General features: G+C 53.4%; 77 protein-coding genes, 2 tRNA genes and 1 pseudogene. 48 read left to right on the top strand and 32 right to left on the bottom strand.

The genetic code is table 11. From position 1 onward, the window contains the following. Positions 1-47: 47 nt before the first annotated feature. Complete coding sequence (locus PGR91_RS10650; RefSeq protein ID WP_270399342.1) at positions 48-365, bottom strand: hypothetical protein; 318 nt, start codon at positions 363-365, stop codon at positions 48-50. Between the two features lie 12 nt (positions 366-377). Then, positions 378-1598 carry a site-specific integrase gene (locus PGR91_RS10645; RefSeq protein ID WP_007855984.1) on the bottom strand — a complete coding sequence of 407 codons (1221 nt, stop codon included), beginning with the start codon at positions 1596-1598 and terminating at the stop codon, positions 378-380. Between the two features lie 296 nt (positions 1599-1894). Here PGR91_RS10645 and PGR91_RS10640 point away from each other — a divergent pair, with 296 nt between their 5' ends. Together PGR91_RS10640 and PGR91_RS10635 are read left to right on the top strand one after the other, a co-directional pair. Beyond that, a complete protein-coding gene (locus PGR91_RS10640; protein WP_118656755.1) occupies positions 1895-2929 on the top strand; it encodes a PDDEXK nuclease domain-containing protein in 1035 nt (344 codons plus the stop codon). A gap of 33 nt (positions 2930-2962) precedes the next feature. Then, a complete protein-coding gene (locus tag PGR91_RS10635; RefSeq protein ID WP_147386937.1) occupies positions 2963-4045 on the top strand; it encodes a DUF6236 family protein in 1083 nt (360 codons plus the stop codon). Between the two features lie 41 nt (positions 4046-4086). Here the strand turns inward: PGR91_RS10635 and PGR91_RS10630 are convergent. From PGR91_RS10630 to bioA, 7 genes and pseudogenes are all read right to left on the bottom strand, one after another. Further along, a pseudogene (locus PGR91_RS10630) lies at positions 4087-4320 on the bottom strand (conjugal transfer protein TraG); the annotation flags it as partial. Between the two features lie 644 nt (positions 4321-4964). After that, a complete protein-coding gene (locus PGR91_RS10625; RefSeq protein ID WP_147387402.1) occupies positions 4965-5744 on the bottom strand; it encodes a hypothetical protein in 780 nt (259 codons plus the stop codon). A gap of 307 nt (positions 5745-6051) precedes the next feature. After that, positions 6052-7866: a CotH kinase family protein gene (locus PGR91_RS10620; protein WP_118456887.1), complete on the bottom strand. Its 1815-nt coding sequence runs from the start codon at positions 7864-7866 to the stop codon at positions 6052-6054. 262 nt (positions 7867-8128) lie between these two features. Then, positions 8129-9218, bottom strand: a protein-coding gene (gene prfB / locus PGR91_RS10615; RefSeq protein WP_373419256.1) for a peptide chain release factor 2 whose coding sequence is annotated in 2 segments (ribosomal slippage) — positions 8129-9163 and positions 9165-9218 — 1089 coding nt in all. Because the reading frame shifts where the segments join, the coding sequence is not laid out codon by codon here. Between the two features lie 33 nt (positions 9219-9251). Continuing rightward, positions 9252-10409 (bottom strand): glycosyltransferase family 87 protein, encoded by a 1158-nt coding sequence (locus tag PGR91_RS10610; protein WP_118656761.1) that lies wholly within the window; start codon positions 10407-10409, stop codon positions 9252-9254. Positions 10410-10436: 27 nt separating this feature from the next. Next, entirely contained in the window at positions 10437-11210 is a 774-nt protein-coding gene (locus PGR91_RS10605) for a radical SAM protein (RefSeq protein ID WP_101572254.1), read from the bottom strand. A 57-nt stretch (positions 11211-11267) separates the two neighbouring features. Further along, entirely contained in the window at positions 11268-12560 is a 1293-nt protein-coding gene (gene bioA, locus PGR91_RS10600; RefSeq protein WP_118656838.1) for an adenosylmethionine--8-amino-7-oxononanoate transaminase, read from the bottom strand. 311 nt (positions 12561-12871) lie between these two features. Here bioA and PGR91_RS10595 point away from each other — a divergent pair, with 311 nt between their 5' ends. Further along, positions 12872-13801 (top strand): helix-turn-helix transcriptional regulator, encoded by a 930-nt coding sequence (locus PGR91_RS10595; RefSeq protein WP_228385810.1) that lies wholly within the window; start codon positions 12872-12874, stop codon positions 13799-13801. Between the two features lie 545 nt (positions 13802-14346). On the opposite strand, the gene PGR91_RS10590 is transcribed toward PGR91_RS10595, so the two are convergent. Then, a complete protein-coding gene (locus PGR91_RS10590) occupies positions 14347-15420 on the bottom strand; it encodes a substrate-binding domain-containing protein (protein WP_147387403.1) in 1074 nt (357 codons plus the stop codon). Between the two features lie 211 nt (positions 15421-15631). On the opposite strand from PGR91_RS10590, the gene uxaC reads away from it, so the two are divergent. From uxaC to PGR91_RS13605, 6 genes are all read left to right on the top strand, one after another. Further along, positions 15632-17059 (top strand): glucuronate isomerase, encoded by a 1428-nt coding sequence (uxaC, locus tag PGR91_RS10585; RefSeq protein ID WP_118656767.1) that lies wholly within the window; start codon positions 15632-15634, stop codon positions 17057-17059. A gap of 85 nt (positions 17060-17144) precedes the next feature. Next, complete coding sequence (locus PGR91_RS10580; protein ID WP_118656769.1) at positions 17145-18182, top strand: sugar kinase; 1038 nt, start codon at positions 17145-17147, stop codon at positions 18180-18182. A gap of 34 nt (positions 18183-18216) precedes the next feature. After that, the gene (locus tag PGR91_RS10575) at positions 18217-18888 is read left to right on the top strand and encodes a bifunctional 4-hydroxy-2-oxoglutarate aldolase/2-dehydro-3-deoxy-phosphogluconate aldolase (protein WP_101572264.1); all 672 of its coding nucleotides are present in this window, start codon (positions 18217-18219) and stop codon (positions 18886-18888) included. Positions 18889-18919: 31 nt separating this feature from the next. Further along, positions 18920-20353, top strand: a complete 1434-nt coding sequence (locus tag PGR91_RS10570) for an MFS transporter (RefSeq protein ID WP_220452162.1) — start codon at positions 18920-18922, stop codon at positions 20351-20353. 861 nt (positions 20354-21214) lie between these two features. After that, positions 21215-22000 carry a MarR family transcriptional regulator gene (locus PGR91_RS10565; RefSeq protein ID WP_118656771.1) on the top strand — a complete coding sequence of 262 codons (786 nt, stop codon included), beginning with the start codon at positions 21215-21217 and terminating at the stop codon, positions 21998-22000. Continuing rightward, positions 21997-22257 carry a DUF362 domain-containing protein gene (locus PGR91_RS13605; protein ID WP_101572270.1) on the top strand — a complete coding sequence of 87 codons (261 nt, stop codon included), beginning with the start codon at positions 21997-21999 and terminating at the stop codon, positions 22255-22257. The genes PGR91_RS10565 and PGR91_RS13605 overlap by 4 nt, the downstream gene beginning before the upstream one ends. Positions 22258-22423: 166 nt before the next feature. On the opposite strand, the gene PGR91_RS10560 is transcribed toward PGR91_RS13605, so the two are convergent. From PGR91_RS10560 to PGR91_RS10550, 3 genes are all read right to left on the bottom strand, one after another. Beyond that, complete coding sequence (locus PGR91_RS10560) at positions 22424-23239, bottom strand: class I SAM-dependent methyltransferase (RefSeq protein WP_118656773.1); 816 nt, start codon at positions 23237-23239, stop codon at positions 22424-22426. Further along, the gene (locus PGR91_RS10555; protein WP_101572275.1) at positions 23236-23661 is read right to left on the bottom strand and encodes a hypothetical protein; all 426 of its coding nucleotides are present in this window, start codon (positions 23659-23661) and stop codon (positions 23236-23238) included. Before PGR91_RS10555 ends, PGR91_RS10560 begins: the two co-directional genes overlap by 4 nt. Before the next feature lie 276 nt (positions 23662-23937). Next, on the bottom strand, positions 23938-24237 hold the full coding sequence (locus PGR91_RS10550; protein WP_101572277.1) for a hypothetical protein: 300 nt from the start codon (positions 24235-24237) through the stop codon (positions 23938-23940). A gap of 678 nt (positions 24238-24915) precedes the next feature. Here PGR91_RS10550 and PGR91_RS10545 point away from each other — a divergent pair. From PGR91_RS10545 to PGR91_RS10530, 4 genes are all read left to right on the top strand, one after another. Further along, a complete protein-coding gene (locus PGR91_RS10545) occupies positions 24916-25194 on the top strand; it encodes a hypothetical protein (RefSeq protein WP_118656775.1) in 279 nt (92 codons plus the stop codon). 55 nt (positions 25195-25249) lie between these two features. After that, the gene (gene pssA / locus PGR91_RS10540; RefSeq protein ID WP_055205252.1) at positions 25250-25939 is read left to right on the top strand and encodes a CDP-diacylglycerol--serine O-phosphatidyltransferase; all 690 of its coding nucleotides are present in this window, start codon (positions 25250-25252) and stop codon (positions 25937-25939) included. An 87-nt stretch (positions 25940-26026) separates the two neighbouring features. Then, the gene (locus PGR91_RS10535) at positions 26027-28132 is read left to right on the top strand and encodes a putative porin (protein ID WP_081032624.1); all 2106 of its coding nucleotides are present in this window, start codon (positions 26027-26029) and stop codon (positions 28130-28132) included. Between the two features lie 31 nt (positions 28133-28163). Continuing rightward, the gene (locus tag PGR91_RS10530; RefSeq protein ID WP_182424248.1) at positions 28164-29537 is read left to right on the top strand and encodes a transglycosylase SLT domain-containing protein; all 1374 of its coding nucleotides are present in this window, start codon (positions 28164-28166) and stop codon (positions 29535-29537) included. A 283-nt stretch (positions 29538-29820) separates the two neighbouring features. Here PGR91_RS10530 and PGR91_RS10525 read toward each other — a convergent pair whose 3' ends face one another. After that, positions 29821-30954, bottom strand: coding sequence for a glycosyltransferase family 4 protein (locus PGR91_RS10525; protein WP_101572283.1), 1134 nt, complete (start codon positions 30952-30954; stop codon positions 29821-29823). Between the two features lie 145 nt (positions 30955-31099). Continuing rightward, positions 31100-31318 (bottom strand): hypothetical protein, encoded by a 219-nt coding sequence (locus tag PGR91_RS10520; RefSeq protein ID WP_055205255.1) that lies wholly within the window; start codon positions 31316-31318, stop codon positions 31100-31102. A gap of 199 nt (positions 31319-31517) precedes the next feature. On the opposite strand from PGR91_RS10520, the gene PGR91_RS10515 reads away from it, so the two are divergent. The 3 genes from PGR91_RS10515 (at position 31518) to rimM (ending at position 32947) form a co-directional block, all read left to right on the top strand. Next, complete coding sequence (locus PGR91_RS10515) at positions 31518-31796, top strand: hypothetical protein (RefSeq protein ID WP_125147209.1); 279 nt, start codon at positions 31518-31520, stop codon at positions 31794-31796. 64 nt (positions 31797-31860) lie between these two features. Continuing rightward, positions 31861-32400 carry a 30S ribosomal protein S16 gene (locus PGR91_RS10510; RefSeq protein WP_118656777.1) on the top strand — a complete coding sequence of 180 codons (540 nt, stop codon included), beginning with the start codon at positions 31861-31863 and terminating at the stop codon, positions 32398-32400. Between the two features lie 10 nt (positions 32401-32410). Next, positions 32411-32947, top strand: a complete 537-nt coding sequence (rimM, locus tag PGR91_RS10505) for a ribosome maturation factor RimM (RefSeq protein WP_055205258.1) — start codon at positions 32411-32413, stop codon at positions 32945-32947. Between the two features lie 43 nt (positions 32948-32990). Here the strand turns inward: rimM and PGR91_RS10500 are convergent, their stop codons facing one another. The 3 genes from PGR91_RS10500 to PGR91_RS10490 are packed head-to-tail and all read right to left on the bottom strand — an operon-like array spanning position 32991 to position 36114. After that, a complete protein-coding gene (locus PGR91_RS10500; protein WP_055205421.1) occupies positions 32991-33611 on the bottom strand; it encodes a 3'-5' exonuclease in 621 nt (206 codons plus the stop codon). A gap of 11 nt (positions 33612-33622) precedes the next feature. Next, the gene (locus PGR91_RS10495; RefSeq protein ID WP_118656779.1) at positions 33623-35530 is read right to left on the bottom strand and encodes a RecQ family ATP-dependent DNA helicase; all 1908 of its coding nucleotides are present in this window, start codon (positions 35528-35530) and stop codon (positions 33623-33625) included. Further along, positions 35527-36114 carry a SagB/ThcOx family dehydrogenase gene (locus PGR91_RS10490; protein WP_228385809.1) on the bottom strand — a complete coding sequence of 196 codons (588 nt, stop codon included), beginning with the start codon at positions 36112-36114 and terminating at the stop codon, positions 35527-35529. The genes PGR91_RS10495 and PGR91_RS10490 overlap by 4 nt, the downstream gene beginning before the upstream one ends. Positions 36115-36284: 170 nt before the next feature. Here PGR91_RS10490 and PGR91_RS10485 point away from each other — a divergent pair, with 170 nt between their 5' ends. From PGR91_RS10485 to greA, 3 genes are all read left to right on the top strand, one after another. Continuing rightward, on the top strand, positions 36285-37205 hold the full coding sequence (locus PGR91_RS10485; protein WP_118656781.1) for an alpha/beta hydrolase: 921 nt from the start codon (positions 36285-36287) through the stop codon (positions 37203-37205). A 266-nt stretch (positions 37206-37471) separates the two neighbouring features. Next, entirely contained in the window at positions 37472-37666 is a 195-nt protein-coding gene (locus PGR91_RS10480; protein WP_055205262.1) for a hypothetical protein, read from the top strand. A gap of 50 nt (positions 37667-37716) precedes the next feature. After that, positions 37717-38193 (top strand): transcription elongation factor GreA, encoded by a 477-nt coding sequence (gene greA, locus PGR91_RS10475; protein WP_055205263.1) that lies wholly within the window; start codon positions 37717-37719, stop codon positions 38191-38193. A 131-nt stretch (positions 38194-38324) separates the two neighbouring features. Here the strand turns inward: greA and PGR91_RS10470 are convergent, their stop codons facing one another. The 5 genes from PGR91_RS10470 to rpmI all read right to left on the bottom strand — a co-directional run bounded on the left by PGR91_RS10470 (position 38325) and on the right by rpmI (position 41274). Continuing rightward, on the bottom strand, positions 38325-38855 hold the full coding sequence (locus tag PGR91_RS10470) for a hypothetical protein (protein WP_101572295.1): 531 nt from the start codon (positions 38853-38855) through the stop codon (positions 38325-38327). Then, positions 38852-39976: a 6-bladed beta-propeller gene (locus PGR91_RS10465; protein ID WP_101572297.1), complete on the bottom strand. Its 1125-nt coding sequence runs from the start codon at positions 39974-39976 to the stop codon at positions 38852-38854. The genes PGR91_RS10470 and PGR91_RS10465 overlap by 4 nt, the downstream gene beginning before the upstream one ends. A gap of 69 nt (positions 39977-40045) precedes the next feature. Then, on the bottom strand, positions 40046-40330 hold the full coding sequence (locus PGR91_RS10460) for a hypothetical protein (protein ID WP_145996532.1): 285 nt from the start codon (positions 40328-40330) through the stop codon (positions 40046-40048). A 306-nt stretch (positions 40331-40636) separates the two neighbouring features. Further along, positions 40637-40981, bottom strand: coding sequence for a 50S ribosomal protein L20 (gene rplT, locus PGR91_RS10455; RefSeq protein ID WP_055205264.1), 345 nt, complete (start codon positions 40979-40981; stop codon positions 40637-40639). A gap of 98 nt (positions 40982-41079) precedes the next feature. Further along, complete coding sequence (gene rpmI / locus PGR91_RS10450; RefSeq protein WP_055205265.1) at positions 41080-41274, bottom strand: 50S ribosomal protein L35; 195 nt, start codon at positions 41272-41274, stop codon at positions 41080-41082. Positions 41275-41527: 253 nt separating this feature from the next. Here rpmI and PGR91_RS10445 point away from each other — a divergent pair, with 253 nt between their 5' ends. From PGR91_RS10445 to topA, 12 genes are all read left to right on the top strand, one after another. Then, complete coding sequence (locus PGR91_RS10445; RefSeq protein WP_055205266.1) at positions 41528-41698, top strand: MarR family transcriptional regulator; 171 nt, start codon at positions 41528-41530, stop codon at positions 41696-41698. 4 nt (positions 41699-41702) lie between these two features. After that, the gene (locus PGR91_RS10440; protein ID WP_055205267.1) at positions 41703-42557 is read left to right on the top strand and encodes an endonuclease/exonuclease/phosphatase family protein; all 855 of its coding nucleotides are present in this window, start codon (positions 41703-41705) and stop codon (positions 42555-42557) included. Between the two features lie 28 nt (positions 42558-42585). Continuing rightward, complete coding sequence (locus PGR91_RS10435; protein WP_055205268.1) at positions 42586-43437, top strand: metallophosphoesterase; 852 nt, start codon at positions 42586-42588, stop codon at positions 43435-43437. Between the two features lie 67 nt (positions 43438-43504). Further along, positions 43505-45916 (top strand): YfhO family protein, encoded by a 2412-nt coding sequence (locus PGR91_RS10430; protein ID WP_118656783.1) that lies wholly within the window; start codon positions 43505-43507, stop codon positions 45914-45916. Positions 45917-45923: 7 nt separating this feature from the next. Continuing rightward, positions 45924-46805 carry a cell division protein FtsX gene (locus PGR91_RS10425; RefSeq protein ID WP_055205270.1) on the top strand — a complete coding sequence of 294 codons (882 nt, stop codon included), beginning with the start codon at positions 45924-45926 and terminating at the stop codon, positions 46803-46805. A 103-nt stretch (positions 46806-46908) separates the two neighbouring features. After that, the gene (locus tag PGR91_RS10420) at positions 46909-47175 is read left to right on the top strand and encodes a DUF3098 domain-containing protein (protein ID WP_055205271.1); all 267 of its coding nucleotides are present in this window, start codon (positions 46909-46911) and stop codon (positions 47173-47175) included. Positions 47176-47178: 3 nt separating this feature from the next. Next, positions 47179-47976 (top strand): undecaprenyl-diphosphate phosphatase, encoded by a 798-nt coding sequence (locus tag PGR91_RS10415; RefSeq protein ID WP_101572301.1) that lies wholly within the window; start codon positions 47179-47181, stop codon positions 47974-47976. Positions 47977-48009: 33 nt separating this feature from the next. Next, complete coding sequence (gene truB / locus PGR91_RS10410; RefSeq protein ID WP_228385808.1) at positions 48010-48741, top strand: tRNA pseudouridine(55) synthase TruB; 732 nt, start codon at positions 48010-48012, stop codon at positions 48739-48741. Between the two features lie 118 nt (positions 48742-48859). Continuing rightward, positions 48860-49909, top strand: coding sequence for a tRNA preQ1(34) S-adenosylmethionine ribosyltransferase-isomerase QueA (queA, locus tag PGR91_RS10405; RefSeq protein ID WP_101572303.1), 1050 nt, complete (start codon positions 48860-48862; stop codon positions 49907-49909). 94 nt (positions 49910-50003) lie between these two features. Further along, positions 50004-50822, top strand: a complete 819-nt coding sequence (locus tag PGR91_RS10400; protein ID WP_101572305.1) for a glycogen/starch synthase — start codon at positions 50004-50006, stop codon at positions 50820-50822. Further along, a complete protein-coding gene (locus PGR91_RS10395; RefSeq protein ID WP_172970806.1) occupies positions 50815-52182 on the top strand; it encodes a DUF4270 family protein in 1368 nt (455 codons plus the stop codon). Before PGR91_RS10400 ends, PGR91_RS10395 begins: the two co-directional genes overlap by 8 nt. Positions 52183-52296: 114 nt before the next feature. Next, positions 52297-54600: a type I DNA topoisomerase gene (topA, locus tag PGR91_RS10390; RefSeq protein WP_101572309.1), complete on the top strand. Its 2304-nt coding sequence runs from the start codon at positions 52297-52299 to the stop codon at positions 54598-54600. Between the two features lie 72 nt (positions 54601-54672). Here the strand turns inward: topA and ispF are convergent, their stop codons facing one another. Beyond that, a complete protein-coding gene (gene ispF / locus PGR91_RS10385) occupies positions 54673-55155 on the bottom strand; it encodes a 2-C-methyl-D-erythritol 2,4-cyclodiphosphate synthase (protein WP_101572311.1) in 483 nt (160 codons plus the stop codon). Positions 55156-55224: 69 nt separating this feature from the next. Between ispF and PGR91_RS10380 the strand changes: the two genes are divergently transcribed. Continuing rightward, positions 55225-56697: an aminoacyl-histidine dipeptidase gene (locus PGR91_RS10380; protein ID WP_118656785.1), complete on the top strand. Its 1473-nt coding sequence runs from the start codon at positions 55225-55227 to the stop codon at positions 56695-56697. A 36-nt stretch (positions 56698-56733) separates the two neighbouring features. On the opposite strand, the gene PGR91_RS10375 is transcribed toward PGR91_RS10380, so the two are convergent. Next, entirely contained in the window at positions 56734-57939 is a 1206-nt protein-coding gene (locus PGR91_RS10375; protein WP_055205280.1) for a pyridoxal phosphate-dependent aminotransferase, read from the bottom strand. 61 nt (positions 57940-58000) lie between these two features. On the opposite strand from PGR91_RS10375, the gene PGR91_RS10370 reads away from it, so the two are divergent. The 3 genes from PGR91_RS10370 (at position 58001) to rpsT (ending at position 58885) form a co-directional block, all read left to right on the top strand. Beyond that, positions 58001-58369 carry a hypothetical protein gene (locus PGR91_RS10370; protein WP_147387404.1) on the top strand — a complete coding sequence of 123 codons (369 nt, stop codon included), beginning with the start codon at positions 58001-58003 and terminating at the stop codon, positions 58367-58369. Between the two features lie 159 nt (positions 58370-58528). Next, positions 58529-58600, top strand: a tRNA-Glu gene (locus tag PGR91_RS10365). Positions 58601-58633: 33 nt separating this feature from the next. Then, entirely contained in the window at positions 58634-58885 is a 252-nt protein-coding gene (rpsT, locus tag PGR91_RS10360) for a 30S ribosomal protein S20 (RefSeq protein ID WP_055205282.1), read from the top strand. A 144-nt stretch (positions 58886-59029) separates the two neighbouring features. Here the strand turns inward: rpsT and PGR91_RS10355 are convergent, their stop codons facing one another. From PGR91_RS10355 to dusB, 3 genes are all read right to left on the bottom strand, one after another. Next, positions 59030-59890 carry a sigma-70 family RNA polymerase sigma factor gene (locus PGR91_RS10355; protein WP_055205283.1) on the bottom strand — a complete coding sequence of 287 codons (861 nt, stop codon included), beginning with the start codon at positions 59888-59890 and terminating at the stop codon, positions 59030-59032. A gap of 107 nt (positions 59891-59997) precedes the next feature. Beyond that, on the bottom strand, positions 59998-61509 hold the full coding sequence (locus PGR91_RS10350; RefSeq protein ID WP_118656787.1) for a Do family serine endopeptidase: 1512 nt from the start codon (positions 61507-61509) through the stop codon (positions 59998-60000). Between the two features lie 396 nt (positions 61510-61905). Next, complete coding sequence (gene dusB, locus PGR91_RS10345) at positions 61906-62928, bottom strand: tRNA dihydrouridine synthase DusB (protein ID WP_101572318.1); 1023 nt, start codon at positions 62926-62928, stop codon at positions 61906-61908. A gap of 66 nt (positions 62929-62994) precedes the next feature. Between dusB and argS the strand changes: the two genes are divergently transcribed. Then, positions 62995-64776 (top strand): arginine--tRNA ligase, encoded by a 1782-nt coding sequence (gene argS / locus PGR91_RS10340; RefSeq protein WP_101572320.1) that lies wholly within the window; start codon positions 62995-62997, stop codon positions 64774-64776. A 33-nt stretch (positions 64777-64809) separates the two neighbouring features. Next, positions 64810-66300, top strand: a complete 1491-nt coding sequence (locus PGR91_RS10335; RefSeq protein ID WP_101572322.1) for a lipopolysaccharide biosynthesis protein — start codon at positions 64810-64812, stop codon at positions 66298-66300. Positions 66301-66303: 3 nt separating this feature from the next. Here the strand turns inward: PGR91_RS10335 and PGR91_RS10330 are convergent, their stop codons facing one another. Continuing rightward, a complete protein-coding gene (locus tag PGR91_RS10330) occupies positions 66304-66786 on the bottom strand; it encodes a hypothetical protein (RefSeq protein WP_055205287.1) in 483 nt (160 codons plus the stop codon). A gap of 537 nt (positions 66787-67323) precedes the next feature. Between PGR91_RS10330 and cls the strand changes: the two genes are divergently transcribed. From cls to tatC, 10 genes are all read left to right on the top strand, one after another. After that, complete coding sequence (gene cls / locus PGR91_RS10325) at positions 67324-68793, top strand: cardiolipin synthase (RefSeq protein WP_055205289.1); 1470 nt, start codon at positions 67324-67326, stop codon at positions 68791-68793. 63 nt (positions 68794-68856) lie between these two features. Beyond that, positions 68857-69660, top strand: a complete 804-nt coding sequence (locus tag PGR91_RS10320; protein ID WP_101572326.1) for a transglutaminase domain-containing protein — start codon at positions 68857-68859, stop codon at positions 69658-69660. Positions 69661-69800: 140 nt separating this feature from the next. Then, positions 69801-70418 (top strand): porin family protein, encoded by a 618-nt coding sequence (locus PGR91_RS10315; RefSeq protein WP_055205294.1) that lies wholly within the window; start codon positions 69801-69803, stop codon positions 70416-70418. 13 nt (positions 70419-70431) lie between these two features. Then, positions 70432-71391, top strand: a complete 960-nt coding sequence (locus tag PGR91_RS10310; RefSeq protein ID WP_055205295.1) for a PhoH family protein — start codon at positions 70432-70434, stop codon at positions 71389-71391. Between the two features lie 26 nt (positions 71392-71417). Next, positions 71418-72371 carry a phosphoribosylaminoimidazolesuccinocarboxamide synthase gene (locus PGR91_RS10305; protein WP_118656789.1) on the top strand — a complete coding sequence of 318 codons (954 nt, stop codon included), beginning with the start codon at positions 71418-71420 and terminating at the stop codon, positions 72369-72371. A gap of 35 nt (positions 72372-72406) precedes the next feature. Beyond that, positions 72407-73870, top strand: a complete 1464-nt coding sequence (locus PGR91_RS10300) for an aminoacyl-histidine dipeptidase (RefSeq protein WP_118656791.1) — start codon at positions 72407-72409, stop codon at positions 73868-73870. A 5-nt stretch (positions 73871-73875) separates the two neighbouring features. Next, positions 73876-74874: a diacylglycerol/lipid kinase family protein gene (locus PGR91_RS10295; RefSeq protein WP_118656793.1), complete on the top strand. Its 999-nt coding sequence runs from the start codon at positions 73876-73878 to the stop codon at positions 74872-74874. Positions 74875-74912: 38 nt separating this feature from the next. After that, entirely contained in the window at positions 74913-77687 is a 2775-nt protein-coding gene (locus PGR91_RS10290) for a glycoside hydrolase family 78 protein (protein WP_118656795.1), read from the top strand. 252 nt (positions 77688-77939) lie between these two features. Then, on the top strand, positions 77940-78185 hold the full coding sequence (locus PGR91_RS10285; protein WP_101572337.1) for a Sec-independent protein translocase subunit TatA/TatB: 246 nt from the start codon (positions 77940-77942) through the stop codon (positions 78183-78185). Between the two features lie 87 nt (positions 78186-78272). Then, positions 78273-79145, top strand: coding sequence for a twin-arginine translocase subunit TatC (tatC, locus tag PGR91_RS10280; RefSeq protein WP_172970805.1), 873 nt, complete (start codon positions 78273-78275; stop codon positions 79143-79145). Positions 79146-79216: 71 nt separating this feature from the next. Here the strand turns inward: tatC and PGR91_RS10275 are convergent, their stop codons facing one another. The 3 genes from PGR91_RS10275 to PGR91_RS10265 form a co-directional block, all read right to left on the bottom strand. Further along, entirely contained in the window at positions 79217-79642 is a 426-nt protein-coding gene (locus PGR91_RS10275) for an RNA-binding S4 domain-containing protein (protein ID WP_055205301.1), read from the bottom strand. A gap of 9 nt (positions 79643-79651) precedes the next feature. Next, a complete protein-coding gene (gene pth / locus PGR91_RS10270) occupies positions 79652-80215 on the bottom strand; it encodes an aminoacyl-tRNA hydrolase (protein WP_055205302.1) in 564 nt (187 codons plus the stop codon). A 101-nt stretch (positions 80216-80316) separates the two neighbouring features. Further along, the gene (locus PGR91_RS10265) at positions 80317-80901 is read right to left on the bottom strand and encodes a 50S ribosomal protein L25/general stress protein Ctc (RefSeq protein ID WP_055205303.1); all 585 of its coding nucleotides are present in this window, start codon (positions 80899-80901) and stop codon (positions 80317-80319) included. A gap of 410 nt (positions 80902-81311) precedes the next feature. On the opposite strand from PGR91_RS10265, the gene PGR91_RS10260 reads away from it, so the two are divergent. Then, a tRNA-Leu gene (locus PGR91_RS10260) sits at positions 81312-81396 on the top strand. Positions 81397-81401 lie beyond the last annotated feature (5 nt).

The raw sequence follows: 81401 nt of genomic DNA, 5'->3' as shown, positions 1-81401 counted from the left end.
AACGTTCTGTGTTCCACTCTGATTTCAATCAAGACAAAGGCTTGGCTTTACTCTTTTCGCAGGTACAGTATTTCAAGAACGGCATTGCGTACCCGTTCCGCTCCGAATGTGCCGATATGGAAAGCGAGGGTAACTATCGCTTCAAGGTTGTAAACCTCCATACAGCAATTATCGGATACCCGTATGCTTCGCCTTATCCCGTATTCCCTTAAAACTCCGCTCTTGCAAAGAGCCTTCAGCCCTGCACGGAATGTCGGGGCGGTTACTCCGAACAGGTCGCAAAGTTCCCATTCGCTCATGGCGGTTGCGCTAATGTCGGTCGGCATGATGATGTTACCGTCTGTTGTTATGATGCTTCGTTTCATGGCTATGCTTGGTTATGGGGTTACACTTCCGAACGATGCGTTCAGCTTGTTGCCGAACATCGTCAGGTCATTGTCAAGTTTCTGCGTGGTTATCTTCGCATAGATTTGAGTCGTGACAATGTTCGTGTGTCCCAGAACACGGCTCACGCTTTCAATGGGCATCCCCTTGCTAAGAGCCAGTGTTCCAAACGTATGACGAGCGCAATGGTAGGAGATTTGCTTCTCTATTCCGCATTCCGCCATTACCTTTTTCAGCTGTTTGCACATCGTCCAATAGTTGATTTTCCCGAAAACCAGCTTGTCTTCCGACAGATACTTGTACCGTTCGATTATCTGCAAGGGAATATCCAGCAGCTTCACTTGGAACGGGACATTTGTCTTGTGCCGTTTCGACAATATCCATTTCTCACCATTCACCTCCACTATTTCATCCGTTGTGAGTTCTTTCATATCCACGAAAGACAAGGCGGTGAAACAGGCGAAAATAAACAGATCCCGCACCAATGCGAGGGTGGGGTTGTCAAACTCGTGCGCCATGATTCTTTTGATTTCGTCCTCTGTCAGATACTCCCGTTCCTTAACATTCGGGCTGATATGGAACTGCGCAAACGGATTTCTCGGTATCAGTCCGTTATAGTGCGCACGCATGACCACCCCTTTCAGCCACATGCAGTTCAGCCAGATGGTGGCGTTTTTCAGTCCCCGTTCAGCCGTAAGATAAGCCGCAAACTCCTTGATGAAGTCGGGTGTAAGTTCCAGCATGGACATGTCCGTCCGTCTGTAGAATGACTTGATAAAGGCTGCGACATAGTTCCTTGCCCTTACCATGACCTTGTACGTGCCGATGCTGCGGTCTTTACCGACACGTTTCAGGAAGTTGGCGCAATCCTTGTCAAAAGCCTTTATCAGTGTCTCATACTCGCTTCCTACCCCTTGGTAGGCATTGCGCACCATTTCAGCCGTTACGTATGCCTCTCGGTCGGATATGCGCTGATAGTGCTTGATGATTTGCGCCTTGATGTTGTCCAATGCCAGATTGACGTTCCGTGCTTCGGCACTCTTGCCTTTGGCTCGGTTGCCTTTCGCATCCCAAAGGGTTTTCGGGATGGTCTGCTTGCAGCTGAACTGCGCCACAGTACCGTTGATTGTCACTCGTCCCATGATGGGGACAATACCGTCTTTCTCCTTGCTGCCGTTCACGTAGAACAGCACTTTGAATGTACTTCTTGCCATACTCGTTTTTTTTGTTTGCAAAGTTAAATATCAACGAGTTAGACCTTGATATGCAAATCGGTGACAAACGGTGCAATAGCATCTCCCATATGTTAAATCTTACTCTTTCACGGGTAATGATTTGCAAACCATTCTTCTTCTTAAATCCGCTTTTCTTTGCGTTTTCCGCTTTTTCGGCTTGTCATCATTTGACACCGTAACAACTCTGATATTAAGTCGTTTAGCGTCATTTCACCCGTTTTTCGAGGTTATTCCAGAGATTTTATGTATTTTTGTCGTAAAATCATTCGGCAACAATGAAAAAAGACGATATTACCGCTTTATATACCCCTGATTTCATACAAGAGATCAAGCGGATCGTAACCAATGCCCGCCAAAAGGCATACGCCGCGATCAACTCGGCGATGGTCGAGGCTTATTGGCAGATGGGCAAGCGGATCGTGGAGCAGGAACAGCAGGGAAAAGACCGCGCGGATTACGGCTCGCAGTTGTTAAAATCCCTGTCGAAAGAGCTTACGGCAGAGTTCGGCAAGGGGTTTTCCGTCAACTCGTTGTACTATTTCCGTCAGTTCTATCTTGCCTTTCCCGAAAAACTCCCCACAGCGTGGGGAATTTTGACGTGGTCACATTACAAGCGTCTGTTGAGCGTTTCCAATGCCGATGCCCGCGCATGGTATCTGAAAGAGGCCGCCGAACAGATGTGGAGCTACCGCACGCTCGACCGCAATATAGGGTCGCAGTATTACGAGCGGTTGCTGCTCTCGCAGCATAAGGAAAACGTAACAGCCGAAATGCGGACGCTGACAAAACCGTTCGAGCATGACCGGATGGAGTTCATCAAGAACCCGACCGTCGCGGAGTTCATAGGCCTTACGCCCAACAGCGACTTTTCGGAAACGGAGCTGGAGGGAGCCATCATCGGCAATCTGCAAAAATTCCTGCTCGAATTGGGTAAGGGCTTCTCGTTCGTCGCACGGCAGAAATTAGTCCGCACCGAAAAGAAAGACTACTTCATCGACCTCGTTTTCTACAACTACATACTCAAATCGTTCGTACTGATCGACCTCAAGACGACGACCATCACGCACCAAGACGTAGGACAGATGGATATGTATGTGCGGATGTACGACGAACGGGTGCGCGGCGAGGGCGACAACCCGACCATCGGCATCGTTCTCTGCTCGGAAACGGATGAGGACATCGCACGCTATTCCGTGTTGCACGACAACGACCGGCTGTTCGCCTCGAAATACATGCTCTATATGCCGACCGAAGAGGAGCTACGCGAGGAGATCGAACGGCAAAAGGAGTTCTATCGGTTACAACACTAAAATCGGATTATAACATATTAAATAATATTTATCATGGCATTTACTCGTGCACTTTATTATCCTACAATTGATATTTCTAATGAGGCATGGCTTAAAACAGCTATCTTGTATTGGGATGAAATTAATACTATTGTACCATCATCAATAGACCATCCATATAAACAATGTACCACCCAATTTTTAGCAGATGAAGGGGTGATAAAACCTCTTTTCGTTAATTCCGACATGGATTTAATAGAGGGATTAACGAATGATGTATTAAATTACTTAAATAGTAATGAGGGATACCAAGTTTTGACTCATCCCGAAAATGGAATTGCAATGCATCTCCAAAAATTGCCGAGAGAAATTCGAGAAATTCACCGAATTCATCCGGAGAAAATGGCTCATGAAATATGGTATCAACTACGAGAGTATATGGATAAAGATGGTTGGCTTCATGTAAGTGGAGGTTTTGCCAATTTTTATATGACATTACTCACAAATCGACTATGCGAGCAGCATAGCATTGCACCTCTAACAGACAATACTCACACCTCTAATTTTAGTAATTTAGCAAGGCTTGATAACCAAGTAGCAATATACAATCATTGGGATTATCAGTGGAGAGATCGTCATATTCGTAATAGAGGGCATCAATTAGCTCAAGGTATTCTTATGGATTTATCCTTTAATGGAATAACTATATCGGATGAGGTTTCGATTGATGATATTCTTAAATTTAAAAGACAACATCAAGATGAATTAGGATTGTTTAGAATGAATATCGAAAGTCTTACCAGAAATATTCCAGTCGATGCAACAATAGAACAGATACGGCAACAAGTCAGTGATATATATGTAAATCAATTTTTGCCGGGATATAATAATCTAAAAAAGTCTCTGAATGGAGCAGGTATAAAAACGTTTGTCAATAATCTTATGAAAATATCGTTTTTCTCAACAGGTGCAACTACTATACCTGCAGCTTTGTTGGGAATATCTATCCCCTCTGCATTATTAGCAGGTGCAGGCATTTCTGTCATATCTACATTAATTTCCTATAATATAGATAAACAAGACGTTTTGAGAAATAGTCCATATTCGTATTTACTATCAATGAATAACGGAATATAAAAGAATCCTCGCTGAGTTAGCAGCGAGGATTCTTTTATAAATTACGTCTGTTGTAACAGGTGCGCCAGCGCCGGATCGCTCTTGATGCGTTCCAGTTCGTCGGCGACGATTTGCCGCACGTCGGCTTTGATGCGATTGTAGTTTTCCTGTATCATCTCTTTCATGCGGTCGTTGCCCTCCTCGTCCGTAAAATCGGTAATGATGGGAATCTTCTTGTAGGCTTTCTCCTCCTGCTTCACCTTTTCGGCATCCTCGACGATTTCGCAATGAAAAACGCATCTATATACTTTAATGTACCAATCAAAACACATTTATCATTATTAGCTTTAGGTTTAAGTCGTAATACAGTAATAACCCTATCTGAGAAATATATTACGAATACGCATATGTCTCAAAGTGAAAGCTTGACATGGCTTAGACAGTTAGACTTGGAAGCATTGGATATATCCCCCATAATGAGAGAAGATATTCATAGAATACTATAAAAAATCTTTTTTGAATGAGAAGAATATGTGTCAATCAAATATTTTTGTTATCTTTGTAACGTGATGAAAAAACGGGCAGACAAGAAGAAGCCATTAGGCGACTATGACAGACAAGATACCGTTACTAATTCGTTACAAACGTACTTTTTGAAATAATTATCACCTTGATAATAAGGGATCTGGGGGTGTTGGTTCATAACCCTATCTCTCCGCAGTATGATTTATCGATAAACAGAGACTCCGCATGATCCGGTCGATCGTGCGGATGTTTTTTATGATTCCGTTCAGGAATTTTCCCGCTTTTTGCGTTGTAAATCGTAACAGTCGTAGACGGAAGCGCTTATATGCCGACATGTAAGCGCTTCCGTCTATGTTGAAATCGGCCGGGGGAGGCAGACCTGCCGCCGTTTTATTCCTTAAGGCGGATAGGTCGTCTATTTTCGGTCTCCTTCGCGGTTCCTGACTGCACGTTCGAATACTTCCCGGTCGTATTTCCAGTCGTCGTTGCGGTACCGTATCTTCCTGCGGAGCGAACGGAGATATTGTTGCTCTTTTTTCTTTCCTGCGTTGGTGAACCAGAGCTTCAGTCCTATGCTGGCCCTGCCTTTTTTAGAGACGATCATACCCGTGCAATGCGTGTAGCCCTTTTTGAACGGATCGTCCACCGGCAGGGTGTACAGGAACACCGAGTCGGCATTGAACCACCTCCGGGCTTTGCCGCCCGAAACGATCGTTACGTAGGTTTTGAAATCTTCCCGGGTGAACACTTTCCCTTCCACCGGGTTGAAAAAGCCTTCCGTATAGCCGTAGGCCGCTTTCGATTCGCCGGTTATCAAGAGGCGGGGATAGTTGTCGTTCGTGAGCAGCTCGTTCGTTGGCGGCGACTTTTCTAACTTTCTCATGGTTTGGTCCATCTCGATCTCGCCCTCGGTTCTGTAAATTAAAAAGCTCATGTACATCAAAATGAACTCCCCGTTCTCGGATTCGAGTACGGGAGCATATGCAGTTCCCGAGCGGTGTCCTCTTCGGATCCACTGTCCCGCCAGCGTATCCAAATCGATCATATGCCTGGGCCGGGCCCAGACGATATCGAATGCAGCGGCACTGAATTCGGCTCTTTTCTCAAAAGATTCCGGGGATATCGCTGCCGTTCGCTGCTGTGCACAAACTACCGACGGGAACAGAAATAGGGCGAGTATCGTTAGGCGTTTCATAAAAGCAGTGTTTTAATTTCGACTTTCGGATCGTACCCTACCGTACGCTCGTACGCTGTTGGCTTCGAAAACGTCGGTGACCTCTTTTCTGTGAACCATGATAGGAGTTCCGTCGTTTGTATTTTGGGTATCTTTTATGTAAACCCAATTAATGTCGGCTTTGACCGCCGGGGCTGCATGTCCTCCCGAATTCGCCATCTTGGTTGCCACGAGATAGACGTTTCCCGAACCTTGCGAATATTGGTAAGAATGCGAAATGTCGCTTACGGACACTCTGGTGCCTTTTGCGTAATTGGCCGGAAAATACTTACCAGATCGGAATCGCCGAGTCCAGCCACTGCACGCGTCGGGTTAGGAAGTCCTTGGCGTACTGCACTTCGTTTTCCCAGGTTCCCAGCGTGATGACTTCGACGCTGACCGGCGTGTTGAGGATGTTCCACTTCGTGAAGTTGGCCCGCTGCGATACGGAGATCTTCTGAGCCGTCTCGTTGATGTAGGCGTAGAGCTGCGGCAGGTATTCGCTTTTAAGCGTTTTCCAGCGCTCTTTGACCAGTCCTGCGAAGTAGGGATCCTGCATCAGCCGGTCGAAATAGAGCGAACGTTGTACCAGGACGTCGTGGCGGGCCGGTTCGGTGTAGTTCCAGCCGATGCCGAGCGACCACTCGAAGTCCCAGACCGGCGACATGCCGAGTTTGGTGTCCGGCTGCGCGTTCTTTTTGAAGAAGTAGTAGTTCGTATCTTTGTTGCACAGGGTTTCCTGTACCAAGTACCAGTTCACCCAACTGTCTACGTCGATGTATTTGCGGTATCCCTCTTCCGGGTCCATGAAATTCTGCGAATAGAGCACATATTCGAATTTATTGACGTAATCTTTGATGTAGGCGACCTGTTGCTGCGTGATGTCGTCCGTATCGGGATGCTTGAACGTGAACGGGTTGCCGCGGTCGGTCATAAAGTACAACGGTTCCTGCTGGTAATAGCCGTCCCGTTCGATCAGGTAGCCGTCGTCATCGGCGTTCAGCCGGTTTTTGGAAACTTTCACGTGTTCGCCGAGCAGGTAGTTGCCCTCGTAACGCCCGTTCAGGAACAGTTCCACGAATTCGGTGCGGGGCGTCCACGGCATCGACATCAGCTCGCTCAATTTGAATGCGATGCTGGTGCGCAGCAGCGATTTGTCGCAGTAGTTGGCCAGCAATACCCACTCTTTGTCGGACGGCATACCCAGAATCTCGGATTTTTCGTCCAGCTTGATCTTGTACGGCTTTTTCGGATACCCGAACGTGGCGTTGCCCCGGCCCCGGATACGCATGGCGCCTTCGTATCCGGCTTTGAAATCGGCGGTTTTGCTAATCGTCAGCGTTCCGTTGACGTAGTTCTCTTTCGACGTGATTGCCGCACGCTGGTCGGTTTCGACCGTAACGACCGGCAGACCGGTGAAATTGAACAGGTTGACTTTGTATTCGGCGGACGTTCCCTTGCTGTCCGTAACCGTATAGACGACCTCTTTCGTGAAGTCGTTCGCCGTGACGCCCGACTGCTGCGAAACCTTGCCGACGGAGATCCGGTCGAAACGGCCCAAGAAGGTCGGAACGAGTTTGTCGATGTCCGTCACGTAGGGTATCAGGCCCGAAATCGATGTTCCGTCGATCGTGCATTCGACATCCGACAGTAGGTACAGCGGGTTTTTGGCCGCTTCGAAAACGAACGACGTGATCGCCGGGCCGGACTCCGCCCCTTCGAAACAGGATATGTTGACTTTATAGTCGACCGTTTGTCCGATGCTGTCCATGACCGTATAGACGACCTCTTTCGTGAAATCGTTTTCCGAAACGCCCGATTGCTGAACCGTATGGTTTACCGAGATCTGAGCGAACCGGCCTTTGAAGGACGGAACGAGCTTGTCGAGGTCGGTCGCGTAGGGGATCAGCCCCGAAATTTCGTTCCCGTCGATCGCGCATTTGATGTCCATGATCAGCGTTTGCGGATTCCGGGCGGCTTCGAATACGAAGGCGGTAATCGCCGGTTGGGTGGCCGGCGAGTCGGGCCGGCCGTTTTCGTCGTTGTCTTTGCAGCCTGACAGCAGCGCGACGCATGTGGCGAAAAGGAGTAGCTGTTTTTTCATAAACGGTAAAGTTTTAGGTGGATTCGGATGTCCGGGTGTCGCCGGACGGTAAGTGGCGTTTTTATAGAACGCCGTTCGCTAATTTAACGATAAAATTCGAAAATGCAATCGGTTGCCGGATAAATACGCAATGTGCGGCCGGCTCGGTTCGCAGAGGCGTGCCGGGAAGATACGAAAAACCGTGTCGTGAAAAAACTTTCCGGAATTTCCCCGTACGGGGAAATTCCGGAAAGTTCGTCGGTTGCGTTCGTACGCGTATCGGTCAGGAAACTCCGTTGCTCATCAGGAACGCTTTGATAAACTCGTTCAGGTCGCCGTCCAGCACGGCTTGCGTGTCGGAGGTTTCCTGTCCGGTGCGGTGGTCTTTTACCAGCTTGTAGGGATGGAGCGTATAGCTGCGGATCTGCGAACCCCATTCGATCTTTTTCTTCTGTCCTTCCAGTTCGTTCTGCAATTCCATCCGTTTTTCCAGCTCGCGCTGGTAGAGTTTGGACTTCAGGATGCGCAGCGCGTTCTCTTTGTTCATGATCTGCGAGCGGGTTTCGGTGTTCTCGACCACGATGCCCGACGGCAGGTGACGCAGGCGTACGCCCGTTTCGACCTTGTTGACGTTCTGGCCGCCCTTGCCGCCGCTGCGGTAGGTGTCCCATTCGATGTCGGCCGGGTTGACGACGATTTCGATCGTGTCGTCTACCGCCGGCGAAACGAACACCGACGCGAAAGTCGTCTGCCGCTTGTTGTTGGCGTTGAACGGCGACAGGCGTACCAGCCGGTGGACTCCGTTTTCGCTTTTTAGGTAGCCGTAGGCGAACTCGCCGACAAATTCCAGCGTCGCCGATTTGACGCCCACTTCATCGCCTTCCTGCAGGTCGACGATTTTTACCTGGTATCCGTTCGCTTCGCCCCAGCGGGTGTACATGCGCAGCAGCATGGCCGCCCAATCGAGGCTCTCGGTGCCTCCGGCCCCGGAGTTGATTTCCATGATCGCGCCCAGGTGATCCTCCTCGCCGCCGAGCATGTTGCGCATTTCGAGCGCTTCGATCTTTTCGAGCGTCGCCCGGTAATGGGCGTCCAGCTCTTCGGCGGATGTAAGCCCTTCCCGGACGAAATCGGGCATCAGCGACAGATCGTCCGCGGCCGACGCGATTTCGTCGTAGGCCGTGATCCAGTATTTGATCCCGGCGACCTTTTTCAGTTGTTTCTCGGCTTTTTCGGGATCGTCCCAGAAATCGGGAGCCTGCGTGCGGCTCTCCTCTTCTTCTAATTCGATGCGTCGGTTATCGACGTCAAAGATGCCTCCTCAACGAATCCTGTCGTCTTATAAGCTCTTTAATTTGTTCCGCGGTTATCATACTATAATATTTAAGGTGTAAATTCGAAAAGAGTTAAACTTCCGCCTCGATCGTTTTCGGACAGGCCATCGGTTTCAGGAACGTCAGGTAGATCATCCGCAGCCAGGTGAACGTGAAGCAGTAGATGTTCAGTTGCAGCGTGTCGCACAGGAACCGCATGACCGGCGTCGGGCAGACCAGATCGACCGGTACGGCGACCAACAGGACGAAGTTCGCCCAGAAGAGCGTCCTGTCGAGCCGGGTTTTGCGGGCCTGTACCCAATACCAGAGCAGATAGCCTGCCAAGGCGATGACATAAGTGTGTTTTTCGGTCGAGAGGCTGAACAGGATCACCCAGCCCATCAGGATGCCGAGCGAGCCGGCCCGGAAGTCGAACCGGTCGAACTGTTTGCGATTCACTACGAACAGGACGGCCAGCAGGGCGATCGATCCCATCTGTACGTAGGTCATGACCGGTGTCAGCAGGTCGTGGATCGGGTAGAGGTTGAACAGCGCGTAAAACTGGAACTGATCGACATGCAGCGACAGCACCTCGGCCCAGCGGGCGTAGAACGGCATCAGGCCCGACGGCTCGATGCTGACCAACGGCAGGAAGACGAAAACCGCCGCCAGCGCGACCGTGAACAGGATGTTACGCCAGAACTTCGGGTAGCACAGCAACAGCGCCAGTTCGAAAATGCCGTATATCTTGCAGAACCCGGAGATCAGGATCAGCGTGATCGCCCAGAAAGGTTTCCCGCGCTCCAGCAGCGTGAAGGCGAACAGGAACAGGTAGGCTACTACCGGGTTGAACTGCATCGACATCTGCGTCGTCGCGAGGATCATCGCCGTGTAGAGGTAAGTCTGGCATTTCTGGTTCTCCGTAAGTCGGGGCAGCGTGAAAATGGCGCAGAAGAACATCGAGAAGTTGAACAGGTTCCATACGAACGGGCCGACCGTCATGCCGAGGTAGGCGAACGGCGCGAACAGGATTGCGAACAGCGGGCCGTACAGGAAGTCGTACTTTTCGACGCCGTAGGGGTCTTCCCCTTTCCAGAAATCGAACGTGCCGTTCTGGAACGTAAAAAAGTTGTATTGTTTGCCGTGCGACACTTCCAGCAGCGTCAGTACGAAAGTCAGTACAAAGCCGAGGATGAAGATATTGCGGCGGTTCAGAAAAAAACGACTGATGTTTTCGGTAAATCGGGACATGGCGTTGGTTTGGGTTTCGTGGGAAAATCAGCCGGCGACCGAGCATGGGATACCGAGCGCTTCGACGCGCGCGGCGATCGCCCGGAGTTCGGGAACGGATACTTTGCGAAGGTTCTCGGCCGGGGTATCCCGGTCGATCGTGTAGACCATTACCTGACGCGGAGCGATTTCGGCGATTCGTGCCAGCCAGGCCGATACTTCTTCTTCGGTGGTGTTGTCCACCGTCCGCCCGCCGTACTCGCCGCGCAGGAACATCGTCTGGATAATCAGCCGTCCGTCGAAGCGTTTCATGTTCTCGACCGTGCGGGCTACCGAATAGTCCCCGCGCGGAAGATCGATCTGCCGCACCGTGGCGTCGAATGCCGAATCGAGTTTCAGGATGTTGTTGTCCACCTTCAGCAGGGCTTCGCGCACCTCTTCCCGCCCGATCATCGTAGCGTTGCTGAGCACCGATATTTTGGCTTTCGGGCAGAGTTCGTCGCGCGCGGCGATCGTATCGTCGATGATGGCGCCGAACTCGGGATGCATCGTGGGTTCGCCGTTGCCTGCGAAGGTGATGACGTCGGGCGGAGTTCCCGCTCCGGTCATTTCGAGCAGTTTGGCCCGCAGTAGTTCGCGTACGGTCGCCCGGTCGTTGAAACGAGGTTTCGCACCGCGGCCGGCCCATCCGCATTCGCAGTAAATGCAGTCGAAACTGCACAGTTTGTTGTCGAGCGGCAACAGGTTGACCCCCAGCGACAAGCCGAGCCTGCGACTGTGTACAGGGCCGAAAATCACTTGATCGTACAGCGAAGTGCTCATGGCGTCTGGTCTTTTATCCGGCCAAAGATACGAAATGAATCCGGATCGTGCAATCGGCTAATCGGTTTCGCCGACCACTTCGATCAGCGCGCGGGTCAGTTTCTCCAGATCGTGGTCCTTTATTATATATGGCGGCATGACGTATGCCAACCTGCCGAACGGCCGGATCCAGACGCCCTCTTCGACGAACCGGCGCTGCATCGTCGCCATATCGACCGGTTTGCGGAGTTCGAGCACTCCGATCGCGCCGAGGACGCGCACGTCGGTCACCTGTTTCATGCCGGCAGCCGGGGCCAGTTGCGCGCGGAGCAGATTTTCGATTTCGGCGATCCGTTGCAACGGGGAGTTGTTTATCAGGATGTCCAGCGATGCGTTCGCTACGGCGCAGGCGAGCGGATTGCCCATAAACGTCGGCCCGTGCATGAATTCCGGCGGATTGCCCGAAGAGATGACGTCGGCGACCCGTTCGGTCGTCAGCACGGCGGCAAAACTCATGTAACCTCCGGTCAGCGCTTTGCCCACGCACAGGATGTCGGGCGCGATACCGGCCCATTCCGATGCGAACATCCGTCCGGTGCGGCCGAAGCCGGTGGCGATCTCGTCGGCGATCAGCAGGATGTCGTACCGCGTGCACATTTCCCGCAACCGGCGCAGGTATTCGGGGTGGTAGAACCACATGCCGCCGGCTCCCTGCACGATCGGTTCGACGATCACGGCGGCCAACTCTTCGTGATGCTGTTCGATGATTTCGGCCATCGGCGCGAAATCGCGGTCGTCCCACTCCTCTCCGAACCGGACAGCCGGTTGCGGCGCGAAAAATTGTACCGGCAGCCGTCCGGTAAAGACCGAATGCATTCCGGTGACCGGATCGCATACCGACATGGCGTGCCACGTGTCGCCGTGATAGCCGCTGCGGATCGTCGCCAGCGTATTTTTGCGCGGCGTGCCCTGCGCATACATGTACTGCATCGCCATTTTCACGGCGACCTCGACGGCCACCGACCCGCTGTCGCAGTAGAAAATTTTCTCCAGCCCGTCGGGGGTCAGGCTTACCAGCTTGCGGGCCAGTTCGACGGCGGGAGTGTGCGTCAGTCCGCCGAACATGACGTGAGCCATGTGCTGAAGCTGCGCCTCGACGGCTTCGTTCAGTTTCGGATTATTGTATCCGTGGATCACCGACCACCAGGACGACATGCCGTCCACGATCCGCTGTCCGTCCGAAAGTTCGATGTGCACCCCGTCGGCCCGGACGGCGTGGAAAACGCTCAACGGCTGTTTCATCGACGTGTACGGATGCCACAGGTGCGTTCTGTCGTAGTCGAGTATCTCTTTTGTCTCTCTGTCTTTCATCTTAAAGCCCATCTTTGTTGTAAAAATAGTAAATTTAACAGACTTTTTGCGGAAGAGTTTGTGGCAGCGCCGGACATTTGAAGGAAAGATTGTATCGAATGCGGCCGGAGCCGTTATGTATGATACGCTTCAAAGGGGTTTGTACATAGGGCCATGAGAAAAAATATGAAAAAATATTGGAAAAATTAGAATAATCCATTGCATTTTAAATTTTATCTTGTATATTTGCAATGTGAAATAGATGTAGTGCTGATTATATATAGGCAAATCAAAATATTTATCGAATCGTTAACTTTTAAAATTATTGAATTATGGCACGTTTATCTTCTCCGATTCCGGCACAGCAGCCTATGATTGTAAGGTATGTGCAACCCAACCGCAGTGGAATTCAGGCAAACAATTATGCCCGTCACAGCATCGGTTACGTAGTGCGCGGGAAGAAATGCATTTACTACGGCGATTTGTGCCACGAAATACCTCAGGGAACATTATTCTATATGGGAACCGGCAGTCATTACACGGAAGACATTCCGGAGGCCGGTAAGAATTTCGAGCAGATCGTGTTTTATTATACTTCCGCTCAACTTTCCAAAGTGTTGAATAACCTGAGCGTGGTTTATCAACTGCACATAACCAACGATCACAGCTGTCCCGATTGCGAGCAACAGACGCATGTAAGCTACCCTGCGACGAGCGCCATCAAGAATTTCTTCGGAACGGTCAGCCAGTACCTTAAGGACGACTTGTTCAGTCAGGATACGACGGCGGAAATGATCAAAATCACCGAACTGGTCTATCTGATCCTCACGCAAAAGGAATGTTGCCTGAAGAGCAAGATCCTGAGCAATATGGACCTGATGAAAGAGAGTTTCGAGCAGACGATCCAGGATTATATCTTCTCCGATATTTCAGTCGAAGAGCTGGCCGAAAAGTGCAACCGCAGCCTCACTTCGTTCAAGAAAGAGTTCCGGAAGCATTTTTACGAACCGCCTCACAAATGGTTCATCCGCCAGCGCCTGATGCATTCGCGGCTGCTGCTGATATCGACCAACAAGTCGATCTCCGAAATAGGAAACGAATGTAACTTTCCGAATACGTCCCACTTTATCAAACTATTCAAAAAAGAATACGGTTTCACGCCTGCGAACTACCGCCATCGCCATGCACAGAGCGATTCCGGGGTCGCGTCGGAAACCAAAGGTTTCGTTCCACACGGCACTCCGGCTGTTCCTCAGCTTTGATCTGAATATCGTATGGACACCGGGCGAACGGAGCGTATGAATGGTTGTGAAGATTTATAAGTCGTATTGAATGGCAGGTATTTATATATTGATTCAAGAATCTATTTTTAGTAAGAAGTTATAAAAGAAATTATAAAAAAAAGCGAAGTTTTGGAATAGAGTACCTCCTTCGTTCGGTTTTTTATCGGGTATGCGGCGACCGGGTTTTCCGGTTTTGCCGCATACTTTATTTCTGTTGGCGACGAAAAAGTATATTAAAAATTTGGGGAATTGAAAAATAGTTCTTACATTTACACTACCTAATTGATCAAAGCTAACTAACCTTTTATGAATACCGGCAGCTTCCGAATGAAGTTGCCGGTATTTTTTACCCCGGCGGAGACGATTTTTTCATTTGCGGCAGAGGCGAAAAGTATATGGCAAAGAGACGCTTACCGAACGGGTGTTCCGGAGCGGATCGTTGGTCGGGAAGCCGTTCTTGCTGCCAACGGCCGTCGCGGAATCGGCCCGCTCCTGCGGATAGAAGCGGAGCCGGATGCCGTGCGTTATTCGTTGGGCAGGTCGATGTAGTAGTTCACGTTTTCGGCGGTCAGGATGTCCATCGACATGTAGTTGTCGGCACTGGCCGGCGTGGTTTTGAAAACGAACAGGTTGCACAGCGCTCTGACGCCCCGGTAGGCCTGGGTTTCGCATTTTTGAGCGATGATATAGTCGAGGTAGCCCGATTTCATGCACTTCACATTCCGCTCCAGCGGGTCGAAACCGAGCAGGATGCGATAGCCCATGCCGTGCGCCTGCAGGTATTCGGCTACGATGTAGGCGCGCGAGTTGAAGATGATGATGTGCCGGATGTCGGGATGCGCTTCGAAAAAACGGTCGAGGATTTCGGTATTTTGCGCACAGTCGGACGGATACAAGTAGTCGACCCATAGCCGGCATGCCCGCTTTTCCTGTTTTATGAAATGCAGGAAACCGTCCTGGCGGATCGATGCCGTGTTGCTGAGCGCGTCTCCGCTGCGGTGGAACCGGAAACAGGCGACCTCCGCCGGGGCCGAATTCCGCAACAGCAAGCTCGCTCCCAGGTAGCCGCTTTCGAAGACCGGCATCCCGTAATAGGCCAGATAGGGCGTGCCGGGCAGTTTCGATTCGATGAAAACGAACGGCACTTTTTTCCCGGCCAACTCCGTAACGAACTCCGTCGCGGCTTCGCGGAACATCGGGACGATCAGCACGGCGTCCGGCAGGTCGGCCAGCGTGTCGCTGCAAGCCTGCCGGAACGATTCGACTCGAAACTGGTCGTAACGTACTACCTGCACTCCGATATTGAAATCGCGGCACTCTTCATAAGCTCGCAGGACGCCCCGGTGCGCGATCTCCCAGAAGTCTCCTCCTTCGAAGTCGGGCATCAGGCAGGTGATCCGGTAATGACGCCGGGAGGCGAGCAGCGAGGCGTACGCGTTCGGTTTGTAGTCGATTTTCCGCACCACTTCCTGTACTTTCCGGAAACTTTCGGCCGACACTTCGCCGCGGTTGTGGATCACCCGGTCTACGGTGCCTTTCGAAACTCCCGCGAGCTGGGCGACGTCTTTTATCGTAACTTTTTTATCCGGTTTGCTCATGCCTTGTCGTGTTTTGTCTGTTTGCCGTGGTTTGCGGCCGGTCGTCGGATGTCCGTACCGGTAGCAAAACTCCCGGTAAAAATAGCGAATATTTTCCAGAGTGCTGAATTTTATTTCGTGCACGTGCACGAAACTCCGGAAAATTGATTACTTTTGGCTTTGGTATATCGGAAGGTTCCCTGGGGAACGACCGGTAAAATCTGAAAATCACATGGGCCCGTTCATAGGAGAAAATTTCATGCTGACGACCGATGCGGCCGTCGAACTCTATCACAGGCATGCTGCGAAGATGCCGATCATCGACTATCACTGTCATCTCGATCCGAAAATGATCGCCCGCAACCACCGTTTCAGCGGTATTACCGAGGCATGGCTCGGCGGCGACCATTATAAATGGCGCGCGATGCGGGCCAACGGCGTTTCGGAAGAGTATATAACCGGCTCCCGAAGCGATTACGAGAAGTTCGGGAAGTGGGCCGAAACGGTTCCGTATACGATGCGGAATCCGTTGTACCACTGGACGCACCTCGAACTGGCCCGGCTGTTCGGGATCGACCGGGTGCTGTCGCCTGCTACGGCGCGTGAAATTTACGACGCCTGCAACGCCGCGCTGGCGACCGACGCGTTTACGGCGCAGGCGTTGATGCGGCGGTGCAACGTTCGGGCGGTCTGTACGACCGACGATCCGGTCGATTCGCTGGAATACCACCGCGAGTTGGCTGCCGGCGATTTTGCCGTCCGGGTGTTGCCTACGTGGCGTCCCGACCGGGCGTTGGCCGTAGCCGATGCGGCGGACTACAACGGATACCTCGCACGGCTCGAAGAGGCGTCGGACGTTTCGATCGGCTCGTATGCTCAGTTGTTGGACGCGTTGCGTAGGCGGCACGACTGCTTCGCAGCGGCGGGATGCCGCCTTTCCGATCACGGGATGGATACCTTCCCGACGGACGATTATACCGAAAACGACTTGCGTCGCATTTTCGATAAAGTGCGCGGCGGCAGCACGCTCCATCCGCAAGAAGTCGCGCAGTTGCAGGGCGGTCTGTTGTTCGAACTGGCCGTGATGGACAGCGAAAAGGGGTGGACGCAGCAGTTCCACATCGGGCCGATCCGCAATCCGAACACCCGGATGTTCCGCAGGCTCGGCCCCGATACCGGCTACGACGCCATCGGCGATAAGCCCTGCGCCGAAGCGGGACACCGTTTCTTCGACCGGCTCGAGTCGCGCGGCGCGCTGGCCAAAACCATTCTGTATAACCTGAATCCGAAAGATTTCGAAGTGCTGGCCGCGATGGCCTATTCGTTCAACGACGGATCGGTGCCGGGTAAGATGCAGTTGGGTTCGGCGTGGTGGTTCCTCGACCAGGAGCGGGGTATGCGCCACCAGATCGATACGCTGTCGGCCTTCGGGTTGCTGGGGCGTTTCGTCGGGATGCTGACCGATTCGCGCAGTTTTCTGTCGTACCCGCGTCACGAATATTTCCGCCGTATCCTGTGCGACGTGATCGGCGCCGACATCGAGAGCGGGCGATTGCCGCGCAGCGAGACGGCGTTTATCGGGCAGTTGGTCGAGGATATCTGCTACGGCAACGCCGAGCGTTATTTCGGTTTTTTCGAAAACGATGATAAGCGACAATAGGAAAACGTTTTACGGGCGGGCTACCTCGAAACCGATGCCCGCGATGCGACTCTCATAATTCGGAATTGTTAAAAACGCTAAAAATATGTCAAAAGTTGTAACTTTCGGGGAGGTGATGCTGCGTCTGGCGACTCCGGATCGCCTGCGCTTCGGACAGGCCGGTTCGTTCACCGCCACGTTCGGCGGCGGCGAGGCGAACGTAGCCGTTTCGCTGGCCAATTACGGCCTGCCGGTCGAATTCGTAACGCGCGTGCCGAAAAACGATATTGCGGATAGCTGCCTGCGCGAGTTGCGCAAATACGGCGTAGGCACGTCGCATGTCGTGTACGGCGGCGAACGGCTGGGGATTTATTTCCTCGAGACCGGGGCCGTAGCGCGGCCGAGCAAAGTGGTTTACGACCGCGCGCATTCGTCCGTTTCGGAGATCGCTCCGGGCATGGTCGATTGGGAAAAAGCGTTGCAGGACGCATCGTGGTTCCATTGGACGGGCATTACGCCGGCAATTAGCCAGGGGGCTGCCGACGCCTGCCTCGAAGCGATCCGCACAGCCAACCGGCTCGGCATTCCGGTGTCGACTGACCTGAACTACCGCAAAAACCTGTGGAAATACGGCAAGACGGCGGCCGAAGTGATGCCGGCGCTGGTCGAAGGGTGCGACCTGATTCTCGGCAACGAGGAAGATGCCGAAAAAGTGTTCGGCATCAAACCTGAAGGCTTCGATGCCGCATCGACCGGCGGGCGCGTCGACGGCGCGCGTTTCGAATCGGTCTGCCGCCAGCTCACGGCGCGTTTTCCGCGGGCCAAACGCGTGGTCATTACGTTGCGCGGCGCGGTGAACGCCGATCATAACACCTGGAGCGGCGTATTATGGAACGGCCGGGAACTGTTGCAGGCTCCGACCTACGATATCACCGACATCGTCGACCGGGTCGGCGGAGGCGATTCGTTCATGGGCGGCCTGATCTACGGGCTGCTGGCCTACGGCGACGACCGCCGCGCGCTGAACTTCGCGGTGGCGGCTTCGGCGCTGAAACATACGATTTACGGAGATTTCAACCTGGTAACGGTTGCGGAAGTGGAAAACCTGATGAAAGGAGACGGATCGGGCCGCGTCGTCCGCTGACTCGCGCATCGTTCAACCTTAAAAACACGGAAAAATGGCAAGATTTTCAAAAATAGAGACATTGTCGGCGATCGTTTCGACCGGCATCGTCCCGGTATTTTACCACCAATGTCCGCAAACGGCCAAAGACGTGCTGAAAGCGTGCTACGACGGCGGGATCCGCGCGTTCGAATTTACGAACCGCGGCGAATTCGCCCACGAGGTGTTCGCCGAACTGTCGAAATTCGCAGCCGCCGAATGTTCCGGCATGGTGCTGGGCGCGGGTTCGGTTGTCGACGGCCCGACGGCGGTGCTGTACATCCAGCTCGGCGCGAATTTCATCGTTGGCCCGATGTACAACCCGGACGTCGCGAAGGTCTGCAACCGGCGGCTCGTTCCCTACACGCCGGGTTGCGGTTCGGTCACCGAGATCAGCGCGGCGCAGGAGGCCGGCTGCGACCTGTGTAAAATTTTCCCGGCGGGGTGCGTCGGCGGTCCGTCGTTCGTCAAAAACATCAAGGCCCCGATGCCGTGGAGCATGTTGATGGCTACCGGCGCAGTCGAGCCGACCGAAGAAAATCTGTCCGGTTGGTTCCGTGCGGGGATCACTTGCGTCGGCATGGGCTCGAAACTATTCCCAGCCGAGGCGATCGCCGCCGGGGATTGGGATTCGATCGCCGGCAAATGCCGCGAGGCGCTGTCGATCGTCGCCAAATACCGGAAATAACCGAAACTAACTAACCAAACTTCAACCTACGATGAGCAAACTGAACGAAAAAATGACCAATTACCGGTGGGTGATCTGCTTGATGCTGTTTTTTGCGACGACGGTCAACTACCTCGACCGCCAGGTGCTGTCGTTGCTGCAGCCGATCCTTGAGGAGGAGTTTCACTGGACGGATAACGACTACGGTTCCATAACGGCTGTGTTTTCGTTATTCTACGCCGTATCGATGCTGTTCGCCGGCCGTTTCGTAGACCGGGTAGGAACGAAAAAAGGGTATGCGTGGTCGATTGCCGTTTGGTCGCTGGGCGCGGCGCTGCACGCCGTGTGCGGCGTCGTGACCGAGCGGTGGGTAGGTCTCGAAAACGCCGAGGCGTTGCGCCTGGCGCAGGGGGCCGATCTCGTCGCGCAGATCTCGATGGTCAGCGTGACGGCCTTCGTCGTCTGCCGCTGCGTACTGGCGCTCGGCGAAGCGGGCAACTTCCCGGCGGCGATCAAGGCGACGGCCGAATATTTCCCGAAAAAGGACCGGGCTTTCGCGACCGGGATCTTTAATTCCGGGGCGAACGTCGGAGCCATCGTGGCCCCGCTGACCGTGCCGGTAATGGCCGAACTGTGGGGGTGGGAGACGGCGTTCATCGTCGTCGGCCTGGTCGGGTTCGTCTGGCTCGGGATCTGGCAGTTCGTTTACAAGAGGCCGGAAGAAAATACGAAAATGAACGCCGCCGAGCGCGCCTATATCAATCAGGATATCGAGGCGGACGCCGCCGCCGGTCTGGTCGCGGCCGAAGCTCCGGCGCGCAAAATGTCGTTCGTCGAATGCATGAAATACCGTCAGACCTGGGCGTTCGCGTTCGGCAAGTTCATGACCGACGGCGTGTGGTGGTTCTTTCTGTTCTGGACGCCCGCCTACCTGAAGGCGCAGTACGGCATGGTCGGCACGCAGATCGCATGGCCGATCGCGGTGCTCTACACGATCACGGTGTTCGGTTCGGTGTTCGGCGGAAAATTTCCGACCTATTTCATCAACCGGGGTATGAACCCTTATGCCGGACGTATGCGGGCGATGCTGATTATCGCGTTTTTTCCGCTCGTGGTACTGTTGGCGCAGCCGCTGGGATACCTTAGCTATTGGGTGCCGATCCTGCTGATTTCGGTCGGGGCCTCGGCGCACCAGGCTTGGTCGGCAAACATTTTTTCGACGGTCGGCGATATGTTTCCGCGTAGCGCGATCGCCACGATTACCGGTATCGGCGGTATGGCGGGCGGCCTCGGCTCGGTATTTATTCAGAAAGGAGCCGGGATGCTGTTCACTTACAGCGGCGATGCGAACCTCGCGTTCATGGGATTCGAGGGCAAACCGGCCGGATATGCGATCGCATTTATCTTTTGCGCCGTAGCCTATGTCGTGGCGTGGTGCGTGATGAAGGCGTTGGTTCCGAAATACAAACCGATCGCCGACCGGTAATTACGCCGGCGGATCGGTTGCTGCATGTCGGCGCACGGCAAACGGGCAACGACGCCTTTGCCGTGCTTGCGCTGGCAGCCGAGGGCGATCTATATACGGTTGGCAAGCTGCTCGGACATTCCGATATTCATTCAACACAGGTGTATGCGGATGTGGTAATGGGAACCAAGATAGAGGCAGTAAGCCGGGTTTCGGAATTGCCTGGCATTTTTATTAGAACAGAAACGCGGATTATCTAAATGCATTATTTTGTGCTATGAATAACGGGATTAATAACTGTGATAAGATTGACTTAGGTTTTGTTCACAAAAGAAATGATAGCCCTCTGCGGACTGGATTGCAGTGTCTGTATCGCCCGACTGGGGAAAAATCCGCCTTATCCGGGTTGTTGGAGCGATGGAGAAGGCAAACCCGAACATTGCGCCCGGTTATGCAAAATTGCGTTCTATGAACATCGCCGGAACTTGGATGACGGCTATTGCGACAAATGTCGGCATTATCCATGCGGACATATCCTCGGAATGGAAGAAAAATATCAGCATGAGTATCCGATGAAGGAATCACTTATGAACAACTTTTCCGAAATGCGCCGATTGGGGATGGATGTGTTTTTGCGAAACGAAAACGCGAAATGACGTTGCTCACATTGCGGCGGCGTCCTTTGCGTCCATACTGGAAAATGCATTGATTGCGGTAACGTGAACTGTTGAGTAAAAGCGTTGCACCGTAGAACCGCGACGCTTTACAGCACAAAAGAGTGTGAGGGGGAACTGTTAAGATTGGCTAAATCGCCAATCTATCTATTAGTTGATAATATCAACTAATATTGCTGCTTTTGTGCCCATAAAAAGAGAGTGAAGCATGAATGACATTCTATTCTTTGTACTGGTCGCCAAAGAATTACAGTTCACGTTTAAGAAACGGATATCCGGGAAGCTGGAGATTCCGGTCGAGTCTTTAGGTGTCCTTATGGCTATACGGCATAAAGCAAGCATGATTCAACAGGAAATCGCAGACACATTAAAAAAGGACAAGTCCGCAATTTTACGCCATATCAATCTGTTTGAAAGTCAGGGATTGATAACCCGTTCAAATACGGCGAATGACAAGCGTATGAATGTCATACAGATAACGGAAAGGGGAAGGCAGCTATTGGTGTCGGCAGATGCCGAATTGGACAGCCTGTCGAACTTTTTGTTTGACGGAGTGAGCAAATCCGACCTGGATATATACGGCAAGGTGCTGACACATCTGAAAAACAAAATCGAGGCCATCAGTCAAAAAAATAACAAAATGACCGCGCGTCCATTCGTATCCCTTGCGACTTTCGCCACTTTTCTTTGTCTGGCGGTTTCCGGTGTAGCCTTGCAGATGACGAACCACCAGCCGTACACTCCTGCAAAAGTGTTCTTTACAGTCTTGCACAATGTCTCGGCAATCTTCTTTCTGGTATTCTCGATACTCCACATCCTGAAAAATTGGAGAGCCATTAGAGCATATATAAAAGGTAAAGCCGCAGGGAAGATAAGCCGTGAATTTATCGTCTGCTGTATTCTCCTGCTTGTTCTCCTGATTGTCTGCTGGCTGAAAACGGCATACGATACGCGTTACACATATATAACTACCAATAACCAAAATACGCCATGAGTAAGATGAATAAGCTACAACGTATCCATACTCCATACATATGGGTGAACCCCAGAGCGTGTGCTGCCTGCTGGAAATGTATCGACAACTGCCCGCGCGATGTTATTGGCAAAGTCGGTTTCTTGTGGCACAAACACATTGTCATCCGAAATGCCGATAATTGCATCGGCTGTAAAAAGTGTATGAAAAGCTGCCCTTCGGGTGTTTTCAGCGAAAGCATGTCGAATGTCGTGATGAAACTGCTTAAACGTATTTGACAAGAATTATTACCTAATCCGGGGAATCTGCACCATGTCCCATAGCGTTCGTGCCACGGCCATGCTTCGGGCAACTGAAAGTTGATTGATGTTGTCTTCATAATGGAACGGGCTTTATCGTGCTGCGAAAGTACGGTAAAGCCCAGTATGACGAAAAAACAGGGTTTTAAGATAATCTGTACCCGACTATGGAACAGAACCGGAACATCAATCTGTGGGAAATTGTCATAACCCGCATAAAGAAAGGATAGCGGTTTCTGAAAAACAGCCCCTGAGAAGATTGGCGTATCAGTTGAATACGGCTATCCCATTTCTCGATGTCGCGGCCATTGTCAAGCCCCCAGTTGAAACGTGCCGAAACTTTTTTGACGGTATCATGCTTGTTCTGATTCTTAACCGATAATGTCCCGCACAGGTCAAACCATATCTCGCAGCCGGGAAAGTGTTTCAGCAGTTTTTGAAACAGGGATTTGATTTCGTCCTCCCGGAAATACATTACCACACCCTCGGCAATAAAAAGAAATTCAGCCTCCGGATTCGCGGATTTCAGTTCCGCCATCCACTTTTCGTCAAACATTGAACCGGGGACATACGTTTCATTCTCTGCCGGAGGCAAAAGTCTGTCACGGGCAGCGATTACTTCGGGAAGGTCAATACTGTAATACCTTGCAGAAGATTCTATTGTTGTACGTTGTGTACGGGCATCAAATCCACACCCAAGATTGACAATGATCGGATTGACGTGTGATTTCACATAATCGCGAACCACATTGTCGAGATACCAGGCACGGACATTGCACCCTACTTCGCTGAGGACTGCACCGTCGAACTTTGAATAGTCGTATGGTATCTGCTCAACCAGTCTTTCAGCGACAGGGTCGCGGATGATAGCCTTTTCTCCGCGACGGCTTTCTTTGGCCCGCATATATAGCGGAATAAGGAGCGTTTCAGAAACGGTGTCTGCGAAAAATGTGCTGTTCATTCTTTTTGTCCTTGTTTTGTCAGTTTCCAAGACATTACACAGAGAATGGCGCTGACGATTAGAATAACCGGCAGCAAGGGAAGCTGTACGATGGAAAAATCCGTGAACAGTTCACAGGTGTGGAACAGGTTGAACAACAGAATGAAGGTGGCGAGCAAGCCGTTCAGAATGTTCCATGAGCGGGTTTTCCCATATAGGGATAACAGAATACCGCATACAGGGACAAGATAGCTTATCGACATCATGAATGTAAGCAGTCCTTCGGGAGCATGCCCCGTTTCGCTTATGGCAATGGCCTCATTCCAGAAAAGCGGCATGAGATCGGCAAGCGAATGTAGAGTCAGGCCACACATGACGGCCACCCACAGGATAGCGATTTTGGTATGGCGGCCTGTCCGATTGATGATGTTTTTATCTTCCATTGTAATGATTTGTTAATAAATTCAAAGTTATACAGGGAAAACAAGGAATGAAATACCCAAAAGTGATGAAATTTAAGCGGCAGAGTAAAAAAACCACCGAAAGCACGGTGAGGTTAGCGAAGTAGTTCTGTTCGGGACGTGTGTCCGATGTGATATGGAATCGTCTTTTCATCCCGTCGCCTACTTAGTCTTATCTGCCAGTCGTAGCGACCTTCAGCCACATCGCCAATTTTCTTATAGGCGCGGTCTGTCTGTAATTCGGTCTGCTTTCCCTTGTCACGGGCAAAGTTCACAAGCCAGTTTCCTTATTTCAGCTTCCGCCTGTTTGGTAAACGGATTCTGCAGCCGTTCTTTCTCCTTTGGCAAGGATGCTTCCAATTTCCGATTCCGGTTCTTGATTTCTGCATATCTGCCGCGCCCTGCGATGTTGGCAAGTCCCGACAGTATGGTGTTGCCGCTTTCCCTGTCAGCCCAGCTGCCCTTCCCGGCAATCTCCTCGTCAAGTTTCGCGCGAGTGCGCTCTTGGGCGCGGTTCTCGATGTCGAGCCATTCAGTCTCAGTCCTCGCCTTCTCCATTTCTGCGACGGCTGTTTCCCGTCCCGCCTCCGCCTGTAACCTACACTACCTAATCTCCGTTAGAAATAGAGTTTTACCCCCATTCCCGGAACAAATGCAAATTTCTCCAGATCGGAACTGATTGTGTAAATGCCCGTGGGCTTTACGTATAGGTTGAACATCTCTGTGATGATGAACTCCACCTGGTACCGATAAATAAAATTAAAGGAAGAGGCTAAACAGTAAAAAAATTCTCTGAAAATTGAAAATCCAAAAGAAATCTCCATGAAGAGTACAAACAAAAAGAGGGCGACTAAAATTTTTTGGTCGCCATCTTTAACAGCTCATACAATATCTGCCGAATGGATCGTTTCGATCCTCGTTAGGAGATCGGATTATTCGAAGGATTCTCGTATAGGGACGAAATAAAATCCTTCAAGAGTATACCTTATGAAAGAATTAATTAACGTCGGATCAGTTGTTTGACATTGAAAGCCGACGTAAGAAACAGAAAACAGAACCGTTGCCTTTTCGTTACATCGACCTAATTATAAGAAGGTAACAGTCCGATTTTACAGACTGTTACATTGATTTAAAGACGTTCTATTTCGTGGGTTTTCGCTTTGCGGGGCAGCGGTTTGTTTTTACAAAATAATCGCTACCTTCGCACAGTGGTCGAATCTGAAGGACATTGCGGTTATGAGCGGAAAACATACGAAGATCGTTTGGATGGTCTGTCTGGTCGTACTGCTGTTTGCCGGTATGCGGGCTTCTTCGCGGCCCCGGCCGGGAAAAGGGTTTCGGCTGTGTATGCAATCTTATACTTTTCAACGTTTTACGCTCGAACAAGCCATGGACAAAACCTGTGAATTGGGAATAAAGTATCTGGAAATTTTTCCGGGTCAGCGTTTCGGCGGTTACCAGTCCGTCGAGTATGAATGCAATTGGGAAGATTCGGTTCCCGATATCCGGGAATGAATCGTCCGTTTTCGCCGTATTTGCGATAGACTTTAACCGATTTTAAGTGGAAAAGATGAAAATAAAACTGTTTACGATACCCAATATCCTGACGCTTTGTAATTTGCTGTCGGGATGTGCCGCGGCGGTTTTCGCGCTGTGCGTGAACGACCTGCAGTGGGCTTTCTGGTGCGTGGTTGTCGCGGCCGTGTTCGATTTTCTGGACGGTTTCGTGGCGCGTCTTTTGAAATCCCATTCGGCGATCGGCAAGGAACTCGATTCGCTGGCCGATATGGTGAGTTTCGGGTTCGCTCCCGCTGCCGTATTGTATACGATGTATGCGATGACCGGCGGCAGCGACGTCTGGGGTTTCGCCGTGTTCGTCGTGGCGGCCTTTTCGGCCCTGCGTCTGGCGAAGTTCAACCTGGACGAGAATCAGACCACCCAGTTCATCGGCCTGCCGACGCCCGCCTGCGCCTTGTTTTTCGTGTCGGCCGGCTATCTGATGCAGGCGGGGGCTTTTACGGCTCCGGCCTGGGTGATGATCGCCGCCGCAGTCGTTTTTGCGGGTCTGCTGGTATGCAACGTGCCGATGTTCGCCCTTAAATTCACCCATTACCGTTTCGCCGGCAACCGGGTGCGCTACGTATTCGCACTGTGTTCGTTGGCGGCTCTGTGCGCAGCGGGGATTGCGGCGATTCCGTTTATCATTCTGGCTTATATCGTCGTTTCCGTATCGGTGTATGCGTTCCGGACGCAGCGGTAAGCGACCGTCTTCGGACTGCATGAAATTTGCATGTGTAATATTTTTGCTACCTTTGCCGTTATTTCGGGAGGTAATTGCCTGCGACTGATGTTTGGAATATCAAAAGGGTATGCGTTAAAAGTGTTATTCGGGACGGTTTTTGTTCTGAACATTTGTGTCGCATCGGCGCAACGGCCGATTACTTCGAACCAGAACCGCAATCAGTACGGGACTCTTCCCGGACTTAATAACCAAAATCAGAACCAGATGCAGTACGGCAGCATCGGCGGGGTACAGGACAACGACGCCCCCGAAGAGGAGGCCGATACCACCAAAAAACCACCCAAGATCCGCAAGCCGCTGGAATCCTATTTTTTCAACGATTCGATCCGCGCCCGGCAGAGTTTCGCGTGGAACGTGAACCTCGAGCGAAACGATATCGATATCATCGATGTGGACACTGCGCTGGTCGGTTTCCAGAACGAGTATCCTTACCTCCAGAACAACGTGGGCTCGGCCTACCTGGGTAACTTGGGCGCCGCCTCCGTGCCGCTCGACTATTTCCTTCGTCCGCAGTACCGCAACTTCAGTTTCGCCCAATCCTTTGATGCCTACCTGTTCACTCCGCAACGGGTGCGTTATTTCAATGTCAAGAAGCCGTTTACGCATTTGTCCTATTTTATGTCCGGGCAGACCCGCCGTCTCGAAGAGAGTTTTTGGGGGGCCCATGCGCAGAACGTTTCGCCTTCGACGGGGTTCAACGTCGATTACCGCAGCCGCGGTACGCGCGGGATCTATACGTGGCAGGGTACGCGCGAGCGCAATCTGTCGCTCGCCTTTTCGCATACCGGCAAAAAGTACAGCGTTCATGCGGGCTATATTTACAACATGCAGAACGTTAAAGAGAATGGCGGTATCATGCGCGACGAGGACATTACCGATACGGTCTTCGAAATGCCCGAGTTGATTGAAGTGCGTTTGCAGGATGCCCGCAATCAGCTTAAAAACAATACTTTTTATATCGTTCAGTCTTACGGGGTGCCGTTGCGGAAACTGACCGACGAGGATTTTTCGATCGCTCAGAATTCTTCGTTTTTTATCGGCCATTCGCTGGAACTGAGCAAATTCTATAAGAAGTACACCGATACGAAGGCGAAAAGCGGCGATTTCTACGAGAACTGGTATATCAGTCCCACTCAGAGCGTCGACTCGATGTACGAGCGCGTGCTGTCGAACCGGATTTTCGTTCAGATCCAGCCGTGGGATCGGGACGGCCCCGTCGGGGTGATCAACGCCGGGATCGGCAACGACGCCCACCATTATTACCAGTTCAGCATGGAGGACTACCTGACCAACAGGAATAAGGGGGTCAACAAGAACGGGACTTTCGTATACGGTTCCGTCGAAGGAAAATTCAGGAAATATTTCAGTTGGGACGCCAATATCAAGTACCACCTGTTCGGATACCGCAGCCAGGATCTCGAGCTGGGCGGCGACGTGGCGTTCTCGGTTTACATAGCAGGCAAGCCAATCACTCTGAAAGGCAGCATCGGGCATACGATCAGTACGCCCGACTACTGGACGGAGAACTATTTCTCTAACCACTATGCGTGGAACAACTCTTTTGCGAAAGAGTCTGAAACCCGAATCTCTGCGACCCTGAGCGTCCCGTCCGTAGGACTCGAACTGGGCGCTTATCAGAGCCTTTTGAAAGACAGGATCTATTACGACGCTCAGGCGCTCCCTGCCCAGCACGGGGGCAACGTCAGCGTTTCGGGTTTGTATGCCAGAAAGGATTTCCGCATCGGCGGACTCCATTTGAACCACAGGGTATTGCTTCAGTTTAGTACAGTTCAGGAAGTTGTCCCGGTGCCTCTGGCCAGTGCTTATCTCAGTTATTTTTACGAATTCAACGTGGTGAAAAACGTGCTGCGGCTGCAGATCGGTTTGGACGGACGTTACAATACGGAGTATTATGCGTTCGGTTACAATCCTGCGACGGCGCAGTTTTACAACCAGCGTGAAAAGAAACTGGGAAATTATCCGATGATTGATGTGTTTGTCGCTGCCAAGTGGAAACGCATGCGGATTTTGGCCAAGATGCAGCATCTGAACGACAATTTGTTCGGAGACCGTAACTATTTTACGGTGCTCCATTATCCGCAGAACAAACGGGTCTTCAAAATGGGATTTTCCTGGAGCTTCTACGACTGATGCGTAAGAGCTGCCCCCGAAAACAGTTTTTATGATTTACAAATCGATTGTATCGTGTAAGTTATTTTTGTTCTTCAGTTTATTGATCCTTACCGCCTGCGGCGAACAGCGGCAGGCCGAACTCCCCGAACGGGTACGGCTGACGGTCGCTATGGACGACGACATGCCCGGCTACTTCGTGTTCGGCGGGGAAAATTACGGTTACCAGTACGATCTGTTCAAGGCTTATGCCGATTACCGGGGGCTTGAATTGCAGGTTGTGCAAGGTCTTTCCGCATCCGAGCGTTCGGAAAAGCTGGCGCTCGGCGAGTTGGATTTCGTGACCGCGCTTACGGCTCGGATCGCTGCGGCGGAAGTCCCCGCCTCGGTTCCTATTTACAACACATCCTATGTTTTGCTGGCCGATAAGTCCCGCGCTGCCGCGGCGCGCAAGGCGAAACATTTCAACCTCTCGTCTTTCGTCGGCGACGGACGGGTGCTGATCTCCTCGGGTTTTAAAAAATCGAAAACGTACGGCATGTTGCTCGATTCCCTTTCGTCGGCTGCGATTTACGTATCGTCCCGCAACAGTTTCGAAATGCTCGAGGCGCTCGGCGACGGACAGTACGACTACCTGATCTGCGAAATGAGCGAAGCCCAGCTCGGATGCGCGCTGTCCAAAAACGTTGAGCAGGTCTATACTTTCGCCGAGCCGGTTTCGCTGAGCGCGGTCGTTTCGCCGCGGGATGAAGGGTTGCGGCAGGATTTCGAAGCGTGGCTGAACCGTTTCCGCAACAGCGAGGAGTACGCCATGCTGAACTACCTCTATTTCGAAAAAGGGATCGTCCGTCAGGTGGTGGGCCGCGGGCTGGCTTCGTCCCGCGCCGGCGGAATTTCGGCCTTCGACAAACTTTTCAAGGAGATTTGCGAGAAAGAGGGCTACGACTGGCGTTTCGTCGCGGCGATCGCTTACAACGAATCCCGTTTCAATCCGTTCCTGGTGTCGAGCCGCGGCGCGCAGGGCCTGATGCAGATCATGCCGCGGGTGGCCAGGCAGTTCGACGTGCAGGGCAATGTGATGGATCCGGAAAACAATGTGCTGCTGGCGGTGAAGATATTGGGAAAGATCGAGAAGTCGCTGCGTTTCGCTCCCGGAACATCCGAAATGGATCGGATGAAAATCGTTCTGGCGTGTTACAACGGCGGGATCGGCCATGTGACCGATGCGCGGAATCTGGCCCGGAAATACGGCGCGAATCCCGATTCGTGGAACGATGTTTCGGAGTACCTGACCTTGAAGTCCGATCCGCAGTATGCCCGCGACGAAGTGGTGCGCAACGGTCGTTTCGTCGGCCGGCAGACGCTCGCATTCGTCCGCGACGTGATCAGCCGTTATTCGGTCTATTGCCGGAACGTCTCGCGGTAGCGTCCCGTACTGCCGGGTTATGGCTTGTTTAAATTCGGCCGGCGCTGTTTCTTGCGTCGGCCGAATCGGTTTTATACGGCGGATCGGTTCATGCCGTATTTGAAAGAGACCGGGCCGGTTTGCGGGAATCCCGTACTCCCGTCGCCGCATTGCTTCCCCGCCGTTTTTCGGGCCGTAATCCGCCGATTTGTAGAATGTCGATAGCTGTTAATGCATTGAATTAAAGCGTTCTGTATTCGATAAAATGGCGGATGCGCTTGTCCGGATTCAGCTTGGTCCGATTTTATCTGACTGTTTTGGTTACTTTCTTTCTTTCCGCGAAACGCTGCGACTTTTCCCTGCTTTTTTTGCTGTCCAGAAAGAAGATCAGCGCGAGGGCCGACAGGATATCGACGAACAATAACACATTGATGTTGACAATCGGGGCCAGCAGAAAATTGGCGATGATATAGACGATCTGGATGCACAGGATGAGCCAGAAACTTTGCCGCTGGGAACATCCGATTTGCAGGAATTTATGATGAATGTGATTTTTGTCGGGACAGAACGGGGAGTGCCCGAGACAGATTCGTTGGATGAACAGCCGGGTCGTGTCGAACAGCGGGATGAAGATAATGCTCATCAGCGTTACCAGGGTCAGCTGCGAATTTCCCGTGCCGTTGTTCGCGGAAGCCAGTTGCAACAGCAGGAATGCCGTGATGTAGCCGAGCGTCAGCGACCCGCAGTCGCCCATGAACACTTTCAGCCTTTTGCCGAAGTAGTTGTACCGGAAAAACGCGGCGACCACTCCGACGGTGGACGCGGACAGCAGCGCCAGCATCGGGTTGCCGCTGTGCACCAGCAGTACGGTCAGCGTCAGTAGGGTTACGATGCTCAGCCCCGAGCAAAGCCCGTCCATCCCGTCGATCAGGTTGAAGGCGTTGATAACGACCATGACGATGAGTACGGTCAGCGGCGTCGACATCCAGTCCGGTATGGCGTATATTCCGAAAATTCCTTCCAGGTTGACGATGCGTCCCGCCGGCAATACCAATAGCAGTGCGACGAACAGTTGTACGAGCAGTTTGTATTTGTAAGTCAGGCCGATGATGTCGTCCCAGAGTCCTACGGCGGCGATTGTGATCAGTCCCGTGAAGAAATAGAAAATGGTTTCCTGGTAAATGGTTTCGACGTCCGGCATTCCGTTTCCGCCTATGGTGCATTGTATGCCCCGGATCAGAAAGTAGGCGATCAGCATACCCGGCAGGAACGACACGCCCCCGAGCCGCGGAATCTGCTGCGTATGGATCTTACGCGGATTCGGCGTATCGAAGATGCGCTTTCTTTTGGCGATTAGTATGATGCGGGGGATAGCGACCCGCCCGATCATAAAACTAATGCATGCGCCGGCGATTAAATAAAACAAAGTCGGATTCATAAAGTTGTTTGGTTGTGATAAAGGTAGGCATTTCTCTGTTCGGAACAAAATTATCCGAGCAGGTTGTCTTGATGTTTTCTTTCCCGGAAAAGCGACCGATTATCTTAATCGGTTAGGAAGTTATGAATTATAATCGAGCGTCGGTTTACGATGTTTGTTTCGTATTCGGAATATTCAGGCGAAGTTTTTTTTCAAGGGCGAAGAGTACGTTCTCGCTGCTGTTGCGTCCCGCCATGACGCTGCATACGTAATCTCTTCCCCAACCGTTTTCGCGTGCGACTTCGGCATAGACTCCCCGATGGCGTGCGGCTTCCGAACGAATAGCCGCAATACGCTCCTCTTTTCGTTCAATTCTTTTTTTCATAATCGGCAATATTTGATACCTTTGTTGTAGTAATACGCAAAAATACCCAATTTTTTTGACATAAAAAACAATATTGTCAATTATTTGTGTCACCACGATGGATTTAAAAGGGCGGATTAAAATACTGAGTGTGCATTTGGGACTATCCATCCGGGAATTTGAACGCGAGTGCGGATTGAAACGGGGGAATATTTCCAACATGACAGGCGCTCTGGGGTCGGACAAGTTGTCGAAGATTATCCAGCGTTTCCCGAGCATCGACCTGTACTGGCTGTTGACCGGGCGGGGGAATATTTTCCGGGACGCTTCCGACGCCGGCGGCAAAACGAACTGCGAGGACGAAGACTTGCCGCTGGTGATCGACAGCATGGTGTCCAACCTGACCAATTATACGGAATTGCAGTTGCGCCAGTTGAAATTGCTGCAAAAACTGATCGATCAGAATAAAAAAGAGCGCGATCCTTTGCAGAATCGATAAAAAACGGTACTTTTGCACCCTACTTACTTCAGTAGGTTGTGTAAAACCAATTAAAAATTACAAAATGCCTGTAAAAATCAGATTAGCACGCCGCGGTAAAAAGGGTTATCCTTTCTACCACATTGTCGTTGCCGACAGCAGGGCGCCACGTGATGGTAAATTCATTGAGAATATTGGGTCGTATAATCCCAATACCAATCCTGCCACAATCACACTCAACTTTGACCAAGCATTGGCATGGTTGCAGAAGGGCGCTCAACCTACCGACACCTGTAGGGCGATTCTTTCTTACAAAGGGGTCATGTACAAGAAACATTTGCTGGGAGGCGTCAGCAAAGGTGCGTTCAGCGCCGAAGTGGCCGATGCCCGTTTTGCCCAGTGGATGGAACAGAAAGCCGAAAAGATCGCAGCTAAGGAGTCCAAACTCAGCGGAGACAAAGTAGCCGATAAGAAAGCCCGGTTAGAAGCGGAAAAGAAAGTGAAGGAAGCCCGTGCCGAAGCCGTTGCCGCCAAGAAAGCGGAAATCGCCGCTGCCGCTGCTGCCGCCGAGTCGACTGAGGCCGAGACCGAAGCGTCTGCCGAAGAACCGGCTGCCGAAGCCTGATTTTTGCCTGATGCAGGAGCGACGTAAAACGGCGGTCGGCCGTATCGCCAAGTCTTTCGGACTTTCGGGCGAGTTGATGGTCAGTCTGTTCGATACGTTTCCTGCCGATTTTGATACGAAGGAACCGCTTTTTGTCGTGATCGACAAACTGGCGGTTCCTCTTTTTTGCGACCGTTTCGAGCGCCGCGGAAGGCGTAGCGCGCTGGTCGTATTTTCCGATTTCTATTCCGAAAAACGCACGGACGAGTTGATCGGCTGCGAACTTTTCCTGGAGGGGGAGGAGGATGTGCCGGATGGAGAACCGCTGGATCCGGATGCCGATGAATTTTATCCGGAAGACCTGGTCGGATTCGGCGTAATGGTCGATGAGGCCGGGGAGGGGATCGTGACCGGATTTATTGACGGGGAGAATCCGCTGTTCCTGCTGTCGCTGGACGGAAAGTCCGTTTACGTTCCCGTCGCCGACGAGTTTATTACCGAGATCGACGTTGCCGGGCGGAAAATCCGGATGCAACTGCCCGAAGGACTGATCGATCTGAACGATTGATATGCGAAGCGCGCCTGCCGCGCCGTCGAAACGAGTCGGGCGGTCAGCCCTTCTCCGAAACTGGTTCCTCCGGTTTTTCGGGTTCGCTCTGCGAAAGTTTTTTGAAAATCTCGCGTCCGACCCATGCGTCGGTCGCCGCGTAAAGTTGCTGTGCGGGCGTCAGTTGCTGTGCTTCCCAGTTGCTGAGACGCTGGGCTTTCGAGATGCGGATGTTCAGCGTGATGGCGGCCAGTTTGCGTAGACTTTTGTCGGTAATCCCGTACCGCGGGGCTATGTTCTGCAATTCCACGAATTTTTTTGGAGGAAACCGGTGCCACGAACGCAGCATCCGGACGTCTTCGTATACGGCGACGCCGACTTTGGCGATCCGGTCGGAAGAGAGTACGCGCTGTACGGATTCGGGCAGCCCGATCAGGTTCAGCCGGAACAAGAAGGCTTTGTCGTCGGCCGAGAGTTGTAGCAGCGCCACCTTGTTGAAATGTCCTTTCGTGAACGACGGCCGGGTCTCCGTATCGAATCCGATCAACGGGAAGCGGCTCAGGTATTCGCAGGCAGCCTCCGCCGCTTCCGGAGTATCGACGACGACGATTTCCCCGGGGAATGCCCCTATCGACAGTTGGTTGATCGCTTCGTTGGTTATGCTTTCCGCGTAAATTTTTCCCATCGGCCGCAAATTTACGGATTTATCCGAAGTTTCCCGTCACTTTCTTCGATTATTTTCTTTTCCCGGAGCAGGACGGTCACGCACTCCAGGATATGACGGATGTCGCGGCGTATCTGCGCTGCGAGCGACCGCACGTCGGCCGGCCCGCCGGACAGCCGGGAGAGGATTTCCCGTTGCAGGGCCTGTTGTCCGGGTGTATCCGTCCCCCTTTTTTTCTGTTCCAGGCAACGGTCGCACGCGCCGCACGGGACTGCATCCGTTTCTCCGAAATAACGCTGTATCAATACGCTGCGGCACTCCGCCGGCTCGGTGGCGTAACGGAACATGCTGTCGAGCCGTTTTTCGGCCACGGCTTTGCGCCGGGCGTAGCTTTCCGGCGAGATCCGGACGTTGGCCACCGGCAAACGCTCTTCGGAAAGGATCAGCATCGGACTTCTTCCGCCCGGAATGTAGCGGATGATGTGCAACTGCCACAATTTCTTAAAAAGTTCGTGCAGACGGGCCACGGTGTATCCCGACAGATGCGCCAGTTCGTCCTCGTCGATCGCGGCGAAGTCGCTGAAAAGTCCCGTGTAACGGCGCAGCAGCACGGTGATCAGGTGGTCGAGTTCCTTGCGGTCGACGCGGATCCGGTAGAGTTCGTCGCGCGGCACGACGAACCGGATCCGCGGCGGGTTATCCGACTCGTCGGTCAGGATCAGGTAGCCGTTCGTCTGTAGGATTTTGATGGCGTTGAGCGCTGTCGGGACGAAAAAGCGGAATCGCGCGGCGAATTCGTAGACGTTGAACGGGTGGACGGTTCCCTTGCCGTCCCCTACGGCGACGGAGAGGTAGTTGAACAGCGCTTCGTATACGTTCAGGATCGTTTTTACGGGCGGAAAGTCGAGTTGCATCCGGCGCGTCGCCAGCGGGGTATCTCCCTCGGACAGCAACAGCACCGCATAAGCCTTTTTACCGTCCCGTCCGGCCCGTCCGGCTTCCTGATAATAGGCTTCCAACGAATCGCACGGGTCGTAGTGCACGACGATCCGGACGTCCGCCTTGTCGATGCCCATACCGAATGCATTGGTAGCGACCATGACCCGCAGCCGTCCCCGTATCCAGTCGTCCTGCCGCGCTGCCCGCATCAGGTATCCCATGCCGCCGTGGTAGAATCCGGCCGTTATGCCGTTTTCGTTCAGGAATCCGGCGATGGTTTCCGTCTTTTCGCGGGTGCGTACGTAGACGATGCCCGTTCCCGGAACGTTGTTCAGGATGCGCAGCAGGTGCTCGTGTTTGTCTTCTGTGTTGCGCACTACGTAACACAGGTTGCTGCGCGCGAAACTCGTCCGCAGGACGTGCGGTTCGCTGAATTTCAGTTGTTGCATGATGTCTTCGGCCACTTCCGGCGTTGCCGACGCGGTCAGCGCCAGCACCGGTATTTCGGGCTGCAACTCCCTCAGCCGGGCGATCCGCAGGTAAGACGGGCGGAAGTCGTATCCCCACTGCGAGATGCAGTGGGCTTCGTCGACGGCCAGCAGCGATACCCGCATTTTGGCGAAACGCGTCCGGAACAATTCGCTGTCGATGCGTTCCGGCGCAATGTACAGGAATTTCACGTCGCCGTAGACGCAGTTGTCGAGAATCCGGTCGATGTCGCGCGGCTGCATACCCGAATGAATCGACTCGGCGAGGATGCGCCGGCGGCGCAGTTGGTCGATCTGATCTTTCATCAGCGCGATCAGCGGCGTCACGACGATGCACACCCCGTCCAAAGCAAGGCCCGGTACCTGGTAGATGACCGATTTCCCGCCTCCGGTAGGCATCAGCACCAACGTATCCCGACCTGCGCAGACCGATTCGATCGTTTCGAGCTGTAACGGACGGAAATCGTCGTACCCCCAGTATCGTTTCAGTATTTGGCGCAGCCGTTCGGTCATCGGCGGGCCGGGATTCCTACGGTCTGCCCCAGTGCGATATGCTGCGACGATTTCAATCCGAGCGTTTTGGCGACCTCTTCGCGGTTGACCGTCGAGTGAACCACCACGGCCAGCCCTTCGGAAGCCCCGTACAGGTAGACGTTTTGCGCGATCAGTCCGGCGTCGATACCGGCGGTGACGGCGTTGCCCTGCATGTCGCCCTGCGTCATCCGCATGTAGTCGGCCACGAAGATCAGGATCCAGTCCCCGGTGCGGGTGTACTCCTGGCTGTTGACCTTGCCGCGCAGATCGCCTTCGGCGACCGGAACCAACGCGTGCGCTTCGGCGTCGTAGCGGTAAGCCCCTTTACGACCGATCAGGTAGAGGTCGATCTCCTGGCGGTTCAGCGCCGACGGCGCCGTGCGGCGGCCGTCTTCGCGGTTGATTCCCCAAGCTGCCCACAGCAGGTCGGAGAGTTGTTGCTGCGACAGCGATTTTTCGCCGTCCATCGTGCGGTTCGTCGCACGTTTCGACAACGCCTCCATCAAAGGCATTCCTCCGGTTTTGGACGGAGCCGGAAGTTTGATGATATTGTTCTGTGCCATAGCCCATGAAGTTAATAACAGTGTCGTAAGTGTCAAAATTGCTTTTCTCATCGGATTCGGACGTTTTGTTCCTACAAATTTAATTTATTTTTTTTACCTTTACTAATGCTAAAACGAACGGACGGCGTCGGACGCGTTCGTCTTCCGTAAATTTTATAAATTGTTTTTCCATGAAAAGAATACTTGCTTTTTTGTCGCTGGTCGTTTTGTGCTGCGCCGAAGCATCCGCTCAGACGCCGCAGCCGTTGTATCCGGACGGGAAGTTCGACGGCGACAACGGACTCGACTCTTCGGTCACGGCCGATCGCGACGGCGTCCGTTTCGGCGTTGCCGTCCCGGATTATTTCCTGTTCCGTCCTGCGCCGGACAAGGCGAACGGACAGTGCGTCGTCGTCCTGCCCGGGGGCGGTTACGGTTGTGTTTGCTACCAGCGCGAGGGGATCGACGTAGCCCGCTGGCTGAACGAAAACGGAGTTACGGCCGTCGTCCTGCGCTACCGGATGCCGAACGGACACAGCGAAATACCGCTGACCGATGTGCGCCGAATGTTTCGCACCGTGCGCGAAAATGCCGCCGAATGGGGAATCGACCCGTGCCAGGTCGGCGTCATGGGCTTTTCGGCGGGGGGGCATCTGGCGGCCTCGGCTCTGACGCTGTTCGAATTCAGTTACGCGCGTCCCGATTTCGGGATACTGATCTATCCGGTGATTACGATGCAGGACGGATTCTCTCACGGGGGAAGCCGCGATAACCTGATGGGCAAAGATCCGTCCGAAGATCTGATCCGGAGATTTTCGACCGAGCGGCACATCGTTGCCGCCACGGAACATACTCCCGCCACTTCTCCGTGTTTCATCGCGCTGAGCAGCGACGACGAAGTGGTTCCGACGCGCAACAGTACGATGTTCTACGATTCGCTGTGCTCGAAAGGCGTTCCCGCCGAACTGCACGTTTATCCCACCGGTCGTCACGGTTGGATCGGCGACTTCGTCTATTGGGACGAGTACCATGCGTCGCTGTCCCGCTGGCTAAAGCAATTGCGAAAGAAAGCCGCGGCGGCCGATACCGCCTGTCCGAAACTTTCTCGGTAGCGGAGAACGGCCGTTTTGCGGATTGTAATGCCGACCGGTATGGTTCTTAGACCGGCGATTTCGATTACGTCTGCCGTTTCAGCGGGTAATGCCGGAGGCGTCCGCGCCGGACAGCGGCCGAACGGAATCGGGATTTTCCGAGTTTTCGCAAAAAATGCGGTAAACTTGGAAAATCGAAAATCTTTGTTTACATTTGTCTTATCGAAAAGGTTCTGACCCCCCGACAGGGGTCGGGATTTTTTCTTTTTGTTAACGCAAACGAATCGATGAAACCGAAGACACGATTTTATGTTTATGTGGCGTTCCTGCTGCTCTCGGTGTTTTGCCTCGGGGGAAGCGTGGTGTTGTGTCTGTTCGACGGGGAGATGCGCAATTACCTGACCGTGCTGATCCTGTCGTGTTGTGCGGTAACTTTTCTTTACCTGCTGCGGCAGATGCTCAATCTGAACGATAAAGGTTGAAAAGCCGCGGCGTGAATTCCTGAAAACATTTAAACTCAATCATTATTATTATGGCATCAAACGTTGTTTATTTAACCGAAGCGGGTTTACAAAAGCTGAAAGACGAACTGGATCACCTCCGTTCGGTCGAGCGTCCTGCTATTTCCGCCGCGATCGCAGAAGCCCGCGACAAAGGCGATCTGTCGGAGAATGCAGAGTATGATGCGGCCAAAGAGGCTCAGGGCATGCTTGAGATGCGTATTGCCAAGTTGGAGGATACCGTTGCCAATGCAAGGGTGCTCGACGAATCGCGTATTGACACCAGTACCGTTCAGATTCTGAACCGCGTAACTCTTAAAAATATAACCACCGGGAAGGTCGTGGAGTACACCCTGGTTTCCGAAAACGAGGCCAACCTGAAAGAGGGCAAGTTGTCGATCGGTACCCCGATCGCACAGGCGCTGCTCGGACACAAAAAGGGCGAAGAGGTCGACGTTACCGTTCCGTCGGGCGTGCTGCGTTTCGAGATACTGAATATTTCGATCTGACCGGTTGGGTTTCCTGAATATATTTACGGATCCGGTCGATTTCGACCGGATCCGTTTTTAATTAATTTATAATCTGTCTTTTAGGGATGGCCCGTTGTCCGAGATAACCGTCCTGTTTGTTGCCTGTTAAATTAATTGTCGATTTCTTTTTTGTATAACTCCCACAATTTGTCGTTGTTGATGGGCGATCCGATTAGACGTACACGATTGTTTTTATCTAAAAGTAACGTATGATAAGCGGATTCTTGAGGTAATCCGTTTGCTGAAATAAAATTAGAGGTTGAATCGTAAATTACAGGAATATCCGGCAAAGCTTCACGGATGTAATGTTCAGTTAAATTTCTGTTTTTGCTCTGTACGATAAATATAAAAGACGGATTTTTATCGAGTAGTGACAATTCTTTCTTTTTCAGGAACCATTCTTCCAGCCTCCAGGAACAGCGCTCACAATCTGATGATTCGGCGAATATTACGATTTTAAAATGGGATGTATCCATCATGTCGGAGATTAGCGTATCTTTCCCATTGATGCAATAGGAATGGTTTTTAATTAAAATTTGCTTGTCGAGAATCTTGTCGAGTAATTCAGGCGCATCTGTGCGATTATTATTTACGCAGGCAAAAAGAAGTATGTTGGTTAATACGACAAAAATTATTTTCATTTCAAATGATAGGTTATCAGGACTCCGTCGCCTTTGTCCATATGTTTTTTTACTGAATCCGGTAATGTACATAATCCGTTTTTCATCTGAAAAATATAAGTCGAATAATCATAAAGTGAAAAAATCTGATTGTCGAAATAAGCCAGTGGTTTTTGCAAAAAGCGGGATGTATCTTTGATTATGTTCGTGCCCACCACCGTTTGGCGATTCAGATCGTATATGAAAGGCTGTCCTCCGTATTTATCTTCATTGAATTGTCCGATCATATATTTGGGTGTCATGATCGGTGTTTCGCTCAGATAATGAAATCCGGATAGTCTTTCCGGGTCGTTTTTTGCCTCTAGTGGGGCTTTTCTGTTTTTGAAATCGATGTGATAAACTTTCACTGAATCCGGCGCTTTTCTGTCGAAAACGGCTATGGAATCTGAAACCAGCGTATTAAAGACGAAATATCCCTTGGAATGAGTTAAATACGAGAATCGGGATAAGACGCTACAGTCGTTTTCATTTGTCGGGAAAATGCTGTTTTTGATATTCATATCCGAATCGGTAATATATATGCGGTAAGGTTGTTGGCCGGGAGAAAGGATGGCGCCGTCGACTACAGCCCATGAAAAAATGTAATTTCCGTTATCGAAAACAGCCATATCATAAACAACAAACGGTAGAGTTTTCTTTGTGATGAAGTTCCCGTTTTGGATGTCATGTAGCAACAATTCGTGTTTAATATTGTCGATCAGGTAAATAAATTTGTCGTCTACGGTAAAATTGCGAAGTTGGATATACTCTTTCGGCCCGCGCCCCCTGTTCCCTGTTTTGTATAGAAATTTCCCGTTTCTGTCAAAAACCAGTACTTGGTTTCGGCCTATAAAATCAAAAATAAAGATTTTATCGTTTTTTACGATTAATTTATCGATTTCTCTAAAAAGACCGTCCGGATGGGCTTCCAATAAAATATATTCTACGGTGTCGATATAGTTCGCTGCGGTACTATCCTCTTGTTCGATCCAGGAAAGATTTTTTTGATCGTTTTGCGATATCGTATTTGGTTGTTGAGTACAGGCAGAGATGCTGGATAAAATTATGCAGGGTAAAATTGTCTTTATAAAATAGTTCATCATGAGATAATATTATTTATGCTTTAACAACAGAGACAGATTTTTATATCTGTCTCTGTTGTTTATATTCGATTAACCGTGTAAATTGCATGGACGGCGTTCGCAATGTGTACCCGTTCCTTGACAGGTTACAACCGTTGTCTGGCAATAGATTGGTTTCCCTTTTTTGTCATAGCCGATAAGAGCGCCGCAAGTAAAACTCATAGGAGCTCCTTTGTCTGAAGATGATTCATCTTGACTTAGAGCCTCTATATCTCCCACCAGTAGATCATATTTAGTATTTGCCGGTGTGGAAACGTTGTAAAAAGTTACTGCCGCAACACTAAATGCGACTGCTAAAAATAAATTTCGTTTCATTTAATAGTTTTTTTAATTAATATGAATTAAATTTTGTTTGAAATAAAATCGAGAAATACGTAATTTCTCCGTCTGACTGTTTGTTTTGCTATACACATCCTTTTTGTTAATTTATAGAATGTGATTTTGATTTGCTAAATTATAATTTTTTTTGTAATTATTATTGTTTGAATTGTTTTGTGCTGTAAATTAGACTAAAATTAGCATAATGGCTGAATGTAGTAAGTAGTAACCAACAAAAAAGTGCCGAAATTGTTTCCGACACTTTTTCTTTAGCTGGTTTGTCCGGGAGGCCCGGAGAAAGCGCTATTTCACTGTTTTAACGATTTTTTCGAATGCTGCGGCGTTGTTCATAGCCAGATCGGCCAGGACTTTCCGGTTGAGCCGGATTCCTTTGGCGTTCATCTTACCCATGAATTCCGAGTAGGTCATTCCCTGACCGCGGACAGCGGCGTTGATACGCTGAATCCACAGGCTGCGGAACTGACGTTTTTTGTTCTTGCGGTCTCTGTACGCATAGGTGAGACCTTTTTCTACGGTGTTTTTGGCGACCGTCCATACATTTCCCCTTGAACCAAAGTTACCTTTGGCAAGTTTCAAAACTTTTTTTCTTCGGGCTCTGGATGCAACTGCATTTACTGACCTTGGCATAATTGTAAAGTTTTACGAGCGGTTAGCGGCATGGTTCTCCCACACTCTTCGGGGCTAAGTCACTCTTTGTTTGACATTGATGTAAAACGCGCGGCGGTTTATTTAACCAGCAGCAGTTTTACGTTGGCTTCATCGACCTTCGAGATCAGTCCCGAGTAGGTGAGATTCCGTTTTTGTTTTTTCGTTTTCTTCGTCAGGATGTGACTTTTGAAAGCATGCTTTCTTTTGATCTTTCCTGATCCGGTGAAGTCGAAACGCTTCTTGGCACCGGAATTGGTTTTCATTTTCGGCATTCTACTAAAAATTTTAATGTTAAACAGCCTTCAAAGGTAGGAATTAATCCCGGAATAAAAAAATCCCGTTTTTACGAAATATTTTTCGACTTGAGTGATTTTTAATTAAAGTTATTTTAATCAGATGTTTATGAGGGATGGCTCCGTCGTTGTTCCGGTATCGTATTTTCCGATCGCCCGATAAAAATTTCCGATTTGCAAGAACCGGGCGAAATGCTTATTTTTACGTCACCAACCAAATCGGAATCGAGTCATGGAAGAAAAAATTCTCAAAGCCCTTCAGGAAAAGGGTGCGATGCGTCCCGGCGACATCGCGGCTGCTGCCGGCGTCGAAAAAGCCGAAGCCGACAAAGCGATCAAAAAACTGGTCAAAGAGGGCAAGGTCTACTCTCCGAAACGCTGCTTTTACGACATTCAGAAGTAGCGGCATGAACAGATTGATCTTGTATCTGTCGGCGCTGATCCTGTTGTTCGGCGCCGATAGTCTCGTTGCCCGCAACCGTCCGCTGAACATAGGTTCCTACAACATCCGTTGCAACAACCCCGGCGACGGCGAAAATGCGTGGCCGAACCGTAAGGAACGGGTTAAAGCGCTGATTTTATTTCATGAGTACGATGTCGTCGGCGTGCAGGAGGCCCGTCCCGAGCAGATGGAAGACCTGCAACAAATGCCCGGTTTCGCGTCGGTCGGCGTCGGCCGCGACGGGGAGGCGGGAGGCGAGTTCTCAGCGATTTTCTACCGCGTCGACCGGATTCAGGTACTCGACAGCGGAACATTCTGGCTCTCCGAAACGCCCGAAAAGGTGTCGAAAGGCTGGGACGCCGCTTTGAACCGGATCTGTACGTGGGCCAAGATGAAGGACCGCGCCACGCGTCGGGTGTTTTACTTTTTCAATACGCATTTCGACCATATCGGTCCCGTGGCGCGGCATAAGTCGGCCGAACTGCTGGTCGCCCGGATCCGCGAGACGGTCGGGGAGAAGTATCCGGTCTTTTGTTCCGGCGATTTCAACTCGGGGGCCGGGAGCGATCCGGTCGAGGTGATGCTGAGCGCTTTTTCCGATGCGGAAGCCGTGTCGCAGACGCCGCCCTATACGCCGGGTTGGAGTTACACCGATTTCGGGGTGAAGGTTCCGGAGCGGTTGATGAAAAAAGGCAAGATCGACTTCCTGTTCGTCAACGACCGCGTGACGGTGCTGAAATTCGGCATCCTGACCGATTCGGACGGGCGCAATCATCCGTCCGACCACTTTCCCGTCTTTGTCGAAGCGTTGTTGAAATAATCACGGCGGCGAACGGGGAACTGTAAAAATGGGAAAACTGCTGGTTTGGATTATGATTTTGGGAAGCGTCGCCTCCTCCGTCGCCGCGCAAAAGCGCAGCGATCCGTTCTTTTTTATCCAACTGAGCGATCCGCAGTTGGGATTTATCGACGACAACCGCTCCTACGCCCGCGAGACGGAGTTGATGGAGCTTTTTACCGATGCGATCAACCGGCTGCGGCCCGCGTTCGTGGTCGTGACGGGCGATATGGTGCACGACCTGAACGACGCCGGACAAGTGGCCGAATTCGACCGGTTGATCGCCCGGATCGATCCGGCGATCCCGGTCTATTTTACGCCGGGCAACCACGACGTGGGCAACGAGGCAAGAGACCGGCTGGTCGAGGCTTATATTAAAAAGTACGGTTACGACCGTTTCGCATTCGCACACCGCGGCGCTTACCTGATCGGGTTGAATACGCCGGTCGTCTGGGCCGATTGTCCCGACCGCGAGCGGAAGCAGTGGAGATGGCTCGCGGCGAAACTGAAACGCTCCCGGAGATATGGCCGTACGATCGTGCTGGGACATCATCCGTTTTTTCTCGAATCGGCCGATGAGAAGGACCGTTACGAAAATATCCCGTCCGTTCGCCGCGGAAAGTACCTCGACCTGTTCGCGCGGTACGGCGTGGACTGTTACCTGTCCGGGCACCTGCATTTCTGCGCTTCGGGTTCGTTTGGGGGCGTGCGATTCCATACCGCCGGGGCCGCCGGTCGGCCGCTGGGCAACGACCGTTCCGGATTCCGGGTCGTAAAAGTTTTCCCGGAGAAGATCGAAACCGTCTATTACGGTTTCGACCGGCTGCCGGAGCGGATCGACGGATTCCCGGCCGGGAATTAGAGCGCGGGTGGGGAATTCTCAACATTTTTTCGTTACTTTGCAGACTGACATTTATTAGCTTATCCGCATGGAGTCTAAACAAGCCCTCAAACGATGGATGCCGATATTGGTGGCGCTGGTCGTTTTCGTCGTGATCAACCTGTTCTATTTCGCCCCGCAGTTCGACGGGAAAGTGCTGGCTCAGCACGATATTCTGCAATATAAGGGCAGTGTCGAAGACATTATGCAGCACCGTGCGAAGTATGGCGAAGATCCGCAATGGGAAGGCAATATGTTCAGCGGGATGCCGGCCTACCTGATCAACGTACAGTACGAAGGCACGATCATCAAGACGCTGGCCCGCGTATTTTATTTCCTCGGACAGCCCGCTTCGCTGATTTTCATTGCGATGGCGATGTTTTTCTTCATGCTGTTGTGTATGCGGTTCAATCCGTGGATCGGAATCGTTCCGGCTCTCGCTTACGGTTTTTCGACCTATTTCTTCATCATTATAGGGGCCGGACACATTACAAAGATGCTCGCGCTGGCCTTCGCTCCGATGCTGTTCGGCGGCGTGTATTACGCGTTCCGGCGGAATATGTGGATTGGCGCCGCGCTGACCGGTGTTTTCGCCACGATCGAGATCGGGGTCAATCACCCGCAGATTACCTATTATTTCTTATTTATTTTGATTGCTTTCTGGGTCAACGAGTTGGTGCTTTCGATCCGGAAAAGGATATTGCCGCATTTTGCCAAAGCGACCGGACTGCTGGCGCTGGCGGCCGTGCTGGCCGTAGGGAGTAATGCGGGAATGCTTTATTATATCGACAGCCATTCGTCCGAGACGATGCGCGGCGGTAGCGAACTGACTTCCGCTGACGGGAAGAAGCAGGACGGACTCGGCCTGCAGTACGCTACGGCGTGGAGTTACGGTAAGGCGGAGACTTTCAACATGCTGATTCCGAACCTGTACGGGGGAACTTCGCAAGGCGGGTTTTCGCAGGACGGGGAGGTCGCCGGGGTGCTGAGGAATTACCGCGCCGACGTTTCGCAGGTTCCCGCGTACTGGGGGCCCCAGCCGATGACCAGCGGCCCCGTTTACCTGGGGGCCGTGGCGTTGTTGCTGGCCGTGCTCGGCATGTTCGTGCTGCGCGGGCGTTCGAAATGGTGGGTGTTCGTCGTGACTCTGCTCGCGGTGCTGTTGTCCTGGGGAAGTAATTTTATGGGATTCACCGAGTTGTTTTTCAACCATTTCCCGATGTACAATAAGTTCCGCACCGTGTCGATGATCTTGGTGATCGCCGAATGGAGCGTGCCGTTTCTGATGGCCGTCGTGTTGCAGCGGCTCTGGTGCGGCGAACTCGACCGGCAGCGGTTGATGAAAGGACTTCGATCGGCGGTGCTGACGGTCGGAGGAATCGCGTTGCTGTTCCTCGTGTTCGGCGGCGCGCTGATGTCGTTTTCCGGTCAGGGCGAAGATCAGCTTCCGCAGGAGGTGGCTTCGGCGATGCGTTCCGAGCGCGCCTCGATGATGCGGGCCGATGCGTTCCGTTCGTTGCTGTTCGTGCTGTTGGCGGCCGGCGTAGTCTGGGCGTTCGCGGCGGAAAAGATCAAGAAGACGGCTTTCGTGCTGCTGCTCGGCGTGTTGGTGACGGCCGATATGGTGCCCGTCAACCTGCGCTATCTGAACGGCGACACATTCGTTTTGCCGAACCGGGCCGAAATCCGTCCGACGGAGGCCGACCGGCAGATCCTGGCCGACTCGACCGGCGAGCCCGGATACCGGGTGCTGAATCTTTCGGTCAGCACGTTCAACGACGCTTCGACTTCCTATTTCCACCGTTCGGTCGGCGGCTACCACGGAGCCAAGCTGCACCGCTACCAGGATCTGATCGACCGCCATCTGTCGAAGATGAATATGAACGTGTACAATATGCTCAATACGCGCTACGTCATCGTGCCGGATCAACAGACGGGCCGGTTATCCGTGCAGCATAATCCGGAAGCCAACGGCGCCGCCTGGTTCGTCGATTCGGTAGCTTTCGTCGAAACCCCCGATCTGGAGATCGATGCGCTGACGACGACCGATACCAAACGGGTGGCCGTAGTCGACGAGCGCTTCGCCGATGCGTTGCAGGGAGTCGTGCCGGCGGCCGACTCGACTGCGTCGATCCGGATGACCGAATACAGGGTCAATCTGCAACGTTACGAATATACGGCCCCGGCGGAAGGGGTCGCCGTATTCTCCGAAATTTATTATCCGCACGGATGGACGGCCTATGTCGACGGCGAAGAGGCGCCCTATTTTCGTGCCGATTACGTGCTGCGGGCGATGGCGTTGCCGGCGGGAAACCATACGGTCGAGTTCCGTTTCCGCGCTCCGCACTATGCGGCGCTGACGGCCGTTACGCGCGCCTGTTCGCTGTTGCTTTTGGCCGGGCTGGTCGCAGCCGTCTCCGTCGCGGCGGTACGCAAACGCAAACAAACGGAAAATAGCTGATTAGGTTATGGCTGTAAACAATAACAGGAAAATCAAACGCAAGGTTCGGAATGCCTACATTATTTCGACGGTCAGCATCGCGCTGGTGCTCTTTCTGCTCGGCGCGGTGGGATACCTGATCCTCGGCGCGCTGAACGCTTCGAACCGGCTGAAAGAGAACGTGTCGGTGTTCGTGATGCTGAAAGACGGCATTCCGGAGGAGACTTCCGCTGCGGTAAAGCGGCAGTTGGAGACGAACCCCGCGATCCGGGAAGTGAAATTCATTCCGAAAGACCAGGCGGCGGCCGATTTCCAGGCCTATCTGGGAAGCGATTTCGTCGAATTTCTGCAGACGAATCCGCTGCCGGATTCCTACGAGGTGAAACTGGACGGACGTTCGGCCGAAACAGGGGCGCTGTCGGCCCTCGAGAAGCAGGTCATGTCGTGGGACGGGGTCGACGAGGTGGTCTACCAGCGGAACGTGATCGAGCAGGTTACGTCCAACATCAATAAATTCAACCTGGTGCTGTTGCTGTTCGGCGGCGCGCTGCTGATTATTTCGCTGATCCTGCTGAACAATACGATCCGCGTTACGATTTTCTCGAAACGTTACCTGATCCATACGATGAAGCTGGTCGGGGCCACGCGCTGGTTTATTACGAAGCCGTTCCTGGGCGGCAGTATCTTGCAGGGAATCTATGCCGGGCTGATCTCGTGGGCGATGCTGGCCGTGATGATCGCCGGGCTGCACGAAGGGCTGCCGGAGGTGAAGTTCGTTTCGGATCAGTTGCAACTGCTGTTCATTTTCGGGGCGATGATGGTGGGGGGTATCCTCATTTCGCTGGTGTTCACCGCTTTCGCCGTTCGTAAATTCCTGCGGATGCGGACCGATAAGTTGTATTTGTATTGATTTTTTCGGAATCCGGCCCGGTTTTACAATGATTGCCGGCCGGTTGCGTTATATTTTAGAGCATAACAGGCGGCGGGCCTGCCGTCATAAACACGGAGAACGGATGAAAAAAAATGAGAAAAACACGACGGACGCCGGAAAATCGAACCGGATGCCGTTGACTTTTACCAATTATAAGTTGATGCTGATCGGCTTTGCCGTGATCGTCCTCGGATTTATCCTGATGAGCGGCGGCGGCAGCGACGATCCGAACGTGTTCAACGAGGATATGTTCAGTTTCCGGCGCATTACGCTCGCTCCGCTGTTGGTGCTGGGCGGTTTCGCCTTCGAGATTTACGCTATTATGAAGAAACCGAAAAAGGAGGAGTAACCGATGGAGGTGTGGGAAGCGGTCGTCTTGGGGCTGGTACAGGGACTTACGGAGTTTTTGCCGGTGAGCAGTTCCGGCCATTTACAGATTTTCAATACGTTGTTCGGTCTTCAGGGCGAAGAGAACCTGACTTTCGCCGTCGCGGTGCACGCCGCTACGGTATGCAGCACGATTGTGGTTTTCCGCAACGAACTGGCCCGGTTGATCGCCGGATTTTTTCGTTTCCAGTGGAACGACGAAACGATCTATATTTGCAAAATAATGCTTTCGATGGTACCGGTGGCGATCGTCGGATTTTTCTTTAAGGATTATGTGGAGGAACTTTTCGCATCCGGATTGTTGGTCGTGGGGATTTCGTTGCTGATTACGGCTGCGCTGTTGTCTTTCGCCTATTACGCCCGTCCCCGGCAGAAAGCGGAAATTTCGTTCAAGGATGCTTTCGTAATCGGGCTCGCGCAGGCTTTCGCGGCGATCCTGCCCGGTCTTTCGCGTTCCGGATCGACTATTTCGACCGGACTGATGCTCGGCGACCGCAAGGAAGAAGTAGCCCGGTTTTCGTTCCTGATGGTGCTGATCCCGATTCTCGGCGAGGCATTCCTCGATGCGATGAAGGGCGGGTTCCACCCTTCCGAGAGCGGAATCTCGGCCGTTGCGCTGCTGGCCGGTTTCGTTACGGCCTTCGTGTCGGGATTCATTGCCTGCCGCTGGATGATCGGGATCGTGAAGCGGGGCAAGCTGATCTATTTTGCCGTGTACTGCCTGTTGGTCGGCGCGGCGTCCATCGTCTATTCGCTGGTCTGAATCCGAATTGAACAGTCTTAAAAAAATTTCGTTTTGAAACAACCGCTTTCTGCCGATCTGCCCTTTGCCGAAGGGTATGTGCTTCCTATCGACAAACCCCTTGGGTGGACCTCTTCGGACGTCGTCCGAAAAATCAAGGTAATGATGCGCCGGCTGGGACATCGCAAGATCAAGGTCGGACATGCCGGCACGCTCGATCCGCTGGCCACCGGCATCCTGATCGTGTGTCTGGGACGCGCGACCAAACAGGCCGAAGCGTTGCAGGCGCAGCCGAAAGAGTACCTGACGACGCTGGCGTTGGGGGCGACTACGCCCAGTTTCGATATGGAACACCCGGTCGACCGGACTTTCCCCTACGAACATATTACGCGGCAGATGCTCGAAGAAGCCCTGCGCACGATGGAGGGCGAACAGATGCAGTTGCCTCCGGTCTATTCGGCCAAGTCGATCGATGGCAAACGGGCCTACGAATACGCCCGGCAGGGGACGGAAGTGGAGATGCGCCGCGCGCCGGTTACTGTGTACGGGATGCGGCTCGAGTCTTTCGAACCGCCCCGGGCGACGCTCCGGATCCGGTGCAGCAAGGGAACTTATATTCGTTCGATCGCCCGCGATCTCGGTGAAAAGCTGGGCAGCGGGGCCTACCTGACGGCGCTTTGCCGTACCCGTAGCGGCGATTTCACGCTGGAAGACGCCTATACGCTTCCGCAGGTGCAGGGGCTGCTGTTTCCCGATCCGGATGGAACGGAGGACGTGCGCCGGTAGGCCGGAGGCTCCGTTCGTGCGAAAAAGATCGGCGCAGTGAAACAAAAGCCAAAATTTTGCGTATAAATAGTATTGTCCCGTTTGAATTTGCAGATTCCAAAGTTCATTTCAATAAATAATGAAATTATCTCAGTATAATTACAATTTCACGGCCGATATGTTGGCCAAATATCCGGCCGAGTGCCGGGACGAATCCCGGCTGATGGTGCTGAACCGCAAAACTGGAAAAATCGAGCATCGGGTTTTCAAAGACGTAGTCGATTATTTCAAGCCGGGGGATATTTTCACTTTCAACGATACCAAGGTGTTTCCGGCCCGCCTGTACGGCAACAAAGAGAAAACGGGCGCCGAGATCGAGATCTTCCTGTTGCGCGAGCTGAACCGGGAACTCCGGTTGTGGGATGTTCTGGTGGATCCGGCCCGCAAGATCAGGATCGGAAACAAACTCTATTTCGGTGACGACGACCTGCTGGTGGCCGAGGTGATCGACAATACGACTTCCCGTGGACGGACGTTGCGTTTCCTGTTCGACGGCGATTACGACGAATTCAAGGCCGCCCTGTTCAAACTGGGCGAGACGCCGCTGCCCAAGTGGATCCGTACGAAGGTTGAGCCGATCGACGACGAGCGTTACCAGACCATATTCGCCAAAAACGAAGGAGCCGTAGCTGCGCCGACAGCCGGCTTGCACTTCAGTAAGCACCTGCTCAAGCGAATGGAAATCAAAGGAATCCATATGGCTTTCCTGACATTGCACGTCGGCCTCGGAAATTTCCGGACGGTGGACGTAGAGGATTTGACCAAGCACAAAATGGATTCGGAACAGGTGATTATTCCGCAGCAGACTGCCGAACGGGTGAACGAAGTCAAGGATGCGGGCGGCAAGGTTTGCGCGGTCGGTACGACGGTGATGCGTTCGATCGAGAGTTCCGTGTCTACCGACGGCCGGCTGAAGCCGTTCGAAGGCTGGACCAACAAGTTTATATTCGAACCGTACGAATTCAGCGTGGCCAACTGCATGATCACCAATTTCCACCTGCCCTATTCGACGCAGTTGATGATGGTGGCGGCTTTTGCCGGTTACGACCTGTTGATGGACGCTTACGAAGTGGCCCGTACGGAGGAATACCGTTTCGGGACCTACGGCGATGCCATGCTGATCCTGTAAACGGGCAAAAAAGCCGTTGCGCAGCACGGTAATCGTAAAAAAAATAGTATCTTTGTATCAGGTCTCAAATCCTATTGATGAAAAATTCGTACCAATGAGTAACTGCAAAATTCTTTATGTCTGTCAGGAAATAACTCCGTATCTCCCTGAAAGCGATATGTCCGTTTTATGCAGAACGCTCTCCCAAAATATGCAGGAACGAGGAAATGAGATTCGAACCTTCATGCCGCGTTACGGTTTGATCAACGAACGGCGCAACCAGTTGCACGAGGTGATCCGCCTGTCGGGAATGAACCTGATCATCGATAACAACGACCATCAGCTGATCATTAAGGTCGCTTCGATTCCTGCGGCGAGGGTGCAGATCTATTTTATCGACAACGAAGATTATTTTCACCGCAAGGCGATCGTCCGCGACGAGAACGGCGTTTTGTTCCCGGACAACGACGAGCGGGCCATCTTTTTTGCCAGGGGGGTGCTGGAGACGGTCAAAAAACTGCGCTGGACGCCGGACGTGGTGCACTGCCACGGATGGTTCTCTTCGATCGTGCCGGTTTACCTGCGCAATCTGTTCGCAGACGATCCGATATTCAAAAAAGTGAAGATCGTCGTTTCGCTTTACGACGATGCGTTCGAAGGAGAGCTGGACAAAAAGTTCAAAGCCAAGATACAGGGCGAGGGCGTGCCTAAAAAATATCTCGATTATCTGGACGATCCCACATACGAAAACCTGATGAAGTTCGTTATCAACTATGCGGACGGCGTAATTTTCGAGACGCCGGAGCCTGCTGCGCCGATCGTGGATTTCCTGCATGAAAAGAAAAAGCCTTTTCTGGAGTTCCAGGATAAAACGACGGCAGAATATCTGGATCATTATCAGGCGTTTTACAACAAAATACTCGCAAATGAATAGGCCGAATCGAAGAGGGATCGCAGCGACACTGTTGCTCACGGCAGCCATCTTGTTTTCTTGTACGAAAGTGGATAATCAGTTCGGGGACGATTTCATTCCCGACGACGAGCAGATGAAGGTCTGTCTGGACACTTTGCGCGGTATCGACACTTACCTGACCGAGTCGGATTCGTTCCCGACGAGCGGAATGGTCTACGGTTATATGGGATCGGGTTGGGATCCGGTTTTCGGCCGGACGAAAGCCTCTTTTTGCGCCCAGTACAACATGAATTATTTTACGACGGGCAGCGAAATGTTCGGTATCGCGCCGGTGTTCGACTCGTTGATGTTGTGGCTGACGTTCAACGGTTCGTTTTACGGCGACTCGAGCAAAACCCAGAAATTCAATATCTACGAACTGACCGGGTACTTGGACAGCGATACGACTTATTATGCCGATTTCGACCCGTCTTCCATCGTGAGCGACAAGGTGCTGTTCAGTTTCGAGATAACCGGCGTCCCGTCCGAAGAAGTGATGCTGAAGCTGGACAGCGAAGCCGCTATCGAGTTCGCCCACCGGCTGATGGATACCACGGGGGGGACTTATACCAGCGATTCCCTGTTCCACGATGCGTATAAGGGATTCTGTTTTGCTCCGGATCCTTCGTCCGACCCCGATGCGTGCGTTTACCGGCTCGCCCTGGCGTCGATGGAGATGGGGCTCTATACTCGCAACTTTACCGATGCGACGGCGACGACTCCCAAAGATACGGTCATTACTTATTATTCGTTCGACAATACGCTGTTCAATCAGGCCCATGTCAGCATGATCAGTCATGATTACACGGGAACTCCGATTCAGGGGATCAACGATACGCTGACGACTTCGACGCCGCTGCCGTACGGTTATGTGCAGACGCTGGGCGGGGTGGCTACGTTCGTGCGGTTTACCGACGATTTCGTCGATCAGTTGCTCGGGAAGGTCGTCGCTCCGTACAATTCGATGGTTATCAACAAAGCGTCGCTGGTCTGGTCGCTGGCCGATCCTACCGCAGAGAATTTCAATCAGGCGCCTTCGCGGATCGGTTCCTATTCGGATTATAGGAAGTTTACCGGGATTCCGGACTACGACTATACTTACGAAACGAGTTCCGGCACGAGCCTGATATACGGAGGTTATCTGGATCGGACGAACGGCAATTACGCTACCGACATCACGATCTTTCTGCAAAAACTGATCGCCAAGCCCGACAGCGCTCCTCGGACGATGACGCTGGGCCCCGGCGGAGACCTACTCGCCGAATTCAAACAGGTGAAGCTGAAGACCGGGGCGAGCGATCCGCCGTTGCGGGTGATCGTCGCTTATACGTTGGTAAAATGATTCGGAAACAAATCAACGAAACCTAAAGGAGTAGAACTTTAGGTTTTCTCTTTATAATACAATAATGAAAGTCGCGGTATCGGGCAACCGGACCGCCGAAAAACGAAAATATTTATGCAGGAAAATCTGGTGATCGTGGAGTCTCCGGCCAAAGCAAAGACTATCGAAAAATTTTTGGGTAAGGGCTATGTGGTAAAATCCAGTTTCGGGCATATCCGGGACCTATCGAAGAAAGAGTTGGGAATCGACATCCAAAATGATTTTACACCGCATTACGAAATATCTCCCGATAAGAAGAAGACGGTAGCGGAGTTGGAAAAACTCGCCAAGGAGGCCGGCACGGTTTGGCTGGCGTCCGATGAAGACCGCGAGGGGGAGGCCATCGCGTGGCACCTGTCCCAGGTGCTCGGGCTGAAAGACGACAAGACCAAGAGGATCGTTTTCCATGAGATCACGAAAAATGCCATTTTACATGCCATCGAAAATCCGCGCACGATCGACCTGAATCTGGTCAATGCCCAGCAGGCGCGCCGGATTCTGGATCGTCTGGTGGGATTCGAACTGTCGCCGGTTCTGTGGAAAAAGATCAAGCCGTCGTTGTCGGCCGGACGCGTTCAGAGCGTGGCCGTACGGCTGATCGTCGAGCGCGAGCGCGAGATCATGGATTTCAAGGCCGCGGCCTATTACCGGGTGCTGGCCGATTTTACGGTTACCGATGCGGACGGGAAGAAATCCGCGTTCCGGGCCGAACTCAGTAAACGCTATGCGACCGAACAGGAGGCGCTCGCGCTGCTCGAAAAGTGCAAGACCGCCGTCTTTACCGTACGGAACGTCGAGCGCAAGCCGTCGAAAAAATCTCCGGCCGCGCCGTTCACCACGTCCACGTTGCAGCAGGAAGCCGGGCGCAAACTCGGTATGTCGGTGAGCCAGACGATGTCGGTGGCGCAGCGGTTGTACGAGGCGGGGTATATCACTTATATGCGTACCGATTCGGTGAACTTGTCCGGACAGGCGATCGCTGCGGCGAAAGCGGAGATCGTCAAGCTTTTCGGTGAAAAATATTCGGAAGTCCGCAACTATAAAACCAAAACGAAAGGAGCACAGGAAGCGCACGAAGCGATCCGCCCGTCTTACATGGATAAGACCGTGATCGACGCCGCTCCGGCCGAAAAAAGGCTGTACGATTTGATCTGGAAACGGACGATCGCCTCGCAGATGGCGGCGGCCCAGACCGAACGGACGGTGGTCGATATCGAGATCAGCAATGCGGAGGAGCGTTTCGTCGCTACGGGCGAGACCGTGCTGTTCGACGGTTTCCTGAAATTGTATTCCGAATCGACCGAAGACGAGGCGCAGGAGGGCGAAGAGGCGCTGCTGCCCCCGTTGAAACAGGGGGATCGGCCGGAGGCGAAAAGCGTTACGGCGTTGCAGCGTTTCACGCAGAGTCCGCCGCGTTACAGCGAGGCGTCGCTGGTCAAAAGGCTTGAAGAGCTGGGGATCGGCCGCCCGTCCACCTATGCGCCGACGATTTCGACGATCATCACGCGCGGCTATGTGGTTAAAGAGAACCGCGAGGGCGGCAAACGGGGGTATGTCCAGTTGAAACTCGAAAAAGGGGAGATTGTCCGCAAAGAGCTCAGCGAGCATGTAGGGAAAGAGAAAAACAAGCTTTCTCCGACCGATATCGGCATGTTGGTGACCGATTATCTCGACCAGCAGTTTACCGATGTGATGGACTATAATTTTACGGCGATGGTCGAAAAGGAGTTCGACGAAATTGCCGAAGGGGATAAAAGTTGGGTCGATATGATCCGTAAGTTCTACGAAAAGTTCCATTCGACGGTGGATCGGGCGCTCGAAAGCCAACCGGTCAGAAGCAGTCAGCCCCATCTGCTCGGAACCGATCCGAAGAGCGGCAAGCCGGTTTACGTCAAAATCGGACGTTTCGGCCCGGTCGCCCAGATCGGCGATGCCGACGATGCGGAGAAACCGCGTTTCGCGAGCCTGAGAAAAGGGCAGTTGATCGCTTCGATCACGCTCGAAGAGGCGCTCGACCTGTTTACGCTGCCGCGTACCGTCGGCGAGTTCGAGGAGAAAGAGGTGGTGATCGGCATCGGCCGGTTCGGGCCTTATGTGCGGCACGACGGCAAGTTCGTCTCGTTGGGCAAGACAGACGATCCTTATACGATCGAATTGGATCGTGCCGTATCGCTGATCCGGGACAAGCGCGAGAAGGACGCCAAGGCGAAGGAGCCGATCCGCACTTATCCCGAGGACGACGGATTGCAGGTACTGAACGGCCGTTATGGCCCTTATATCGCTTGGCAGGGGAAAAATTACCGCATCCCGAAAGGGTACGTGCCTGCCGAACTGACGCTCGAACAGTGCCGCGAGATCATCGCAAAATCAAAAAAATAACGGATTGCTTCCGACGAAAAGCCCCGCATCGAACCGATGCGGGGCTTTTCGTCTTTTCGGCGCGAGCGGAGGCTATGGTTTGAAGATCAGCGCTACCGCGTGAGCTTCGATCCCCTCTTCGCGTCCGACGAAACCGAGGCGTTCGGTGGTGGTCGCCTTGACCGATACGGCTTCCGGAGCGATTCCCATCGCGGAGGCCAGCGTTTCGCGCATGGCTGGAATGTGCGGTTTGATTTTGGGACGTTGCAGACAGAGCGTGCAGTCGACATTCCCGATTGCGTAGCCCTGCCGTCCGATCAGTTCCACGGTACGGCGCAGCAGGATCTTGCTGTCGATGCCTTTGTACGCTTCGGAAGTATCCGGAAAATGCAATCCGATGTCGCCGATCGCGGCGGCTCCGAGCAACGCGTCGCACAGCGCATGGATCAGTACGTCTCCGTCCGAGTGGGCGACGCAGCCGAGGGCGTGTTCGATACGTATGCCTCCCAGCCACAACGGGAGCCCCTGCGCTAATGCGTGCACGTCGTATCCGTGCCCGATTCTGAAATTCATCATTGGCCGAAGTTTTGTACAAACTAACGAAATTATGATTACATTTACAAGGAAGATTAAATTTTTAAGGAAATGTCAGAAATTGCACAATTGACCCCTCGGATCGTGTGGGACTATTTCGATCAGATAACCCGGATTCCCCGTCCGTCCAAGAAAGAGGAGAAGATCATGGCTTACCTGGTCGATTTCGCCAAAAGTCACGGGTTGGAGTACCGGCGCGACGGCGTGGGCAACCTCGTGATCCGCAAACCGGCGACCGAAGGGATGGAAGACCGTTCGACCGTCGTCTTGCAGAGCCACGTGGATATGGTGTGCGAGAAAAACAGTAGCGTGAATTTCGATTTCGAGAAAGATCCGATCCAGACGCGCATCGCGGACGGTTGGGTTACGGCGACCGGCACGACGCTCGGCGCCGACTGCGGCATCGGCATGGCGGCCGAGCTGGCGGTGCTGGCTTCGGCGGACGTTCCGCACGGACCGCTGGAATGCCTGTTCACGGTAGACGAGGAGACCGGACTGACCGGGGCCTTCGGGCTGGGCGAGGATATGCTTTCCGGCAAGTATCTGATCAACCTCGATTCGGAGGATGAAGGGCAGATTTTTATCGGCTGCGCCGGCGGGATCGATACGGTGGCTACGCTGAATTACCGGCAGGAAGAACCGGTCAAGAATTACGAATTTTTCCGGATCGACGTTTCCGGTCTGCTCGGCGGTCATTCCGGCGACGATATCGAAAAGGGCAGGGCCAATTCGAACAAAGTGTTGAACCGTTTTTTGTGGAGGATCGACGCGAGCGATATCGACCTGCGGCTCGCCTATTTCGACGGCGGGAACCTGCGTAATGCGATCCCGCGCGAGGCGTTTGCCGTTTTCGGCGTTCCGTCCCGCGAGGTGAAACGGGTCAGGCGTTTTTTTGAGGAGTTTCGGGACGACCTGAAACGCGAATACGGGACGATCGAAACCGGAATGGATCTGGCGCTGACCGATATGCCCGCGCCGGATACGGTAATGGATGTCGAAGCGCAGCGCAGTCTGCTGGACGCCGTGTGCGGCGTGCCGAACGGCGTGCTGGCGATGAGTCCGGTGATGCCGGGCATGGTCGAAACGTCGACGAACCTGGCTTCCGTCAAATTCGTCGGCGAACTGTTGGTCGAAATCACGACTTCGCAGCGTTCTGCGATACAGAGCGCGCGGGATGCCGCGTCGGCATCGGTCGAATCGGTGCTGCGGCTGGCCGGCGCCGACGTAAGTCGTTCGGACGGCTATCCGGGCTGGAATCCCGATCCGGATTCCAGGCTGCTGGAGGTGGCCCGCAGTGTTTACGACAAGCTGTTCGGCGCGCAACCGCAGGTGCGGTCGATCCATGCCGGATTGGAGTGCGGTCTGTTCTTGCAAAAATATCCCGATCTGGAGATGATATCCATCGGTCCGACCCTTCGCGGCGTACATTCGCCGGACGAGAAGCTGGAGATCGCTTCCGTCGGACGGTTCTGGCAGTTTCTGACCGGAATACTCGGCGCGTTGAAAAACGCCGGCGATCGGTGACCGCAGGCGTTTTCCGCAGATTTTCCGATAACCGGGTTAGCGGGTCGTTTTGCGGCCCGGATATACTTTTAGCGCTTCGCGCAGGCATTCGGCGGCGGCCAGCAGGTCTTCGCGCTTGATGACGTAGGCGATGCGCACCTCGTCGTGTCCGAGGTAACACGAGGCGTAGAATCCGGTCGCCGGGGCCAGCATGACGGTTTGTCCTTTGTATTCGAACTCTTCGAGTAGCCATTGGGCGAAACGCTCGCTGCTGTCGATCGGAAGCTTCACGATCGAGTAGAACGATCCTTTCGGCATCGGGCAGTAGACCCCTTCGATTTTGTTCAGCGCCTCGACGATGCAGTTGCGGCGCGCGGCGTATTCGTCGTGCACTTCCCGGAAATAACTCGCCGGAGTGTCCAGCGCCGCTTCGGCCGCCACCTGGGCCAGATAGGGCGGGCACAGCCGCGCTTGTCCCATCCGCAGCGCGGCGGCGATGATCGCCTTGTTGCGCGATACGAGCGTTCCGAGCCGTACGCCGCACATGCTGTAACGTTTCGACACCGAGTCGATCATTACCACGTTCTGTTCGATTCCCTTGAGGTTCATTACCGAGATGCATTGCGTCCCGTCGTAGCAGAATTCGCGGTATACTTCGTCCGCCATCAGGTACAGGTCGTGCCTCAGCACGATATCGCGCAGTTGCGCGTACTCCTCTTCGGAATAGACGTATCCGGTCGGGTTGTTCGGGTTGCAGATCAGAATCGCTTTGGTGCGCGGCGTAATCAGCCGTTCGAAATCCTCCATCGGAGGCAGTGCGAAGTCGTTGGCGATGGTCGACGAGATCGGCTTGATATTCACGCCCGCTTCCATCGCGAAGCCGTTGTAATTGGCGTAGAACGGTTCGGGTACCAGTACCTCGTCGCCCGGGTTCAGGCAGATGGTCATGGCCATGAAAATCGCTTCCGACCCCCCGACGGTGATCATCAGGTCGTCGGCCGTCACGTCGATGCCGACGCTTTCGTAGTATTTGACCAGTTTGCGGCGGTAACTTTCGTTACCCGCCGAATGGCCGTATTCGAAGACGTGATCGGAAATATTCTTGACGGCGTCCACGGCGACCTGCGGCGTGCAGATGTCGGGCTGCCCGATGTTCAGGTGGTAGACTTTGATTCCGCGGCTTTTTGCTTTTTCGGCATACGGTACCAATTTACGGATCGGCGAGGGGGGCAGGTATACCCCCTTATCGGATAAGTTAGGCATGAAAAAATATTTTAAAACACCGCAAAGCTATAAATATATTTTTATAGTACCTTTGCCGTCGATGAAAATAATGAAGATTTCTCCGAAAACAGCGATTCAGGCGGTCGTTTCTGGCGTCGTAATCGGGGCGTTGCTCAGCCGCGATTATCCGAAGGCGGGACTCGTCGTGTCGGCGTGTTTCATCGCATTTTACCTCGGGCTGACTTTCCGTCGCAGAATGTGCTATCTGCTGCATTTCGTGTCGGGCGGGATCGAGAAACGGTTTCTGGCCGTTTCGTGGCTCTGTACGCTCTATCTGCTGATCGCTGCGTTGGTCGCCGGCACGGTCTATAACTTTTTCCTGCTGCTGGCTCTGGGGCTCGATTATTTTTTGTACGACAAGCGCCAGCGGGCGTCGGCCGGAAAAGAGAAAGGGGCCGGGGAGTTGTAGCCTGCTCCGGCGGAGGTTCGGGGCCGGTTTTTCGGGCCGGCGGTTTCGCCGGAATCCAAAGAATCGGAAATAAAAGATGAAATTTTCGTCGAAAAATTTGCAAATATTCAGTTTTTGGCTACCTTTGCACCGCTGAATCAGTCAATCTGGTTGCGCGATGGCCCATTCGTCTATCGGTTAGGACGCAAGATTTTCATTCTTGAAAGAGGAGTTCGATTCTCCTATGGGCTACGAAATAAAGATGAAATAAATAAATTTACGAAAATGGCAAATCACAAGTCATCGAAGAAAAGAATACGCCAGACCGAGGTGAAAAACGCCCGGAATAAATATTATCACAAAACGGCCCGTAATGCCGTAAAGGCGTTGCGCAATACGACTGAGAAGGATGCCGCCGTAGCGTTACTTCCGAAGGTGACCGCCATGCTGGACAAACTCGCCAAAACGAATGTGATCCACAAGAATAAAGCCGCCAACCTGAAAAGCAGCGTTCAGCTTCACGTCAACGCGTTGTAGTCTGCCGTTTTCGGCGTCGAATATATAAAAGCCATCTTTTTTCGGGATGGCTTTTTTACGTGTCCGATGCGAGATACCAGAGGAAATCAAAAAACGCCGGCTATTTTTAGCCGGCGTTTTTTGATTGCGGTAGATTGCGTCGAATTATCCGAGATAGGATTTCAGCAATTTGCTCCGGGTGCTGTGGCGCAGTCGGCGGATTGCTTTTTCTTTGATCTGACGGACGCGTTCGCGGGTCAGTCCGAATTTCTCGCCGATCTCTTCGAGCGTCATTTCCGAGCAGCCGATCCCGAAGAAATATTTGATGATGTCGCGTTCGCGGTCGGTCAGCGTCGACAGGGCGCGTTCGACTTCCGTGCCGAGCGATTCGTTGATCAGGCCGCGGTCGGCGATCGGCGAATCGTTGTTGACCAGCACGTCGAGCAGGCTGTTGTCCTCGCCGTCCGAGAACGGAGCGTCCACCGATACGTGGCGTCCCGAAACCCTGAGTGTGTCGGTCACCTTTTCTTTAGGCAAGTCCAGCTCGTTGGCCAGCTCTTCGGGCGACGGAGTCCGTTCGTGCTCTTGCTCGAACCGGGCGAACGCCTTGTTGATCTTATTGAGCGATCCCACCTGGTTCAGCGGCAGGCGGACGATGCGGCTCTGTTCGGCCAGCGCCTGCAGGATCGACTGGCGGATCCACCATACGGCATAAGAAATAAATTTGAAGCCGCGCGTTTCGTCGAACTTCTCGGCGGCCTTGATCAGTCCCAAATTCCCCTCGTTGATCAGGTCAGGCAGCGACAGGCCCTGGTTCTGGTACTGTTTCGCAACGGAAACCACGAACCGAAGGTTGGCGCGAGTCAGTTTTTCGAGGGCTTCCTTGTCGCCCTTTTTAATCCGCTGCGCCAGATCTACCTCTTCCTCTACGGTAATCAAATCCTCTTTGCCAATCTCCTGCAGGTATTTATCCAGCGATGCGCTTTCGCGATTGGTAATGGATTTGGTAATTTTTAATTGTCTCATCGTATAGTTCTCTTGTTGATACCTAACTAAACTTTTATGAAACGTTGCAGCGCTCCGTGAAAGAGCCTGCAACGTTTCTCAAGTAACAACGGGGAAAGTTTCTCCGCCTATTTCGGCATGATCAGCAACCGGTCGCGCGTGCCGTCCGGGTTGATCCATTCGATCGATTCGATTGCCGAAGTAATGCGGTTCAGGTCGTTTACCGAACTGATGGTCGAGTTGTTGATCCGCGTGATGACCGATCCTCTGCGGATGCCCGCCTTGTCGAGCAACCCTCCTTCGTGAACGCCTGTCACTACCGCACCTCCTTTGATCTTAAGCGATTTCAGCGCTTTTTCCGACACTTCGGCGAACTCGCCGTTCAGCGCATCGTAGGCCGAAACTTGGTCTTTGGTGATCACGTCGGTGTTACCAGTCTTATTACGCAAGACCACTTCGATTTGTTTCACGTCCGAGCCTCTTTTTACGCTTACCGTGATCTTATCGTTCGGTCGGTGCTTGGCGATCTCTTCAGAAACCTGGGCCGATCCTTCGATTTTCACCCCGTTTATTTCGGTGATGATGTCGCCCGTCTTGATTCCTGCGGCTTCGGCAGCGCTGCCCGGGTATACTTCGCCGACGTAAATACCGCCTTGTTCCTTGATACCGGTCGATTTGCCTTTATCGCTTTCGAGGAACGCTTCGTCGATCGCGTTGTAGCCGATGCCCAGCATGGCCCGCTGTACGACGCCGTACTCTTTCAGGTCGACCACCACTTTTTTAACGATCGAGGTCGGCACGGCGAACGAATAGCCGATGTAACTTCCGGTCTGCGACTGGATCAGCGTGTTGATGCCGACCAACTCGCCTTTGGTATTCACCAGCGCGCCTCCGCTGTTGCCCGGATTGACGGCCGCGTCGGTCTGGATGAACGATTCGAGGCTGTACTGCGTCGGCAACGCCTGCAGGCTACGCCCCTTGGCGCTGACGATCCCGGCCGTGATCGTATTCTGCAGTCCGTACGGGCTGCCGATGGCCAGCACCCACTCGCCGAGACGCAGAGCGTCCGAATTTCCGATCGGAATGGTCGGCAGGTCGGTCGCGTCGATTTTGATCAGCGCCACTTCGGTCGTCGGGTCGGTGCCGATGACTTTGGCGTCGAACGTCCGTTTATCGTTCAGCGTCACTTTCAGTTTCGACGCGTTGTCCACTACGTGGTGGTTCGTTACGATATAGCCGTCCGGACTGATGATGACGCCCGATCCGCCGCTTTTGCGCTCCTGCGGCCGCGGCTGTTGCTCCGGCTGTTGCCGGTACTGGCCTCTCGGAATGCCGAACAGGTCGAAGAACTGTTCGAAGCCGCCGTCGTCGCCGTATCCGCCGCGATAACCTGCGCGGGACGAGATTTCCTGCGTGTTGACAATGTTAACGACTCCCTTGACGGCGTTTTCGGCCGCATAGGTGAGGTCTGGATATCCGCCTTCCTCATAGGCGGTGAAGTGCGTGCCGACGTTCGATGCGAACGATTCGGCGGGCGTATAGCTGTCCTTGTCGGCTGCTTTCGTTACGGTGTAAGCAGTTACTCCGCTCGCAACCATCGAGACTGCCAGCACCCCTGCCCATACAAAACCCTTTTTCATAGAAACAATAAATTTTAGTGAATGAATTTGTCAGTTATAAAAAAGGTAGAATTGGTTCATTGTGTCTGTTTCCTGTTTTTTAGCGGTTCCTTTTCGCGCTCCGCGCACTCTTTTCGGCGGAGTCTGCGACGGGAACCCAGTTGCCGTTGGTTTTTATTTTATTTATATAACTGCGAAACTTCGCGGAATATTGTCCTGACGATGCGGTTTTGCGGTTCCGGCGTTTTACGGGCGGGCTGATCCGGCTTCCGGACACGGCCTTTCCTCGGAACCGGTAAAAATAACGATTCCTATTTTTTAAATATTGTATGGATACTGTCGAAAAAATCGTTCCCGCAGTCTTTTTCCCGATAGGTTTTTGCTGGGCGCGTGAACGACCCGGAGCGGAAAAGCCTGTCAGACGTCGTGCGAGAGCGGTTGCGGAACGATCTCCGACGTGTCGAAGTCGCCCCACCGTTCGGCGACGTAATCGAGCGTAGCGACGATTTCGGCCGGATCGTTCAGCGTTACCAGCTTCAGTCGCGTAGGCTTGAAATCGGGCAGTCCTTTGAAATAACAGGAGAAATGGCGCCGCATTTCCAGCACGCCGACTTTGTCGCCCTTGAATTCGAGCGATTTTGCGAAGTGGAGTTTCGCCAATTCCACTCGCTCGTGCACGGAGGGCTGCTTGAGTTGTTCGCCGGTCTTCAGAAAATGGCGGATTTCTTTAAAGATCCACGGCCGGCCGTAAGTGGCGCGGCCAATCATGATGCCGTCGATGCCGTAGCGTTCGAATGCCGCCGCAGCCTTTTCCGCCGAGTCGATGTCGCCGTTGCCGATGATCGGGATATGCATTCGCGGGTTGCGTTTTACCTCGCCGATCAGCGTCCAGTCGGCCTCGCCGCGGTAAAGCTGCGCCCGCGTCCGGCCGTGGATCGTCAGCGCGGCGATTCCCGCGTCTTGCAGCCGTTCGGCGATCTCGACGATGTTTTTCGAGTCTTCGTCCCAGCCGAGGCGGGTTTTGACGGTTACCGGCAGGCGTACCGCATCGACGATCCGCCGCGTCATTTCGACCATCTTCGGCACGTCGCGCATCATGCCGCTGCCGGCTCCGCGCGCGGCGATCTTGCGTACCGGGCAGCCGAAATTGATGTCGATCAGATCGGGCCGTGCCGCCTCGGCGACCCGCGCCGCCTCGACCATCGGTTCGATCTCGTTGCCGTAGAGCTGGATGCCCACCGGGCGTTCGTAGTCGTAAGTGCGGAGTTTGGCGACCGATTTGGCCGCGTCGCGGATCAGTCCGTCGCTCGATATGAATTCGGTGTAGACCATGTCCGCTCCGAACCGCTTGCACACGTATCGGAACGACGGATCGGTCACGTCTTCCATCGGGGCCAGGAACAGCGGCTTGTCCCCTAAATCTATGTCGGCTATCCGCATCGGTTGTATTTTGACGGCAAAAATAGCTATCTTTGTGCTGATTTTGAAATCACGAAACCGCAAATCATGAATATCGAACAGTTTTTGCAGGATAAAGTGCGGGCCGCAGTGACCGCGCTGTACGGCGAACCCGCCCCCGGACAGGTACAGATACAGAAAACCCGCAAGGAATTCGACGGCGATATGACGCTGGTGGTCTTCCCGTTGCTGAAACTCAGCCGCAAAAATCCGGAAGCCACCGCCGCGGAGATCGGCGAAGCGCTGGTCGCCTCGACGCCCGAAATCAAAAGTTTCAATGTAATCAAAGGATTTTTGAACCTGTCCCTTAGCGAATTGTTCTGGAGCGAGCGCGTGAACGAAATCCTCGCCGATCCCGCTTACGGGCAGGCCGCTCCGACCGGGCGGACGGTGATGGTCGAATACTCCTCGCCGAACACCAATAAGCCGTTGCACCTGGGCCATATTCGCAACAACCTGCTCGGCTACTCGGTGGCCCGGATTCTGGAGGCGGGCGGTAATAAGGTGCTGAAAGTGAATTTGGTCAACGACCGCGGAATCCATATCTGCAAGTCGATGCTCGCGTGGCGGAAGTTCGGCGGCGGCGAGACGCCCGCTTCGTCCGGCATGAAGGGCGATCACCTGGTCGGGAAGTACTACGTGGCCTTCGATAAGGCTTATAAGGCCGAAGTCAAAGAACTGACGGCCGGCGGTATGGACGAAGAAACAGCCAAGCGCGAAGCGCCGATTATGAAAGAGGCCCAGGCGATGCTGCGCAAGTGGGAGGCCAAAGACCCGGAGATTTACGGGTTGTGGCAGACGATGAACGGCTGGGTGTACGAAGGTTTCGACAAGACGTACGAAGCGATGGGCGTCAGCTTCGACAAGGTGTACTACGAATCGAATACCTACCTGCTCGGCAAATCGATCGTCGAGGAGGGACTGGATAAAGGGGTGTTTTTCCGTAAGGAGGACGGCTCGGTCTGGTGCGACCTGACCGCCGACGGTCTCGACCAGAAGCTGTTGCTGCGCGGCGACGGTACGTCGGTCTACATGACGCAGGACCTCGGCACGGCCTACACTCGTTTCAAAGAGGAACGCCTGGACGACATGATCTACGTCGTCGGCAACGAGCAAAACTATCATTTCCAGGTATTGAAACTGATCCTCGGCAAGCTCGGTTACGGCTGGGCCGATCATATCACGCACCTGTCGTACGGTATGGTCGAGCTGCCCGAAGGAAAAATGAAGTCGCGCGAGGGGACGGTGGTGGACGCCGACGACCTGATCGACGAGATGGTGCGGACGGCTTACGACATGTCGCAGGAGCTCGGCAAACTCGACGATGCGACGCCGGACGAGGCGATGCGGATCAGCCGGATGGTAGGACTCGGCGCGTTGAAATATTTCATTCTGAAAGTCGATCCGCGTAAGACGATGCTGTTCGACCCGCGCGAGTCGATCGACTTCAACGGCAATACCGGGCCGTTTATCCAATACACCCACGCCCGGATCAAGTCGGTGTTGCGCAAGGCGGCCGAGCGCGGGATCGTTCCGGCTTCCGAGCTGCATAGCTCGGCGCTTTCGACTGAAGAGGTCGGCCTGATCAAGATGCTTGCCGACTATCCGGGCGCCGTAGCGCAGGCCGGCGCGACGTTCTCGCCGTCGGTGATCGCGAATTACGCTTACGAATTGGCCAAAGCGTACAACAGCTATTACCACGATTTCCCGATCCTGCGGGAGGCCGATGCGCAGAAACAAACGATGCGTCTGACGCTTTCCGAAACCGTAGCCCGCGTGATCGCTTCGGCGATGGCGCTGCTCGGTATCGGAGTTCCGCAACGCATGTAAACCGGCTTTCCGCAGCCTTTAACCGATACGGCCTTGGGCATCGTACAACGCAACAGCATCACGATCACGATCCTGTCCTACCTGGGGATCCTGATCGGATATGTCAACAAGATCCTGTTGCTGACGAACTTCCTGACCGAGGAGCAGGTCGGACTGGTCAATATTCTGACCGGGCTGGCCGTCCTGTACGCCCAGTTTTCCGCGCTGGGAATCAATTTTTCGGTCGTCAAATTCTTCCCGTTTTTCCGGACGCCCGACCGGCGGGACAACGGTTTCTTTTTCTGGTCGGCGCTGGGTGTCGGCGCCGGGTTCGTCGTGTTCACGGTTCTGTTCCTGGCGTTCCGCGAACCGGTCATGGCGTACTATTCGAAAGAATCTCCGCTACTGTCCGAGCACTACCTGATGCTGATTCCGCTGGGGCTGGCTACGTTGTCCTATAATTTTTTCAGTTCGTGGTTGCAGGCATTTTACAAGACGGTCGTCACCTCTTTCGTCAACGAGATTCTGCTGCGCCTGTTGATTTCGATCGAAATTTCGCTGTATGCGTTGCGGCTGATTACGTTCGAGCAATTCGTCGTGGGGTACGTGCTGATCTATTTCGTACCGGCGGCGATCCTGCTGGTTTATATGGCGACGATACGGCAAACGCGGTTCCGGCCGGTTCCGGTCACTCCGCGCGTGCGCAGGTTGCTTTCGATCACGGCGGTATACGGATTGTGGCAGTATCTCGGAGGGGCTTCGATGTATATCGTACCGATCGTCGACCAGACGATGCTGGCCGGGATCTGCGGGCTGGCGGAAGGAGGGATCTATACCACGATCATCTATATGACCAGCGCGATGCAGATGCCCTACCGTTCGATCGTCAAGGTGTCTACGCCGGTGGTTACGAACCTGTGGAAAGAGCGCGACATGGAAGGTATGCGCAAAATCTCGCGCGATGCGTCGCTGATGAACCTGATCGCCGGTTGCTTTCTGTTCGTCGTCATCTGGGTCAACCTCGACAATATCTTTTCGCTGATGCCGGAGTCGTACGCCAGCGGGCGTTACGTTTTCCTGTTCCTCGGCCTGGGTTGGGTCGTGAATATGTACGTGGGACTGAACAGCACGATTCTGATGACTTCCAAGAAATACCGCTATGAGTTCATGCTTTCGATCCTGCTGGTCGGGCTGACCGTCCTGACCAACGCGCTGATGATTCCCCGCTGGGGGATGAACGGGGCGGCGCTGGCGACGATGATCTCGCTGCTGGTTTTCAACGTTGGGCACGTTGCGTTCGTATGGAAATTCTACCGGATTTTTTCACTGTCGTGGCGCGATGTCCTCGTCGCCCTGTGGGGAGCCGCGATGATCGGCGTCTCGATGCTGATTCCGCGGCAAGACAATTTCATCGTCGACGGAACGATCCGGACGACGCTGATTTCGCTCGTATTCGGTACGGGAATTTATTATTCGAAGATTTCTCCGGCGCTGAACCGGATGCTCGAAGGCCTGCTTCGCCGGATTTTCGTCCGCCGCTCTTAACGGTCAGGCGCGCAGTTGGGCTTGGCGATACGTAAAGAGCATGGGATAATCGTCGAATGCGAAGATGGTCATTTCGTCGCGCCGGCGCCGCCACGGGAGCAACCGTCCCCATACGATTTTGCTGACGAATATGAAAAACAGCGTGTATAGGTCGTCGTACTCTTTATCGCAACAATAAACGACGGACGGATCTTTCGGATCCACCAGTCGTTCGTATTTGTTGATCAGGAATCCGTTCCACTGGTATTTTCCCGAACAGAGCCGATCCATGAACGCATTGTAATCGGGCAGGAATACGAGCTGGCGTCCCGTAAAATCCTGATAATTCTGTAATGCGAGTTTGAAAATCCGATCGCGGCGGTTGTTGCGTTTCCCGAGCCAGAATATCAACAGGCGCGTCGGGATCTCTTGCGCGAACACGATGTCCGACGTGTGGGCTTTCAAAAATTTCTCGGTGTCCCGGTACAATCGTTTTTCTCTGTTCATAATGATGACTTTTTGTAGGATCGATCAACGATTGCTCCCGCTTGCGACGAGAACGCATTTGCCCGTATTCCCGTTTGCGGTACGGCATTTCCCGGCGGAACCGATGCGGACTTCGGGAGCGGTCGCACGAGACCGCCCGGTATCGGTCGGACAAAAGCATACTTTCTCCGTTTTCCGGATCGTAATCCGTTGAGGCTGTTCTGTAGTTCGCTGTGAATGGAAGAAGGGCATAATCATTTGTTTACAGTACGTCCGACGCCGCGATTTCTCCGGATTATTCGTCCTGATCGTACTTTTCGATCCTTGATTTAATAAAATTTATTATAAATATAGTTATAACTACATAACTTTATGATGCAAATATAATTAAAATTCAAGATAATCCAACGGTCCGATATATTTTTATGCAAAGTTCCGGTTATTTTATTTCGATCGAAAAGGAACGGAGGCGAGCCGTTTTGCAATTTTTCGGCAGACCGCCTCTTTTTTCCGGAGGGGTTTATTATATTTGTATCAAATACTGCTATTTGGAACGCCATGCCGGATACTTTTTTACTTTTCGCCCTGATCGACCTGAAGCCTTACCTGAGTTTCGGGTACATCGTTTTCGTGATTATCACGATCGCCGTGATCATTCACGACAAGCGCGATCCGGTGAAGGCGCTGTCGTGGATCATCGTGATTTCATTGCTGCCGGTCGTCGGATTTATCTTTTACATCGTTTTCGGGCGCAACCACCGCAAGCAAAAATTGTTCAGCCGCAAGGAACTGAGCGATCTCGAACAGATCGACACGCTGAGCCGGCAGCAAATCTACGAGATCAACAACGCCGCGGTGCTGCACAAACCGGAGATCAGCGACAACCGCGATATCATTACGCTGCTGCTCAACAGCAACAAGGCGCTGCTGACGGTGCATAACCGGGTGAAGCTGCTGAACGACGGAACGGAGACGTTCGACGAAATCCGCAAGGCGCTGTGGTCGGCCAGTTCGTCGATCCATCTGGAATATTACATCATCGAGGACGATCCGCTGGGCCGCGAGATCGCCGACATTTTGATCGCCAAGGCGCAGCAGGGAGTCGAGGTGAGGCTGATCTACGACGACGTGGGCAGTTGGGGGCTCGGGCGCAAGTACATCGGCCGGCTGCGCAAGGCCGGCGTCCGGGTAGAGTGTTTCATGCAGGTGGTCTTCCCGTGGCTGACCAGCCACGTCAATTACCGGAATCACCGCAAGATCCTGGTTGTGGACGGCAAGATCGGGTTCACGGGCGGGATCAACATCGCCCAGCGGTACGTCACCGGGACGAAAATGGGGCCGTGGCGCGATACCCACCTGCGGCTCGAGGGCGAAGCGGTCGGCATGTTGCAGATCGTATTCATCGCCGACTGGTTTTTCGTCAGCAAGCAGTTGTTGAACGACTATCCGAAATACCTGCCCAAAACGCATGTCAAGGAGGAGACGATGATCCAGATCGCCACGTCCGGACCCGATTCCGACTGGGCGTCGATCATGCAGGCGTTTTTCTCGGCCATCACGCATGCGCAGCACCATATCTATATTTCGTCGCCCTATTTCCTTCCGAACGAGGCGATTCTGACGGCGGTCAAAGTGGCTGCGCTGAGCGGGATCGACGTGCGGATCATGATCCCGAGCCGTTCCGATTCGAAGGTGGTTTACTGGGCCTCCCGCTCGTACATCGGCGAACTGATCGACGCCAACGTGAAGGTGTACCTGTACCGCCGGGGATTCAACCATTCGAAGCTGATTATGATCGACGGGCAGTTCAGTTCGGTCGGCACGGCCAATATGGACATCCGCAGTTTCGAAGACAATTTCGAAGTGTCGGCGTTGCTGTACGACCGGAAGATCACGCAGGAGCTGGAAGCGGAGTTCCTACACGACCTCGATCAGAGCCGCATGGTAACGCGCGACTACTGGGAGAGTCGCCCCGCGCTGCATAGTTTTTACGAAGCGTTGTCGCGGTTGTTCAGCCCGTTGCTGTAAACGAGGTTCGGATGTTGCCGTACCGCCGTGGGAATGACTTGATAAACCGTTAAACTGCCCGTTATGAGAAAAAAACTATTTGTTGTTTTTTGTGCGTTTTTGGCGCCCGTGTTTTCCGCAGCCCAGTCGCACGATCCTTTCGAAGCGGACACCACCGAATTCGTCCTGACGGTAGGTTCCCTGTCGACGAAGGCTATGGATGCTTATCCGCAGCGAATAACCGGGCTGTCGAAAGACGGAAAAGGTTACCGGGTCGTTCTTACCGTGGTCAATCCTTATGCCGACAGTGCGCGGCGTGCGAAAATGATGGAGGCGCCTTATTCCCGCAATCGATCCTACGACGGAGAGACGGCGAAATATTTGTTGCCGACGCCGCTGATCGACCCTGAAAACGAACTCCTGGCGGGAATTGCCGATACGTTGTTTACCGACGAATCCAGCGCGTTTGCCGTAATAAACAAGGCGCTTTCATTTACCCACGGTTTTTTATCGCCCGACGATTCGCTTGCCCGCCGCATCGATGCGGGAATTTGCAGGACGCTGGACGTGGCGTCGATCATCGAGCGGAGGAGAGGCACTTGCAGCGAATATGCGAACCTGTTCATTGCATTGATGCGCCGCAAGAATATCCCCGCCCGCCTTGCCGTGGGCTATGTTTACGCTCCCGAATACAAAGCCGTCGGAAGCCATGCATGGCCCGAATGCTATCTCGATGGCATCGGATGGTTTGCCGTCGATCCTACGATGAATACTTTCTGGTTTCCCCATTTCATGATAGTCAAGATGCGGGACGGGGTTGATTACGAAGACTGCGACATCGGTCTGTTGAAAGAAGACATAGAGCCTGTGGAGATAGCGAAAAAATAGTCGGGGAACCCCGGTAACCGGGATTGCGTTTGCCTTTCGGTCCTCTTTGTCGGATATTTTCCACTTTAAGACCGAAAAGGAAACAGGAAAGGAATATTTTTTCTACCTTTGAAATGTTTAACGGTGTAAATATGCAATCTATGAAGAAAAGGTGTTTGCTCACGACTGCGATCGCATTGATTTTATGCGGAATAACGAACAATGCCGGGGCCAAAGGCCCGATTCGTTTCGGGATCAAGGCCGGTATCCAGAGCCAGAGTCTTCACGCTTCGAAAGACGAGGTGCTCGGCGTGTTTTCGGCCGATAAGGATTTCGGTTATCAGTTCGGCTTCGTGGCCAGGATCAATTTTCCGATGTTGTATATACAACCGGAGTTGAACTATGCCAAGCATCGCTTTACGATGGATATGGAGGACGGCGCCACGACGAAGGTAAAAGTGAACAACATTGAGCTGCCGATCCTCGTGGGGTGGAAAATCGCATTTGTGCGGTTGTTTGCCGGCCCCGTTTTCACGCTGATGAACGATACCGGCAACAAGTTGAAAAATACTTCGGCGGCGATCAATACCGAACTCGCAAAATCGTTGGTCGGTTATCAACTGGGCGGCGGCGTCGAATTCGGGCGCGTCAACGTGGATATGCGTTACGGCGGCCAGTTCAAAAAGCCGGAGCTCACCGTGGTCAAGGGCGAGCAGCAGGCCCGCACTTACAAGACGAGCATGAATCAGTGGCAGTTGAACATTAGCTACCTGTTCTAAATCCTGTACGCGGATGACCGAAAAAGTAATTCTTCTCGAAGGGATCGACCCGGTGGAGTTTTACGGCCTCGCCGATGCCAACATCGAAAAAATCGGCGGTAAATTTCCGAAACTGAAAATCGTGGCGCGCGGTTCCGCCATCAAGGTGATGGGGGAGGAGAGCGAGATCGTGCGGTTCGACAAGAAGCTTGCCGAACTGCTGGCTTATTACGAGCGTTACGGCCATATATCCCCGCAGGTGATCGACCAGATTTACGACGGGGGACTCTCTGCGGTGCAGGACGATCCGGAAGACCAGCATGTGATCGTCTACGGCAACAACGGCCTGGTCGTCCGGGCGCGCACCGTCAACCAGGAGCGCCTGCTGAACCTGTACGACCGCAACGACCTGATTTTCGCCATCGGCCCGGCCGGTTCGGGCAAGACTTATACGGCGATCGCGCTGGCGGTTCGGGCGCTGAAGAACCGCGAAGTGAAACGCATCATTCTGACGCGTCCCGCCGTGGAAGCCGGCGAAAAGCTCGGTTTTCTGCCCGGCGACATGAAGGAGAAACTCGATCCTTACTTACAGCCGCTGTACGATGCGTTGAACGACATGATTCCGGCAGCGAAACTCGGTAAATACGTGGAAGACGGCACGGTGCAGATTGCGCCGTTGGCCTATATGCGCGGGCGGACGCTCGACAACGCTTTCGTCATCCTGGACGAAGCGCAGAATACGACGGTCGCCCAGATCAAAATGTTCCTGACCCGCATGGGGCGCAACGCCCGGTTTATCGTTACCGGCGACATCACGCAGATCGACCTGCCGCGGCGCAGCGATTCGGGTCTGATGCCCGTTGTGGAGATGCTGAAAGGGATCGACGGTATCGGGATCGTCGCATTCGACAACCGCGACATCATCCGTCACCGGCTGGTAAAGCACATCGTGGAAGCCTTCGAACGACATGCCGGCAACTCCGAGAAAGAATGACTCGAAACATATAAATCGAAACAAACATGACAAAAGCAATCGTAAAAACCGATTTCCGGTTTGACGGGCAGAAGAGCCTGTATGAAGGAAAGGTACGTGATGTCTACAATATCGACGACCAGTATTTGGTGATGGTCGTGAGCGACCGGATTTCGGCGTTCGACGTCGTCCTGCCGAAAGGGATTCCCTACAAAGGACAGGTGCTGAATCAGATCGCGTCGAAATTTCTCGACGCCACGTCCGATATTTGCCCGAACTGGAAAATCGCTTCGCCCGATCCGATGGTGACGGTCGGTTACCGTTGCGACTCGTTTCCGGTCGAGATGATCGTGCGCGCTTACCTGACCGGCAGTTCCTGGCGGGATTACAAAGCCGGCGCCCGGGAGATCTGCGGCGTACCCATTCCGGACGGGATGCGCGAACACCAGCGTTTCCCGCACCCGATCGTCACGCCGACGACCAAAGCCGAGATCGGCGAGCACGATCAGAATATTTCGAAAGAGGAGATCATCGCCAAAGGATTGGTTTCGAAGGCCGATTACGAAATGCTCGAAAAATACGCGTTGGCGCTGTTCGATCGCGGAAGCAAGATGGCTGCCGAGCGCGGCCTGATCCTGGTCGATACGAAGTACGAATTCGGCAAGAAGGACGGCGAGATCTACCTGATCGACGAGATTCATACGCCGGACAGTTCGCGCTATTTCTATGCCGACGGTTACGAGGAACGTTTTGCGAAAGGCGAGCCGCAGCGTCAGTTGTCGAAGGAGTTTGTCCGCGAATGGCTGATGGACCACGGTTTCCAGGGGAAGCCCGGACAGCAGGTTCCGCAGATGACCGACCAGTTCGTCGGGAGCGTCAGCGACCGGTACATCGAGCTGTACGAGAAGATCACCGGCGAGCAATTCGTCAAGGACGAAGCGGCCGATATCACTTCGCGGATCGAAAATAATGTAAAGAACATGCTGGCACGGCTGCGCTGAGGTTTGTTCGGAGAGCTTAGATAAAACGGGTTTTTATGAATACGAATCTGGATGGGCTTTCGCCCCGCGAGGTGTGGGAAAAATTCGCCGAGATCGCTCGTGTGCCGCGTCCGTCGCGGCACGAGGAGGCGATTCGGGCGTATCTGGTCGCCGAAGCGCGGACGCACGGCATCGCCTGTACGGTCGACGATGCCGGGAACGTGATCCTGCGCAAACCGGCTACGCCGGGCATGGAGTCCCGCAAGGGGATCATTCTGCAGGCGCACATGGACATGGTTCCGCAGAAAAACGGCGACAAGCGGTTCGATTTTACGAAAGATCCCATCGAAGTCCGTGTCGACGGCGAATGGGTAAGGGCCGACGGAACGACGCTCGGAGCCGACAACGGGATCGGAGTTGCTGCGATTTTGGCCGTTATGGAGTCTGAGGACGTCGTGCACGGGCCGTTGGAAGCGCTGATCACCGCGACCGAGGAGACCGGCATGGACGGGGCCCGCGGTCTGAAAGGCGGAATGCTCGACGGCGAGATACTGGTTAACCTGGATTCCGAGACGGAGGGCGAACTGTATGTCGGATGCGCTGGCGGTTTGGATGCTTCGGTGCGCATGACGTATCGTGAAGATATTGTTCCTGAAGGATATAAGGCTTTCTGGATTGCGGTAGGCGGTTTGAAAGGTGGACATTCGGGCATCGATATCCATCTGGGACGCGGCAATGCGAATCGGATTTTGTTCCGGCTGTTGAGAAAGTGCGAGCGGGAGTGCGGCTTGCGGTTGGCGTCGGTCGACGGCGGCGGCCTGCGCAATGCCATTCCGCGTGAGGCGACGGCGACGGTTGTCGTTCCGGACGCTGTCTCGGATGTTTTTCGGACGCTGGCCGCCGGTCTCGAATCGGTGTTGAAAGAGGAGTTCCGGGGCGTCGACGATGCGGTGACCGTTCGGATTACGGATGCCCGGCGGCCCGATTCGCTGATCGACCCGCAATCGCAACGGCAATTGATCCGGGCCGTACGCGGATGTCCCGACGGCGTAATCCGGATGAATCCGTCGATGCCGGGGCTGGTACAGACTTCGTCCAACCTGGCCCGGGTCACCGCCGGAAGCGGGGAGATTCTGGTGCACTGCCTGCTACGCAGCTCGCTCGATAGCGAAAAGGCCGATCTGGGCGACCGGATCGCCGGGGTATTCGAACTCGCGGGAGCAGAAGTCGCGCTCGAGGGCGGTTACGACGGCTGGAATCCGAATCCGGATTCGCCGATCCTGCATACGATGATCGCGTCGTACGAGTCGCTGTTCGGTCGCCGACCGGTCGTTACGGCCATCCATGCCGGACTGGAGTGCGGGATCATCGGTACGAATTACCCTGCGCTGGATATGATTTCGTTCGGCCCGACGATCCTGCACCCGCATTCGCCCGACGAAAAAGTGAACGTCGCGTCGGTCGGCCGTTTCTGGCAGTATCTGCTGGCCACGCTCCGCAATGTACCGTTCAGATCGTAAAGGTTATGGAGACGTTCGATAAATGGTTTGCCATCGTCAATCCCGTCGCCGGAAGCGGCAAGGGACTGAGCGACTGGCCGCTGATCAGCAAGTTATTGCGCGATCACCACATCGTGCCGGAGTATGCGTTCACCGAACGCAAGTACCATGCGATCGAACTGGCCGTCGAGGCGGTCAACAACGGTTTCCGCAAGATCATGGTGGTCGGCGGCGACGGGACGATCCACGAGGTGGTCAACGGCCTGTTTATTCAAAAGGCGGTTCCTACGACCGAGGTGCTGGTAGGCGTGATCGCCGTCGGTACCGGCAACGACTGGATCCGGATGTTCGGGATTCCGCGCAAATATTCCGAAGCGATCCGGGCGATCGTCGAAGGACACTCTTTTTTGCAGGACGTCGGCGTGGTTTCGTACCACAAGGCGACTTACAAGCAGGAGCGTTATATGGCCAACGTGGCCGGGGTGGGCTTCGACGCCGTCGTGAACCGTCGTTACAACCACCTGAAAGAGGAAGGGAAGCGGGGTAAATGGCTGTATCTGTGGAGCACGCTGAAAGCCCTGCTGCGCTACTCTTCGACCGGCGTCAAGGTGTATGTCGACGATGAATTGGTCGTTAACGACTTGGTTTACAGCGCTACGATCGGGATCGGCAGGTACAACGGCGGCGGGATGTTACAAACGCCGGACGCCGTGGCCGACGACGGGTTGTTCGACCTGACCGTGATTCGCAAAATGAGCTGGCTCTCGGTGCTGTTCCATTTCAAGGTGCTGTTCAACGGGAAAATTTACAGGTTGAACAAGACGAGCCTGAACCGGGGAAGGCGCATCCGGATCGAGTCGTCGCCCGAGATCGCGCTGGAGGTTGACGGCGAAGCGCTCGGATATTCGCCGTTCGAGTTCGAGATCATCGACCGCGCCGTCCGGGTGGTCGTGGCCAAACGCTTCCTGGAAGAAGGAAGCGCCGGCAAGTCCGTTGCGGATAGAATTTTGGAAAATAAAAAATAAAACGATATTTTTACGAACTAACCTTAACAAAACCAAAAATGAAAAAAAATCAACTTTTATCACTGGTTTGCGCGGCGTTGTTTTTTATGGGCTGCGGTGAAAAACCGGCGGGCGTCGTCGATTTGACTGTTGAGTTGCAGGAGAACCCTATCGGGCTCGACGAGCAGCATCCCCGTTTCGGATGGCGGATCGAATCCGATCAGGACGACGTGATGCAGACTTCCTATCGGATCATGGTGGCTCCTACGAAGACCGATCTCGACAAAGCGGAAAATCTGGTGTGGGATTCGGGCGTCGTTTCGTCCGACCAGTCTACGTTCGTTCCTTACGCGGGATCTCAGCTCGAATCCCGCAAGGATTACTACTGGAAGGTGCTGATTACCACCAATAAGGGCGACTCGCTGTGGAGCGATGCCGCGCAGTGGTCGATGGCGCTGCTCGATGACGGCGACTGGCAGGCGCAGTGGATCGGGATCGACAGTTCGCTGAACGCGACGGATCGCCTGACCGGCGACAGCCGTCTGGCCGCCCGTTACCTGCGCAAGGAATTCCCGGTGGAAGGGAACGTCGCTTCGGCGCGTTTATACATTAGCGGACTGGGCTTTTACGAATGCTACCTGAACGGCCGCAAGATCAACGAGGACATCTTCGCACCGACGGCTACCGACTATACGAAGTCGGTCAACTACAACGTTTTCGACGTGATGGAGTTCCTGAAGGACAAGCAGAATACGATCGGGGTGATCCTCGGCAACGGGCGCTATTTCTCGATGCGTCTGGGCGATCCTGCAGCCGGTTTGCTCGGTTCGCTGCGTCAGTTCGGCTACCCGAAGTTGCTGGCACAACTGGAAATCACTTATAAAGACGGTTCGAAAACGGTCGTAGTCAGCGACGACAGTTGGAAACTGACCACCAACGGCCCGATCATCGCCAACAACGAATTCGACGGCGAGGAGTATAACGCCAATTATGAGATGAAGGGCTGGAACGAAAACGGCTTCGACGACAGCGCGTGGATGCAGGCCCGGAAGGTAGGCGCTCCGGGAGGCGAATTGGTCGCTCAGCGCAATCCGAACATCATGACGATGGATACGGTGGACCCGGTTTCGATCAACCAGTTGAACGACAGTACCTACATCGTCGATATGGGGCAGAATCTGGTCGGATGGCTGGCCGTAACGCTGAAAGGGCAGAAGGACAAGCCGATCAAGATGCGTTTCTCCGAAACGCTGAAGGACGACGGCAGCCTGTATATGGACAACCTGCGCGGCGCGCACGTGACCGACATCTATACGCCTGCGTCGGACGGCCTGTTTAGCTGGGAACCCCGTTTCACCTATCACGGGTTCCGTTTCGTAGAGATTACCGGACTGAACTACAAGCCCGAGTTGAAAAATTTCAAAGGGAAAGTCAATTACGACCGGATGGAAACGGTCGGTTCGTTCGAGTCGTCCGATTCGACGATCAACCAGATTTACCACAATGCGTTCTGGGGTATTCGCGGCAATTACCGCAGTATGCCGACCGACTGTCCGCAGCGCGACGAGCGTATGGGATGGCTCGGCGACCGCGCGATGGGTTGCATCGGCGAAAGTTTCATGTTCCGTCATGCGCTGCTTTACGAAAAGTGGCTGAAGGATATCGAACAGATCCAAAGCGAAAACGGTTGCGTGCCCGACGTGGCTCCGGCTTTCTGGACGTTCGACCAACACTCCGGCAACGTAACCTGGCCCGCCGCTTACATTTGCGTGGCCGATATGTTGTACAACCAGTACGGCGACAGCCGCCCGATCAAGGAGCATTACGCTTCGATGAAAAAGTGGATGGATTTCATCCGCGACACGCAGATGAAGGATAATGTCGTTATCAACGACGTGTACGGCGACTGGTGTATGCCTCCCGAAAGCCAGGAACTGATCCACTCGGCCGATCCGGCTCGCAAAACCGACGGCCGCCTGCTCGCGACCAGTTTCTACTACCGTTTGTTGAACATTATGAGCAAATTCGCCGCAATCAGCGGCAACGAGGCCGATATTCCGGCTTACCAGGAGCTCGCCGCCAATATTAAGAGCGCTTATAACCAGATGTTCTTGAATGCCGAAACCGGTCAGTACGCCAACAACACGGTGACGGCTAACATTCTGTCGCTGATGCAAGATCTGACCCCCGATTCGTTGCAGGGCAAGGTGTTCGAAAATATCGTGGAAAAAACCCAGGGCGAATTCGACAGCCATGTCAGCACCGGCCTGATCGGAATCCAGTTCCTGATGCGCGGCCTGACCGAGCACGGCAAGGGCGACCTGGCTTACACGATCGCTACGAACCGTACCTATCCGAGTTGGGGTTATATGATCGACAAGGGCGCCACGACGATCTGGGAATTGTGGAACGGCGATACGGCCGATCCGGCGATGAACTCGGGCAACCACGTGATGTTGCTGGGCGACCTGATGACGTGGTATTACGAGAACCTGGCCGGGATCAAGAGCGATCCGCAGCAGGTCGGTTTCAAGAAAATCGTTATGGCTCCCTATTTCCCCGACGGGCTCGATTGGGTGAACGCGTCGTACGAATCGCTGTACGGCCCGATCGAAAGCAATTGGAAGAAGGGTGAGAACGGACTTTCGTGGAAAGTCGTAATTCCTGCCAATACGACGGCCAGCATCCGCATCCCGGCCGCATCGGCCGATAAGGTCACCGAAAGCGGCAAGCCGCTGTTGCAGAATCCAGCGGTGAAGTCCGTCAATGCGGCCGACGGTTTCGTGGTGGTCGAAGCGGGATCGGGAACTTTCGATTTCCTGGCCGGGAAATAAGCTTACGTACCGAAAAAACAAAAGACCCCGCCCGATCGAACGGCGGGGTTTTTTGTAAGCCGGCTTTTCCGTTTGGACGGTCGAATGCGCAACGACCGGAATGCGCGGGAATGGGGACAGGCTAAAATAAATGCCCTGCGAACAACAAAAATCTGTTTTTTGTGTTATATTTGCAAGACGAACGGGCTTTCGGGAAACGCGAATCGGGGCCCGGACCGCAATAACCTGAGTGTGAAACCTAATATGTAAATTATGCTTAACTTACCTTTGCTGATAATGGGTGTGATCGGGCCGTGGCAGCTTTTAGTGATCGTGGCGCTGGTCGTTATTTTCTTCGGTGGCAAGAAAATTCCCGAACTGATGCGTGGCATGGGACGCGGTATCAAGGAGTTCAAGGACGCTATTAACAAGGATTATACGGCCGAAACTCCCAAGAACGAGACGACGGCTCCCTCTGCGCCCGCTGCAAAACCGACCGACGAGACTACCAAGAATTAGAATCTTGCAGGATACGGCAGGGGCCCGGGCCTTTGCGCGGTTCTACGGAACCGCGAATGTGTATCGTATGCTAACCGTTTGAATATTATGACCGATAAACAGGAAAAGTCATCCGATAACGAGATGACTTTTTTTGAACATATCGATGCTTTGCGTCCCCATTTGGTGCGTGGTTTTTCGGCGTTGTTCATCATCATGATCGTCGCATTCGTCGCCAAGAAGTTTATCATCGATATGGTGCTGATGGGGCCTCAGTCCCCCGACTTTCCGACCAACCGCTGGCTGTGCGAGTTATCGCACCGGCTGTTCGGCGACGACACCTTGTGTATCAACCATATCAAACTGAATATGGTGAATACGGCGCTCGGCGGGCAGTTCAACCTGCATATGCAGGTGTCGATGGTGACGGGCGTCGTACTGGCGGTTCCCTACCTGCTGTGGGAAATCTGGCGCTTCGTGGCTCCGGCCCTGACCAGCTACGAACGTTACAAAAGCCGGATGTTCGTGTTCTACGTTTCGGTGTGCTTCTTTTGCGGACTGTTGTTCGGCTATTTTCTGATCGTTCCGCTGTCGATCAATTTTTTCGCCGGTTATCAGGCCAGCGCCGATATTACGAACATGATCGACGTGCGCTCGTACCTGACTACCGTACTGACCGTGTCGGTGGCGTGCGCCGCAGTGTTCCAACTGCCGTTGCTGATCTATTACCTGACGCAGATGGGTATCGTGACGGCCGCTTTCCTACGAAAATACCGCCGACATGCGATCATCCTGCTGACCATCGTTTCGGCGGTAATCACGCCGCCCGACCTGTTCAGCCTGGTGCTGGTAATTCTGCCGCTCTATTCGCTGTACGAGCTGAGTATATTCCTCGCCCGCCATGTCGAACGGAAAAAGGCGAAAGAGGAGGCTGCGAACGGTTATCCGGTGGACGTGCCGCAGGAAGACCTGGAAGAATAACCGCTTTCGTTATAAAATAACGAAGAGGAGCGCATGGGGATGCGTTCCTCTTTTGTTATACCGGAAAAAGATTATTCTGAATCGCCGGACGTTTCCGAATCGTCGTCGAGGTAAATCTCTCCCATCAGCGAATCGATCTCCCGGCGTTCGCGTTTGGTGGGGCGGCCGGTTCCCCGGTCGCGCTGTACGAAAACGGTCAGTTTCGGGATGTGCAACTTGTCCAGTTCCGCCTGGGACGTTAGATTTTCGACGTAATCGGGCACGTTCTTGGCCGGTTGCCGCGAAGAGACCATCGCCGCGACGCGGTATGTGTAAGTGACCGGCATCTTCTTTACGGTCACCGTATCTCCGACTTTGATCTCCCGCGAAGGCTTTACGAAAGCTCCGTTGATCAATACCCGGTTCGTGCGGCACGCATCCGCCGCATCGCTGCGGGTCTTGAAGATCCGCACGGCCCACAGCCATTTGTCAACTCTTACCGAGAAATCTTCGCCCATCGTTTTGTCTTATTTGTTGTTGAATGCGTTCATCGTTCGTTCGAGTCCGGCCGTTGCGAACGACCGGATGACCTCTCCGGCCATATCGAGCCGTTCGGGCAGGGCGTCGGCCTCCTCTTTTGTCCAGGTGCCGAGGACGTAGTCCACCTGAAACCCTTTCGGAAAGTCTCCGCCGATCCCGAAACGCAGCCGGGCGTAGTTGTTGTGCCCGAGCGATTCCGCGATGTTTTTCAGTCCGTTGTGTCCTCCGTCGCTTCCTTTCCCGCGGATGCGGAGCGTGCCGAACGGCAGGGCGATGTCGTCTACGACGACGAACAGGTTCTCGATCGGGATTTTTTCGGTCTTCAGCCAGTAGCCGACGGCTTTCCCGCTGAGATTCATGTAAGTCGACGGTTTCAGCAGGATGAAGGTGCGCCCTTTGTATTTCAGTTCGGCGACCGATCCATAGCGGCCCGTTTCGAACGCTACGCCGGCGGCTTTCGCCAGCGCGTCCACCACTTTGAACCCGATGTTGTGGCGGGTTTCCGTATATTCGGCTCCGATGTTTCCGAGCCCTGCGATCAGATATTTCAATGTGTCGGATTTTTAGGAAAAAAGCCCTGTCGCTTCCCTTACAGGGGCTTCGCGACAGGGCGTTTCGGTATGTCGGTCGTCGCGGTCGTTCCGCGGTCGTCCTACTTCGCTGCGGCAGCTTCGGATGCGGCGGCGCCTCTGGCGGCACGCGTCATCTTAACGGCGCAGATCGCAGTCGACGCGGGGGTCAGGATCGCGATGTTGTCGTATTGCAGGTCGCCCACGAAAATGCTTTTGCCCAGGCCGAGTTTGGTTACGTCCACGACGATTTCGTCGGGCAGGTTCTCCATGGTGGCGCTGATGCGTACTTTTCGTTTGCTGAGGATCAGCTTACCGCCCAGTTTGACGCCTTCCGAGTTGCCTGTCAACTTCACGGGAACGTCGATCGAGATCGGTTTGCCGGGGATTACATGGAAGAAATCCACGTGCAACACGTTATCCGTTACCGGGTGATACTGTACTTCGCGCATTACGCCTACTTCTTTTTTGCCGTCGATGTCGAATTCCACGAGGTACGACTGCGGGGTGTAGATCAGCGGCCTTAGCGAACGCGTTTCCACTGCGAAATGAATGGTCTCCCCGTTTCCGTAGATTACGCACGGCACCATGCCTTCTTTACGTACGGCTTTGCTCTCTTTTTTGCCGAATGCGTTACGTTTCACGCCGGCGATTTTGATCGTTTCCATAATTTTGATTGTGTTTGTGTTATCCGGCGCTACTCAGAAACAGAAGAGAGATTCGAACTCTGTCGCCCCATCGCGCCTTTTGCAGCCGCAAAGATAGGATTAATAACGGGAAAATAAAAAAAATCGAAAAAATTATGTCCTGATATTTTGGATTATTCCAAATTTGGTTACCTTTGCAGCACTTTTACGGGATACACGTAAAGGGCGTTCTCAAAAGAATGATCCAGACGGAAAAAAGTTTTGGACGATTCGGAAAAAAGTTTTATCTTTGCAACGAAGTTTTAGGTTCATTTTAGGTTAGTAGTTTTAGGTTAGTAGAAGGAAAATGCCGCAGAAGTGAGATTTTTCTCTTTCTGTAGCTTTCCTTTGAATTTTAAATGAACTTTATTCCTGTTGTAAATAAGATATAAGCCCAGATGGTGAAATTGGTAGACACGCTACTTTGAGGGGGTAGTGTCGGTTTACGACGTGCAAGTTCGAGTCTTGTTCTGGGCACGGGA

The organism is Candidatus Alistipes pullistercoris, assembly GCF_027665465.1.
Taxonomy (GTDB): domain Bacteria; phylum Bacteroidota; class Bacteroidia; order Bacteroidales; family Rikenellaceae; genus Alistipes_A; species Alistipes_A hominis.
The sequence above is the reverse complement of the archived record's forward strand: the minus strand, read 5'-3'. Positions and strand labels throughout refer to the sequence as shown.

What these genes read in the sequence shown, in the direction of transcription:
- PGR91_RS10460 (WP_145996532.1), bottom strand. Translation starts at nt 40,330, where the DNA reads ATGAAACGAAATTTATTTTTAGCAGTCGCATTTAGTGTTGCGGCAGTA.
- PGR91_RS10640 (WP_118656755.1), top strand. Translation starts at nt 1,895, where the DNA reads ATGAAAAAAGACGATATTACCGCTTTATATACCCCTGATTTCATACAA.
- PGR91_RS10310 (WP_055205295.1), top strand. Translation starts at nt 70,432, where the DNA reads ATGACCGAAAAAGTAATTCTTCTCGAAGGGATCGACCCGGTGGAGTTT.
- PGR91_RS10375 (WP_055205280.1), bottom strand. Translation starts at nt 57,939, where the DNA reads ATGCCTAACTTATCCGATAAGGGGGTATACCTGCCCCCCTCGCCGATC.
- PGR91_RS10470 (WP_101572295.1), bottom strand. Translation starts at nt 38,855, where the DNA reads ATGAAAATAATTTTTGTCGTATTAACCAACATACTTCTTTTTGCCTGC.
- PGR91_RS10285 (WP_101572337.1), top strand. Translation starts at nt 77,940, where the DNA reads ATGCTTAACTTACCTTTGCTGATAATGGGTGTGATCGGGCCGTGGCAG.
- bioA (WP_118656838.1), bottom strand. Translation starts at nt 12,560, where the DNA reads ATGAAAGACAGAGAGACAAAAGAGATACTCGACTACGACAGAACGCAC.
- cls (WP_055205289.1), top strand. Translation starts at nt 67,324, where the DNA reads ATGCCGGATACTTTTTTACTTTTCGCCCTGATCGACCTGAAGCCTTAC.
- PGR91_RS10265 (WP_055205303.1), bottom strand. Translation starts at nt 80,901, where the DNA reads ATGGAAACGATCAAAATCGCCGGCGTGAAACGTAACGCATTCGGCAAA.
- PGR91_RS10440 (WP_055205267.1), top strand. Translation starts at nt 41,703, where the DNA reads ATGAACAGATTGATCTTGTATCTGTCGGCGCTGATCCTGTTGTTCGGC.
- PGR91_RS10550 (WP_101572277.1), bottom strand. Translation starts at nt 24,237, where the DNA reads ATGGAGAAGGCGAGGACTGAGACTGAATGGCTCGACATCGAGAACCGC.
- PGR91_RS10565 (WP_118656771.1), top strand. Translation starts at nt 21,215, where the DNA reads ATGAATGACATTCTATTCTTTGTACTGGTCGCCAAAGAATTACAGTTC.
- PGR91_RS10400 (WP_101572305.1), top strand. Translation starts at nt 50,004, where the DNA reads ATGAGTAACTGCAAAATTCTTTATGTCTGTCAGGAAATAACTCCGTAT.
- PGR91_RS10620 (WP_118456887.1), bottom strand. Translation starts at nt 7,866, where the DNA reads ATGAAAAAACAGCTACTCCTTTTCGCCACATGCGTCGCGCTGCTGTCA.
- PGR91_RS10530 (WP_182424248.1), top strand. Translation starts at nt 28,164, where the DNA reads ATGATTTACAAATCGATTGTATCGTGTAAGTTATTTTTGTTCTTCAGT.
- topA (WP_101572309.1), top strand. Translation starts at nt 52,297, where the DNA reads ATGCAGGAAAATCTGGTGATCGTGGAGTCTCCGGCCAAAGCAAAGACT.
- PGR91_RS10415 (WP_101572301.1), top strand. Translation starts at nt 47,179, where the DNA reads ATGGAGGTGTGGGAAGCGGTCGTCTTGGGGCTGGTACAGGGACTTACG.
- PGR91_RS10290 (WP_118656795.1), top strand. Translation starts at nt 74,913, where the DNA reads ATGAAAAAAAATCAACTTTTATCACTGGTTTGCGCGGCGTTGTTTTTT.
- PGR91_RS10610 (WP_118656761.1), bottom strand. Translation starts at nt 10,409, where the DNA reads ATGTCCCGATTTACCGAAAACATCAGTCGTTTTTTTCTGAACCGCCGC.
- greA (WP_055205263.1), top strand. Translation starts at nt 37,717, where the DNA reads ATGGCATCAAACGTTGTTTATTTAACCGAAGCGGGTTTACAAAAGCTG.
- dusB (WP_101572318.1), bottom strand. Translation starts at nt 62,928, where the DNA reads ATGCGGATAGCCGACATAGATTTAGGGGACAAGCCGCTGTTCCTGGCC.
- PGR91_RS10295 (WP_118656793.1), top strand. Translation starts at nt 73,876, where the DNA reads ATGGAGACGTTCGATAAATGGTTTGCCATCGTCAATCCCGTCGCCGGA.
- PGR91_RS10560 (WP_118656773.1), bottom strand. Translation starts at nt 23,239, where the DNA reads ATGAACAGCACATTTTTCGCAGACACCGTTTCTGAAACGCTCCTTATT.
- PGR91_RS10275 (WP_055205301.1), bottom strand. Translation starts at nt 79,642, where the DNA reads ATGGGCGAAGATTTCTCGGTAAGAGTTGACAAATGGCTGTGGGCCGTG.
- PGR91_RS10330 (WP_055205287.1), bottom strand. Translation starts at nt 66,786, where the DNA reads ATGAACAGAGAAAAACGATTGTACCGGGACACCGAGAAATTTTTGAAA.
- PGR91_RS10635 (WP_147386937.1), top strand. Translation starts at nt 2,963, where the DNA reads ATGGCATTTACTCGTGCACTTTATTATCCTACAATTGATATTTCTAAT.
- PGR91_RS10525 (WP_101572283.1), bottom strand. Translation starts at nt 30,954, where the DNA reads ATGAATCCGACTTTGTTTTATTTAATCGCCGGCGCATGCATTAGTTTT.
- PGR91_RS10420 (WP_055205271.1), top strand. Translation starts at nt 46,909, where the DNA reads ATGAAAAAAAATGAGAAAAACACGACGGACGCCGGAAAATCGAACCGG.
- ispF (WP_101572311.1), bottom strand. Translation starts at nt 55,155, where the DNA reads ATGATGAATTTCAGAATCGGGCACGGATACGACGTGCACGCATTAGCG.
- PGR91_RS10435 (WP_055205268.1), top strand. Translation starts at nt 42,586, where the DNA reads ATGGGAAAACTGCTGGTTTGGATTATGATTTTGGGAAGCGTCGCCTCC.
- PGR91_RS10545 (WP_118656775.1), top strand. Translation starts at nt 24,916, where the DNA reads ATGAGCGGAAAACATACGAAGATCGTTTGGATGGTCTGTCTGGTCGTA.
- PGR91_RS10575 (WP_101572264.1), top strand. Translation starts at nt 18,217, where the DNA reads ATGGCAAGATTTTCAAAAATAGAGACATTGTCGGCGATCGTTTCGACC.
- PGR91_RS10445 (WP_055205266.1), top strand. Translation starts at nt 41,528, where the DNA reads ATGGAAGAAAAAATTCTCAAAGCCCTTCAGGAAAAGGGTGCGATGCGT.
- PGR91_RS10650 (WP_270399342.1), bottom strand. Translation starts at nt 365, where the DNA reads ATGAAACGAAGCATCATAACAACAGACGGTAACATCATCATGCCGACC.
- PGR91_RS10370 (WP_147387404.1), top strand. Translation starts at nt 58,001, where the DNA reads ATGAAAATAATGAAGATTTCTCCGAAAACAGCGATTCAGGCGGTCGTT.
- PGR91_RS10305 (WP_118656789.1), top strand. Translation starts at nt 71,418, where the DNA reads ATGACAAAAGCAATCGTAAAAACCGATTTCCGGTTTGACGGGCAGAAG.
- pssA (WP_055205252.1), top strand. Translation starts at nt 25,250, where the DNA reads ATGAAAATAAAACTGTTTACGATACCCAATATCCTGACGCTTTGTAAT.
- queA (WP_101572303.1), top strand. Translation starts at nt 48,860, where the DNA reads ATGAAATTATCTCAGTATAATTACAATTTCACGGCCGATATGTTGGCC.
- PGR91_RS10500 (WP_055205421.1), bottom strand. Translation starts at nt 33,611, where the DNA reads ATGGGAAAAATTTACGCGGAAAGCATAACCAACGAAGCGATCAACCAA.
- argS (WP_101572320.1), top strand. Translation starts at nt 62,995, where the DNA reads ATGAATATCGAACAGTTTTTGCAGGATAAAGTGCGGGCCGCAGTGACC.
- PGR91_RS13605 (WP_101572270.1), top strand. Translation starts at nt 21,997, where the DNA reads ATGAGTAAGATGAATAAGCTACAACGTATCCATACTCCATACATATGG.
- PGR91_RS10605 (WP_101572254.1), bottom strand. Translation starts at nt 11,210, where the DNA reads ATGAGCACTTCGCTGTACGATCAAGTGATTTTCGGCCCTGTACACAGT.
- rpmI (WP_055205265.1), bottom strand. Translation starts at nt 41,274, where the DNA reads ATGCCGAAAATGAAAACCAATTCCGGTGCCAAGAAGCGTTTCGACTTC.
- PGR91_RS10535 (WP_081032624.1), top strand. Translation starts at nt 26,027, where the DNA reads ATGTTTGGAATATCAAAAGGGTATGCGTTAAAAGTGTTATTCGGGACG.
- PGR91_RS10590 (WP_147387403.1), bottom strand. Translation starts at nt 15,420, where the DNA reads ATGAGCAAACCGGATAAAAAAGTTACGATAAAAGACGTCGCCCAGCTC.
- PGR91_RS10380 (WP_118656785.1), top strand. Translation starts at nt 55,225, where the DNA reads ATGTCAGAAATTGCACAATTGACCCCTCGGATCGTGTGGGACTATTTC.
- tatC (WP_172970805.1), top strand. Translation starts at nt 78,273, where the DNA reads ATGACCGATAAACAGGAAAAGTCATCCGATAACGAGATGACTTTTTTT.
- PGR91_RS10495 (WP_118656779.1), bottom strand. Translation starts at nt 35,530, where the DNA reads ATGACCGAACGGCTGCGCCAAATACTGAAACGATACTGGGGGTACGAC.
- rplT (WP_055205264.1), bottom strand. Translation starts at nt 40,981, where the DNA reads ATGCCAAGGTCAGTAAATGCAGTTGCATCCAGAGCCCGAAGAAAAAAA.
- uxaC (WP_118656767.1), top strand. Translation starts at nt 15,632, where the DNA reads ATGGGCCCGTTCATAGGAGAAAATTTCATGCTGACGACCGATGCGGCC.
- PGR91_RS10515 (WP_125147209.1), top strand. Translation starts at nt 31,518, where the DNA reads ATGACAGGCGCTCTGGGGTCGGACAAGTTGTCGAAGATTATCCAGCGT.
- PGR91_RS10350 (WP_118656787.1), bottom strand. Translation starts at nt 61,509, where the DNA reads ATGAAAAAGGGTTTTGTATGGGCAGGGGTGCTGGCAGTCTCGATGGTT.
- PGR91_RS10395 (WP_172970806.1), top strand. Translation starts at nt 50,815, where the DNA reads ATGAATAGGCCGAATCGAAGAGGGATCGCAGCGACACTGTTGCTCACG.
- PGR91_RS10570 (WP_220452162.1), top strand. Translation starts at nt 18,920, where the DNA reads ATGAGCAAACTGAACGAAAAAATGACCAATTACCGGTGGGTGATCTGC.
- PGR91_RS10300 (WP_118656791.1), top strand. Translation starts at nt 72,407, where the DNA reads ATGAATACGAATCTGGATGGGCTTTCGCCCCGCGAGGTGTGGGAAAAA.
- PGR91_RS10355 (WP_055205283.1), bottom strand. Translation starts at nt 59,890, where the DNA reads ATGAGACAATTAAAAATTACCAAATCCATTACCAATCGCGAAAGCGCA.
- PGR91_RS10625 (WP_147387402.1), bottom strand. Translation starts at nt 5,744, where the DNA reads ATGAAACGCCTAACGATACTCGCCCTATTTCTGTTCCCGTCGGTAGTT.
- PGR91_RS10485 (WP_118656781.1), top strand. Translation starts at nt 36,285, where the DNA reads ATGAAAAGAATACTTGCTTTTTTGTCGCTGGTCGTTTTGTGCTGCGCC.
- rimM (WP_055205258.1), top strand. Translation starts at nt 32,411, where the DNA reads ATGCAGGAGCGACGTAAAACGGCGGTCGGCCGTATCGCCAAGTCTTTC.
- PGR91_RS10480 (WP_055205262.1), top strand. Translation starts at nt 37,472, where the DNA reads ATGAAACCGAAGACACGATTTTATGTTTATGTGGCGTTCCTGCTGCTC.
- PGR91_RS10520 (WP_055205255.1), bottom strand. Translation starts at nt 31,318, where the DNA reads ATGAAAAAAAGAATTGAACGAAAAGAGGAGCGTATTGCGGCTATTCGT.
- PGR91_RS10580 (WP_118656769.1), top strand. Translation starts at nt 17,145, where the DNA reads ATGTCAAAAGTTGTAACTTTCGGGGAGGTGATGCTGCGTCTGGCGACT.
- PGR91_RS10425 (WP_055205270.1), top strand. Translation starts at nt 45,924, where the DNA reads ATGGCTGTAAACAATAACAGGAAAATCAAACGCAAGGTTCGGAATGCC.
- PGR91_RS10645 (WP_007855984.1), bottom strand. Translation starts at nt 1,598, where the DNA reads ATGGCAAGAAGTACATTCAAAGTGCTGTTCTACGTGAACGGCAGCAAG.
- PGR91_RS10510 (WP_118656777.1), top strand. Translation starts at nt 31,861, where the DNA reads ATGCCTGTAAAAATCAGATTAGCACGCCGCGGTAAAAAGGGTTATCCT.
- PGR91_RS10315 (WP_055205294.1), top strand. Translation starts at nt 69,801, where the DNA reads ATGAAGAAAAGGTGTTTGCTCACGACTGCGATCGCATTGATTTTATGC.
- PGR91_RS10430 (WP_118656783.1), top strand. Translation starts at nt 43,505, where the DNA reads ATGGAGTCTAAACAAGCCCTCAAACGATGGATGCCGATATTGGTGGCG.
- PGR91_RS10465 (WP_101572297.1), bottom strand. Translation starts at nt 39,976, where the DNA reads ATGATGAACTATTTTATAAAGACAATTTTACCCTGCATAATTTTATCC.
- PGR91_RS10555 (WP_101572275.1), bottom strand. Translation starts at nt 23,661, where the DNA reads ATGGAAGATAAAAACATCATCAATCGGACAGGCCGCCATACCAAAATC.
- PGR91_RS10320 (WP_101572326.1), top strand. Translation starts at nt 68,857, where the DNA reads ATGAGAAAAAAACTATTTGTTGTTTTTTGTGCGTTTTTGGCGCCCGTG.
- PGR91_RS10490 (WP_228385809.1), bottom strand. Translation starts at nt 36,114, where the DNA reads ATGGCACAGAACAATATCATCAAACTTCCGGCTCCGTCCAAAACCGGA.
- PGR91_RS10595 (WP_228385810.1), top strand. Translation starts at nt 12,872, where the DNA reads ATGGCACGTTTATCTTCTCCGATTCCGGCACAGCAGCCTATGATTGTA.
- rpsT (WP_055205282.1), top strand. Translation starts at nt 58,634, where the DNA reads ATGGCAAATCACAAGTCATCGAAGAAAAGAATACGCCAGACCGAGGTG.